At 69.4% G+C, this 109,691-nt stretch carries 113 protein-coding genes and 2 tRNA genes (2 of these 115 running past the window's edge); 29 read left to right on the forward strand and 86 right to left on the reverse strand.

Going from position 1 to position 109,691, the window contains the following annotated elements; genetic code table 11:
• Positions 1–968: the 3' portion of an alpha/beta hydrolase fold domain-containing protein gene (locus tag AVP41_RS03025; RefSeq protein ID WP_067160567.1), read on the forward strand. 166 nt of this gene lie to the left of the window's left edge; only the last 968 of its 1,134 coding nucleotides appear in the window; the start codon falls outside the window, past its left edge; the stop codon is at positions 966–968.
• Here AVP41_RS03025 and trmD read toward each other — a convergent pair.
• From trmD to rpsP, 4 genes are read right to left on the reverse strand one after another with little or no spacing between them, the layout of a single operon-like run.
• Positions 954–1,673 carry a tRNA (guanosine(37)-N1)-methyltransferase TrmD gene (gene trmD, locus AVP41_RS03030; protein ID WP_067160570.1) on the reverse strand — a complete coding sequence of 240 codons (720 nt, stop codon included), beginning with the start codon at positions 1,671–1,673 and terminating at the stop codon, positions 954–956. The two genes, AVP41_RS03025 and trmD, sit on opposite strands and share 15 nt — an antisense overlap.
• A gap of 1 nt (position 1,674) precedes the next feature.
• Positions 1,675–2,289, reverse strand: a complete 615-nt coding sequence (rimM, locus tag AVP41_RS03035) for a ribosome maturation factor RimM (protein WP_067160572.1) — start codon at positions 2,287–2,289, stop codon at positions 1,675–1,677.
• Between the two features lies 1 nt (position 2,290).
• Positions 2,291–2,521 (reverse strand): RNA-binding protein, encoded by a 231-nt coding sequence (locus AVP41_RS03040; protein ID WP_067160575.1) that lies wholly within the window; start codon positions 2,519–2,521, stop codon positions 2,291–2,293.
• Between the two features lie 4 nt (positions 2,522–2,525).
• Positions 2,526–2,945 (reverse strand): 30S ribosomal protein S16, encoded by a 420-nt coding sequence (gene rpsP, locus AVP41_RS03045; RefSeq protein ID WP_067160577.1) that lies wholly within the window; start codon positions 2,943–2,945, stop codon positions 2,526–2,528.
• 184 nt (positions 2,946–3,129) lie between these two features.
• Between rpsP and AVP41_RS03050 the strand changes: the two genes are divergently transcribed.
• On the forward strand, positions 3,130–4,293 hold the full coding sequence (locus AVP41_RS03050; RefSeq protein WP_067160579.1) for a glutamate--cysteine ligase: 1,164 nt from the start codon (positions 3,130–3,132) through the stop codon (positions 4,291–4,293).
• 18 nt (positions 4,294–4,311) lie between these two features.
• Here AVP41_RS03050 and AVP41_RS03055 read toward each other — a convergent pair whose 3' ends face one another.
• From AVP41_RS03055 to AVP41_RS03070, 4 genes are all read right to left on the reverse strand, one after another.
• Positions 4,312–5,985 (reverse strand): glycosyltransferase, encoded by a 1,674-nt coding sequence (locus tag AVP41_RS03055; protein WP_231902645.1) that lies wholly within the window; start codon positions 5,983–5,985, stop codon positions 4,312–4,314.
• Positions 5,982–7,157 (reverse strand): hypothetical protein, encoded by a 1,176-nt coding sequence (locus AVP41_RS03060; RefSeq protein WP_157532369.1) that lies wholly within the window; start codon positions 7,155–7,157, stop codon positions 5,982–5,984. The genes AVP41_RS03055 and AVP41_RS03060 overlap by 4 nt, the downstream gene beginning before the upstream one ends.
• A 123-nt stretch (positions 7,158–7,280) precedes the next feature.
• Positions 7,281–8,834 carry a signal recognition particle protein gene (gene ffh, locus AVP41_RS03065; RefSeq protein ID WP_067160586.1) on the reverse strand — a complete coding sequence of 518 codons (1,554 nt, stop codon included), beginning with the start codon at positions 8,832–8,834 and terminating at the stop codon, positions 7,281–7,283.
• 12 nt (positions 8,835–8,846) lie between these two features.
• Positions 8,847–9,836: a TetR family transcriptional regulator gene (locus AVP41_RS03070; protein WP_067160588.1), complete on the reverse strand. Its 990-nt coding sequence runs from the start codon at positions 9,834–9,836 to the stop codon at positions 8,847–8,849.
• Between the two features lie 58 nt (positions 9,837–9,894).
• Between AVP41_RS03070 and lipB the strand changes: the two genes are divergently transcribed.
• Together lipB and lipA are read left to right on the forward strand one after the other, a co-directional pair.
• On the forward strand, positions 9,895–10,536 hold the full coding sequence (gene lipB, locus AVP41_RS03075; protein ID WP_067160592.1) for a lipoyl(octanoyl) transferase LipB: 642 nt from the start codon (positions 9,895–9,897) through the stop codon (positions 10,534–10,536).
• Positions 10,533–11,549, forward strand: a complete 1,017-nt coding sequence (gene lipA / locus AVP41_RS03080) for a lipoyl synthase (protein ID WP_067160595.1) — start codon at positions 10,533–10,535, stop codon at positions 11,547–11,549. The genes lipB and lipA overlap by 4 nt, the downstream gene beginning before the upstream one ends.
• A gap of 30 nt (positions 11,550–11,579) precedes the next feature.
• Here lipA and AVP41_RS03085 read toward each other — a convergent pair whose 3' ends face one another.
• The 3 genes from AVP41_RS03085 to smc all read right to left on the reverse strand — a co-directional run bounded on the left by AVP41_RS03085 (position 11,580) and on the right by smc (position 16,608).
• Positions 11,580–12,080, reverse strand: a complete 501-nt coding sequence (locus AVP41_RS03085) for a DUF2004 domain-containing protein (RefSeq protein WP_067160597.1) — start codon at positions 12,078–12,080, stop codon at positions 11,580–11,582.
• Positions 12,081–12,152: 72 nt separating this feature from the next.
• Positions 12,153–13,025 carry a signal recognition particle-docking protein FtsY gene (ftsY, locus tag AVP41_RS03090; protein WP_067160600.1) on the reverse strand — a complete coding sequence of 291 codons (873 nt, stop codon included), beginning with the start codon at positions 13,023–13,025 and terminating at the stop codon, positions 12,153–12,155.
• An 88-nt stretch (positions 13,026–13,113) separates the two neighbouring features.
• A complete protein-coding gene (gene smc / locus AVP41_RS03095; RefSeq protein WP_067160603.1) occupies positions 13,114–16,608 on the reverse strand; it encodes a chromosome segregation protein SMC in 3,495 nt (1,164 codons plus the stop codon).
• Between the two features lie 413 nt (positions 16,609–17,021).
• On the opposite strand from smc, the gene AVP41_RS03100 reads away from it, so the two are divergent.
• Together AVP41_RS03100 and AVP41_RS03105 are read left to right on the forward strand one after the other, a co-directional pair.
• Positions 17,022–17,291, forward strand: coding sequence for a hypothetical protein (locus AVP41_RS03100; protein ID WP_067160606.1), 270 nt, complete (start codon positions 17,022–17,024; stop codon positions 17,289–17,291).
• 83 nt (positions 17,292–17,374) lie between these two features.
• The gene (locus AVP41_RS03105; protein WP_067160609.1) at positions 17,375–18,463 is read left to right on the forward strand and encodes a GNAT family N-acetyltransferase; all 1,089 of its coding nucleotides are present in this window, start codon (positions 17,375–17,377) and stop codon (positions 18,461–18,463) included.
• 43 nt (positions 18,464–18,506) lie between these two features.
• Here the strand turns inward: AVP41_RS03105 and mutM are convergent, their stop codons facing one another.
• The 6 genes from mutM to AVP41_RS03135 form a co-directional block, all read right to left on the reverse strand.
• Complete coding sequence (gene mutM / locus AVP41_RS03110; RefSeq protein ID WP_067160612.1) at positions 18,507–19,406, reverse strand: bifunctional DNA-formamidopyrimidine glycosylase/DNA-(apurinic or apyrimidinic site) lyase; 900 nt, start codon at positions 19,404–19,406, stop codon at positions 18,507–18,509.
• The gene (gene rnc / locus AVP41_RS03115) at positions 19,399–20,091 is read right to left on the reverse strand and encodes a ribonuclease III (RefSeq protein ID WP_067160615.1); all 693 of its coding nucleotides are present in this window, start codon (positions 20,089–20,091) and stop codon (positions 19,399–19,401) included. Before rnc ends, mutM begins: the two co-directional genes overlap by 8 nt.
• A gap of 14 nt (positions 20,092–20,105) precedes the next feature.
• Positions 20,106–20,315: a 50S ribosomal protein L32 gene (gene rpmF, locus AVP41_RS03120; RefSeq protein ID WP_050721097.1), complete on the reverse strand. Its 210-nt coding sequence runs from the start codon at positions 20,313–20,315 to the stop codon at positions 20,106–20,108.
• A gap of 2 nt (positions 20,316–20,317) precedes the next feature.
• Positions 20,318–20,881, reverse strand: coding sequence for a YceD family protein (locus AVP41_RS03125; RefSeq protein WP_442922771.1), 564 nt, complete (start codon positions 20,879–20,881; stop codon positions 20,318–20,320).
• 10 nt (positions 20,882–20,891) lie between these two features.
• Positions 20,892–21,389: a pantetheine-phosphate adenylyltransferase gene (coaD, locus tag AVP41_RS03130; RefSeq protein ID WP_067160617.1), complete on the reverse strand. Its 498-nt coding sequence runs from the start codon at positions 21,387–21,389 to the stop codon at positions 20,892–20,894.
• Between the two features lie 77 nt (positions 21,390–21,466).
• Positions 21,467–23,626: an ATP-dependent DNA helicase RecG gene (locus AVP41_RS03135; protein WP_067160620.1), complete on the reverse strand. Its 2,160-nt coding sequence runs from the start codon at positions 23,624–23,626 to the stop codon at positions 21,467–21,469.
• 92 nt (positions 23,627–23,718) lie between these two features.
• Here AVP41_RS03135 and AVP41_RS03140 point away from each other — a divergent pair, with 92 nt between their 5' ends.
• Both AVP41_RS03140 and AVP41_RS03145 read left to right on the forward strand, forming a co-directional pair.
• Complete coding sequence (locus tag AVP41_RS03140; protein WP_067160623.1) at positions 23,719–24,339, forward strand: 1-acyl-sn-glycerol-3-phosphate acyltransferase; 621 nt, start codon at positions 23,719–23,721, stop codon at positions 24,337–24,339.
• On the forward strand, positions 24,336–24,893 hold the full coding sequence (locus tag AVP41_RS03145; RefSeq protein WP_067160626.1) for an RsmD family RNA methyltransferase: 558 nt from the start codon (positions 24,336–24,338) through the stop codon (positions 24,891–24,893). The genes AVP41_RS03140 and AVP41_RS03145 overlap by 4 nt, the downstream gene beginning before the upstream one ends.
• A 45-nt stretch (positions 24,894–24,938) precedes the next feature.
• Here AVP41_RS03145 and thiL read toward each other — a convergent pair whose 3' ends face one another.
• Positions 24,939–25,919: a thiamine-phosphate kinase gene (thiL, locus tag AVP41_RS03150; RefSeq protein WP_067160628.1), complete on the reverse strand. Its 981-nt coding sequence runs from the start codon at positions 25,917–25,919 to the stop codon at positions 24,939–24,941.
• A 22-nt stretch (positions 25,920–25,941) separates the two neighbouring features.
• Between thiL and AVP41_RS03155 the strand changes: the two genes are divergently transcribed.
• On the forward strand, positions 25,942–26,418 hold the full coding sequence (locus AVP41_RS03155; protein WP_067160633.1) for a DUF3515 family protein: 477 nt from the start codon (positions 25,942–25,944) through the stop codon (positions 26,416–26,418).
• Positions 26,419–26,428: 10 nt separating this feature from the next.
• On the opposite strand, the gene AVP41_RS03160 is transcribed toward AVP41_RS03155, so the two are convergent.
• The 7 genes from AVP41_RS03160 to AVP41_RS03190 form a co-directional block, all read right to left on the reverse strand.
• Positions 26,429–27,514, reverse strand: coding sequence for a D-alanine--D-alanine ligase family protein (locus AVP41_RS03160; protein ID WP_082828988.1), 1,086 nt, complete (start codon positions 27,512–27,514; stop codon positions 26,429–26,431).
• The gene (locus AVP41_RS03165; RefSeq protein ID WP_067160637.1) at positions 27,414–28,574 is read right to left on the reverse strand and encodes an NAD(P)H-dependent glycerol-3-phosphate dehydrogenase; all 1,161 of its coding nucleotides are present in this window, start codon (positions 28,572–28,574) and stop codon (positions 27,414–27,416) included. Before AVP41_RS03165 ends, AVP41_RS03160 begins: the two co-directional genes overlap by 101 nt.
• Entirely contained in the window at positions 28,540–29,298 is a 759-nt protein-coding gene (locus AVP41_RS03170) for a lysophospholipid acyltransferase family protein (protein ID WP_067160639.1), read from the reverse strand. The genes AVP41_RS03165 and AVP41_RS03170 overlap by 35 nt, the downstream gene beginning before the upstream one ends.
• Positions 29,299–29,304: 6 nt before the next feature.
• The gene (gene murA / locus AVP41_RS03175) at positions 29,305–30,666 is read right to left on the reverse strand and encodes a UDP-N-acetylglucosamine 1-carboxyvinyltransferase (RefSeq protein ID WP_067160641.1); all 1,362 of its coding nucleotides are present in this window, start codon (positions 30,664–30,666) and stop codon (positions 29,305–29,307) included.
• Positions 30,667–30,734: 68 nt separating this feature from the next.
• Positions 30,735–31,331, reverse strand: coding sequence for a 3-isopropylmalate dehydratase small subunit (leuD, locus tag AVP41_RS03180; RefSeq protein WP_067160643.1), 597 nt, complete (start codon positions 31,329–31,331; stop codon positions 30,735–30,737).
• 1 nt (position 31,332) lies between these two features.
• Entirely contained in the window at positions 31,333–32,778 is a 1,446-nt protein-coding gene (leuC, locus tag AVP41_RS03185; RefSeq protein WP_067160645.1) for a 3-isopropylmalate dehydratase large subunit, read from the reverse strand.
• 158 nt (positions 32,779–32,936) lie between these two features.
• Positions 32,937–34,010 carry a TerC family protein gene (locus tag AVP41_RS03190; protein ID WP_067160647.1) on the reverse strand — a complete coding sequence of 358 codons (1,074 nt, stop codon included), beginning with the start codon at positions 34,008–34,010 and terminating at the stop codon, positions 32,937–32,939.
• A gap of 222 nt (positions 34,011–34,232) precedes the next feature.
• Between AVP41_RS03190 and AVP41_RS03195 the strand changes: the two genes are divergently transcribed.
• Both AVP41_RS03195 and AVP41_RS03200 read left to right on the forward strand, forming a co-directional pair.
• A complete protein-coding gene (locus tag AVP41_RS03195) occupies positions 34,233–34,808 on the forward strand; it encodes an RNA polymerase sigma factor (protein WP_067162730.1) in 576 nt (191 codons plus the stop codon).
• A gap of 5 nt (positions 34,809–34,813) precedes the next feature.
• Entirely contained in the window at positions 34,814–35,914 is a 1,101-nt protein-coding gene (locus tag AVP41_RS03200) for a DUF4349 domain-containing protein (RefSeq protein ID WP_067162731.1), read from the forward strand.
• 51 nt (positions 35,915–35,965) lie between these two features.
• Here the strand turns inward: AVP41_RS03200 and AVP41_RS03205 are convergent.
• A tRNA-Glu gene (locus AVP41_RS03205) sits at positions 35,966–36,041 on the reverse strand.
• Between the two features lie 95 nt (positions 36,042–36,136).
• Between AVP41_RS03205 and AVP41_RS03210 the strand changes: the two genes are divergently transcribed.
• The gene (locus tag AVP41_RS03210; protein ID WP_067160650.1) at positions 36,137–36,775 is read left to right on the forward strand and encodes an MBL fold metallo-hydrolase; all 639 of its coding nucleotides are present in this window, start codon (positions 36,137–36,139) and stop codon (positions 36,773–36,775) included.
• A gap of 66 nt (positions 36,776–36,841) precedes the next feature.
• Here the strand turns inward: AVP41_RS03210 and AVP41_RS03215 are convergent, their stop codons facing one another.
• The 5 genes from AVP41_RS03215 to AVP41_RS03235 form a co-directional block, all read right to left on the reverse strand.
• Entirely contained in the window at positions 36,842–37,111 is a 270-nt protein-coding gene (locus AVP41_RS03215; protein WP_067160653.1) for an HPr family phosphocarrier protein, read from the reverse strand.
• A 30-nt stretch (positions 37,112–37,141) separates the two neighbouring features.
• Positions 37,142–39,217: a PTS fructose transporter subunit IIABC gene (locus tag AVP41_RS03220; protein WP_067160656.1), complete on the reverse strand. Its 2,076-nt coding sequence runs from the start codon at positions 39,215–39,217 to the stop codon at positions 37,142–37,144.
• Positions 39,218–39,242: 25 nt separating this feature from the next.
• A complete protein-coding gene (locus tag AVP41_RS03225; RefSeq protein WP_067160659.1) occupies positions 39,243–40,193 on the reverse strand; it encodes a 1-phosphofructokinase family hexose kinase in 951 nt (316 codons plus the stop codon).
• The gene (locus AVP41_RS03230) at positions 40,190–40,972 is read right to left on the reverse strand and encodes a DeoR/GlpR family DNA-binding transcription regulator (protein ID WP_067160661.1); all 783 of its coding nucleotides are present in this window, start codon (positions 40,970–40,972) and stop codon (positions 40,190–40,192) included. Before AVP41_RS03230 ends, AVP41_RS03225 begins: the two co-directional genes overlap by 4 nt.
• 164 nt (positions 40,973–41,136) lie before the next feature.
• A complete protein-coding gene (locus AVP41_RS03235; RefSeq protein WP_067160664.1) occupies positions 41,137–41,910 on the reverse strand; it encodes a hypothetical protein in 774 nt (257 codons plus the stop codon).
• Between the two features lie 123 nt (positions 41,911–42,033).
• On the opposite strand from AVP41_RS03235, the gene AVP41_RS03240 reads away from it, so the two are divergent.
• Complete coding sequence (locus AVP41_RS03240) at positions 42,034–44,049, forward strand: DUF262 domain-containing protein (RefSeq protein WP_067160667.1); 2,016 nt, start codon at positions 42,034–42,036, stop codon at positions 44,047–44,049.
• Positions 44,050–44,062: 13 nt separating this feature from the next.
• Here the strand turns inward: AVP41_RS03240 and AVP41_RS03245 are convergent, their stop codons facing one another.
• Genes AVP41_RS03245 through AVP41_RS03255 form a run of 3 tightly spaced genes read right to left on the reverse strand, consistent with a single transcriptional unit; the run spans position 44,063 to position 45,620 of the window.
• The gene (locus AVP41_RS03245; protein ID WP_157532370.1) at positions 44,063–44,419 is read right to left on the reverse strand and encodes a VOC family protein; all 357 of its coding nucleotides are present in this window, start codon (positions 44,417–44,419) and stop codon (positions 44,063–44,065) included.
• On the reverse strand, positions 44,416–45,114 hold the full coding sequence (locus AVP41_RS03250) for a TetR/AcrR family transcriptional regulator (RefSeq protein ID WP_231902647.1): 699 nt from the start codon (positions 45,112–45,114) through the stop codon (positions 44,416–44,418). The genes AVP41_RS03245 and AVP41_RS03250 overlap by 4 nt, the downstream gene beginning before the upstream one ends.
• Positions 45,069–45,620, reverse strand: a complete 552-nt coding sequence (locus tag AVP41_RS03255) for a hypothetical protein (RefSeq protein ID WP_067160673.1) — start codon at positions 45,618–45,620, stop codon at positions 45,069–45,071. The genes AVP41_RS03250 and AVP41_RS03255 overlap by 46 nt, the downstream gene beginning before the upstream one ends.
• Positions 45,621–45,773: 153 nt before the next feature.
• Between AVP41_RS03255 and AVP41_RS03260 the strand changes: the two genes are divergently transcribed.
• Positions 45,774–46,622 (forward strand): PIG-L deacetylase family protein, encoded by an 849-nt coding sequence (locus tag AVP41_RS03260; RefSeq protein ID WP_067160676.1) that lies wholly within the window; start codon positions 45,774–45,776, stop codon positions 46,620–46,622.
• 18 nt (positions 46,623–46,640) lie between these two features.
• Here AVP41_RS03260 and AVP41_RS03265 read toward each other — a convergent pair whose 3' ends face one another.
• Positions 46,641–47,000 (reverse strand): MerR family transcriptional regulator, encoded by a 360-nt coding sequence (locus tag AVP41_RS03265; RefSeq protein ID WP_067160679.1) that lies wholly within the window; start codon positions 46,998–47,000, stop codon positions 46,641–46,643.
• Between the two features lie 240 nt (positions 47,001–47,240).
• Between AVP41_RS03265 and AVP41_RS03270 the strand changes: the two genes are divergently transcribed.
• Positions 47,241–48,557: an MFS transporter gene (locus tag AVP41_RS03270; protein WP_067160682.1), complete on the forward strand. Its 1,317-nt coding sequence runs from the start codon at positions 47,241–47,243 to the stop codon at positions 48,555–48,557.
• A 24-nt stretch (positions 48,558–48,581) separates the two neighbouring features.
• Here the strand turns inward: AVP41_RS03270 and AVP41_RS03275 are convergent, their stop codons facing one another.
• Positions 48,582–49,559, reverse strand: coding sequence for an AsnC family transcriptional regulator (locus AVP41_RS03275; protein WP_197464240.1), 978 nt, complete (start codon positions 49,557–49,559; stop codon positions 48,582–48,584).
• Positions 49,560–49,646: 87 nt separating this feature from the next.
• On the opposite strand from AVP41_RS03275, the gene AVP41_RS03280 reads away from it, so the two are divergent.
• The gene (locus AVP41_RS03280) at positions 49,647–51,068 is read left to right on the forward strand and encodes a M28 family peptidase (protein ID WP_157532371.1); all 1,422 of its coding nucleotides are present in this window, start codon (positions 49,647–49,649) and stop codon (positions 51,066–51,068) included.
• Entirely contained in the window at positions 51,062–52,075 is a 1,014-nt protein-coding gene (locus AVP41_RS03285; RefSeq protein ID WP_067160690.1) for a lipase family protein, read from the forward strand. Before AVP41_RS03280 ends, AVP41_RS03285 begins: the two co-directional genes overlap by 7 nt.
• Before the next feature lie 85 nt (positions 52,076–52,160).
• On the opposite strand, the gene AVP41_RS03290 is transcribed toward AVP41_RS03285, so the two are convergent.
• From AVP41_RS03290 to AVP41_RS03300, 3 genes are all read right to left on the reverse strand, one after another.
• Positions 52,161–52,232 (reverse strand) — tRNA-Gln (locus AVP41_RS03290).
• Between the two features lie 122 nt (positions 52,233–52,354).
• Complete coding sequence (gltX, locus tag AVP41_RS03295) at positions 52,355–53,869, reverse strand: glutamate--tRNA ligase (protein ID WP_067160693.1); 1,515 nt, start codon at positions 53,867–53,869, stop codon at positions 52,355–52,357.
• A 10-nt stretch (positions 53,870–53,879) separates the two neighbouring features.
• A complete protein-coding gene (locus AVP41_RS03300; RefSeq protein ID WP_067160695.1) occupies positions 53,880–54,851 on the reverse strand; it encodes a LysR family transcriptional regulator in 972 nt (323 codons plus the stop codon).
• 80 nt (positions 54,852–54,931) lie between these two features.
• Between AVP41_RS03300 and AVP41_RS03305 the strand changes: the two genes are divergently transcribed.
• Positions 54,932–56,005, forward strand: a complete 1,074-nt coding sequence (locus tag AVP41_RS03305) for an aminotransferase class V-fold PLP-dependent enzyme (protein WP_067160698.1) — start codon at positions 54,932–54,934, stop codon at positions 56,003–56,005.
• A gap of 16 nt (positions 56,006–56,021) precedes the next feature.
• Here the strand turns inward: AVP41_RS03305 and AVP41_RS03310 are convergent, their stop codons facing one another.
• From AVP41_RS03310 to AVP41_RS03330, 5 genes are read right to left on the reverse strand one after another with little or no spacing between them, the layout of a single operon-like run.
• Positions 56,022–57,305 carry an MFS transporter gene (locus tag AVP41_RS03310; RefSeq protein WP_082828991.1) on the reverse strand — a complete coding sequence of 428 codons (1,284 nt, stop codon included), beginning with the start codon at positions 57,303–57,305 and terminating at the stop codon, positions 56,022–56,024.
• Positions 57,298–58,065, reverse strand: coding sequence for a fumarylacetoacetate hydrolase family protein (locus AVP41_RS03315; RefSeq protein WP_067160701.1), 768 nt, complete (start codon positions 58,063–58,065; stop codon positions 57,298–57,300). Before AVP41_RS03315 ends, AVP41_RS03310 begins: the two co-directional genes overlap by 8 nt.
• A gap of 3 nt (positions 58,066–58,068) precedes the next feature.
• Positions 58,069–59,169: a branched-chain amino acid aminotransferase gene (locus AVP41_RS03320; RefSeq protein ID WP_067162735.1), complete on the reverse strand. Its 1,101-nt coding sequence runs from the start codon at positions 59,167–59,169 to the stop codon at positions 58,069–58,071.
• 54 nt (positions 59,170–59,223) lie between these two features.
• On the reverse strand, positions 59,224–60,288 hold the full coding sequence (locus tag AVP41_RS03325) for a 3-isopropylmalate dehydrogenase (protein ID WP_067160704.1): 1,065 nt from the start codon (positions 60,286–60,288) through the stop codon (positions 59,224–59,226).
• Between the two features lie 60 nt (positions 60,289–60,348).
• Positions 60,349–61,896, reverse strand: a complete 1,548-nt coding sequence (locus tag AVP41_RS03330) for an MFS transporter (RefSeq protein WP_067160708.1) — start codon at positions 61,894–61,896, stop codon at positions 60,349–60,351.
• A gap of 81 nt (positions 61,897–61,977) precedes the next feature.
• On the opposite strand from AVP41_RS03330, the gene AVP41_RS03335 reads away from it, so the two are divergent.
• Entirely contained in the window at positions 61,978–62,523 is a 546-nt protein-coding gene (locus AVP41_RS03335; RefSeq protein WP_067160711.1) for a TetR/AcrR family transcriptional regulator, read from the forward strand.
• A gap of 37 nt (positions 62,524–62,560) precedes the next feature.
• Here the strand turns inward: AVP41_RS03335 and serA are convergent, their stop codons facing one another.
• Entirely contained in the window at positions 62,561–64,165 is a 1,605-nt protein-coding gene (gene serA / locus AVP41_RS03340; RefSeq protein ID WP_067160714.1) for a phosphoglycerate dehydrogenase, read from the reverse strand.
• 160 nt (positions 64,166–64,325) lie between these two features.
• Positions 64,326–65,006, reverse strand: coding sequence for a FadR/GntR family transcriptional regulator (locus AVP41_RS03345; RefSeq protein ID WP_067160718.1), 681 nt, complete (start codon positions 65,004–65,006; stop codon positions 64,326–64,328).
• 72 nt (positions 65,007–65,078) lie between these two features.
• Between AVP41_RS03345 and AVP41_RS03350 the strand changes: the two genes are divergently transcribed.
• On the forward strand, positions 65,079–65,966 hold the full coding sequence (locus AVP41_RS03350) for an amidohydrolase family protein (RefSeq protein WP_067160722.1): 888 nt from the start codon (positions 65,079–65,081) through the stop codon (positions 65,964–65,966).
• Between the two features lie 47 nt (positions 65,967–66,013).
• On the opposite strand, the gene AVP41_RS03355 is transcribed toward AVP41_RS03350, so the two are convergent.
• A complete protein-coding gene (locus AVP41_RS03355) occupies positions 66,014–66,766 on the reverse strand; it encodes an SDR family NAD(P)-dependent oxidoreductase (RefSeq protein ID WP_067160725.1) in 753 nt (250 codons plus the stop codon).
• Positions 66,756–67,625, reverse strand: a complete 870-nt coding sequence (locus AVP41_RS03360) for a fumarylacetoacetate hydrolase family protein (protein WP_067160728.1) — start codon at positions 67,623–67,625, stop codon at positions 66,756–66,758. The genes AVP41_RS03355 and AVP41_RS03360 overlap by 11 nt, the downstream gene beginning before the upstream one ends.
• Positions 67,626–67,786: 161 nt before the next feature.
• On the opposite strand from AVP41_RS03360, the gene AVP41_RS03365 reads away from it, so the two are divergent.
• Genes AVP41_RS03365 through AVP41_RS03375 form a run of 3 tightly spaced genes read left to right on the forward strand, consistent with a single transcriptional unit; the run spans position 67,787 to position 70,499 of the window.
• Positions 67,787–69,082, forward strand: coding sequence for an enolase C-terminal domain-like protein (locus tag AVP41_RS03365; protein ID WP_067160732.1), 1,296 nt, complete (start codon positions 67,787–67,789; stop codon positions 69,080–69,082).
• On the forward strand, positions 69,075–70,049 hold the full coding sequence (locus AVP41_RS03370; protein ID WP_231902648.1) for an aldo/keto reductase: 975 nt from the start codon (positions 69,075–69,077) through the stop codon (positions 70,047–70,049). Before AVP41_RS03365 ends, AVP41_RS03370 begins: the two co-directional genes overlap by 8 nt.
• A gap of 36 nt (positions 70,050–70,085) precedes the next feature.
• On the forward strand, positions 70,086–70,499 hold the full coding sequence (locus AVP41_RS03375) for an RbsD/FucU family protein (RefSeq protein ID WP_067160735.1): 414 nt from the start codon (positions 70,086–70,088) through the stop codon (positions 70,497–70,499).
• Here the strand turns inward: AVP41_RS03375 and AVP41_RS03380 are convergent, their stop codons facing one another.
• The 9 genes from AVP41_RS03380 to AVP41_RS03420 are packed head-to-tail and all read right to left on the reverse strand — an operon-like array spanning position 70,500 to position 79,145.
• Positions 70,500–70,847, reverse strand: a complete 348-nt coding sequence (locus tag AVP41_RS03380) for a hypothetical protein (protein ID WP_067160738.1) — start codon at positions 70,845–70,847, stop codon at positions 70,500–70,502. It lies immediately after the preceding gene.
• Positions 70,844–71,404, reverse strand: coding sequence for a hypothetical protein (locus AVP41_RS03385; protein WP_067160740.1), 561 nt, complete (start codon positions 71,402–71,404; stop codon positions 70,844–70,846). Before AVP41_RS03385 ends, AVP41_RS03380 begins: the two co-directional genes overlap by 4 nt.
• Positions 71,405–71,426: 22 nt before the next feature.
• Positions 71,427–72,155 (reverse strand): copper homeostasis protein CutC, encoded by a 729-nt coding sequence (locus AVP41_RS03390; protein ID WP_067160743.1) that lies wholly within the window; start codon positions 72,153–72,155, stop codon positions 71,427–71,429.
• Entirely contained in the window at positions 72,152–73,504 is a 1,353-nt protein-coding gene (locus AVP41_RS03395) for an alpha-L-fucosidase (protein WP_067160746.1), read from the reverse strand. The genes AVP41_RS03390 and AVP41_RS03395 overlap by 4 nt, the downstream gene beginning before the upstream one ends.
• A complete protein-coding gene (locus AVP41_RS03400; RefSeq protein ID WP_067160750.1) occupies positions 73,501–75,093 on the reverse strand; it encodes a M81 family metallopeptidase in 1,593 nt (530 codons plus the stop codon). The genes AVP41_RS03395 and AVP41_RS03400 overlap by 4 nt, the downstream gene beginning before the upstream one ends.
• Complete coding sequence (locus AVP41_RS03405) at positions 75,080–76,027, reverse strand: ROK family protein (RefSeq protein ID WP_067160753.1); 948 nt, start codon at positions 76,025–76,027, stop codon at positions 75,080–75,082. Before AVP41_RS03405 ends, AVP41_RS03400 begins: the two co-directional genes overlap by 14 nt.
• Positions 76,024–76,950, reverse strand: a complete 927-nt coding sequence (locus AVP41_RS03410) for a carbohydrate ABC transporter permease (RefSeq protein WP_082828995.1) — start codon at positions 76,948–76,950, stop codon at positions 76,024–76,026. The genes AVP41_RS03405 and AVP41_RS03410 overlap by 4 nt, the downstream gene beginning before the upstream one ends.
• Positions 76,940–77,845, reverse strand: a complete 906-nt coding sequence (locus AVP41_RS03415; RefSeq protein WP_067160756.1) for a carbohydrate ABC transporter permease — start codon at positions 77,843–77,845, stop codon at positions 76,940–76,942. The genes AVP41_RS03410 and AVP41_RS03415 overlap by 11 nt, the downstream gene beginning before the upstream one ends.
• Positions 77,846–77,882: 37 nt before the next feature.
• Positions 77,883–79,145, reverse strand: coding sequence for an ABC transporter substrate-binding protein (locus AVP41_RS03420; protein WP_231902649.1), 1,263 nt, complete (start codon positions 79,143–79,145; stop codon positions 77,883–77,885).
• A gap of 212 nt (positions 79,146–79,357) precedes the next feature.
• Here AVP41_RS03420 and AVP41_RS03425 point away from each other — a divergent pair, with 212 nt between their 5' ends.
• Complete coding sequence (locus AVP41_RS03425; RefSeq protein WP_067160762.1) at positions 79,358–80,515, forward strand: ROK family transcriptional regulator; 1,158 nt, start codon at positions 79,358–79,360, stop codon at positions 80,513–80,515.
• 21 nt (positions 80,516–80,536) lie between these two features.
• Here AVP41_RS03425 and AVP41_RS03430 read toward each other — a convergent pair whose 3' ends face one another.
• From AVP41_RS03430 to AVP41_RS03460, 7 genes are all read right to left on the reverse strand, one after another.
• Positions 80,537–81,802: an alpha-L-fucosidase gene (locus AVP41_RS03430; RefSeq protein ID WP_067160765.1), complete on the reverse strand. Its 1,266-nt coding sequence runs from the start codon at positions 81,800–81,802 to the stop codon at positions 80,537–80,539.
• A gap of 160 nt (positions 81,803–81,962) precedes the next feature.
• Positions 81,963–82,988, reverse strand: a complete 1,026-nt coding sequence (gene ilvC / locus AVP41_RS03435; protein ID WP_067160768.1) for a ketol-acid reductoisomerase — start codon at positions 82,986–82,988, stop codon at positions 81,963–81,965.
• 97 nt (positions 82,989–83,085) lie between these two features.
• Entirely contained in the window at positions 83,086–83,595 is a 510-nt protein-coding gene (ilvN, locus tag AVP41_RS03440) for an acetolactate synthase small subunit (protein ID WP_067160771.1), read from the reverse strand.
• 1 nt (position 83,596) lies between these two features.
• Complete coding sequence (locus AVP41_RS03445; protein ID WP_067160774.1) at positions 83,597–85,396, reverse strand: acetolactate synthase large subunit; 1,800 nt, start codon at positions 85,394–85,396, stop codon at positions 83,597–83,599.
• Positions 85,397–85,435: 39 nt separating this feature from the next.
• Complete coding sequence (gene ilvD / locus AVP41_RS03450; protein ID WP_067160777.1) at positions 85,436–87,154, reverse strand: dihydroxy-acid dehydratase; 1,719 nt, start codon at positions 87,152–87,154, stop codon at positions 85,436–85,438.
• A 9-nt stretch (positions 87,155–87,163) separates the two neighbouring features.
• A complete protein-coding gene (gene otsB / locus AVP41_RS03455; RefSeq protein ID WP_067160780.1) occupies positions 87,164–87,937 on the reverse strand; it encodes a trehalose-phosphatase in 774 nt (257 codons plus the stop codon).
• Complete coding sequence (locus AVP41_RS03460) at positions 87,937–89,355, reverse strand: alpha,alpha-trehalose-phosphate synthase (UDP-forming) (RefSeq protein WP_067160783.1); 1,419 nt, start codon at positions 89,353–89,355, stop codon at positions 87,937–87,939. Before AVP41_RS03460 ends, otsB begins: the two co-directional genes overlap by 1 nt.
• 89 nt (positions 89,356–89,444) lie before the next feature.
• On the opposite strand from AVP41_RS03460, the gene AVP41_RS03465 reads away from it, so the two are divergent.
• A complete protein-coding gene (locus tag AVP41_RS03465) occupies positions 89,445–89,699 on the forward strand; it encodes a hypothetical protein (RefSeq protein WP_067160786.1) in 255 nt (84 codons plus the stop codon).
• A gap of 236 nt (positions 89,700–89,935) precedes the next feature.
• Here AVP41_RS03465 and AVP41_RS03470 read toward each other — a convergent pair whose 3' ends face one another.
• Genes AVP41_RS03470 through AVP41_RS03480 form a run of 3 tightly spaced genes read right to left on the reverse strand, consistent with a single transcriptional unit; the run spans position 89,936 to position 92,554 of the window.
• Entirely contained in the window at positions 89,936–91,132 is a 1,197-nt protein-coding gene (locus AVP41_RS03470; RefSeq protein WP_067160788.1) for an acetyl-CoA C-acyltransferase, read from the reverse strand.
• On the reverse strand, positions 91,129–91,779 hold the full coding sequence (locus tag AVP41_RS03475; protein WP_067160791.1) for a CoA transferase subunit B: 651 nt from the start codon (positions 91,777–91,779) through the stop codon (positions 91,129–91,131). Before AVP41_RS03475 ends, AVP41_RS03470 begins: the two co-directional genes overlap by 4 nt.
• A 1-nt stretch (position 91,780) precedes the next feature.
• Positions 91,781–92,554: a CoA transferase subunit A gene (locus AVP41_RS03480; protein ID WP_067160794.1), complete on the reverse strand. Its 774-nt coding sequence runs from the start codon at positions 92,552–92,554 to the stop codon at positions 91,781–91,783.
• A gap of 131 nt (positions 92,555–92,685) precedes the next feature.
• Here AVP41_RS03480 and AVP41_RS03485 point away from each other — a divergent pair, with 131 nt between their 5' ends.
• From AVP41_RS03485 to AVP41_RS03500, 4 genes are all read left to right on the forward strand, one after another.
• Entirely contained in the window at positions 92,686–93,501 is an 816-nt protein-coding gene (locus AVP41_RS03485) for an IclR family transcriptional regulator (protein WP_067162741.1), read from the forward strand.
• Positions 93,502–93,558: 57 nt separating this feature from the next.
• Positions 93,559–93,990: a MarR family winged helix-turn-helix transcriptional regulator gene (locus AVP41_RS03490; RefSeq protein WP_067160797.1), complete on the forward strand. Its 432-nt coding sequence runs from the start codon at positions 93,559–93,561 to the stop codon at positions 93,988–93,990.
• Positions 93,987–95,210 carry an MFS transporter gene (locus AVP41_RS03495; RefSeq protein WP_067160800.1) on the forward strand — a complete coding sequence of 408 codons (1,224 nt, stop codon included), beginning with the start codon at positions 93,987–93,989 and terminating at the stop codon, positions 95,208–95,210. The genes AVP41_RS03490 and AVP41_RS03495 overlap by 4 nt, the downstream gene beginning before the upstream one ends.
• A 454-nt stretch (positions 95,211–95,664) precedes the next feature.
• Entirely contained in the window at positions 95,665–96,429 is a 765-nt protein-coding gene (locus AVP41_RS03500) for a tyrosine-type recombinase/integrase (protein ID WP_082829089.1), read from the forward strand.
• A gap of 163 nt (positions 96,430–96,592) precedes the next feature.
• On the opposite strand, the gene AVP41_RS03510 is transcribed toward AVP41_RS03500, so the two are convergent.
• The 19 genes from AVP41_RS03510 to AVP41_RS03600 form a co-directional block, all read right to left on the reverse strand.
• A complete protein-coding gene (locus AVP41_RS03510; RefSeq protein ID WP_157532372.1) occupies positions 96,593–96,796 on the reverse strand; it encodes a hypothetical protein in 204 nt (67 codons plus the stop codon).
• Positions 96,793–97,104, reverse strand: coding sequence for a DUF2746 domain-containing protein (locus AVP41_RS03515; RefSeq protein WP_067160809.1), 312 nt, complete (start codon positions 97,102–97,104; stop codon positions 96,793–96,795). The genes AVP41_RS03510 and AVP41_RS03515 overlap by 4 nt, the downstream gene beginning before the upstream one ends.
• A complete protein-coding gene (locus tag AVP41_RS03520) occupies positions 97,101–97,520 on the reverse strand; it encodes a M23 family metallopeptidase (protein WP_067160812.1) in 420 nt (139 codons plus the stop codon). The genes AVP41_RS03515 and AVP41_RS03520 overlap by 4 nt, the downstream gene beginning before the upstream one ends.
• A gap of 2 nt (positions 97,521–97,522) precedes the next feature.
• A complete protein-coding gene (locus AVP41_RS03525) occupies positions 97,523–98,425 on the reverse strand; it encodes a tail fiber domain-containing protein (protein WP_067160815.1) in 903 nt (300 codons plus the stop codon).
• Between the two features lie 10 nt (positions 98,426–98,435).
• Complete coding sequence (locus tag AVP41_RS03530; RefSeq protein WP_067160818.1) at positions 98,436–98,957, reverse strand: hypothetical protein; 522 nt, start codon at positions 98,955–98,957, stop codon at positions 98,436–98,438.
• A gap of 4 nt (positions 98,958–98,961) precedes the next feature.
• Entirely contained in the window at positions 98,962–100,191 is a 1,230-nt protein-coding gene (locus AVP41_RS03535) for a hypothetical protein (RefSeq protein WP_067160822.1), read from the reverse strand.
• Positions 100,188–100,559 (reverse strand): hypothetical protein, encoded by a 372-nt coding sequence (locus tag AVP41_RS03540; protein ID WP_067160825.1) that lies wholly within the window; start codon positions 100,557–100,559, stop codon positions 100,188–100,190. The genes AVP41_RS03535 and AVP41_RS03540 overlap by 4 nt, the downstream gene beginning before the upstream one ends.
• Positions 100,556–101,848: a hypothetical protein gene (locus AVP41_RS03545; protein ID WP_067160827.1), complete on the reverse strand. Its 1,293-nt coding sequence runs from the start codon at positions 101,846–101,848 to the stop codon at positions 100,556–100,558. Before AVP41_RS03545 ends, AVP41_RS03540 begins: the two co-directional genes overlap by 4 nt.
• On the reverse strand, positions 101,848–102,354 hold the full coding sequence (locus AVP41_RS03550; protein ID WP_067160830.1) for a hypothetical protein: 507 nt from the start codon (positions 102,352–102,354) through the stop codon (positions 101,848–101,850). Before AVP41_RS03550 ends, AVP41_RS03545 begins: the two co-directional genes overlap by 1 nt.
• A gap of 5 nt (positions 102,355–102,359) precedes the next feature.
• A complete protein-coding gene (locus AVP41_RS03555) occupies positions 102,360–102,785 on the reverse strand; it encodes a hypothetical protein (RefSeq protein WP_067160833.1) in 426 nt (141 codons plus the stop codon).
• On the reverse strand, positions 102,782–103,195 hold the full coding sequence (locus tag AVP41_RS03560; protein WP_067160836.1) for a hypothetical protein: 414 nt from the start codon (positions 103,193–103,195) through the stop codon (positions 102,782–102,784). The genes AVP41_RS03555 and AVP41_RS03560 overlap by 4 nt, the downstream gene beginning before the upstream one ends.
• A gap of 2 nt (positions 103,196–103,197) precedes the next feature.
• Positions 103,198–103,557 carry a hypothetical protein gene (locus tag AVP41_RS03565; RefSeq protein ID WP_067160839.1) on the reverse strand — a complete coding sequence of 120 codons (360 nt, stop codon included), beginning with the start codon at positions 103,555–103,557 and terminating at the stop codon, positions 103,198–103,200.
• Positions 103,558–103,628: 71 nt separating this feature from the next.
• Positions 103,629–103,877 (reverse strand): hypothetical protein, encoded by a 249-nt coding sequence (locus tag AVP41_RS16785; RefSeq protein ID WP_067160842.1) that lies wholly within the window; start codon positions 103,875–103,877, stop codon positions 103,629–103,631.
• Positions 103,878–103,879: 2 nt separating this feature from the next.
• Positions 103,880–105,748: a head maturation protease, ClpP-related gene (locus tag AVP41_RS03575; protein ID WP_067160845.1), complete on the reverse strand. Its 1,869-nt coding sequence runs from the start codon at positions 105,746–105,748 to the stop codon at positions 103,880–103,882.
• Positions 105,745–106,881: a phage portal protein gene (locus tag AVP41_RS03580; RefSeq protein WP_157532374.1), complete on the reverse strand. Its 1,137-nt coding sequence runs from the start codon at positions 106,879–106,881 to the stop codon at positions 105,745–105,747. The genes AVP41_RS03575 and AVP41_RS03580 overlap by 4 nt, the downstream gene beginning before the upstream one ends.
• 89 nt (positions 106,882–106,970) lie before the next feature.
• The gene (locus tag AVP41_RS03585; RefSeq protein ID WP_067160851.1) at positions 106,971–107,441 is read right to left on the reverse strand and encodes a hypothetical protein; all 471 of its coding nucleotides are present in this window, start codon (positions 107,439–107,441) and stop codon (positions 106,971–106,973) included.
• 214 nt (positions 107,442–107,655) lie between these two features.
• Entirely contained in the window at positions 107,656–109,095 is a 1,440-nt protein-coding gene (locus AVP41_RS03590) for a phage terminase large subunit family protein (protein WP_067160854.1), read from the reverse strand.
• Positions 109,092–109,412: a hypothetical protein gene (locus AVP41_RS03595; protein ID WP_067160856.1), complete on the reverse strand. Its 321-nt coding sequence runs from the start codon at positions 109,410–109,412 to the stop codon at positions 109,092–109,094. Before AVP41_RS03595 ends, AVP41_RS03590 begins: the two co-directional genes overlap by 4 nt.
• 82 nt (positions 109,413–109,494) lie before the next feature.
• Positions 109,495–109,691, reverse strand: the 3' portion of a protein-coding gene (locus AVP41_RS03600; protein ID WP_067160859.1) for an HNH endonuclease signature motif containing protein. It continues 118 nt past the right edge of the window; the window shows 197 of its 315 coding nt (coding positions 119–315); its start codon lies off the right edge, out of view — the gene reads right to left on this strand; it ends in the stop codon at positions 109,495–109,497.

A 109,691-nucleotide genomic window follows, 5' to 3' on the forward strand; every position in this document is an offset into this window, starting at 1 on the left:
CCGCGACACCCAACACCGACCCCGCTCCGGCCGGGCCGCCGCCTCGTCGAACCGGAGGGTCCGCGCAATCGATGACCCCTCGCGAGCGTCATCGCGCTGCCGCCCTGGCCTGGGATCGCGCCGAGCTGGCGCGCGCGGGAACGCCCGGTCCTGTCCTCCCGACCGAAGAGCACACGATCGTCGTTCCCGGATATCCCGCCGTCCGCGTCCGGATCTATCGCCCCGCCGACGACGACCGTCGCCGGCCCGCGGTCCTCTCCTTCTACGGCGGCGCCTTCCGAATCGGCGGAATCGACTACCCGACCACCGACGCGGCCCTTCGACGTCGTGCCGCCGGCGCCGACGTGGTGATGGTCGCCGTCGATTACGCCTTGGCACCGGAGCACCGCTTCCCCACGCAAGTAGAGCAGGGACACGCCGCGCTCGAATGGCTCCTGGCTCACGCGACGGAGCTGCGCGTAGATCGGGATCGCGTCGGCCTCCACGGCACGTCGGCGGGGGGCGCACTCGCCGCCGCCGTGGCCCTCATGAACCGCGACCGCGCACAGCACCCTCTCCGATGCCAGGTGCTGGAGGTGCCGGTCACCGACCTCACGGGTCGGCACATCGATCTCCGCCCCACGTGGGCGATGGGTATCCCCGCCCTGTTCGTCCTCCGCGAGCTGCGCTCGATCGCGCGGACATATCTCGGACCCCGGGGCGACGCGCGCCACCCGTACGCATCTCCGCTCCGGGCGACGGACCATTCCGGTCTTCCACCCGCTCTGATCCTCACCGCGGAGTACGACAACCTCCGCGGCGACGGCGCCGCCTACGGCGCGGCGCTGCGTCGCAGCGGCGTCGACGCGACGGTCGTGCGCTATCTCGGCGTCGGGCACGACGTACCGACCTACACGGGCGCGCTCGACGCGTCCCGTCGGTGGGACGATCAGGTCATCGCGGCGCTACGGGCGCTACACGACGGATGACTCGTCGTCGCCCAGAAGATCGGGGCGGCGGCTGCGAGTACGGTCGAGTTGCTGCTCGTGCCGCCACTGCGCGACGTGTCCGTGATGGCCGCTGAGGAGGACGGGAGGAACCTCGCGCCCCCGCCACACCGCCGGCTTCGTGTAGGAGGGATACTCGAGCAGCCCCGACTCGTGCGACTCCTCCACCAGGCTCTCGGGATTGCCGACGACGCCGGGGATCAGGCGGCCGATCGCCTCGATCATCGCCATCGCGGCGACCTCGCCACCGTTGAGCACATAGTCGCCGAGGCTGAGGAGTCGAACCTCGCCGAGCGTCTCCGCGTAGTCGAAGACCCGCTCGTCGATCCCTTCGTACCGTCCACACCCGAAGACCAGGCGGCGGTGCCCGGCGAGCTCGCGGGCCGTCGCCTGGGTGAAGCGCTCGCCCGCAGGCGAGGGAAAGATGAACGTCGGCCGCGTCTCCTCGTTCGCCTCATCGTCGGCCACGAGAGCATCGAGCGCCTGACCCCAGGGCTCGGGCTTCATGACCATCCCCGCGCCGCCGCCGTACGGCGTGTCGTCGATGGTGCGGTGGCGGTCCGTCGTGAAGTCACGAAGATCGTGCACGCGCACGTCGAGGATGCCACTGGCGCGGGCCTTGCCCAGGAGCGAGACCTCGAGCACGTCGAAGAACGACGGGAAGATCGTGACGACGTCGACGCGCACGTCAGGACTCGGAAGACGACTCGCCGGGTGCACCATCGGTCTCGCCGACCGGCTCCTCGTCATCGGGGAGGTCCTCGAACAGCCCCGGAGGAGGAGTGACCACCACGCGTCCGGCGGCGACATCGACCTCGGGGACGATCGCGGCGACGAACGGGACCAGGATCTCGCGATCACTCCCATCGGCCGGTGCCACGATGAGGAGGTCTTGCGCCGGCAGGTGATCGACGCGGCGGACCTGACCGACCGTCGCCCCGTCGCGAACGACCGAGAGGCCGACCAGCTGGTGGTCGTACCAGGCATCGTCCTCGGTGAGGTCGTCGCCGTCCTGGTCGATCCAGAGGATGGCGCGCACGAGCGACTCAGCGGCCGTACGGTCGTCGATACCTTCCAGGAACACCACGGGGTGCGAGTTCATCCAGCGGAACTCCCGAACCGTGGCCGTCTTCCCGTGCCACGGCGAGGACTCGGGAACCTGCAAGGTGAACTGAGCACCCGGGACGAAACGCCCATCGGGGTCGTCCGTGTAGAGCTCGAGCTTGAAGGCGCCCTTGAGTCCGTGCGCCTTGACGAGACGGCCGACGCGCAACTGGGTGCGTGCGGCTTCTGCACCGGCCACGTCAGTCGTCCGCGACGTCGACACGCACGCGCGACCCGTCGGCCAGAGCGGCCATGAGGGTGCGCAGCGCCTTGGCCGTGCGGCCGCCGCGCCCGATCACACGACCGCGGTCGTCGGGGTGCACGCGCACCTCCAGCACGTCTCCGCGAGGTGACGTGGACGAGCGGACGGTGACGTCGTCGGGGTGATCGACGATCCCCTTGACGACGTGTTCGAGCGCGGCAGCGAGCACGGTCTTACTCGGCCTCGGTGGTCTCGGCCTCGGCAGCGTCGGCGTCGGGAGCCGCCGGCTCCTCCGCCTTCTTCTCCGCCTTGGGCTTGATGACCGACTTCTTGGACGCGTCGACGCTGAACTCCGCCTTCGGCTCGGCGGTCTTGACCGTCGAGACCGCGTTGGCGTCGCCCTTGAACTTGCCCCAGTCTCCGGTCAGCTTCAACAGCGCGGCGACCTGCTCAGTGGGCTGAGCGCCCACCGAGAGCCAGTACTGCGCGCGCTCGGAGTCGACCTCGATGAACGAGGGCTCCTCGGTGGGGTGGTACTTGCCGATCTCTTCGATCACACGGCCATCGCGCTTGGTGCGCGAGTCGGCGACGACGATGCGGTAGTAGGGGGCCCGGATCTTACCGAGCCGCTTGAGACGGATCTTGACAGCCACGATTCTCCTGAATGGTGTGGGAGTGATGATGAACGTCGCCTGGAGAGTGGGGTGCACACCCGGCGGAAGCTCTGAGGTCGGACGAGACGCTGGATAGAGGGTCGAGCGCCGGTCCAACCGTCTATTTTGCCAGATCATGACGCATGCTGCGAATCCCTCCGCCTGGGCGTGTCAGACTGTGCGCATGACGGTGCCGTTCGCGACATCCGCCCGCTCCTCCGTGGGGCTGGAGTGGGAGCTCATGCTGGCCGACAACGAGTCGGGTGACCTCGTCCCCCGCGCGCCGGAGCTCGTGCCGGACCTGGAAGAGCGCACCGCGCTGGAGCGATACACCGTCACCGGCGAGCTGCTCACCAACACCGTGGAAGTCACCAGCGGGGTCGGGGACACCGTGGCCGCAGCCGTCGATGACATCGCGGACGCGATCGCCGAGATCCGTACGCTCACCGCGCCGCGTGGCATCGAGCTCCTCTGCGCCGGCAGCCATCCGTTCGCGCAGTGGTACGACCAGAGCGTCACCGACAAGACGCGTTATCACCGCCTCATCGAGCGCACCCAATGGTGGGGGCGAAACATGATGATCTGGGGCATCCACATCCACGTGGGGGTCGACGACGTCACCAAGGTCTTCCCGATCATCAATGCCCTGGCGGTCTATCTTCCGCACCTGCAGGCGCTCTCCGCGTCCAGCCCGTTCTGGGCCGGCGACCGCACCGGCTACGCGTCCAACCGCGCCCTGGTCTTCCAGCAACTGCCGACGGCGGGACTCCCCTGGCCGCTGGAGACGTGGTCGGAATTCGAGAACTACCTCGACGACATGGTGCGCACCGGCGTCATGGCGGACGCGACCGAGGTGCGGTGGGACATCCGTCCCGCACCGCGGTGGGGCACGATCGAGGTCCGCGCGTGCGACGGCATGTCGACCCTTCCGGAACTGGCAGCGGTCGCCGCCCTCGTGCAGGTGCTCGTCGAGCACCTGTCGCGCGAGATCGACGAGGGCCGCGAGCTCCCGACCATCCCGCCGTGGTTCGTGCGGGAGAACAAGTGGCGGGCCGCGCGCTACGGCCTCGACGCCCGGGTGATCGTGGATCGCGAGGGGACGCAGCGCCCGGTGGTCGACCACGTGCGCGAGACGATCGAGCGACTCGGCTCCGTCGCCGAGGAGCTGCACTGCGCACGTGAGCTGGCGGGGATCGAGACGATCCTGTCGCAGGGCGCCAGCTACGCGCGACAGTTGCTCGTCGCAGATGCCGCCGACGGCGACCTCCGGGAAGTCGTGCAGCACCTCATCCGCGAGTTCCGCGCCGGCCCCACACTGCGGGATCACCTCTCCTCTCCCGCCGTCTGACGCCCGGACCTCCCTCCCTCATCGCGACGGCTGATCGGCGGTCGCCTCCGCGTCGAGGTGGAAGGTGGAGAGGCCGTGCTCCGTCTTCTGCCAGTAGTGCGGCTTGGTGATGAGCTGCCAGAGTGCCTTGTACGACGCCGCGGAGTGCAGGATCCAGTAGACCGGGTTCAACATCGCCCAGCCGACCAGCCAGAAGGTGCCGCGCTTGTACGGCCCCATCATGTTCAGATAGACCATCAGGCCGTTGCCCACGAGGAAGTTCAGGAGGCAGAGCCACAGGACCAGCGGGGGGAAGGCCGCCGATACGTCCAGCCATGGGACGGCGAAAGCCGCCACGAGGAGCGCCATGAAGGGGATCACTCCGAGGAACGTCAACGGAGTGCCCGCGATCAGAAGAGTGAAGGACAGGAAACGCCGCAGGCCGATCTGCGCGATCAGTCTGCCCGGGCGCCGGGCGTGCACCAGCGCCGTCTGCATGTAGCCCTTGATCCACCGGCTGCGCTGACCGACGAAGACGCCCATCCGGCTGGTCGCTTCCTCCATGGTCGTGGAGTCCACGACGCCGACCCGGTACCCGAGCGCACTCGCGCGGATGCCGAGGTCGGCATCCTCCGTCACGTTGTACGGGTCCCAGCCGCCGAGCTCCCGCAGGGCCGCGGTACGGAAGTGATTCGACGTCCCGCCGAGTGGAATCGGGAGATCCCGCACGTCGAGGCCCGCGAGCATGTAGTCGAACCAGTAGCTGTACTCCAGCGCGAACATCCGCGTCAGGATGTTCTCACGGGCATTGAAGTAGTTCAGGGCGGCCTGCACAACGACCGTCGACTCGTCCGCGCGCGAGAAGGCGACCACGGTCTTCTTCAGCTGATCGGGTTCGGGCGCATCCTCGGCGTCGTAGATCACCAGGAACTCGCCACGCGCGACCTCCAGACCCACGTTGCACGCGCGCGGCTTGGTCTGCGGTGTACCCCGCGGAACCGTCACGACGACGAAGTTGGACGGCGGCTCTGAGACGGCGATGGCGTCGCGCGTCTCGTCGTCCTCCTCCTCGACGAGAATGATCACTTCCAGCTTGTCGACGGGATAGTCGAGTCGGCCGAGGTTCTCCACCAACCGCCCGACGATCTTCGCCTCGCGGAACACGGGCACGAGCACGGTGTACACCGGGAGGTCCTCATCGCTCAACGCGGCGATCGCGGATGGCTCCACGCGCTGAACGAGGTCGTATCGGGACCCATGAAGCGCGACCGAGAACTTGAAGAGCGTGCTGCAGAGGAAGACGAGGCTCGCCACCGCGATCACGGTGACGATCGTCGGGAGCGGCCAGAGGATCGCGCAGGCGACCACGACCAGGAGAATCGCCACGAGTCCGATCTGCTGTGAGCGGGAGAGGACGCGTCGCGCCGACAGCTCCGGATCTGCCTCCGCCAGGCCGTTGGCCGCATGATCGGCGAACTCCTCGCGGAACCGGGCGAGGACGCTGTCCACGACCTCGCGGTGGGAGACCGTCCGCACCTCGATCGCAGCCGCACCGAGGTCGCGCCGGATCTCGTTCCTGACCCCGCGCCCGAGCTCCCGCGAGGCGCCGACGACGATCGTCTCCCCCTCCCAGGCCAGCGGTATCCACCCTTCTTGCACATATCGGGTGCGCCACTGAGCGTTCCAGAGCGCGGGCTTCGGCGCGGCGTTCACGCGGTCTCTCCCACCACGACGCCGAGCCAGTCGCGAAGTGTCGCCCATTGAGAGGACGTCACCCAGCCGATGAGCCACAGCACGACGGCGACGCTCGCCGTCAGGAGCCGATGAGCGATGGTCGTCGCCGCGGGGACGATGGCCACAGCGAGCAGGAGCATGAGCGTGTAGGTGGTGCCGGCGTTACCGGGGGGCGTCAGGCCCAGGAAGTAGGCGATCAGCGTGCTCACGGCGAGGAACACGGCGATCAGCGCGGTGCCCGGAAACCGCAGGGCGAACGAGGTGAGGATCATGACCACGACGGGCGCGAGAAACAACAGGCCCCCAGGCGAGGTCACCGAGCCGAGGAAGCCCTCCACCCGCTCCGGGTGCCACACGAGATCGCCGCGCACCATGGCCAGCGGTCCCGCCCCGAAGGCGATCCCGAGAAGGGCCAGGGACGCGAACAGCGCCAGAGTCGGGAAGGCGACGACGAAGGCGTTGGCGAGCCTCGCACCGCGGCGGGACTGGATGATCAGCGTGCCGGCAACGGCCGCGACGAGGGCGGAGAAGGTCACCGTGGAGTCCGAGCACGCGGCGCAAGCGAAGAGCAATCCCGCCCGGAACCCGGCCTGCGTGTTGGCCCACGTGACGAATCGCACGAGGTCGACCATGCCCAGCCCGAAGAAGAGCAACCCGACGACCGATTCGAAGTTCGTCGTGGCGATATAGGCGAAGATGGGCGTCGTCGCCAGGGCCAGGGTGAAGACGATCCTCATGCCGAACGGAAATCCCTTGCGCTGCAGGGATTGGACGATCAGCTGCAGCATGAGGCTGGCAGCCGCGCTGCCCGCGATCGCGAGCCCGTATGCACCGCCGGGAATGAGCAGAGCGAGCAGGCTCGTGAGCGGCGGGTACAGAGCCCCGACGATCCCCACCCCCTCGTCGAACGCTCCTCGCGTCAGCACGGGTACACGCTCGGCGAGGGCACCGTTCGCCGTCGCCGACCAGTCACCGCCGCTTCCGAGGTGGTAGAGGGTCGCTATCGCCGCGAAGACCGCCGCGATGAGCAGCCGCAGACCCCACCGCGCCCATGGGGAGGCCGGGTACTTCGCCAGCCGGCCCGACTCACTTTCGACGAAGAGCGGCGTGTCCCGCTCGAACACGGACGTCGCCGAGACTGTCCTTGCCACTTGCCACCCGCCAGCTTCTCCCCCGCACGGCCCCCAGCGGTCGACGCCGCCATCGGCGTCGCACATCATTGCGGGTCAGCATAGCGTCGGGTCAGCCGATGATGTCGAACTCGGCCGCGCGCCTCATCCCTTGCCGAAGAGCTTCTGGATCTCTGCCAGATCCGGCTCGCCGGGCGTCGGGCGTCCCAGACCGAATCCGCTGCCGGCGGGCGTGGCACCCGTGGACGACGCGGCGAGGCCGGCGTTCTCGGCCGCCCTCTTCGCCGGGTTTCCCGAGCGGGAGCCGCCCGACTTCTTCTGCTTGTTCCCGCGCTTGCTCGACGCGCCCGGTTTGCCGCCCATCGGCCCCATGCCGGGAATGTTGGGCACTCCGCCGCGAGCGACCGTCTTCATCATCTTCGCGGCCTGGTCGAACCGTTGCACGAGCTGGTTGACGTCGGTCACGGTCATGCCGGATCCGCGCGCGATCCGCAGTCGGCGTGACCCGTTGAGCAGCTTGGGGTTGCGGCGCTCGACGGGGGTCATCGACCGGATGATGGCCTCGGTGCGGTCGATCTCGCGTTCGTCGAAGTTCTCGAGCTGCTGCTTCATGTTGCCGGCGCCCGGCAACATCCCCAGCATCTTCTTCATCGAGCCCATCTTCTTGAACTGCTGCATCTGCTCGAGGAAGTCCTCGAGGGTGAACTGCTCGGTCGCGAGCTTCTCGGCGACCTTCCGCGCCTCTTCCTCGTCGAACGCGGCCTGCGCCTGCTCGATGAGCGTGAGGATGTCACCGAGATCGAGGATGCGGCTGGCCATCCGATCGGGATGGAACGGCTCGAGATCCTCGAGGTTCTCGCCGGTCGACGCGAAGATGATGGGGCGTCCCGTGACGGAGGCGACCGAGAGCGCCGCCCCACCGCGAGCGTCACCGTCGAGCTTGGACAGCACGACGCCGGTGAAGTCGACGCCCTCCTGGAAGGCGCGGGCCGTGTTCACGGCGTCCTGACCGATCATCGCGTCGATCACGAAGAGGACCTCGTCGGGATCGACCGCTCGGCGGATGTCGGCCGCCTGCTTCATGAGCTCGGCATCGACACCCAGACGGCCCGCGGTGTCGACGATGACGACGTCGTGCTGATGCCGACGCGCATGCTCGACGCCGTCGCGCGCGACGCGGACCGGGTCTCCCACGCCGTTGCCGGGTTCCGGGGCGAAGATAGTGGCTCCCGCGCGTTCGGCGACGACCGTCAACTGGCCGACGGCGTCGGGGCGCTGAAGATCGGCCGCGACGAGCAGTGGCGTGTGGCCGTCCTTCTCGAGCATCCGCGCCAGCTTGCCGGCGAAGGTCGTCTTGCCCGATCCCTGGAGACCGGCGAGCATGATCACGGTCGGAGGGTTCTTCGCGAACTGCAGCCGACGCTGCTGACCTCCGAGGATCCCGATCAGCTCTTCATTGACGATCTGGACCACCTGCTGCGCGGGGTTCAGCGCCCGGTTGACCTCGTCTCCCAGGGCGCGCTCGCGGACGCGCGCGGTGAAGTCCTTGACCACCGTCAGCGCGACGTCCGCGTCCAGCAGCGCCCGCCGGATCTCCCGGACCGTGCCGTCCACGTCGGCGGGCGACAGCTTGCCCTTGGTGCGGAGGTTCCGGAAGGTCTCGGTGAGCCGGTCGGAGAGTGTGCCGAAAGTCGCCATGATGCACCGATTCTACGGGAGGGGGTGAGCGTCCAGACGCCCGCCCTCGCCCGTCATCGGGCCGAGCTCCTGGAAGAAGGTGACCTGAAGCCCCGCCGGCGCCCGCACGCGCGCATTGACGGATCGCCACGGCGTCTCCCTCGGCGTCGCCTCCAGCAGCGCCCCCGCCTGCGTCGCCGACAGCGTCGCCGCTGCGGCGTCGTCCACCTCGAGGCCGATCCGCACCGACTCGCTCGGGGCGTTCCCGTCCGTCTCGACGGCGTCGATCATGTCGATCTGCGCGGCGTTGGCCAGCTCCACCGTCGCCCGGCCGGCCTCGAGGATCGCGACGCGAGCATCACCGTCGCCGTGGAAAGCCGCCCGCTGCGGCATACCGAGCACATCACGGTAGAACCGGAGGGCACCGTCGAAGTCGTCGGCGCGGGTCACCACGCGGAGCTGGCGGACAGGGGCAGGCAACGTCGGCGCGGCGGCATCCAGCGCGGCCGAGAGGACGTCGTCGAGCCGAACGTGACCGGGCCCCCGTCGCGCCCACTCGGCCAGAGCGGCCGTGACGGCCCCCGCATGCGCGCTGCCGACGACGTCGGCGACGAGCGGCGAGCACCCGTCGCGCTGCACGCGGGCGGCGATCGCGGCACTGAGCCGGGCGCGACGCCACGCCATCTCGCGCGGGAGCTCGTCGGCCAGCCCCATCGCCTCGGCATGCGTCATGGCCAGGGCCAGGCTGTCCGGACGGAGGTCGGTCATCGCGGTGGTCACGGCCTCGCGGACCACGGCGCCGGCGACGAGAGACGCCTCCGCGGCATCGATGCGCTCGTCGAGTCCCGCCCACAGCACCGCCGACTTGGAAGAGAAGTAGTTGAAGAAGCTCGACCGCGCCACCCCCGCCCGGCGTGCGATGTCGTCGACAGTCGTCTGCGCATAGCCGCGTTCGAGGAACAACTCACAGGCGGCCTCGGCGATGGTCTCGGGAGTCGTGGACCTGGGTCTGCCGGCGCGCATGCCGCCAGCCTATCGATGGCGTATTGTTGGACGGCGTCCAGTTATCTGAGGAGGGCTCATGCTGGCTGTCGAGAACGTGGGGCTCGCGCCCGACCTGGTCCCCTACTCCGAGGCATGGGCGCTCCAGCGACGACGCCACTCCGAGATCGTGGCCGGAGAGCGGGAGGACACGCTGCTGTTGCTCGAGCACGAGGCCGTCTACACCGCGGGCGCGCGCACCGCGCGCCACGAGCGGCCCCAAGACGGCACTCCTGTCATCGACGTCGATCGCGGTGGCAAGATCACCTGGCACGGCCCCGGTCAGCTCGTCGGCTATCCCCTCGTCCGCCTCCCGGAGCCCGTGGACGTCGTCGCTCACGTGCGGCGACTGGAGTCCGTCCTGATCCAGGTGCTTCGGGAGTTCGGCGTCAATGGCCATCGCGTCGAGGGACGCAGCGGGGTCTGGGTGCGCCGCCCCCTGTCCGAGGACAAGGTCGCGGCCATCGGCGTGCGCGTGCAGCGCGGGGTCACCATGCACGGCTTCGCCCTCAACTGCGACAACTCGCTCCTCCCGTTCTCGCGCATCATCCCGTGCGGGATCACCGATGCCGGCGTGACGACGCTGAGCGAAGTCGCCGGGCGGGTGATCACCCCGGCCGAGGCCCTGCCCGTCGTGGAGGCCGCCTTCCGTGTCGCGTTCGCGACGGAGGTGGCCGCATGAGCTGTGGCGTCACCGTCGACCCCGGCGGCTCCCCCGCCGCTCCCGAAGGGCGCCGACTGCTCCGGCTGGAGGTGCGCAATGCGCAGACGCCGATCGAGCGAAAGCCGGAATGGATCAAGACGCGGGCGAAGATGGGCCCGGAGTACCAGCAGCTCCATGCTCTCGTGAAGGACGAGCAACTGCACACCGTGTGCCAGGAAGCAGGTTGCCCCAACATCTACGAGTGCTGGGAAGACCGGGAAGCGACATTCCTCATCGGCGGCTCGCAGTGCACGCGACGGTGCGACTTCTGCCAGATCGACACCGGCAAGCCCGCGGCCTACGACACCGACGAGCCTCGCCGCGTCGCCGAGAGCGTCGCTCGGATGCAGTTGCGGTACGCCACCGTGACCTGCGTCGCGCGCGATGATCTGCCCGATGGGGGTGCGTGGCTGAACGCCGAGACGGTACGGCGCATCCACGCGGCGAACCCCGGCACCGGCGTCGAGCTCCTGGCGACCGACTTCAACGGCCGCCCCGACCTCCTCGACGAGGTGTTCGCCTCCCGGCCCGAAGTGTTCGCGCACAACGTCGAGACCGTGCCGCGGATCTTCAAGCGCATCCGGCCCGCCTTCCGCTACGAGAGGTCACTGGACGTCCTCACCCAAGCCCGTGAAGCCGGGCTGATCACGAAGTCCAACCTCATCCTCGGGATGGGCGAGGAGAAGGCGGAAGTGATCTCGGCGCTGCAGGACCTGCACGATGCCGGGACGGACATCGTCACGATCACGCAATATCTGCGTCCGACGCCCCGCCACCTCCCGGTCGACCGATGGGTGCGCCCCGAAGAGTTCGTGGAGTTCAAGAACGAAGCGGAGCGCATCGGCTTCCTCGGCGTGCTCGCGGGTCCGCTCGTACGGTCTTCCTACCGCGCCGGGCGCCTCTGGGCACAGTCCATGGTCAGCAAGGGACGCGAGATCCCCGCGGGGCTGGCTCACCTCGCCGACGGGGCGGAGTTCGCCCAGGCCGTGTGATCCAGGCCGCTACGCGCCGAACGCTGCGACTCAATCGGCGCTGGTGACCGACTGGACGGAGCCGTCGCCGGCGAGATTGACCAAGAGCACCTCGTCGGTCGCGTCACGGTCGAGCGCATACTCGAGCACCGCGAAGGGATCCGTCCCGCCGTGCTCATCGGCGAGGATCGTCATGCTGACCAGCTGCAGCGACCGGATCACATCGATGTGCGTGTCGCCGGAGATGTCGGCGAGGAAGGCTTCGAGGTCCTCCCCCAGCTGCTCCTGCTGCTGAAGGATGTACTCCGTGACCTCGCTCGTGCGGTCGTCGAGCTCAGAGACCATCGCGTTCCGAGCCCGCAGATCGACGTCTTCAATCGCGGAGATCATGGCGGCAGCGACGTCGAGAGCCTCGACCGAGACATCGTCCTGGTCCGGCGCGGTCAGGTCGACCGTGACCGTCTGGTCCCCGAAGTCCACCACCTCGCTCCAGAAGATCGATCCGTCGGGGCCGGACTCCAGCAGCCCGAAGTAGTCGTGCTCGATCGCCATGGCTCTATGCAATCACCCTGCGACGGTCCGCGCGACCCACTGCGGTGGTGGGAGGTCGACGGGAGCGAGCGTTCAGTCGACCAGGGCCGAGGCGAACACGTGCGGGGTGAAGCCGGTGAGGTCACCGATGCCCTCGCCCTGACCCAACAGTTTCACGGGGATGCCGGTGCGTTCCTGCACGGCGAGCACGAAGCCGCCCCGTGCGGAGCCGTCCAGCTTGGTCAGGACGAGCCCCGTCACGCCCGCATGCTGGAGGAACGCCTCCGCCTGCATCACGCCGTTCTGTCCGGTCGTGGCGTCCAGGACGAGCAGTACCTCGCTGATCGGCGCGAGCTTTTCGATCACGCGCCGGATCTTGGTGAGCTCGTCCATGAGCCCGCCCTTGGTGTGCAGACGGCCAGCCGTGTCGACGAGGACGATCTCGGTGCCCGTGCGCAGAGCATGGTCGATGGTCTGATAGGCGACCGAGGCGGGGTCCTGACCCTCCTGCTGCGGACGCACGATGGCTGCGCCGCCGCGCTGGGCCCACGTCGCGAGCTGGTCCACCGCCGCGGCCCGGAAGGTGTCGGCCGCTCCGACCACGACCGACCGTCCGAAACGCTGCAGGTAGTGCGCGAACTTGCCGATCGTCGTGGTCTTTCCCACCCCGTTCACCCCGACCACGAGGACGACGGCGGGACGCTCGGTGAGCTTGAGCGTGGTGTCGAACCGCGCGAAATGCTCCTCGAGCGTCTCGCGCAGCATCCGCTGCAGATCCCGCGGATCGGTGGTGCGGAAACGCTCCACTTTCTCCCGGAGTTCGTCCAGCAGCCGCTCGGTGATGTCCGGGCCGAAGTCCGCCGTCAGCAGGGCGGTCTCCAGGTCTTCCCACGTCGTCTCGTCGATCGTCGGCTTGACGAACATGCCGCGCAATGCACGACCCAGGGACCACGAACTCTCCGCCATATCTCCAGCCTAGGAGGTCGTCGGGGAAAGGATCGCGTCGATGCCGCATCGCGCGACCTCGCGAACGAGTGCCGTGACGCGCACCGACTCAGACCGAGGTCTTCTCGCGGACGCGCTGCCCGACGACCGCCGAGACACCGTCCTGGCGCATCGAGACGCCGTACAGGGCGTCGGCGATCTCCATGGTCCGCTTCTGGTGCGTGATGACGATCAGCTGACTCGACGCGCGCAACTGCTCGAAGACGCCCAGCAGACGTCCCAGGTTCGCGTCGTCGAGCGCCGCCTCCACCTCGTCGAGGATGTAGAAGGGACTCGGCCGGGCCTTGAAGATGGCGGTGAGGAGCGCGACGGCGGCCAATGACCGTTCCCCACCGGATAGCAGGGAGAGCCGCTCGATCTTCTTCCCGACGGGACGCACCGAGACGTCGATGCCCGTCGTGAGCGGGTTGTCCGGATCGGTCAGCGAGATGTTGCCGGATCCTCCGGGGAAGAGGATCGGGAAGACCTCTCCGAAAGCGGTCTTGGTGTCCTCGAACGCAGCGAGGAAGATCGTCTGCATCCTCTCGTCGAGTTCCTCGATGATCGTCAGCAGATCAGCGCGCGTCTGGGTGAGGTCGGCGAGTTGTTCGGTCAGGAACGCGTGGCGCTGCTCCAAAGCGGCGAACTCTTCGAGGGCCAGGGGGTTCACACGCCCCAGTTGTGCGAGCTTCCGCTCGGCGTCGCGCAACCGGCGTTCCTGCGCAGCACGGTCGAACGGCTGCGGTTCGTCGTCGCTCTCACCGGGGATCGGCTGGTCGGGGCCATATTCCGAAACGAGAATGCGTTCGTCCAAGCCGAGCTCGCTGGACACGCGCTCGAGGAGGGAGGTCACGTGGAGCTTCTTCTCGTGCATCTGGAGTTCGAGGCCGTGGACGCTCTCTGTCAGGATGCTCAGACGCTCCCGTGCAGACGCCTCCTGCCGACGCAGTTCCGCGAGCTCGGCGGTGACCGCGGTCCGCGACTGCTCGGCGAGCTCCAGCTCGACCCGCGCCCTGGTCACGGAGCGGTCTACGGATTCCAGAAGCGCGGGAAGCTGGTCGGAGACCTCCGCGGCAAGGTCGCGCTGCGCGCGCCGGACGACGGCCCGGCGCGCCGCTTCTTCCGCCGCGGCGCGTTCGCGTTCGCGCTGTCGCTCCAGTTGCACGACGCGGGACTCCGCTGCGCGCACACGCTCCTTGAGCGTCTCGACGTCCAGGCGTGCACGCATCTCGGCGTCGCGGGTCCGTTCGAGCTCAGCCAAGAGTCCCTCCCGGGCGGAGGCGTCGAGGATCGGGCGGGGTGCCGCGACCGCCTTCTCGTAGGCCTCCGTCGCACTTCGCGCGGCCGACTCGGCCTCGGCGACGGCCGATTCGGCTTGGCGCACGCCCGCCTCCAGACGCTCGCACTCCGCGACGGCGGCCTCATGACGTACCGTCGCCCGATTGACGAGCTCCGTATGGGCGGCCAACGCCGCGTCGTGTTCTCGGAGGGTCTGCAGGGAGTCCTTCGTCCGGCGCCGGGCCTCGTTCCAGCCCAGCTGGGCCTCCGCCAACGCCTCGCGGAGTGAATCTGCGACCACCGCGATCTCGTCGAGCCGCTCCTGAGCAGCGTCGCGCTCGGCGGCGAGTTCCAGTCGCGAACGGCCACCGCCCGACCCCGCTCGAAGAGTGAACTCGGTCAGCACCTCGCCGGCACGGGTCACGAGCGTCGACGACGCGGCGGCCTTCGCGCGGAGGGACCGGGCCGCCTCGAGATCATCGACCACGAAGACGTTCGCCAGCAACCCGACGACGCCCGGCGGCGCCGTGACGATGTCGCGCACGGGGACGGCACCGTCGAGCGAGACGTTCGCGCTCGCGGCGCCGGCGGCGTCTGCCAGAACGATGTCGACGACACCGAGGTCCGCGTCTCGCGCGGCCGAGGCGTTATCCACCGCGGCGGCGAGATCATCGACGAGAAGGCCGTCGGCCAGGGAGCCGAGGGCCGCAGCGACCGCTGCCTCGTACCCGGGGGTGACCTTCACCGCATCGCTCACGAGGCCCCGCACGCCCGCGCCGCCGCGCCCGATGAGTGCTGCCGCAGCGTTGCGGACATCGAGCGCGCGGCTGAGCGCGGTCGCCTGCGCGCGCAGCGACTCGACCTCGCGTTCAGCGGCGTGCAGTCTGTCGCGGAGACTGCCCACCCGCGCCTCCGCGTCGGAGGCATCGCGCTGGGCGCGCTCATACGCCGCGGCGTGCTCCGCCGATGACCCCTCGGGGACGAGCTCGGGGTCGACTCCTTCCAGGGCCTGCTCTGCCTCGACTCGCCGCTGCAAGGCGGCATCCAGCGCGCGCTGCTGCCGTTCCACGGCTCCACGAACGGCATCCAGTCGCGACGTGGCGGCATCGGCGGCGCCGCGAAGCGTCGTCAACCGCATGTCGTGCTCGGAAACCAGCGCGCTCTGCGCCGCGATGTCCACGTCCAGCGCATCGAGCTCCGCGCGGGCGCGAATCACGTCGCGCGCGGCCGCAGCTGCCGCGTCCTGGGCCTCGCCCAGCCCGGAACCGATCTCATCGATCTCCGCGCGCGCTTCGTCGATGCTTGCTTGGCTGACGGTCGCGACGTCGATCGCCAGCTGCCCGTCGTCCTCCAGCAGCGCGAGTCGCTGAGCGGTCAGAGTGGCAAGGCCCCGAAGACGTTCCTGCACCTGCTCGAGGGCGAACGTCGTGGCGCGGGCGCGGTCGACGACATCCGAGCGCTGCTCCGCTTCCCGCGCGCGGATCAGCTCCGCCAGCTGCCCCGTCTCGTCCTGCAGGACGAGACGCTCGGCGTGACGTTCGTGTTCCGCGCGGGCATGATCGGCCAACTGTGCGCGCAACCCCACGAGCTCATCGGCGTAGAGCCGGGCCTTCGCGTCCCGGACCACAGCGGCAATGGTCGCGGCCTCGCGGGCGATGTCGGCCTGCTTGCCCAGAGGTTTGAGCTGCCGGCGCAGCTCGCCCGCCAGGTCGCTCAACCTCGTGAGGTTCGCTTCCATGGCATCGAGCTTGCGGAGGGTCTTCTCCTTGCGCCGTCGGTGCTTCAGGATTCCGGCCGCCTCCTCGATGAAGCCGCGGCGATCCTCCGGCGTCGCTTGCAGCACGGTGTCCAGGCGGCCTTGCCCGATGATCACGTGCATTTCGCGCCCGAGACCCGAATCGCTGAGCAGCTCCTGGACGTCCAGCAACCGGCAGCTCTCGCCGTTGATCGCGTACTCGCTCGTTCCATTGCGGAAGAGCGTGCGGCTGATCGTCACTTCGGAGTACTCGATCGGAAGCGCACCGTCGGAGTTGTCGATCGTGAGCTGTACTTCGGCGCGCCCGAGAGGACCACGCGTCGCCGTTCCCGCGAAGATGACGTCTTCCATCTTGCCGCCACGGAGGGTCTTGGCTCCCTGCTCGCCCATCACCCAGGCGAGCGCGTCGACGACGTTCGACTTGCCGGAACCATTGGGTCCCACGATGCAGGTGACGCCGGGTTCGAGCGCGAATGTGGTCGGCTGTGCGAAGGACTTGAAGCCTTTGAGCGTCACGCTCTTCAGGTGCATTCGGGGTTCCTCCACGGACAGGGTGTGTGGCTCCACCGTAGCGGACGGTGCCACGGAATCCCGGGAGCACCGACACGCCGTATCGCGGCCCTGGCTTGACGCTGCCGACGATTTCCCACTAGTCTGCGAAGTCGCGTCCGAAGTCGAGAAAGGAGGTCCCGAAGATGATGCACATGATGAACAGCGGAGTAACCGCTTCCCGTCGCGCGTACACCGGGACCCGCTCCTTCGGATTCGCGCCGAACGCCGCCATCGTCGCGTTCCACTGACCCCGCCGGAGGACTGTGCCCGTGTGGCACGTCCTGTCCGTGTCCGGTCAACCGTCTCTCGTGCTGCGGCACGTCCCTCGCCGCCCCGGCGGCACCTCTCCGTCGCGCTCGCGACAACATCTCCGCTCGAATGGACATTCACTCATGAACACCACCCTTACCGCGCCGCAGCGCGTCCTCGACGAATCCACGTCGCAGGATGCCGTCTCCACCACGCTGCAATTGAACGCACCACGTACCGCGCTCCTCGATCGGATCGCCCTGCGCATCGCACTCAAGCTGCTCTTGTGGAGCACACGGCCACCTGATCATTCAGACGCCGTCGCTCGTGCGCTCCGTCATCAGGAGCTCCGTCGAGAACGCGAACAGCGAGAACTGCGCTGGGAACTGCAGCGCCACTTCACACACATCTGAATCACCCCGCCCGCCGCGATGGCCGGTGCCGGATCGCGTACGAACGCAACGGCACCGGCCCGCGGCCCACCCGAAGGAATCCCATGGACACGGATCTCGACGTCGAATTCCGCCCTCTCCACATCCCCGCTCGCGCAGCCGACTCGGACGCCGCCGACTTCGCCGAGATGACGCGCGTGCGCAACGAGGTGTACCGAGAGATCATCGGCAACGACGATGATGCGCGCACGGCCGCTGAGCTGCTGCCGCACTTTCACCCGAATCCCGACGAGAGACGATTCATGTGGATCGTCGTGGCGAGCGGCGAGGTCGTCGGGCGCGTGGGTGTCGATCTCCCGCAGGAGCAGGGATCGCGAAGCGCGTTCTGGCTCATCGAACTGTTGCGATCGCACCAGGGCCGGGGCATCGGAACCGCCGCCTACGCACTCGTGGAGCGCACGGCACGAGAGCACGGGAGATCGGTGCTGCAGTCCTGGGCGTTCCACGCCCACGACACCTCCGACGCCGGGGAGCGCCTGCAGCCCCCGACGGGCTTCGGCACGATCCCGGTGGACCGTGCCGCGCGCTTCTTCCTCGCGAACGGGTACACGCTCGAGCAGGTCGAGCGCCGCAGCGATCTCGATCTGGCCGCTTCAGCGGAGACCGTGGACCGGTTGCTGGTCGACGCCGAGCGCGCCTCGGCCGGGCATCGCGTGGTGCAGTGGCAGGCACCGACCGCTGCCGAGCACCGCGATGGGTACGCCTGGATGAAGTCGCGCATGTCCACCGACGCACCGGTGGCGGGGCTGGAGATCGATGAGGAGCGCTGGGACGCCGATCGCGTCCTGCGCCACGAGGCCCGCTGGCGGGATGCCGGGATGACCGTTCTCATCACCGCGGCCCAACACATCGACAGCGGGCGGCTCGTGGCCTTCAACGAACTCGTGATCGGGTCCGATCTCACGCGACCCACCCATCAGGAGGACACGCTCGTCTTGCGTGAGCACCGCGGGCACCGCCTCGGCCAGCTCGTGAAGTGCGCCGCGCTGCGCGCGTGGCGCGACATCGCGCCCTCCTCCCCGAAGGTCACCACGTACAACGCGGAGGAGAACCGCCCCATGCTCGACATCAACGAGGCGATCGGCTTCCGTCCCGTCGGCTACGAGGGAGCGTGGAAGAAGATCCTCGACTGAGCGTCTCACGCGCGTCGCTGAGCCGTGCCGTGGAAGGCGGGGCTCAGCGGCGGCGCAGGCGCTGACAGCGTGGGCAGTAGTGCGAGGACCGATTCGTGAATGCGACGCGGACGATCTTCGCTCCGCACCGGGGACACGCCTTCCCGGTCTGACCGTACGCATTGAGGCTGTGCGCGAAGTAGCCCGCCTGGCCGTTCACGTTGACGTACTGCGCATCGAAGCTCGTGCCACCTTCGGCCAGCGCCTTCTGCAGCACGAGGCGGACCTCCGCGAGTAGCCGGCGTGCCGTGCGGGACGAGAGTTCCTGCGCCGGTGTCTCGGGGTGCACGCGCGCCGCCCACAGAGACTCATCGGCGTAGATATTGCCGATACCGCTGACGATCGTCTGGTCGAGCAGCACCCGCTTGATCGCCGCCTTCCGCGGTGCCAGATGACCGAGGAACGCAGCGTCGGAGAATGCCGGGTCCAGGGGATCCCGCGCGATGTGCGCGACCTGGGTCGGCACCGTCGCCTCCTCCGTCCCCCATCCGCCCGCGCGCCCGTCCGTCGTCGGCACGAGGGCGTCGAGCGCCAACGAACCGAACGTGCGCTGATCGGCGAACACGACGGCCAGCTCACCATGTTGGGGATGATCCAGGAAGAGCCGGATCCGCTCGTGGCGTTCCCGAGGAGCGTCGGGCGCCCGCAGCAGCAGTTGGCCGCTCATCCCGAGGTGACCGACGAGAGCGTGCGCGGAGTCCGCGACGGGGATCCAGAGAAACTTGCCTCGGCGCGCCGGAGCCTTCAGCAGAGCGCCGGTGAGACGGCGCTCAAAATCGTTCACGCTCCCCGAATGGCGCGTGAGCGCGCGAGCGTCGTGGACCTCGACCGCGGCGACGAAGGCCCCGGACACCGCGGGCGCGAGCCCCGCGCGAACGACGTCGACTTCGGGGAGCTCAGGCACGGCTGGACAACTGGCGCCAGACGGCGAGGGCGCCGGCCATCTCGGCCTGCTTCTTGCTGGAGCCGATCCCCGTCGACATGACCTCCCCCACCGTCACGGTGGCGGTGAACCGGCGGTGATGGTCGGGGCCCTCCGCGGTGATGGCGTACGTGGGCGGAGACAGGCTCAAGCGTGCGGCGAGCTCCTGCAGGCTCGTCTTCGGGTCCATGGCGGCCCCATAGCGCGCCGGGTCGGCCAAGAGCGGCTCGAGCAGGCGGAGCACGAGCGTGGTGGCCGCTTCGGCCCCGGCCGAGAGGAACGTGGCGCCGAAGACCGCTTCCATCGTGTCGGCGAGGATCGAGTCCTTGTCGCGCCCGCCGGTCTGGTCTTCACCGCGACCGAGCCGAAGATGCTCGCCCAGCCCGATGGTGCGGGCCACCTCGGCGAGGGCGACAGTTGAGACGACGCTCGCGCGGCGCTTCGCCAGGGATCCTTCGTCGAGCTCGGGATGCCGGGTGAAGAGGTGGACCGTCACGGCCTGCCCGAGAATCGAGTCACCCAGGAACTCCAGGCGTTCGTTGTGCGGGATCGCGCCATTTTCGTACGCGTACGAACGGTGTGTCAGCGCCAGCGACAGAAGCTCGGGGTCGATGTCGACCCCGAGCTTGCCGATGAGCGCTGCGTGCTCGTGAGAAACGTCTGTCACGACGTCACCGTCGTTCAGACGTCGGCGACCTTGCGGCCCTTGTACTCGAGGAACAGCTCGGTGCCCTGCGAGTCGGTGACGACCTTCGCCTGGTGAGGACGGCTGTAGACGACCTTGCCGTTCTCGACTGTCTTGACCAGCGCGGGCGCCTCGGCCTTCCACTGCGCACGGCGCGAACGCGTGTTGGAGCGGGAGACCTTCCGCTTCGGGGGGTTACCTGCCATGGCTAACTCTTCTCTGTATCGGCGGCGTCAGGGCGCGTTGCCTGGACGTCGTGGTCTGGTTTGAGGGCCTTCAGCGCGGCCCAGCGCACGTCGATCGGGGTTTCCGCAACCGATCCCTCTGCCCGCCTGTCGCCCGTTGTCGGGTCGAGCCCGGGGCAATCCGGCTGACAGACCGGTTGGAATGGAAGCGACAGGACGATCGAATCCCTGACCAGAGTTTCAAGATCCACGTGGTCGTCTTGAACCTCGAAGTCATTCGCTTCCGATCCAGGATACCCGAAGAGCTCTTGAAACTCGACTTGGACGGGCTCGGCGATTTCCCGCAGGCATCGACCGCAGACCCCGTCATAGCGCGTATCGATCTCCGCGGTGACCAGGATCCCTTCGTGAACCGACTCCAGGCGGACGTCGATCATGACGGGTGTGCCCTGTTCGACAGCGACGAGCCCTTCGCCCCACTTGTCGGGGGCCTCCGTCTGGAGGGAGTGCTCGCGCATCTCCCCGGGGCGGTGGACGATGTCGCGTACGGGGAGCACGAAGGGTCCGTTCAGGTGACGACGGGACATGGCGGCCTCCTCAGTTCTCTCGCGAGCCGGTATCGAGGAATCGTGCCACCGGCGGCGGCACGAACGGCGAGACGTCGCCGCCCAGCGCGGCGACCTGCCGGACGAGGGAGCTCGAGACCATCGCGTGCGCCGGGTCGGGAAGGAGGAACACCGTCTCGACATGAGCGAGATGCCGGTTCACGATGGCCATCGGGGTCTCATACGCCACGTCGACCTGCGAACGGATGCCCTTCACGAGCACCCCGGCGCCCACGTCGGTCGCGTAGTCAACGAGCAGTCCCATGCTCCACGAGGCGACGACGATGTCTCCTTCGATGCCGGCATCAGCCACGGACTGCTCCAAGAGCGTCAGGCGCTGCGCGATCGGCAGCATGGCCTCTTTTCCCGGGTTGTGCACCACCAGCACGTGGAGCTGATCGTAGAGCGAGGCAGCCCGGCGGATGACATCGAGGTGACCGAGGGTCGGAGGGTCGAACGATCCGGGGACGACCGCGATGCGGTTGTTCATGCCTCCAGCCTACCGGTGGGCTCCGCGCTCGAGCCGGTCCTGCATACGGAGGTCTCGCCGCCGGAGCGGTTCCGGCCTCAGTTCTTGTTCAGCGCCGCCCGCTCCTCGCGGCCCACGCGTCGCTCGATCGCCGCGGCGAGTTCGGGGTGACGGGAGAGAGGCGGATCGTCCTGGAGCACGTCCTCCGCCACCGCACGCGCGCGAAGGATCACGTCCGCGTCGGTCACGACGCGCAGGAGGCGCAGCGACGACCGGGCGCCCGACTGCGCGTCACCGAGAACATCGCCCTCGCCCCGGAGCTCCAGATCGACCTCGGCCAGGGCGAATCCGTCGGTCGTGGCCGCGACCGCCTCGACGCGGCTGCGTGCCGTGGTGCCCTGTGCGGCTTCGGTGACGAGCAGACACAGCCCGGCGACGCTCCCCCGTCCGACGCGGCCCCGCAGCTGGTGAAGCTGCGACACACCGAAACGGTCCGCTTCGAGGATCACCATGGTCGACGCGTTGGGCACGTCGACGCCCACTTCCACCACGGTCGTCGCGACGAGGACGTCGATGTCGGCACGGGCGAACGCCTGCATCACGGCGTCCTTCTCGTCGGCGGCCATCTTGCCGTGGAGCTGTGCGATCCGGATGGAAGCGAACGAGGGGTCGCGCTCCAGCATCTCCGCCACCTGAACGACGCCCCACCGCGTCCGCTCGCTCTCGCCGTCGACGGGTGCGGCGTCGGGCGCGTCGGCATCGGCGTCCTTTGCCGCAGCATCGATGGCGGCGCACACGACGAACACCTGGTGGCCTTTCGCGACCTCCTCGGTGACGCGCTCCCAGACGCGGCCGAACCATCCCGGCTTCTCGGCCACCGGGGCCACGAAAGTCGAGATGCCGGCTCGGCCGGCCGGCAGGGAGCGGATCGTAGACACGTCGAGGTCACCGAACACCGTCATGGCGACCGTCCGCGGGATCGGGGTGGCCGTGAGCACGAGGACGTGCGGCGCGGCGCCCTTCGCCCGCAACGACTCGCGCTGGTCGACGCCGAAGCGGTGCTGCTCGTCGACCACCACGAGCCCCAGGTCGGCGAAGGTCGTGGAGGCGCTGAGGAGCGCATGCGTCCCCACGACGATGCGCGCCTGACCTGACGCGGCGCGGAGGGCGGCCTTGCGTCGCTCGGCGGCCGGCAGCTGCCCCGTCAGCAAGGTGGGCATGAGCTCGGGCGCCAGCTGCGGTCCGAGCATGCGAGCGATCGAGCGGACGTGCTGGGCGGCAAGAACCTCCGTCGGCGCGATGAGCGCCGCCTGCCCGCCGGTCTGTGCCACCTGGAGCATCGCGCGGAGAGCCACGAGCGTCTTTCCGGATCCCACCTCGCCCTGGACGAGGCGATTCATCGGCCACGAGCCCTGCAGATCCGCCGCGATCCGGTCGCCGACGGCGATCTGGTCCGGCGTGCGATCGAACGGCAGCGCGGCGTCAAAACGCTCCAGGAGGTCGCCGGGCGGACGCGCAGTGGCGGTGAGCTCCCGCACCGCCTGACGCTGCTGCAACAGCGCGGCCTGGAGAACGAAGGCTTCGTGCATGCGCAGCGTGTCACGCGCGCGGGGGACGTCTTCCGGCCTGTCCGGCGCGTGGATGAGGCGGAGGGCCGTCCGCGCATCGAGGAGGCCCTCCGCCGTCCTCAACGGCTCGGGGAGCGGATCGGGCACCTCGCCCAGCCCCGCCAACACATGCAGGACCGCCTTGTGGAGCTGCCAACTCGTGACGGTGCTCGTGGCCGGGTAGATCGGGATGGGCTGGTGCTGTCGAGCCTCGGCGCTCGATCGCGCCTCCTCCTCGTCGTCGAACAGCTCGTAGTCGGGATGGGCGAACTGCTTCTGTCCCTTGAACTCCCCGACCTTGCCCGAGAAGATGCCTTGCCTGCCCACCCGCAACTCGTTCTGACGCCAGGCCTGGTTGAAGAAGGTCAGGTTGAGCGTGCCCGCGCCGTCGCTGATCACGACTTCGAGGAGCACACCGTGCCGTCCGCGCATCGGGCGTGTGGAGACCGACCGCACCTCGGCGACGATCGTCACCTGCTCGCCCACCGGGAGCGTCGAGATGGGCGTCAGCTCACCGCGGCGCGCGTACCGCCTCGGGTAGTGCCCGAGCAGGTCGCCCACCGTGCGCATGCCGAAGGCGCGGGCGAGGGTCTTCGTGGTCTTCACGCCGATGACCGACTCCAGATCGGTGGTCAGCGAGAACGACGTCATACGTCGAGTCTAGGGAGCGCGGCCGACGCCACGGAGGCAGGAGCCGGTCCCCCGGCACGGGCTCCGCACCGACGGACAACTAGGGTGGACGGGTGATCCGTTCGTCGCTCGCCCGCCTGTTCTGGCTCGTCAGCCGGTGGACGTTGCGCACGGAGCCCGCTCCGACTCGCCCCACGGTGCTCGTGGGCGCTCCGCACACCTCGAACTGGGACTTCGTCCTCATGCTGGCGATCGCCTGGAGGCTCCGCATCCGCATTCGGTGGCTGGGAAAGAGCACCCTGTTCGCCGGGTGGCGAGGCCCGATCATGCGGCGCCTCGGGGGGATCCCGGTCGACCGCCAGGATGCCGGGCGGGTGGTCGATGAAGTGGTCGCGCGTGTGCGCGCCGGCGAGAGGTTCGGGCTCGTCGTGACTCCCGACGGCACGCGTGGCGCGCATGACCACTGGAAGAGCGGCTTCTACCGGATCGCGGTGGCCGCGGAGATGCCCCTCACGCTCGGTTACGTCGACCGCACCACCATGACCGCGGGACTCGGACCCACTTTCTCTCCGACCGGCGACACGAAGCAGGACATGGACCGCATCCGCGCGTTCTACGCCGACAAGTCCGGTCTCCGACCCGAGCGGCGCGTGGAACCTCGGCTCCGCGACGAGGCCACTCCCGCCTCCGACGCTGGATCGGCCGATGCCCACCGCGGTGGGACGACCGCATGACGCGGATCATCGGCGGAGTCGCGGGGTCCCTGGGCCTCGCGGTGCCTCGGTCAGGAACCCGTCCGACCAGCGACCGGGTGAGGGAGTCGCTCTTCGGCGCGTTGGAGGGCCGCGACGTGCTCCACGACGCGCGCGTCGTCGACCTCTACGCCGGCTCCGGGGCCCTCGGACTGGAGTGCATCAGCCGGGGCGCCGCGTCCGCCGACCTCGTCGAGAGCGCCCCGCGCTCCGCGGCCGTGACGGCGCAGAATGCACGTGCGGTGCAGCACGCGGTCGACGGACCCACCATCCGCGTGCACCGGACGACGGCCGACGGGTTCCTTCGCACCTCGACGGGGAGTTTCGATCTCGCCTTTCTCGATCCGCCGTATGACCTCGACGATGCCGGGCTGACGGGCACGCTCCACCTCCTGACCCCGCGTCTCGCACACGGAGCGATCGTGATCGTCGAGCGCAGCTCACGCTCCCCCGAGCCCCGGGTGCCCGGGGAGCTTTCTCCCGACCGGACCAAGCGCTACGGCGACACGACCCTGTGGTGGTACACGCGGGAGTAGTCCGGGGAGTGGCTCGGGGGGCGCCGTCGATCGCGCCGCAACCGCTCAGCCTCGCGCGGAGTCCCAGTCCCGCTGAGGGTCCCAGCCGCCGGGACCGGAGGCCGGTTCACCACCGATCGTGACCGGTGCGGCCCCGCGCGGCCGCACCGTACCGATCGGCCGGAAGCCCGCCGGAAGGGCCTGTGCGGGAGCGAACGTCGCCAGCAGGGCGTGGTCCTCGCCGCCGCGAAGCGCCGCCTCGTCATCGACGACGTCGAGCTCGACCGTCACGCCCGAGGCATCCGCCAGCCGCGTGGCGTCCAGAAGCAAGCCGTCGGAGACATCCATCATCGCTGTCGCTCCGGCCTCCGCAGCACCGACGCCCGCACCGATGGGCGGCCGAGGCCGCAACTGGGCCTGGATCTCCTCGCGCTCACGCGCGGTCAGGAGCGCCGGATCCACCGGCACGGGACGACCGGATCCGTCCCGGAACCTGTCGAACAGGAGGGCCAGACCACGAGCGGCCGGGCCGAGATCGCCGGCGACTGCCACGACGTCGCCGGGCCGGGCACCGGAGCGGAGCACAGGTCGACCCGCGAGTACTCCCACCGCGGTGACCGCGATCGTCAGGGTGTCCGAAACGGTGAGGTCGCCGCCTTCGACAGCGCACTCGGGAGCGAGCTCCTCACAGGCGGCACGGAGGCCCGCGGCGACCTCCTCGACGAAGGCGATCGTCGTCGTCTCGGGGAGCGCCAGCGCGACGAACAACGCGGTCGGTCGCGCCCCCATGGCCGCCACGTCGGAGAGGTTCACGGCCGCCGCCTTGAAGCCGAGATCGTACGGCGACGACCACGCGAGACGGAAGTCCGGTCCATGCACCAGCGTGTCGGTCGTCACGACCACCCGTCCGCCGGGAGCGGCCAGCACCGCAGCGTCGTCCCCCGGCCCGACGACGGCGCGGGACGACCCCGCCAGCACGCGCAGGATCGCCGCCAGCAGCTCCTGTTCCGACACGTCGGCGACCGTCGGCGAGGGCGAGGGAGTCATCCCTCCACGGTAGCCTGGAGGAGTGTTCTCCTCGCGCCGCGCTCGTCGTCCGATCCTCGGCATCGCGGCCGTTCTGGTGGGAGTGACCGGCCTCAGCGGATGCGCGAGCACCGTGTCGATGAAGCCGGCGCCCGAGGCGAACTCCCCCGATTGCGCCGCCGTGATGGTGCGGCTTCCCGACTCCGTCGGCGGGCAGGCGCGCCACTGGACCGATGCACAGGCCACCGGTGCCTGGGACTCCGTCCTCCTCACCTGCGGCATTCCTGCCCCCGGGCCCACAGAGCTCCCGTGCGAGACCGTCGACGGCGTGGACTGGATCATCGACAACAGCGAGGCCCCCCGGTACCGGTTCACGACCTACGGGCGCTCCCCCGCGGTCGAGGTCTACCTCGACTACGACGTCGTGAGCGCGCGCGCCGTGCTGTCCTCGCTGTCACCGGCGGTGGGAATGCTTCCGCAGACCGGCGACGAGTGCATCGAGCGTCCGGCCGACTCCTGACGCGGGGCGGTCAGCGGACGCGGGCGAGGTCGATCAGCTCGGTGATCAGGTCGGCGTAGCTCATCCCGGAGGCGATCCAGCACTTCGGGAACATCGAGATCGGGGTGAATCCCGGCATCGTGTTCACCTCGTTGACGAAGAACTCCGTGCCGGTGAAGAAGAAGTCGACGCGAGCCAGCCCCTCCCCACCGACCGCGTCGAACGCGCGAGCGGCGATCCGCTGCATCTCGGCGAGCTCGCCCTCGCGGAGATCTGCGGGGCACGCCAGCTCGATGCCGGGGGCATCCAGGTACTTCGCCTCGAAGTCGTAGAAGTCACGCCCCGTGATGACGATCTCGCCGGCCACGCTCACCCGCGGCGGCGCACCATCCCGACCCTCGAGCACGCCGCACTCCACCTCGCGGCCGACGACGGCCTGCTCGACGAGCACCGTGACGTCCTCGGCGAACGCCGCCTCCAGGGCAGCATCGAGCTCAGTCCACTCCGAGACCTTCGAGACGCCGACGCTGGATCCCGCGCGAGCCGGCTTGACGAACGCGGGGAGCCCGAGCGCGCGCACGCGCCGCTCCCACAGGTCACGATCGCGGTCCAGCTCAGCGCGGGTGAACGCGACCCACGGGACGACCGGCACACCGGCGGCCTTGAGGACGCTCTTGGTCGTGTGCTTGTCCATCCCGATGGCCGACATGAGCAGGCCGGCGCCGACGTACGGCAGCCCGAGGAGCTCGAGGAACCCCTGCACCGTGCCGTCCTCGCCGAAGCGGCCGTGAAGGATCGGGAAGACGACATCCACATCGCCCAACGACTCGCGTCGCCCGTCGGCATGGTCCACGACGATCTCCCGCGACAAGGTCGAGTCGGGCCACCGCACCCGGGTGCCGTTGTCGACGACCTCCGGCAGCGCGCCTGGCGCGAGAGCGAACTTGTCGGGGTCGTCGTCCTCGAGGACGAACGCGCCGTCGCGAGTGATGCCGACAGGGATCACCCGGAAGCGGTCACGATCGATCGCTCGGAGAACGCCTCCCGCCGTTGCGGAACTGATCGAGTGCTCGCTCGAACGACCTCCGAAGAGCACCGCCACTGCCGCTTTTGCCATCCTGCGTCCTCTCGCCCTTCGGGGTGTCGTCGTCCGTCGTGAGGTGCGGGGCGATGTCCCGGGGGTTCATCGTTCCGTCCAAGACCATCTTCACCTGTTCGACGATCGGCATGTGGACGCCGGCCTCACGCGCCAGTTGCAGGACCGGGGCGACAGAGGCGAGCCCCTCCGCGGTCTGGTTCATCTGCTTGACGACGTCCTGGAAGCTGTAGCCCTGGCCGAGCAGGCGCCCCGCCGTGTTGTTGCGGCTCAGGGGCGACTGGCACGTCGCGATGAGGTCGCCGAGTCCGGCGAGGCCCTGGAGCGTCTCCGGCTGGGCCCCCTGCGCGACGGCGAAATCGGTCATCTCGACCAGGCCCCGCGTGATGATGGAGGCCTTCGTGTTCTCGCCGTAGCCGACCCCGTCGACGATCCCGATCGCCACCGCGATGAGGTTCTTCAGCACCCCACCGAATTCGGTCCCGATGACGTCGGTGTTGACGAAGGTGCGGAAGTAGTCGTTTCGTGCACGCCGGGCGACCGCCTCGGCGGTCTCCTGATCGGAGGAGGAGATGACCGCGGCGGTGGGCTGTTCGCGGGCGATCTCCAGTGCGAGGTTCGGCCCCGAAGCAACGGCGATGCGGGCCGGATCACAATGCAGCTCCTGCTCGATCACCTGACTCATCCGCAAGCCCGATCGCTTTTCCACGCCCTTCATGAGCGAGACGATCGGAACGTCGGAATCGGCGATGAGCGGGCGTACCGCCTTGAGGTTCTGCCGCAGGGCCTGACTCGAGATGGCGAGGTACACCTGGCTCGCCCCGTCCAACGCCTCCGACAGATGCGTCGTCGCCGACATCGATCGCGGAAGATTCACCCCCGGGAGGTACTCGCTGTTGCGATGCCCCTCCTGGATCTCCTGGGCGAGCTCGGCGCGCCGCGCCCACATCACCACGTGCGCGCCGCCGTCCGCCAGGACCTTCCCGAACGTCGTTCCCCAGCTGCCGGAACCGACCACCGCCACCCGCGGCCGTACCGTCTCCTGTCTACGACTCAAGGCGCCCGGTCTCCTTCTGGCCATGCGCGGAGGGATCCCAGCGCTGCGCGGGTGCCGGCTCCCCACGGAGCGTCGACAACAACGCGGAGATGTCGGCCATGACGGCGTCGGTCGCGGCAGCGAGGTGCGCCGTTCCGACGGCGGAGCGGAAGGCGTCGAGATCCACCGGTGGACCGAGCAGGACCTTCACGCGCCGGCGCGGGGGGAACACGCGCAGCTTCCCGTACCGCGGCAGGATCTGCTGAACGCCCCACGTCGCGACGGGGATGACGGGAAGGCCGCCTGCGAGGGCAAGACGGACGGCGCCGCTCTTTCCCCGCATCGGCCACATCTCCGGGTCCCGGGTGAGCGAGCCCTCCGGGTAGACGATGACCCCGCGTCCATCGTGCGCGAGCTGCTGCGCCTGTTCGATGGTCTGCTTCGCCGCCGACGCGGTCGACGCCCGGGCGACGGGGATCATCCCGGTCGCCCGAAGCAGGGATCCGAGCACCGGCACCCGGAAGAGGCTCTCCTTCGCCATGAAGCGGGGAGCGCGACCCAGCCTCCAGGTCGCGACGGCGATGATGAGGGGATCGAATTCGCTGTAGTGGTTGGGCGCGAGGACGTACGCGCCCTCCTGCGGGAGGTGTTCGCCGCCGGAGATCTCGATCCGGGCGAACCATCCGACAGCCGGGACCACGAGGGCCGCAGCCGGCCAGAAGGCGCTCGGGCGGGTCTTCTCAGCCGATGCGCGACGACGAGGCGACACGGCCGGTCAGCTCGCCACCGTGAAGTCGGCACCGAGCGCCGACAGCTTGTCGAAGAGCTTCTCGTAGCCGCGACGGATGATGTCGACGTTGCGGATGGTCGAGACCCCCTCGGCCGCGAGGGCCGCGATCACGTAGCTGTAGCCGCCGCGGAGATCGGGAACGACGACATCGGCACCATGGAGAGGCGTGGGCCCGGTGATGACCGCGGCCTGCTCCAGAGCCCGACGGGGAACGCGACGATCGTCGCTGGCGATCCCCTCCGGGTGGACGACGATGTCGGCCCCCATCTGGTTGAGCGCCTGCGTGAAGCCGAGGCGGTTCTCATACACCGTCTCATGCACCGTCGAGACGCCCTCCGCCTGCGTGAGCGCGACGATGAGGGGCTGCTGCCAGTCGGTCATGAACCCGGGGTGCACATCGGTCTCGACCATCACCGGCTTGAGCGCGCCGCCCCGGCGGAATCGGATGCCATCCTCGGCGATGTCGAAGTCGCCCCCGGCTTTGCGGAAGACGTTGAGGAACGTCAGCATCTCCTGCTGCTTGGCGCCGGCGACGAGGATGTCCCCATCGGTGGCGAGAGCCGCGCACGCCCACGACGCCGCCTCGTTGCGATCGAAGATGCAGCGGTGGTCGTAGCCGCGGAGGCTCTCGACCCCCTCGATGAAGATGACGCGGTTGGGCTCGTAGGAGATGATCGCGCCCATCTTCTGCAGCACGGCGATCAGGTCCATGATCTCGGGCTCGATCGCCGCGTTGCGAAGCTCCGTCGTGCCCTTCGCGCGCACGGCCGTCAGGAGCACCTGCTCCGTCGCGCCGACGCTCGGATAGGGCAGCTCGATGTTCGCCCCGTGAAGCCCCTCGGGGGCCGACAGGCGGATGCCGCTCGGGAGCTTGTCCACCGTGGCACCGAACGCACGCAGTGCGTCGAGGTGGAAGTCGATCGGACGGTCGCCGATGCGGCATCCGCCGAGATCGGGGATGAACGCCTGCCCGAGGAGGTGCAGCAGCGGGCCGCAAAAGAGAATCGGGATGCGCGACGCTCCCGCGTGCGCGTCGATCTCCTCCATGTGCGCCGAAACGGCGCCGCTCGGATCCAGGCGCAGCACGCCCTCCCCGTCGTCGTCCACGCGGACGCCGTGGACCTCGAGGAGCGAGCGGACCACCTTCACGTCGCTGATGTCGGGAACGTCGCGCAAGACGCTCTCCGATTCACCAAGAAGGGCGGCGACCATCGCTTTGGTCGCCAGGTTCTTCGCGCCCTTCACGTCTACGCGACCGCGCAACGGGTGACCGCCGCGGATCGTCAGGGTCTCGCCCTGCTGACCGCTCGGCTTCGACGACGCCGACTCGCTCACGAGTGTGTTCATCCGATCGACCTCACTTGTATCTCGAGGAATCTCCTACGACACCCCGTCGTGAGGGGCGTGTTCTCGGGCTACGGAACGGGGAGCGTCCGTGGTCGCCACGCCTCTCGGCGCGCCTCGAACTGCGAGATCTTGTCTTCGTTTCGCAGGGTGAGCCCGATGTCATCGAGCCCTTCGAGGAGCCGCCATCTAGTGTAATCGTCGATCTCGAAAGTGAGCCGGAGGTCACCGACGACGGCGGTGCGCTCCTGCAGGTCGACCGTCATCCCCGCACCGGGCTGGGCGTCCAGCAGCTGCCAGACCCGCTCGATGTCAGCCTCGGCGACCACGCCTGTCACGAGGCCCTGCTTGCCGGCGTTGCCGCGGAAGATATCGGCGAACTTGGGGCTGAGCACCACGCGGAAGCCATAGTCGCGCAGCGCCCACACCGCGTGCTCGCGGCTGGAGCCCGTGCCGAAGTCGGGGCCGGCCACGAGGATGCTCGCGCCGCGGTACGCGTCCTGGTTCAAGACGAATTCTGGGTCGTTTCGCCAGTTCGCGAACAGCGCGTCCTCGAAGCCGGTCTTGGTGACTCGCTTGAGGTACACCGCGGGGATGATCTGGTCGGTGTCGACGGCGGAGCGCTGCAGCGGGGCGGCGACACCGGTGTGGGTCGTGAACTTCTCCATGTCAGGCCTCCACGGTCTCTCGCGCGACCAGGTCGCTGGGACTGGCGAGTCTTCCCAGCACGGCCGTGGCCGCAGCCACCAGGGGCGAGACAAGGTGCGTCCGCCCACCCTTGCCCTGGCGGCCCTCGAAGTTCCGGTTGCTGGTGGACGCGCAGCGCTCCCCCGGGGCCAGCTGATCGGGGTTCATGCCCAAGCACATCGAACATCCTGCGAAGCGCCATTCGGCGCCGAAGTCGGTGAAGATCTTGTCGAGACCTTCCGCCTCCGCTTCCAGTCGCACGCGTGCTGATCCCGGAACGACCATCACCCGGACACCGTCCGCCTTCGTCCGGCCTTTCACGATCGATGCGAACTGTCGCAGGTCCTCGATCCGGCTGTTCGTGCAGGAGCCCATGAAGACCGCGTCGACGGGAACCTCCTTCAGCGGCGTGCCCGCGCGCAGATCCATGTATTCCAACGCCCGCTCGGCGGCGGCGCGTTCGTTCGGGTCGGCGATGGTCGACGGATCGGGGACGACGTCGTTGAGCGACACGCCCTGGCCGGGGTTCGTCCCCCAGGTGACGAACGGCTCCAGCTCGCCGGCATCGAGGAACACCTCGGCGTCGTAGACCGCGCCCTCATCGGACGGAAGCGTGCGCCAGTACGCGACGGCGTCGTCCCAGTCCTGGCCGGTGGGCGCGTGAGGCCGGCCCTTGACGTAGGCGAACGTCGTCTCGTCGGGTGCGACCATGCCGGCGCGCGCTCCCGCCTCGATCGACATGTTGCAGATGGTCATCCGGCCCTCCATCGACAGCGCCCGGATGGCGCTGCCGCGGAACTCCAGCACGTAGCCCTGACCGCCGTTCGCGCCGATCTTGGCGATGATGGCCAGGATGATGTCCTTCGCGCTGACGCCCGGCTTCACCTCTCCCTCGACCGTGATGGCCATCGTCTTGAAGGGTGTGAGCGGCAGGGTCTGCGTCGCCAGGACGTGCTCGACCTCGCTCGTGCCGATACCGAACGCCATGGCGCCGAACGCTCCGTGGGTGCTCGTGTGCGAGTCGCCGCACACGACCGTGATACCCGGCATCGTGAGGCCCAGCTGGGGACCGACCACGTGGACGATGCCCTGTTCCTTGTCCCCCAGGGAATGGAGCCGCACGCCGAACTCGTCGGCGTTGCGACGCAGCGTCTCGATCTGGGTGCGGCTGGTGAGGTCGGCGATCGGCTTGTCGATGTCGAGCGTGGGCGTGTTGTGGTCCTCGGTCGCGATCGTGAGGTCGAGCCGGCGCACGGGCCGACCCTCCGCACGGAGACCGTCGAACGCCTGGGGGCTCGTGACCTCGTGCAGCAGGTGCAGGTCGATGTAGATCAGGTCAGGCTGTCCGTCTTCGCCCTTGACGACGAGGTGGTCCTCCCAGACCTTCTCGGCGAGCGTGCGGGGACGGTCGGGAATCGGGGTGCTCATGTGTCTCGTTCTCCTGGAAGGGGCAGTGCCCACGGATTCAGGCCCGCGTCGGACTCCGCGACGAGAGAGGGCTCAGAACGAGTTCTCGTCGCGGCCGATAAGGAGAAGGCGAGCGATCCGCACCGGCTCAGATTACCACCGCGACGACGCTACCCGGTTCATCGAGGACCAGCGCTCCTCGTGCCGTCGACCGTCGGCGGCGTGCCCTTCTCCTCGGCGACCGCTGCCGCTGCCGCCTCCGCCCCGCCCGCCCGACGCTCGCGGGCGGAGGCGGCGAGGCTGGCGACCGTGGCGACCGTCATGGCCACCACGATCACGCCGAGCGACATCCACGTGCTGATCTCCGGAGCCCACTCGATGTGCTCGCCCCCGTTGATGAAGGCCACCTCGTTGACGTGCATGGCGTGGAAGACGAGCTTGACGCCGATGAAGGCCAGGATGAACGCGATCCCGAAATGCAGGTAACGGAGCCGGTCGAGCAGATCCCCCAGCAAGAAGTAGAGCTGGCGCAGCCCCATGAGGGCGAACAGATTCGCGGTGAAGACGATGAACGGGCTCTGAGTGATGCCGAAGATCGCCGGGATCGAGTCGATCGCGAACAGCAGGTCGGTGACGCCGATCGCCGCGAAGACGATGATCATCGGCGTCCACATCTTCTTCCCCGCTACGACCGTGCGAACCTTCGCACCGTCGTACTCGTCGGAGATGTCGATCGCGCGACGCAGGACTCGCACGATGAAGCTCTCGCGCTGCACGTCGTCGTCGTGATCGCCGCCCGGGAAAGCCTGCCGCCAGGCGGTCCACACGAGGAACGCACCGAAGATGTAGAACACCCAGCTGAACTGCTCGATGATCGCGGCGCCCGCGAGGATGAAGAGCCCCCGCAGCACGAGGGCGACGATGATCCCGACCATCAGCACTTCCTGCTGATACCGCCTCGGCACCGAGAACTGACCCATGATCAAGACGAACACGAAGAGGTTGTCGATCGACAGGCTGTACTCGGTCAGCCATCCCGCGACGAATTGGCCCGCGTACTCCCCGCCCGCGAACATCCACATCAACCCGGCGAAGATGAGCGCCAGGGTGACGTAGAAGACGACCCAGAGCGTCGACTCGCGCGTGGAGGGGATGTGTGGTCGGCGCAGGATGATGAGGAGGTCTGCCGCGAGGATGAGCGTGAGGACGACGAGCGCGCCGATCTCGAACCAGACGGGAAGGTCGAGGTCCATTCGGGCCTTTCAGAGGGGTGACGAAACGTCGAAAGTCTCTCCCCCGCTGTCGCGGCGCGCGCCCGGGGCCCCGACGACGGAGCCCGTGATGACGGACGCGCGAGTCCGGGATACTCCCTCTCGCACAGGCAAGGATAGCGCGCGCGGGCGACGACCAGACGCGGACTGTGAGACGGTCTGGGGAGAACGGACACCTCCCTCGTGAGAGACGATATGGAGACCATGACGGATCCGACCGCCCGGGGCGATACCGGACAGAGCGACGCAGAACTGGTCGCGGCGGCGGCGAGTGGCAACGCCCTTGCCTTCCGCGCCCTCTATCGCGCCTACGCGCGGCCGGTCTATTGGGTCGCGCACGGTCTGGTCGGCAACGCGGCGGATGCGGAGGAAGTCATGCAGGAGACGTTCCTCACGGCCTGGCGAAAGCTCCCCGGGATGACGTTGGAGGGCGAGTCCGCCCTCCCGTGGCTCGTGACGATCTGCCGGTTCCAGAGCGCGAACCGGATCCGGCGGCAGCAACGCGACCGTGCGAACACCGCCGCCGCCGTCGACGAGACGATTCCGGCGACGGTCGACGTGGAGCACCAGGTCATCACGGCGCAGCTGACGGAGCGCATCTTGCGCGAAGTCGCGACCCTCAGCGCGCTGGACCAGGAGATCTTCCGTCTGTGCGCCGCCGAAGGGTACGCGTATGAGGCAGCGGCCGAGCAACTCGGCGTCAGCCACGGCGCCGTCCGCAATCGACTCTCCCGCATCCGCACGCGTCTGCGGAGCGCCATCGAACCGGAGGGAAGGTGAACGCCATGAACGCCGACGACACGGAGCTTCCTCCGCTGAGCGACGCGCGAGTCCGCGAGATCGAGGAGAGCCTGCTCGCCACGATCCACGAGGAGGGACGGCGCGATTCCCGGCCGAAGGCGCACCCGGTTCGGCGGCGACGTAGGTGGGTGGCGGGCGCCACCGCTGCGGCCGCCGTCGTCGTGGCTGCCGCCGTCATCGCGCCGTCGCTGCCCGGCCTCCTGGGGCGGAACGCGACCGCCGGCTCCGCGCCCGCCGGCGGCGTGGTGGGCCTGCAGCAGGCAGAGGGGGGACGCGACTTGTCGGGACAGACCGCCCCGCACCCGGTGGCTCCGGTGACCGGTGACCAGGGCGTGAACACCCACGATCGGGAGATCATCGCGACGGCCACCGCATCGGTCGTCGTGGACGACGCCCGCGCGGCCGCGGACGCGATCGGGAAGGACGCCGTCGCACGAGGCGGGTATGTCGAGGCGATGAGCCTCGGATCCGGGGGCACGCTTCCGATGCGAGACGGTGAGGGGTTCGTCCCCGAAGGCGGTGCGATGGCTGTTTCCGACGCGTGGATCACCGTCCGGGTGCCCGCCGCGCAACTGACCGAGGCCACGACGGCGCTCGGCACACTCGGGGAGGTCACCTCGTCGCAGGTCGATCGCCGCGACGTCACCTCCGAGGCCGTCGACCTCCGGGCGCGCGTGTCCGCCCTCGAAGCCTCGGTGGATCGCCTCACGACGCTGATCTCCCAGGCGGACTCGACGGCGGACCTGCTCGCCGCGGAAGAGGCCCTGTCCTCCCGTCAGGCCGATCTGGAGTCTCTGCAGCAGCAGCTGACCCAGTTGGAGGACCAGGTGGGCATGTCGAGTCTCACGGTGTCGCTGACCACTCCCGCGCCGGCCGTCACCCCCGATCCCGCCGGATTCGGCGACGGCGTCGCCGCGGGATGGAACGGACTGCTCGTCGCCCTCAACGCCCTCGTCGTCGCCGTCGGCTTCCTGCTCCCCTGGCTGGGGCTGATCGCGCTCGCGATCCTCGTCGTCTGGCTCATCCGGCGTCGTCGCGGCGGCCGTGCCCGTGCCCGCGTCGCCGAGGTTTCGACGGAGGACTGACCCAGGAGAACGACAGAACGCCCGGTCAGAAGACCGGGCGTTCTGTCGTGTTGGTGACCCCAGCGGGATTCGAACCCGCGTTACCGCCGTGAGAGGGCGGCGTACTAGGCCGCTATACGATGGGGCCGATCAGGCAACCGTTCGATTATGCCATGCCGCGCACGCCCTCGCCAAATCGAGGAGCGGCTTGCTCGCACCGCGCGTACGGCGTTGACTGGTCGCATGCGCGTCACGAAACACGAACATGCCTGCCTTCGTCTGGAGTCGGAGGGAAGGACCCTGATCATCGACCCGGGCGCCTTCACGTTGCCGCTCCACGATCTGGACAAAGTGGTCGCCATCGTGCTCACTCACGAGCACCCGGACCACTGGACCCCCGAGCACCTCGACCGGCTCCTCACCGCGTTCCCCGACGCCGTCGTCTACGGTCCCGAAGGCGTCGCCACAGCGGTGGCTGAGCACCCGGTCACCGTAGTCTCGCCCGGCGACACGGTCACCGCGGGGCCGTTCACCCTGTCTTTCTACGGGGGCACCCACAACGTGATCCACGAGTCGATCCCGACGATCGACAACCTCGGGGTTCTCGTCAACGGGGAGTTCTACTATCCCGGCGACTCCTACGCCGTGCCCGAGGGCGTCGAGGTGGGGCTGCTCGCTGCGCCCATCGGCGCCCCGTGGCTGAAGATAGGCGAGGCGATCGACTTCGTCCTGGCCGTCGGTCCCCGGCGCGCCTTCGGCACGCACGAGATGACCCTGTCGCGGGTCGGGCTCGACATGCACCGCGCGCGGCTCACCTGGGCGACGGAGCAGGGCGGCGGAGAGTTCCTCTCCCTCGAACCCGGCGAGTCGACCGACCTCTGACGATCTCCGCCAGACGCACGAAAGCCGCGGGAAAACTCCCGCGGCTTTCGTGTCTCCGGTGACGGATTACTCGGCGTCGTGGTCGGTCTCGAGAAACGCCACCAGGCTGTCGAGCGCCTCTTCGGCACCGTCGCCCTCGGCCTTGAGTGTCACGACCGTGCCCTGCGTGGCGCCGAGACCCATGAGGGTCAGGATGCTGCCGGCGTTGAGGTCGGGGCCGCCGTCGACCGCGATGGTCACGGGCACTCCGGTCGCCTGGACCGCCTGCACAAAGAGCTTCGCGGGACGGGCGTGCAGCCCGGAGCTGCTCGCGACGGTGGCGGTGCGTTCTGCCATGGTGTTCCTCCTAGGTTCAGTCCTTCGAGACTATGCGGCGACGGCGCCCTGCGGTACTTCGACGCGACCGTCGATAACCGCCGGTGCGGGGCGGCGACGTGCGAACCGCTTCAGGAGCACGACCGACACCGCGCTGACGACCGTGCCGACGGCGATGGCGAGGAGCCACAGCCAGAAGCTGTCGATGGCGAAGAACACGAAGACACCGCCGTGGGGCGCCTTCGACGTCACGGCGAAGGCCATGGACAGGGCGCCGGTGACGGCGCCGCCGATCATCGAGGCGGGGATGACGCGCAGCACGTCGGCCGCGGCGAACGGGATCGCGCCTTCGGAGATGAAGGCAGCGCCGAGGAGCCACGCCGCCTTGCCGTTCTCGCGCTCCGGCTCGGTGAACAGGCCGCGGCCGAGCACGGTCGAGGCGAGGGCCATGGCGAGGGGCGGAACCATGCCTGCCGCCATGACGGCCGCCATGATCTGCAGGTAGCGCTCGTCGCCCGCGATGCCCAGGGCCAGGTTCGCCGTCGCGAAGCCGTAGGCGACCTTGTTGACGGGTCCTCCGAGGTCGAAACACATCATGAGACCGAGGATCGCGCCCAGGATGATGACACCGGCACCGGTGAGGCTGCCCAGCCAGTCGTTGAGCACCGACATGAGCCACGCGATCGGACCGCCCAGCACCATGAGCATCAGCCCGGACGCGAAGATCGAGGCCAGCAGCGGGATGATCACGACCGGCATCAGACCGCGGAGCCAGCGCGGCACGTCGAAGCTGTTGAGCCACCACGCCGCAACACCGGCGAGGAGACCGCCGACGATACCTCCGAGGAAGCCCGCGCCCATGAACGCGGCGACGGCGCCGGCGACGAATCCGGGCGCGATGCCCGGGCGGTCGGCGATGCCGAAGGCGATGTAGCCCGCGAGCGCGGGGACGAGGAAGCCGAACGACAGTCCACCGATCTGGAAGGCGACCGCGCCGAGATACTGCCCCAGCGGCCCGAGCGGCGAGACGATGTCGGTCGTCGGCAGGTTCCAGAGCGTCGAGTTCTGCAGGGTGAAGACCGCGTTGCTGACACCGCTCGCGTGCGCGGAGGCGATCTGATAGCCGCCGAGGAGGAAGCCGAGCGCGATCAGCAGGCCACCGCCGGCGACGAACGGGATCATGTAGCTCACGCCGGTGAGGAGTGCCCGCTTGACGCTTCCCCCGAGGGATGTCGGGGCCGCCGAGGCGGTCGCGGCAGAGGTGGCACTTCCGGAGACCCGAGCCGCGGAAGGGTTGCGCGCAGCGGCCACGGCCTCGGCGATCAGCTGCGCGGGTTGCTCGATCCCCCGCTTGACGCCGGCGCGGACGACCGGCTTCCCGGCGAAGCGCTGCTGCTCGCGGACATCCACGTCGACGGCGAAGATCACCGCATCGGCCTGGTCGATGAGCTTCTGGTCGATCGCCTTGTAGCCGCTGGATCCTTGGGGCTCGACGACGAGGTCGATGCCCTCCTTCTGGCCCGCGGCGGTGAGGGCGTCCGCGGCCATGAAGGTGTGCGCGATCCCGGTCGCGCACGCGGTGACGGCGACGATCCGAGCCGGACGTCCATCGACGAGGAGCTTCTCGTCGGGCGCGGCCGGCGCCGCCGCCGTGGGGGCGGCAGCGGGCGCCGGCGCGTCGGAGACGGCCTCGGAGACGAGGGCGACGATCTCGTCCGCCGTGGAGGCCGAGCGCAGTCCCGCGGTGAAGTCGTCCTTCATGAAGCTGCGCGCGAGGCGCGACAGCATCGCGAGGTGCTCTTCGGCCGCCGTGTCCGGAGCCGCGATGAGAAAGACGAGGTCGGCGGGTCCGTCGGGCGCGCCGAAGTCGACACCCGGCGTCAGCCGGGCGAACGCCAGCGTCGCGCGGGTGACGGCGGGACTCTTCGCGTGGGGAATGGCGATCCCGCCGGGAAGACCGGTCTCGTCCTTCTCCTCACGCGCCCATGCGTCGGCGGCGAGGGCTGCCGCATCGGTCGCCCTCCCCTGTGCGGCGACGCGGGCCGCGAGAGCCTCGATGACCGCGCGCTTGTCTGCGCCGAGGGGTTCGTCGAGGCTGACGAGCTCCGCGTTGATGATCTCTGACACGGTGACCTCCAGTGGTCGATGATTCTCAGGGTGTGAGCTGCCGCACCGGCACGTCGCCGGACGGAAGATCAGTAGGGGTGGGTGCCTGGGTGCCGGGCAGAGCGGCTGCCGCCGATCCGTAGCGGATACCGAGCCGGACCCGGTCTGCCGGGGGCGCGCCGCTGACGGTGGCCAGGAGGAAGCCGGCCAGCGAACTGTCGCCGGCACCGACCGTGCTTCGCACGCGGGTGGGGGGCGGCGTTCCCTGCCAGGCGCCTCCTGCCTCGACCAGCACTGCGCCGTCGCCACCGAGGGTGACGAACGCGGCGCCCACGCGCGCGGGCACCAGCGACCGGGCGATGTCGGCCACGGTCTCGGCCAGCGGACGCGACGGGTCGAGGGAGACACCGGCGAGCTCGGCGAGCTCGTCCTCGTTGGGCTTGATGAGGTCGGCACGCCCGTCGGCGACGACGGCGCGAAGTGCCTCCCCCGACGTGTCGACCGCGATCGAGGGGGCACTGTCGCCCCATCGCGAGCGCACGGCCCGGATCAGCCGCACGTAGTAGTCGGTCGGGAGGCCAGGAGCGAGCGAGCCGGCGAGCACGAGCCAGTTCGCGCCACCGGCCGTCTCGACGACGGCCTCTTCGAGCGCGACCGCTTCGGCCGCCGCGAGCGGGGCGCCGGGAAGGTTCAGCTTGGTGGTCTCCCCCGCCGGGTCGGCGATGGTGAGATTGGCCCGCACCGATCCCCGGACAGGCACCGTGCGCACGGGAAGTCGCGCGCCACGAAGGGCCGCGGCGAAAGGGTCGCCATCGTTGAGGGGCAGGACGGCGACGGTCGGGTGGCCCGCCGCGGCGATCACACGAGCGACGTTGATGCCCTTCCCCCCCGCGTCTTCGCGAGCCGTCGAGGCCGCCTGTACCTCGCCGACCCGGAGCGGTGCGGGGAGGGCGATCGTGCGGTCCAGAGAAGGATGGGTCGTGACAGTGACGATCATGCGACGTGCACCTCCACGCCCGCCTCGTCGAGAGCGTCGGCGAGAGCGCCGGACGGGGCGGCGTCGGTGAGCAGGACGTCGACCGCGCTGAGCGGGGCGAAGGAGACCAGCAGCTCGGAATCGAACTTCTCCGCGTCGGCGAGAACCACCACGCGCCGTGCCGAGGCGACGATCGCACGCTTGACGGCCGCCTCGTCGGGGTCGGGGGTGCTCAAGCCGAACGCCGGGGACACTCCGTTGGTACCGACGAAGGCCACATCGGGACGCAGGCGCGCGATGGCCTCCACCGTCTGGGCGCCGACAGCCGCCGCGGTGAGCCCGCGCACCCGGCCTCCGATCGCGGTGAGCCCGACAGCACTGCCCGCCAGCAGGTGAGCGGTCGTCATCGAGTGGGTGACGACCTCCACCGACGAGGGCTCCCCCGCCGCCACCGCCGCGAGCTCTTGCGCCACGGCCGCCACCGTCGTTCCGGCGTCGAGGTACACCGATCCGGTGAACGAGCCACCCAGGAGCGAGATCGCCGCCCGTGCGATCGCCTGCTTGGCAGGGTTCCTCACCCCGGCACGCTCCGCGAAGGACGGCTCTGCGGTGCTCACCCGGGTGCGTGAGACCGCTCCTCCATGCACACGACGGACGACGCCGGTGGACTCGAGCGCGGCGAGGTCGCGACGGACGGTCTCCGTGGTCACGGCGAACCGATCGGCGAGATCGACGACCGATACGCGGCCATCGACCGCGATCAGCTGCTCGATCTGATGCTGGCGCTCCGTCGCGTACATTCGTCCTCCTTGAACAAGCCACACGTTACAACACTTAACAACATGTTCACAAGAGGTAAAGCCACACGTTCCCACACTCGATCGGATGCCGGCTCGCCGCGGCGGTGCAGCAAAAGGAGAAGGCCCCGACGGCGCGTCGGGGCCTTCTCAGAAGGATGTGAGGCTCAGGCCTCGCTCATCACCGTGACTTCGCGCTGACCGCGAGCGGCCAGTGCCGCCGCACGGGCGGCGAGGCGCCGGGCCTGCTCCGCCTGCCCTGCGTCGAGGATCTCCTGGTCGACGTGCACGCTCTCGACCTTGTTCACCCCGTTGTACTTCTCGATGTATGCGTCGAGCTCCGGACCGCTCGTCCACGACGTGATGAGGCAGTAACGCGGGGAGTCGCCGTAGTGGGTCGCCGCGTGCCACAGCCGCTGTGTGTCGATCACCAGCTGCGCGCCCGCCGGCAGCGCGATCCGCGTCTCCTGGCTCGGGTCGGTGCGGTTCTCACGCAGGACGAAGAAGCTGTCCTTGTCGTCGGTGAGGTTGAAGAAGCTGCGCACGACCCAGCCGGTGCCATCGGGGTTGAGACGGTTGTTGTCGTCCTGGTGGAGGTTGTAGAGGCAGTCCGCGTACGTGTTCGGCTGCAGCTCGATGATGCGGCAGCGCCCGACGTTCGCGCCCGGCTCCAGCGCGCGCTCGGTGAGCGTCGGCGCGATCGCGGTCTGCGAGTCGATCCAGACGCCGTCCTTGTCGGTGCGCGGCGGCTTGTGGTTCCAGAAGCCGTTGCACTCGATCTCGCCCTTGGCCGAAGCCAGCGGCGCGAAGCGGGTGTCACCCGAGGACTTCCAGTCGACGTACTCGACGTCGAGCCACTCCTTGGGATCGATCGGCTTGTTGTACATGTCGAGGACGACGTAACCGGTCTCCTCCAGAGCAGCGCTCTTGATGTATGCCATGACGGATCATGCCCTTTCTGTCGGACCAGCGAAGTTTTTACAGGCCCGACTTAGGCAAGCCTACAGAGGGCCGCTGCGAGGCCGACTAGACTCGTCCGGGGTTTCGAGGAGCGATACGAGAGCATGACCACAGCCACGAATGTCGATGCGACCGCCGTCAACACGATCGAGTGGCTCTCCGCCCCCGATACCACGATCGTCGTCCCGGTGTACCAGCGTCAGTACCGGTGGGACATCGGCGGGTGCGAGCAGCTCCTCCGCGATGTGCGGGCGGTGGCAGACGCCGCCGACGACGACACGCACTTCCTTGGTTCGATCCTCTCCACCGCGGCCGATGCCGCCAGCGCCGACGGTGCTCACCTCGTCTTGATCGACGGCCAGCAGCGCATCACCACGCTCATGCTCCTCGTCGCCGCACTTCATCACACCCTTGCCGTGGACGACCCCGCCACGGCGGCCGAGCTGGAGCGCGTGCTCATCCGCGCCGACGATCCGCACGCGACCAAGCTCCGCCCCCATCGGGCGTGGGCGGACGTGTTCGAGAGCGTCGTACTCGACCGTCGCGCGCCGGAGGACGCGGACCGGGTGTCGCGATTCGACGACAACTACGCCTTCTTCCGGAGCCAGATCCGGCCCGAGGAAGCCGCGCACATCTGGCGCGGGCTGCGACGGCTCGAGCACGTCTCGATCACCCTGGGCGCGGGCGCCAACGCGCAGCAGATCTTCGAGAGCCTCAACTCCACCGGAGAGCCGCTGCGCGACCACGAGCTCATCCACAACTACGTGCTCATGGGACTCACCCACGGCGAGCAGACCGAGATCGAGCGCGAGTACTGGCTTCCGATCGAGCAGAACACCGGGGACGAGATCGGCGCGTTCTGGCGCCACTACCTCGTCATGCTCACGGGGCGGGAAGTCACCGTGACCGGCGGGCGCGGCGTCTACGACACCTTCCGCGCACGCTTCCCGCGACTGGACATCGACTCGCTCCGCCGTCACGCCGCACAGTGGCGGGAGTTCTCGGAGATCTACCGCACGCTGATCGATCCCGCGGCGATCGACGATCCCGCATTGCGCGATCAGTTCGCGTGGCTGAACACCTTCGGGCGAGGCATGTACCCGCTCGTCATGGGCCTGTACCGGGACTACCTCCACGGTTCGCTTCCGGCCCACGAGCTCGTGAGGATCGTGGAGTACTTGCAGTCGCTCCTCCTGCGCCGCGAGATCCTGGGCCTGTCCAACGACCGGCTCGTCGCCCGGCTGTGCCGAGCATCCACCCTCGGGATCGACGCGCTCTCGCACGCCATCGGGCGCATCACACCGTCCGACCAGCGGACGCGGGTCGGCCTCAAGTACAGCGCCCTTCCCCACGCCGTCTACGTGCTCGGCCGCCTGTCGGACGTCTCGCCCGACACCGCCGTCGACCTCGACCACCTGGTTCCGTTGGCGCCGGGCGACGAGTGGAGCGGCGACGGCACGCGCCGCTGGGCAGACCTCAGCGACGACGAGCAGAACGCGCACCGTGCCCTCGCGCCCACCCTCGGCAACCTCGCGCTCCTCGAGCCCGAGCTGGCCGAGCGCGCCTTCGACGCCGACTTCCCCACCAAACGCGGTGTCTACGCCCACAGCGGCATCGCGCTCAGCCGCGAGGTCGCCGAAGCCACCACCTGGGGAACGGCCGCGATCGCCGCACGCACCGAGCACCTCACCGCCGAGTTCATGCGCGTGTGGTCGCGCCCCGATGTCGTCGGCATCGACGACGACAACCTCACCCCCGTGCTCGATGCCAAGATGCGTCGCGGGTGGCCTCCGGGCTGGCAGCGCGAGTTCGACTACGTCGAGTTCCGCGGCGAGCACTGGGAGGTCAAGGACGTCAAGTACCTCTTCCACCGCATCTTCCAGCGCCTGTGGGCCGAGTCGCGCCAGAGCGTCATCGACTTCAGCGCCCGACGCGGAGGACCGGTGTACCCCGCGATGGCGTGGAACGGCCAGTGGGACGAGATCGCCCCGGGGCAGTTCCTCTACCTCGGGTGGGATTCCCGATACATGCTCTCCGCCGTCCAGGGTGTGCTCGACGAGGCGGGATGGGCCTCCGAGGTCTTCCTCAAGTACTCCTACATCGGCGACGCGATGCCCTGACGACGCCCGTCGCTCACGCCTCCGCCAACACGAGGGTGTTCTCGCCACTGTCGCGCAAGGTCACCGACCGGCCGCTCGGCTCACTCGACACCTCGGATAGTGCGGCGCCCATGGAGCGCAAGCGGACGACGTCTGCGTCGAAGTCGTCGGTGTAGATCACGACGACGGGCTCGTCACAGCCCCGCGCCTCGGCGTCAGGAAACAGCCAGATCCCGGCGTCGCCTCTGCCGCCGGGGCCCACGTGAACGGCGCGGAATCCCGGGAAGATCTCCTGATCGAACAGCGCCGTGAAGCCGAAAGCAGCGCTGTAGAACGACAACGCCGCGTCGAGGTCAGAAACGCGCACAACGGCTCGTCCCACTCGGTTCATGTTGTTTCTCCTTGTCGGATGGTGGTCTCGGGCTCGGACGCCCCCACGCGTCGCTCTACGGAGGTTCGTGGGAGGCGGTTGTCCTGGAGGTAGGCACGCAAGCGGTCGCGCACGGCCGCGGTGTCGGTCTCGTCGGGCGCCGTGAGCGCGTGCAGCGCGAGCCCGTCGAGGAACGCGTGAAGCCGCGCGGCCGCGCCGTTCAGGGCGTCGGGATCGGCGGTGTCGCCCGCCGACCATGCCAGCACCGCCCGGCAGACGCCGCGGACGTCATCGTGGAGTGCACGTGCATCCGCTCGCAGGCTCTCGTCGGTGACCGAGAGCATGCCGAGCTGAATCTGGGCGACGAGTTCCAGGCGCCGCTCCGCGTCCAGCGGCAGCAACTCCTCGAGCACGCCGACGGCCCGCGCCACTCCCTCACCCTCCACCGCTCGGATCCGGGCTCCGGCACGACTGCGGATCTCGGCCAGACAGAATCGGCGCAGCGCCTCCTGCGTCGGGAACGCTCGCCGGAGAGAGGCGACCGCGAGCCCCGACTCCGCCGCCACGGCGCGAACGCTTACGCCGGCGATGCCGTCGCGCTCCAGCACACGCAGTGCGGCGGCCGCGATCTCCCGCTCGCGCTGCTGCGGGTCGATTCGGACGACCACGATCAGCCCCGATCCCCGACCGCGGCCGCCGGTGCTCGTCGCGGCCACACGGTGTAGCTCACCGCCCAGATGAGATCGACGGCGACGATGATCCCGAGGATCCGCAGATACCCTTCGAGCGCCGCCGTGCGCTCCGGCGCGCCCACGAAGACAACGAGCGCGCCAATGATGCCGGCGGCGATCGCTGCAGCCAGAAGGGTGAGCCCGAGATCTCGCCAGCACGCGCGGGTGTACGCCGCGCCGTAGAGCTTCGGCCGCGGCGGCGCACCGTCGAACCTCCGCGCGAACAGAGCGTCTGCCCACGCGATCATGCGGTGCCCGTAGGCGATGGACACCCCGATATAGAGGGCGGCCAGCCCGTGATGCCACGATGCGGTGCCCCCACCGAGGAGGTCGACCGCGACGAGGATCAGCAGCACCGCGTCGATCACGGGCGCGAGGGCCAGGAGGACCAGTCCCAGTCGGCGCCTGCGCAACAGGTAGCGCGCGGAGAGCCCGGCGAGGATCGCCACCCAGAACGCCACTTCACACGCGATGATCGCGATCAGGATCATGCCGTCCTCCAATTAGTACAAGTGTGCTCAATGGAGCGTACAGGATGCGACCATCAGCCGCGCGCGGCGCTGACGACGCCCCCGCGGGGTGCGGTGCGCCGTCGATAGACTGCGTCCACCGTCAGCGTCGACCCACCCGAATCAGGAGTTCCCATGCGCAAGCGCTGGATCGCGCTCATCGTCGTCGGCGCCGTCCTCCTCCTCGCCGTCGCCGGCGGGTACTGGGCAGGACGCCACCTCTTCCACATGCCCTCGGCGCGCGGCGTCGACTCGGTCGTCGGCGAGCTCAAGGGCACCCGCGTGTTGGGGGTGTTCGCGCATCCGGATGACGAACAGACCGTCAACGGGCTGTTCTGGCGCGCGAAAGACCGGGACGGCGCCTACACGGCGATGATCACGATGACCGCCGGAGAGGCAGGTCACCAGACCCCCGAGGTCGCGCGCCAGAGCGACTTGGGGATCGTACGCACGGCGGAGGCGCTGAAGAACAGCTTCCACCTGGGGGTCGACGAACACGACGTGTGGGACTACCCCGACGGCGGCGTTCCCGACGTGCCGGAGGAGGAGCTCGTCTCGCGAGTCGTCGAGACGCTGCAACGCGTGCAGCCGGACGTCGTCGTCGGCTTCTGGCCGGCGAGCGGCGCGACCGGCCACAAGGACCACATGCAGGTGGGGCGGATCACGGAGCTCGCGATCGCGCGCGTGGCGGCCGAAGGCGGCTCCTACCGCGGTCCGGCGCACCTGGTCTACACGATCAGCCCGACCACGGCCTTGGAGCTGTTCGGCGGCGAGCAGGGGAAGCTCGTCGTGGACAACCAGCCCGACCCCGAGTACGCGATGTCGGCGGAAGTGGGAAGGAAGCACGACGGGTGGCGCATCCACGCGTCACAGGCGGACTATCTGCAGTCGTCCTACGGCCTGCCCGCGTGGCTCGTCTACGCCTTGTGGGATCAGGAGTTCTACCACGTGCGAGACCTGGCGACGGATCCCCTCACGCCGTGACGACGCCGGTGCGCGACGTCAGTCGGCGGCCCCGTAGTGGGCGATCTTCTCATCGAGCACTCCAATGGCCCGCTCCAGCTGGGACATCCGCCGTTGCAGCTCGTTGCGATGGGCGGCGAGGAATGCCACACGGTCGCCCGAGGAGGCCGTCCCGCGCAGGAGCGAGGTGAACTCGCGCAGGTCCGCGATCCCTAGGCCCGCGGTGCGCAGGCAGCTCAGGAGGCCGACCCAGAAGACGTCGTCCTCCGAATAGCGCCGGTGGCCCCCGGCCGCACGTGCGACGGGGCCGAGGAGCTGTTCTTTCTCGTAGTACCTCAATGTGTCGAGCGAGAGCCCCGTCCGCTCCACGACCTCGCCCGGTGTCAGGGTTGCCGTCATCAGGCTCGTCTCCTCCCGTCGGCGCGGCGGCCGATCTGGTGATCCACTCTCTGTCTCTAGCCTGACACCTGGAGCGCGCTCCACGTCACGTTCCGACCGCCGCCTTCATCGTCTCCGGCGCTCGCGTCGGCCGAGCCGCTGTCCGGCCGGGCGACGGAAAGTCCCGTATCGCGCTCACCAGGTGACGGTACGGGCGTAAACCGGACGGGGACCTGACCGACCACCCCTACGATCGCGCACATGACAGGCCTTCCCCGCCGCACCCGAGCCGGCTACGCCCTGGGCGGTGTCGCCTCCGGCACGTATGGAACCGTGCCCGGGCTCATCCTCATGCCCTTCCTCACGGACCTGCTCGGAGTCGAAGCGGTGATCGCCGGCCTCGTCGTGTTCGCCCCCAAAGCGTGGGACTTCTTCCTCAACCCGATCGCCGGCACGCTCAGCGACCGTTCCCGACACCCGTTCGACCGCCGGCGGCCGTTCATCCTCCGGGCCGGGCTCCTGCTGGCGCTGGCCTTCGTCGCGATGTTCTTCGGTCCCACCGCTCCCCCGGTCGCCGGAGCGCTGTGGGTGCTCGTCTTCTCCCTCGCGGCGGCGACGGCCTACGCGTTCTTCCAGGTGCCCTACCTCGCGATGTCCGCCGAGATCACCGATGACTACACCGAGCGCACCCGGCTCGTCACGTGGCGCGTGGTCGTCTTCACTCTGGCGATCCTCGTCTCGGGGGCGACGGCGCCGCTTCTCGTCGAGACGATCGGCGGCGTGGAGGGATACCGCACCATGGCCGGCGTCATGGCGGCACTCATCGTCATCGGCGCCATCGGGGTGTGGTGGTTCACGCGCGGTGTCCCGCTGACACGACATGAGAGCGCGGGCGGACGCCTGCGGGAGCAGTTGCGCGTGGTGCTCTCCGATCACGACGCGCGCTCGCTCGTCACCGCCTTCGTCCTGCAAGCCGTGGCGATCGGCATGGTGCTCTCGGGAGTCGTGTACGCCGCCCGACATGTCGTGCACGAACCGGGGATCGCCACCGTGGCGTTCGTCTGCTTCGTGGGTCCGGCGGTCGTGCTCACTCCGGCGTGGGCGCGTCTCAGTCGCGCGGTGGGGAAGAAGCGTGGGTTCGTCGTGGCGTCGCTCGTGATGCTCGCGGGGTTCGTCGCCCTGCTCTCCGCGGGGAGCGGATCTTCGGTCCCTCTCCTGATCGCCGCGGCGATCATCGGGATCGGCTACGCGGGGGCGCAGCTGTTCCCCCTCGCGATGCTCCCCGACATCGCCGCGGAAGACGCCCGGGTCAGCGGCACCAACCGCATCGGCATGATCTCCGGCGTCTGGTCGGGGTTCGAGCTGCTGGGATACGCGTTCGGCCCCGCCCTCCTGGGGCTCGTCCTGAGCATCGGCGGGTACGTCGCCACCGACGGTGCCGACATCACCCAATCCTCGACGGCGCAGGGCGCCATCATCGTCGGGATATCGGTGATCCCGGCCGCCCTCTGCGCGCTCAGCCTGCTGCCGCTGTCGCGGTACCGCCTCGACGCGATCCTGCGGGCACGATCGGAGTGAGGCTGCCGGTCGCGGGCGGCCGGGTCACCAGCTCGGCGGAACGCGCCCGACAGAACGGCCTTCCTCGTCGAGCAGGTGCCCGTTGCGCTTGCGGGCCCGGAGCACGGTCCATCGGTCGGTCACCTCGACTCCCTCTCCCCACGCCGCCTCGATCGCCGCGAGGGCGGTGAGGCTGCGCGCCCGCACACCCACGTAGAGGGGCGCCGCACCCACGAGGATCCCCACGCGATGGGTCTCGGCCAGGCGCGCCGCGCGTCCTGCGGCCTGTTCGGGGTCGGTCGCACGCGCCCACAGCACGGCGCCGCGCCGGAACCCCGCGGCCGGCATCGCAAGATCACAGCCCACGCGGATCTGTCCCGCCGCGATCGCCCGATCCACCGTGCGGCGGGCGGTCGCCTCAGAGACGCCCAGTTGCGCGGCGATCGCGGCCGCCGGAAGCCGCGGGTCCGCTTCGAGCACCGTGGCCAGTTCGGCGACGACCTCGGGGCGCGGAGGCCGGGGGCGCTCGCCCGGCCGGGTATCGCGCATGAGGCGCTCCTGCGAGCGGGCGAGCGCACGCAGCCGCCATCCCGAGTCCTCCGCGACGATCGCCGCGGCGACGTCCATCCGCCGCACCGCGGCACCGCAGCCTTCGACCTCGCGCATGCGCGCGCTGAGCATCGGCAGTCCGCCGGATGCCGCCACGAGGAGGAGCGCGCCGGCCGAGGTCTCGTCGACGCTCAGCACCCACGGGAGACCAGCCAGCTCGTCGAGGATCGATTCGGCGGTTCCCGGCTCCAAGAGGACCACGGCGACGTCGGTGGACGCCGACCAGCGTTCCGGCGTGGGCCAGGCGGTCAGCCACGCGAGCGACTGCTCCGCCATCGCGTGCCAGTGCCGGGCCACCGTCGTGGCGTCGGCGCCGACCGCCGCGGCGATACGCGTCCACGGGGCACGGCCGTCGATCTGCAGGGCGTGGAGGATCGCGAGATCGAGCTCGCTGAAGCCGTCGGGAGTGCTCACCTGACGAATCATAGGAACAGTCGGTCGGCACATGACGAATATGACCCTCCTTCCACCCTCTCCAATGCCCATCCCTAGTTTCGGAGGATGGAATTGACGGAAGACGCCATCTTCAGCACCATCGAAGATCTCGTGGCGATGGCGCCGCGCGCGACCGGTTCTCCGGGCGGGGAGGCGGCGGCCGCGTATGTGCAGCGGCGCTTCGACGCGGCGGGGCTCACGACCGAGATCCTCGAGGTCCCGTCCTTCGCGTGGCGAGCCGAGGCGAGCGCGCTCCGCGTGGGGGCGGAAGACGTGGCGTGCGCTCCCATCCTCCATTCCGCCCTCCCGGCAGACGACTGGACCGGGAGCGCGGAGCACCGCATCGAGGCGCGCGTCGTCGACATCGGCACCGACCGGGTGTGCCGTCACGATGTCCGCGGCGCGATCGTCCTGTTCGACCTCACGTTCGACATGACCGTGGCCCATTCCCTCCCGCTGACGATGTACCTGCACGACCCGGGGCGGAAGGTCCTGCGTCGCGATGTGCTGCGGGGCCGGAACCCCTATGTCACCTCGCTCGCCCGCACCATGACCGATGCGGCCGCGGGAGGTGCTCGCGCGGTCATCGGTGTGCTCCGCGACTATCCCGACTCGCGGAACTATCACAACGAGTACTACCGCCGCACGCTGTTCACACTGCCCGGAGCGTGGGTGACCCGCGCGGAGGGCGAGCGGCTGCGAGCACTGCTCGCCGCCTCGCCGTCGGCGATGTTGGAGCTCTCCGTGAAGCGGGAGCGCGTCGTGTCGCAGACCGTGATCGGCGTTCTTCCCGGCCGGACGAACGAGACCATCATGGTGCAGTCACACCATGATTCGGTCGGCCCGGGGGCGGTCGAAGATGCATCGGGGACCGCGGAGGTCATCGCACTCGCGGAGCAGGCCGGCGCCGAGGCGGCCCAGGGTCGCGTGCGAGACAAGACGCTCCTGTTCGTGACCTTCGACACCCACTTCACGGGTTATCAGGCGCATCAGGAGTTCGCGCTCCGCTACGTCCTCTCCCCCGACTCCCCCTGGAACATCGTGCTGAACGCGACGATCGAACACATCGGGCTGCGCGCCGTGGAGGGAGCCGACGGCGGGTTCGAGGACACCGGCGAGACGGAGCCCCGCGGGATCTTCCTCAACGTCAATCCGGCTCTCACGGTGCGCATCGCCCGGAAGGTGCGAAGGCACGGACTCCACGGCACCAGCCTCATGGCAGCCGGCGCGCTCGAGTTCTTCGCGGGGGGAATCCCGACCGATGCGTCCTTCATCCTTGTCTCGGGCGTTCCGACGGTGAGCCTCATCTCCGGGCCCCTCTATCTCTACGACGACGCCGACACGATCGACCGCATCGACCGGGCGCAGCTCGTGCCGGTGGCGCGGTTCTTCGCCGACCTCCTGGACGACGTCGACCGGCGACGCGGCGCTACGCTCGGGACGATGCCCGCTCCCCTTCGACGACTCCTCCCCCGTGGCCGATGGTGAGAGTCCGGTTTCCTGCCCGGCGCATCGACGGCACCGTCGGCGAGCAGACCGGGCTCGTGGAGCTGCCGAGCTCGCCGCCTCCGCGCGACGGATACCCGTTCGTCGTCTACGGGCACATGACCACCGGCGGCTCGGCACGATCGGCACCGAGCCTGGGCGATCCCACGCACCCGGAGTGGCGACGCATGTCGCAAGGCGACCTGCTGTGCGGCCTGCTGCGCCGCCGCGGGTTCGCGGTCCTGCGCCCCGACTATGAGGGCCTCGGGAGCAGCGGCCCGCACCCCTATCTGATCGGCTCGTCGCTGGCGGAGTCCGTGCTGGCGATGGTCCGCGCGCGGGCCAACTTCGGCGTGCCGCTGTCGCGTCGATGGCTCGCCGCGGGCCATTCCGAGGGCGCGGTCGCCGCCCTCCACGCGGCGCAACGACACGGCCACGATCCCGGCGACACGGAGCTGGTCGGCGTCGCCGCATTCGCGCCGGTGACCCGGATGGATCTGACGATCGGCGCAATGCGGCGTGTCCGGGCGCGCTTTCCGGGTTCCGGGATCGTGTCGGCGCTGATGGCCCTCATGCTGCAGGGAGCCGCGACGGACGACGCGCGCCTCGCGGAGCTCCTGCGCAGCGAGGGGCTCAGCCCGGCGGCGCGGCGGCTGTGGCCGGCGTTGCAGGAACTCTCGTTGACCGAGCTCGCTGAGCCGTCGTCGTGGGGGTCCCTGGCGCCCGGGAGCATCGGCGGGGCGTCGGGCGAGGAGGTATTCGCCCGGCTGGCGCAGAGCTTCCGCAGGAACGAGGTCGCGAGGCTGGCGGATCTGGCAGTGCCGGTGCGGATCGATGCCGGACTCCTCGACGAGGTCGCGCCCGCGCCGTTGACGCGACGCCTCATCCGCGGGTATCGAGCGGCGGGAATGGACGTGATAGCGCGGTGGTGGCCGACGCACCATTCCGGGGTCATGCGGGAAGAGTTTGCGCCGGAAGAGGCGGCGGCGTGGATCGCGGCGCGGTTCTGAGCGGGCGATCGACGTCACCGGCTAATCGCCGGTAAGGGCTAAGCGGTCGGACGAACGTTGCCGCGAAATCTCGCCAGACCTACTGCTGGGGTACCTGGACTCGAACCAAGAACAACTGAACCAGAATCAGCCGTGTTGCCAATTACACCATACCCCAAGGGTGTGCCACCGAAGTGGCACCGAGGGACGAGTCTACCCGACCGGAGCGGGGCGTCCAAACCCACCGGGCCCCGGGCGTTTCGCCCCGCCGTGGTCGCTCATCGCGCCAGAGCCCAGCCGTCAGCCGAGGTGCTGGACGAGCGCGTCGAGGCGGCGGAGCGACTCGGTCTTGCCCAAGAGCTCCATCGACTCGAACAACGGAGGCGACACGCGACGGCCGCTCACCGCAACGCGCAGCGGCCCGTAGGCGACGCGCGGCTTCAGGCCGAGACCCTCGATGAGCGCCTCCGACAGCGCCTCCTGCACCGCGGCGGCGGTGAAGCCCTGCTCGGGGACGAGCTCCAACGCACCCACCGAGGCCACGAGCACTTCCCCCGCGTTGGCGGGGAGGCCCTTCAGGGCGTCCTCCTCATACACCACGTCGTCGCGGAACAGGAAGCCGAGCAGGCCCGGGGCCTCACCGAGGAGCTGCATGCGCTCCTGGACGAGGGGCGCCGCTGCCGCGAGGATCCGCTCCTGCTCCGGGGTCAGGGTCTCCCCCACGAGCCCTGCGCTGCGCAGATACGGCAGGAGGCGCGCGGCGAAGTCGGCCGGCTGCAGCATGCGGATGTGGTCGCCGTTGATCGACTCCGCCTTCTTCTGGTCGAAGCGGGCCGGGTTCGGGTTGACGTCGACGATGTCGAAGGCCGCGATGAACTCCTCGAGGGAGAACACGTCGCGGTCGGGGGCGATCGACCAGCCGAGGAGCGCCAGGTAGTTGAGCAGCCCCTCGTGGATGAAGCCGCGCTCCCGGTGGAGGAAGAGGTCGGCCTGCGGATCGCGCTTAGAGAGCTTCTTGTTGCCCGTCTCCCCCAGCACGAGCGGCATGTGCCCGAAGCGCGGCACGAAGTCGGTGACGCCGGCGTCGATCAGGGCGCCGTAGAGCGCGAGCTGGCGCGCGGTGGAGGGCATGAGGTCCTCGCCACGGATGACATGGGTGATGCCCATGAGCGCGTCGTCGACGGGGTTGGTGAAGGTGTAGAGCGCCTGTCCGCCCGCGCGCACGACGACGAAGTCGGGGAAGGAACCGGCGGGGAAGGTGACCTCACCCCGGATCAGGTCGACGTAGGTGAGGTCGTGGTCGGGCACGCGCAGGCGCCACGCGGGCTCGCGCCCCTCGGCACGGAACGCCGCCTTCTGCTCGTCGGTGAGATCGCGGTCGTAGTTGTCGTAGCCGAGCTGCTTGGCGCGGCCGGCGGCGTCATTGCGGGCGTCGATCTCCTCGGCCGTCGAGTACGACTCGTACACCGCCCCCGACGCGATCAGCTTCTCGAGCACGCCGGCGTAGATGTCGCGGCGCTGCGACTGGCGGTACGGCGCGTGCGGGCCGCCCTTCTCGACTCCTTCGTCCCAGTCGATCTCGAGCCACGTGAGCGCGTCGACGAGCTGACGGTAGCTCTCCTCGCTGTCGCGCGCGGCGTCGGTGTCCTCCACGCGGAAGATGAGCTTGCCGCCGGTGTGACGCGCGTACGCCCAGTTGTACAGGGCGGTACGGACCATCCCCACGTGCGGAAGGCCCGTCGGCGAGGGGCAGAACCGCACGCGGACGTCGGTTCCGGAGGCGGTGGTGGTGCGGGGATCGATCGCTGCAGACATCCCCGCCAGTCTAGTTGCCGCCGCTGGGCACCTCCGCGGCCGCCAACGCCGCGTTCGTGGCCGCGGCGACCGCCCGCTCCACCCCCCGGAGGACGGTCGCGACAGCCGGAACCCGGTCGGCCCCGTGTGCCGTGACCACGTGGATGAGCCGTTCGTCGCCCGCGAGGAGGGGGCGTGTGACGATACCCGGCAGCGCCGGGAACGACGCGACCCCGAGTGCCGGCAACGTCGCGACGCCGATCCCCTGAGCGACGAGCCCCTCGACGGCGACGACGTTGTCGGTCTCGAATCCGATGCGCGGCGTGAACCCCGCGCGGCCGCACAGCTCCAGGAGGTGGCCGCGGCACCGCGGACAGCCGGCGATCCAGTTCTCCTCCGCCAGGAGTGCGACATCGATGACGTCGCGCCCAGCCACGGGATGATCCTCCGGCACGACGACGAGCAGATCGTCGCGCCCGACCGTCCGCACCGAGAGGCCGCGCGCGCTCGCGCCGTGGGGATCGGCCCGGTCACCGGGGTACGCAAAAGTCACCGCGATGTCGGCACGGTCCTCGCGTACGGCAGCCACGGCCTCCGGCGGCTCCGCCTCGACGTACGTGAGCGAGACTCCCGGATGACGGCGCGCCAGATCTCGCAGCAGCAGCGGCAGGATCGTCGGGGTCGCGGAGGGGAATCCGACGATCCGCACGGTTCCGGCCTCCAACCCGCGCAGCTCTGCAAGCTCGCCGACGGCGGCGTCCAGGGCCGTCGTCACCGAGGGAGCGTGCCGGGCGAGCACGCGTCCCGCCTCGGTCAGGCGGACGCGTCGCCCCACGCGTTCCAGGAGCGGAAGGCCGAGCTTCGCCTCGAGGCGCCTCATCTGCTGGCTGAGCGCGGGCTGGCTGTATCCGAGCAGGTCGGCCGCTCCGGTGAGCGACCCCGTGTCGGCGATCGCCTTGATCACGCGGAGATCGTGGACGTCGAGGGGCGAATCATCGGCCATCCGTACACATAAGCAGGCGTGATGCTTTCTATGCAACACCTGCCGTGGACGAATGATCAGGCGCCCGCCATGCTGGGGCCATGTCGCCCCTCACCGCTCCGCTCGCCTCGGCCACCGCGCCCCGCAGCCTCGCCGAGGTGCGCGCCGAGTTCGTCGACGCGCACGGATACCTCGCGGCGTGCACGGCGGGGCTTCCCACCCTCGGCACGCGGTCCGCGATCATGGGCGACCTGCTCGGCCGCCCCGATCCGCTGCACTACGCCGCGGTCGTCGAGGCCTCCCGCGGCCACTTCGCGCGGCTGGTGGGGGTGTCCGTCGACCGCGTCGCGATCGGGGCCCAGACCTCCGTGTTCGCCGCGCTCCTGGCCGCATCGCTCCCCGATGGGGCGGAGGTCTTGTGTCCCGACGACGAGTTCTCCTCACTGGCCCTCCCCTTCGTCCACGCGGGTCGCGGGATCACCGTCCGCACCGCCCCACTGGCCGACCTCGCCGCAGCGGTGCGCCCGGGCACCGCGTTGGTGGCGTTCTCGCTCGTCCAGTCCGCGTGCGGGTCGGTGGCCGATGCCGAGGCCATCGTGTCGGCCGCACGCGCCGTGGGAGCCCGGACGTTCTGCGACGTGACGCAGGCCGCGGGGTGGATGCCCGTTGTGGCCGACCACTTCGACGCCGTCGTCTGTCACGCCTACAAGTGGCTGTGCGCACCGCGCGGGGTCGCGTTCCTCGCCCTCGGCGCGGAGCTCGCCGCGACCCTTCGGCCCATCCATGCCGGCTGGTACGCGGGCGAAGACCCCTGGGCCTCCTGCTACGGCGTCGATGCGACGCTCGCGAGCGACGCGCGCCGCTTCGACGTCTCCCCCGCCTGGCAGGCCTTCGTCGGCGCGGAGCCGGCACTGCGCCTCTTCGCCGACGCCGACCCCGCCGCCCTCCACGCCTACACGACGGGGCTCGCCCACAGCTTCCGCGAGCGGATCGGACAGGAGGGGCCGCAGGAGAGCGCGATCGTGAGCTGGCCCGACCTGGCCGGACGAGACCTCGCCCGCTTGACCGCCGCCGGGATCGTCGCGTCCGGCCGTAACGGACGTGCGCGCGTGGCCTTCCACGTCTTCAACGATGCGTCGGACGTCGATCGCGCCGCACGCGCGCTGGGCTGCTGACTTCGCCGGATCCCGCTCAGCGGCGGGCGTAGGGCGCAAGCACGACGGTCGCGGCGACGAGGACGAGCGCGACCATCGCGAGCCCGCCGTAGTCGATCGCGCTCAGCAGCACCCCCGCGATCACCGCGCCCACCGCAGCGCTCGAGGTCATGAGCGTATCGCTGAGCCCCTGCCGGCGCGGTCGGCGTAGCGTCTCGGTGCTCTCGGTGAGGAGAGCCGCCCCGGCCACCGTCGCCGCGCTCCAGCCGAGGCCGAGGAGGAAGAGCGCCACGAGCACCGCCATCGGCTCGTTCGGGGCGACGGCCGCCGTCACGAGGGAGGCCGCCAAGATCGCCTGACCGAGGAGCACCGTCGCGATCCGCCCCCATCGGTCGGCGAGCATGCCGAAGACCGGCGAGAGGCCGTACATCCCGAAGACGTGGAGCGCGATGGTCACCCCGACGATGAGCGTCACGTGCTCGGGCGCCAGGTGCGACAAGTGCACCGGCGTCATCGCCATGACCGACGCCATGACCACGTGCGAGGCGGACACCGCGAACATCGCGTAGCGCGCGGCGACGGGCCGATCGACCTCCACGACATGTTCCCGACGCGCTTCGCCCGTGCGCGCCAGCTGCTGCGCCGTCAAGAGCGGGTCGGGCCGAAGCGCGACGAGGTAGAGCACGAGCGCCAGGATCTGCGCGACGATCGAGAACGCGTAGGCACCGGTCAGCGGCGGCATGCCGATGGCGGCACCGAGCGCTTCCCCCGGCGTGAGCATGAGCGGACCGGCGACGCCGCCGACCGTCGTGGCCCACACCACGGTGCCGAGGTCGCGCCCCCGCCGCGAGGTCGTGGCCAGGTCGGTCGCCGCGAACCTCGACTGCAGGTTCCCGGCGTTTCCCGCGCCGATCAGGATCACGCCGAGCAGCAGCAGCGGGAAGACGCGCGCCGCCGCCGCGCTGATCACCACCGCGATCCCGATGAGCGCGAACAGGTTGCCGAGCGTGAGCGCCCGCCGCCGGCCGAAGCGAGCAGCCAGCCGCGACAGCGGAATCGCGCACAGCGCCGCGCCCAGGGTCACGGACGCCGTCGCCCAGCCCGAGAGCGCTTCGTTGCCGGAGATGTCCGACGCCAGGAGCGCGCCGAGCGAGATCGTCGCCCCGAAGGCGATCCCGCCGAGCACCTGACCAACGGCGAGGACACCGACGGTGCGGCGCTGGAGACGGGCGATCGCCTCGGAGTGCTGTTCTGCCGGGGCGGGCGTGGTCACACGTCCGTCCGGCGTGTCGTCGCGATCCGCCGCGGCGGCCTCACGCATTGCGTGCGGTGTTGCGCAGCACGCCGATCCCGCCGATCTCCACCTCGACGGTGTCTCCCGCCTCGAACGGTCCGACGCCGGCGGGGGTGCCGGTGAGGATCACGTCGCCGGGAAGCAGCGTGAACGCGGCCGACGCGTACGCGATGATCTCGGCCACCGAGTGGACCATGTCGGAGAGCGGGCCGTCCTGCCGCACCTCGCCGTTGACGCGCGACACGATGCGAGCCCCGCCGGTGAGGTCGAACTCCGTCTCGATGACCGGTCCGAGCGGGCAGAAGGTGTCGAAGCCCTTCGCGCGCGCCCACTGCCCGTCGGAGCGCTGCAGGTCGCGGGCGGTCACGTCGTTGGCGACGGTGTAGCCGAAGACGCGCCCGAGGGCGTCGTCGACCGACACGTCCTTCGTCACGCGCCCCATGACGACGGCGAGCTCGCCCTCGAAGTCCGTCCGCTCCGACTGACGGGGCCGGACGATCACGTCGCCCGGGCCGATCACCGACGTGTTGGGCTTGAGGAAGAGGAGCGGCTCGGCCGGGGCCTCGCCTCCCATCTCGGCGGCGTGGTCGCGGTAGTTCTTGCCGACGCACACCACCTTCGAACGCGGGATCACCGGGGCCAGCAGCGTGACCTCGGAGACCGGGATCCGCTCCCCCGTCGTGTCGAACCCACTGAACAGCGGATCCCCGGCGAGCACGACGACCTCGCCTTCGTCGATGACCCCGAAACGGATCTTCTCGTCGTGGCTGAAACGCGCGATCTGCATGACTCAGGCGTCCAGACGCAGCAGCCAGCCGTGCGTGTCTTCGGCGCGACCGTACTGGATGTCGGTGAGGTGCTGGCGGAGCTCCAGCGCGAGCGTGCCGGTGGGCTGAGCGTCTTCGAAGCCCTTGCCCTTGAGGGTGCCGATCGGGGCGACGACGGCGGCGGTGCCGCACGCGAACACCTCGACGATGTCTCCGGAGGCCACTCCCTCGCGCCACTCCGACAGCGGCACCCGGCGCTCCTCCACGGCGTGACCGCGGTCGCGGGCCAGCTGCAGGAGGGAGTCGCGCGTGATGCCCTCCAGGATCGAGTCGGACTGCGGGGTGACGAGGGTGCCGTCCTTGTAGACGAAGACGATGTTCATCCCGCCGAGCTCTTCGACGTCGCCGTCCTGATCCAGGAAGACCACCTGGTCGCAGCCCTGCTCGTAGGCCTCGGCCTGGGGCAGGAGGCTCGCCGCGTAGTTGCCGCCGGTCTTGGCTGCGCCCGTTCCGCCCTTGCCGGCCCGCGCGTAGTCCTCGCTGAGCCAGATCGAGACCGGCTTCGCGCCCCCCTTGAAGTAGGCGGCGACGGGGCTGGCGATGAGGTAGTAAGCCACCTTGTTCGCCGGGCGGACGCCGAGGAAGGCCTCCTTGGCGAACATGAAGGGGCGCAGGTACAGGCTCTGGTCGGCCCCTGAGGGAACCCAGTCACCGTCGACGGCGATCAGCTCCCGCAGGGACTGGATGAAGTACTCGACGGGCAGCTCCGGGAGGGCCAGCCGGCGGGCGCTGCGCTGCAGGCGCCGCCCGTTCTGGTCGGGACGGAACGTGTGGATCGAGCCGTCGGCATGCCGGTAAGCCTTGATGCCCTCGAAGATCTCCTGACCGTAGTGGAGCACCGCGGCCGCGGGGTCGAGCGAGATGGGGCCGTAGGGCTGCACGCGGGGACGGTGCCATCCGCCGCGCGCCGACCAGCAGATGTCGACCATGTGATCGGTGAAGGTGGTGCCGAAGACCGGATCGCGCAGCAGCTCTTCCCGGGCGGCGGGCGAGACCGCGGCCAGGTTCTTGGTGACGGCGAACTCGAGCGGAGCGAGCGCGTTCTCGGAGTCGATGAGAGTCATGTGGATGTCCTGTTCCATGCGCGAGGTCGACGGGCGTCGGCAGGTGAGTCCAGGTTACGCCTGGAGCCGCGCGACGATCGCGTCGCCGATCTGGGCGGTCGTTCGAGCGTCCGACCCCCGCGTCGCGATGTCGTCCTCCACCGCGCGGGTGACGCGGAGGGCCAGGTCTGCCAGCCCGAGGTGGTCGAGCAGGAGCGAGACGGAGAGGATCGCGGCCGTGGGGTCGGCCTTCTGCTGTCCTGCGATGTCGGGCGCCGAGCCGTGCACGGGTTCGAACATCGAGGGGAAGGCGCCGTCGGGGTTGATGTTCCCCGAAGCGGCGAGACCGATGCCTCCGGTGACTGCACCGGCCAAATCCGTGAGGATGTCGCCGAAGAGGTTGTCGGTGACGATCACATCGAAACGGCTCGGGTTCGTGACCAGGAAGATGGTTGCCGCGTCGACGTGCAGATAGTCTACGGCCACGTCGGGGTACTCAGACGCCAGCGCGTCGACGATCCGCTTCCACATCCCGCCGGCGTGCACGAGCACATTGGTCTTGTGGACGAGCGTCAACCGGCCCCGTCGGCGCTGCGCCTGCGCGAAGGCGAACCGGACGACGCGCTCGATCCCGAACGCCGTGTTGACGCTCGTCTCGTTCGCCACCTCGTGCGGCGTGCCGACCCGGATCGCGCCGCCGTTGCCGACGTACGGTCCTTCCGTGCCTTCGCGCACGACGACGAAGTCCACCTCACCCGGGTCACGCAGCGGTCCGGGGACTCCGGGGTACAGCGTGGACGGCCGCAGGTTGACGTAGTGGTCGAGCTCGAACCGCAGCTTCAGGAGCAACCCGCGCTCGATGTTGGCGTGGGCGAGGCGGGGATCGCCGGGAACCCCGCCGACGGCTCCGAGGAGGATCGCGTCGTGACCCTTGATCGCCTGCAGGTCGTCCTCGGTGAGGGTGTCACCGGTCTCCAGATAGCGTCCCGCCCCGAGCGAGAACCGCGTGCTGGCGATGTCGACGCCGGTGCCGGAGGTGACTGCCGCCAACACCTTCTCCGCCTCGGTGACGACCTCGGGGCCGATCCCGTCGCCGGGAATGACGGCCAGTCGGATGGTGCGTGCGGCAGCGCTCGACATTGCTCTCCTCGTGAGGGGTGAAGGGGCCCCGCGGACACCCCAGGAGCGACGCCGCCGGCGTCAGTGCTCCGCGCGGGTGCTGCGGGTGCCTCCCAGCGTAGTGGCCGCGATGACGGCGGCGATCGCGACGAGCACGGCGCCGATGACGGCGGTGGTCCCGACGCCCGCGTCGAAGGCATGGGCCGCCGCGGTGCGCAGCTCGGCGGCGACCTCGGCCGGCAGCTGGCTCGAGACCGCAACAGCGCCCGCGAGGGTCTCCCGGGCTGCGTCCGCGGCGTGCGCCGGGAGCCCGTCGGGCAGCACGAGGCCGCTGCGATACGCCGCAGCGAGGATGCCACCGAGCACGGCGGTGCCGAGCACGGCGCCCACCTCGTACGCGGTCTCCGAGACGGCGCTGGCGGCCCCCGCCTTCGCGGGTGGCGCACTGGCGAGAACGAGGTCGTTCGACACGGTCTCGGCCGCACCGATCCCGACGCCCAGCAGGATGAAGGCCCCGACGAGCATCGCCAGCGCTCCTCCGCCCACCGCCGCGGGCACCAGGAGGTACGCCGTCACGGAGAACAGCAGCGCGACGGGCACCACGATGCGCGGGGCGACGCGCCGTGAGATCGGCACGACGAGCAGCCCCGCCACGATCATCGCCACCATGCCGGGAACGAGCGCGAGGCCCGCCTGCATCGGCGGCAGGCCGACGATCAGCTGCAGGTGCTGCGCGACGAAGTAGAGGAATCCGACGAGCGCGATGACGCTCAGGAGGTTCACCAGGAGCGCGCCGCTGAAGGTCCCCTGGCGGAAGAGGCGCATGTCGAGCATCGGCGCCGCCGAGCTCAGCTGGCGCCGGACGAAGACGACGCCGAACGCGAGCCCGACTACCACCAGCACGACGGGGAGCACCCCGAGGCCGTGCACGGCGAACTCCTTGATCGCGTAGACGATCGGCACCATCGTCAGCATCGACAGCAGGATGCTGACCGGATCGATGCGGCCCGGCTTCGGGTCCCGGCTCTCCGGCACGAGGATCGGGGCGAACACCAGGAGCGGCAGGAGCACGGGAACCGAGAGGAGGAACACCGAGCCCCACGCGAAGTGCTCCAGCAGGAGGCCGCCGACGATCGGACCGAGCGCGGCCCCCGCCGAGAACATCGAGGCCCAGACCGCGATCGCCAGCCGCCGTTGGTCGCGGTCGGTGAAGATGCTGCGCAGGAGCGAGAGGGTCGACGGCATGAGCATCGCCCCGAACACACCCATCCCCGCCCGCGCGGCGATGAGCCAGCCCGCCGTCGGCGCGAACGCGGCGAGCACGGAGACGGCCGCGAACCCCACCCCGCCGATGAGGAGGAGTCGCCGGCGACCGTACCGGTCACCGAGCGTTCCCATGGTCACGAGCAACCCCGCGAGCACGAGCGGATACGCGTCGATGATCCAGAGTTGCTCGGCGCTGCTGGGCTGCAGCTGGAGAGCGATGTCGGGCAGCGCGAAGCTCAGCACGGTGTTGTCGACCGAGACGAGCAGCACCGGGAGCATGAGGGCGACCAGGGCCGCCCAGCCGCGCCAGCCGACGCGCTTTCCTTGCGCGTCGGCGATGGCGATTTCTTCTGTAAGAGTCATAGTTCCTATACCGTCCAGCCGGTATAGTATCAGAAGCAGAACGTCGGACGCTTCCCTTCGGGGTGGCTACGATCGGAAGACATGAGCAGACCTCCCCTCGCCCGCGAACGCGTCCTCGACGCGTACGAAGCCCTGCTCATCGCCGAGGGTGAACGGGGCGCGACGATGGACGCGATCGCCCGCCACGCCGGGGTCTCCAAGGGCGGTCTGCTCTACCACTTCGCGTCGAAGGAAGCCCTGGAAGCAGCCCTCCTCGCCCGCACCGAGGCCCTCGCCGAAGAGGACGTCGCGCTGATCCGGACCGATGCCGCCGGCCCGGTGGCCGCGTTCATGCGCTCCTCCGTGCTGAACGACTCGCCGGTCGATCGTGCGCTCATCGCCGCCACCAAGCTCGCCCAGAGCGGGAACGCCGACGCCGCCCTGGCCCTCCGCCGCGTGCGACAGCAGTGGGAGGACGTCCTGCGCCCGCACACCCGAGACGAGACCGCCCTCCAGCTCGTGATGCTCGTGAGCGACGGCCTCTACTTCAACAACGCGATCGACGACGCCGTCGTCCAGGGACCGGTCCCCCAGGGGGCGGAGATGGACGCCCTGATCGCGCTCGTCGAGTCGGCGACCCGCGGCTGACCCGCCGCTGAGCCGGAAGCCCTCCCGGCCGCGAGGTTCAGGACTCGGTGATCTCGATCTGGCGGAAGAGGTCGGCCTGGATCGCCGAGCGGACCTCGTCGAGCAGTTCGTCCGCGACGGGCGAGTCGACCGTCAGCACCGACAGCGCCTGCCCGCCCGCCTGGCGACGAGCGATCTGCATGCCGGCGATGTTGATCCCCGCTTCGCCGAACTTCTGGCCGTAGACGGCCACGATTCCCGGACGATCCGTGTAGAGCATCACGATGTGGTGCTTCTCGATGGGAAGCTCCAGCGGGTGGTCGTTGATGCCCACGAGCTTCTCGGTCTGCTTCGTGCCGGTGAGGGTGCCCGAGACCGACAGCTGCGATCCGTCGGAGAGCGCGCCCCGCAGCGTGATGACGTTGCGGTACTCCTCGGACTGGTCGTCGACGAGAAGCCGCGACTCGATCCCGCGCTGCTCGGCGAGGAGCGGCGCGTTGACGTACGAGACGGTCTCGCTCACGATGTTCGTGAACACGCCCTTGAGGGCCGCCAGCTTGAGGACCTTGACGTCGTACTGGTTGAGGTCGCCGTGGACCTCCACGTCGAGGCTCGTCAACGGGGAGTGCGCGAGCGCCGAGAAGATCTGTCCGAGCTTCTCCACGAGCGGGATGCCGGGCCGGACGTAGGGGTCGATGACGCCGCCCGCGACGTTCACCGCGTCGGGGACGAGCTCGCCGCCGAGGGCGAGGCGCACCGACTTGGCGACCGAGACGCCGGCCTTCTCCTGTGCCTCGTCGGTCGACGCGCCCAGGTGCGGCGTGACGAGGACGTTCGGGAGGTCGAGGAGCGCATGAGCGGTCCCGCCCGCCGCGGGCGGCTCGCTCGTGAAGACGTCGAGTCCCGCGCCGGCGATCTCCCCGTCGATGAGGGCCACCCGGAGGGCCTCCTCGTCGATGAGCCCGCCGCGGGCGACGTTGACGATGTAGGCGGTCGGCTTCATGAGGGTGAACTGCGCCGTGGAGATCATCCCCGTGGTCTCCGGCGTCTTCGGCATGTGGATCGTCACGAAGTCGCTCTGCTGCAGGAGCTCATCGAGCGACACCAGCTGTACGCCGAGCTGCTGCGCCCGCGCGCTCGTGACATAGGGGTCGTAGGCGACGACGTTCATCCCGAAGGCCTGCAGTCGGGCGGCGATGAGGGCACCGATGCGGCCGAGGCCGATGATCCCGAGCGTCTTCTCGAACAGCTCGACGCCGGTGTAGGCGCTCCGCTTCCACTGTCCCGCGGCCAACGAGGCGTGCGCGGCGGGGATGCGACGTGCGAGACCCAGGATGTGGGCCACCGTCAGCTCGGCGGCGGAGACGATGTTCGAGGTCGGCGCGTTGACGACCATGACACCCGCGGTCGTCGCCGCCTTGATGTCGACGTTGTCGAGGCCGACCCCGGCGCGCGCGATGACCTTCAGCCGCGGGGCTGCGGCGATCGCCTCGGCATCCATCTTCGTCGCCGACCGGATGAGCACGGCATCGGCGTCCGAGAGGGCCGGAAGCAGGACGGAGCGGTCGGCGCCGTCGACGTGGCGAATCTCGAAGTCGGGCCCGAGGGCGTCGATCGTGGCGGGAGAGAGTTCTTCGGCGATGAGCACGACGGGCTTGGACACGCTGGGCAACCTTCAGGGGCGTCGCGAGAGCGAGGAGCGGTGATGGAATGCCGCGCCGCACACCGTCGGGGCGTGGCAGGGCCAGCCTACCGGGCCGCGGCGCGCGCCGATGACCGTGTGACGCCGTGGCAAAGCGGGGGCACCCGCCGGGGCTGAGCGCTCAGGTGTCGGCGGCGGCGCGTCGCAGCCACTGTTCCACCCCGGCCACGTGCGCGGTCGCGAGCGAGGTCGCCAGCTCCACGTCTCCCGCGGCGATGGCGTCCACGATCGCCCGATGCTCGTGGAGAGTGCGCTCCACCGCGCCGTCCTGCGTCAGCCCGCGCCACACCCGCGCCCGCACGGTATGACTCGTGAGGCTCTCGACGAGGCTTGCGAGGTAGCGGTTGCCGCCGAGCGCGACGATCGCCCCGTGGAAGCGCACATCGTGTTCGACGAGAGTCTCGATGTCGGTGTCGCGCGCGACCGCCTGCAACTCCGCCTCGAGCGCGGCGACATCCTCGGGCTCTGCCCGCTGGGCGGCGGCACCCGTCGCCTGGGCCTCGAGGATCCGGCGCACCTGAAAGATCTCCAGCAGCGATGCATCGTCATGCATGTCGACGACGAACGAGATCGCCTCCAGCAGTAGTCGCGGTTCGAGGCTCGTGACGTAGGTGCCATCGCCGCGCCGCACGTCCAGCACGCGGATGACCTCGAGTGCCTTGACCGCCTCGCGCATCGAGTTGCGCGACAGCCCCAACCGCTCGGACAGCTCCTTCTCGGGGGGCAGCCGGTCTCCCGGAGCGAGCTCGCCCGACACGATCATCGCCTTGATCTTCTCGATCGCCTCATCGGTCACCGCCATGGCGTTCATCGTAGGGACAGGCCAGACATCCCACCTCCCGGCTCGCCGAGGCTCATCGGGAAGAATGGACGGGTGCGTATTCTCGACAGCCACCTGCATCTCTGGGATCCGGCGGCGCTCCCCTACACGTGGCTGGAGGGAAGACTCCTCCGACGTTTCGGACCCGAAGACTACCGACGCGCCCTCGACGAAACGGCGGCGACGGACGGCGTCGCGAGGCCCGTCGCCCGCTCCGCCGTGTTCGTGCAGGCGGAGAGCGCCCCGCACCGCAGCCTCGACGAGGTGGACTTCGCCACGGCAGCCGCTGTCGAGGCGGGCATCGTCGGAATCGTCGCGCGCGCCGCCATCGAGCGCGGCGACGCGGTGGGAGACGAACTCGACGCGCTCGCCAGCCGCCCCCTCGTCGTGGGAGTGCGACGGCTCATCCAGGACGAGCCCCCGGGATTCGCGCACTCCGATGCGTTCGTCGCGGGAGCGCGTCACGTCGCCCGCCGCGGGCTGACCTTCGACGCGTGCGTCCGGTGGCACCAGCTCGACGAGGTGAGCGAGCTCGCCGTCCGGGTTCCCGACCTGCCGATCGTCGTCGATCACCTGGGCAAGCCGCCGCTCGGCTCCGCCCCGCAGGACGTCGAGGCGCGCCTCGCGTGGGAGCGTGCGCTCCGACGGGTCGCCGCCCACCCGCAGGTGCGGTGCAAGCTCTCCGGCCTCCCCGCGGAGTCCGGCGCCGACACCGCCCCGGGCGCGTGGGAGCACGCCCTCGATGTGGCGCTGGACGCCTTCGGCCCCGACAGGCTCCTCTTCGGCGGGGACTGGCCCGTCTCGTGGCCCCACGCCGCGTGGGAGCGCGCTGTGCGGACGTGGGCGGAGGGCCGGGTTCCGGACGCTCTTCCGGCGATCCTGGCGGCGAACGCGGAGCGCTTCTACGACGTGTCGATCAGCGACTCCCCCGCCGGGTCCTGAGGGCGGAACCCGTCACAGCGCGCCGCTGACCTCGGAGGCGGGGAAGGCTACTGCGGGCGCAGCCGCAGGCGCGCCATCCCGCCGTCGACCTCGATGAAGGTGCCGGTCGTGGATCCCGCGTGGGGACCGACGAGATAGCGCACCGCAGCGGCGACCTCCTCGGCCGTCACCAAGCGCCCGTGCGGCTGGCGCTGCTCCAGCGCGGCGCGTTCGGCATGCGGGTCGGACGCCGAGGCGAGGAGCCTTCCGACCCAGGGAGTGTCGGCCGTCCCGGGATTGACCGCATTGACGCGGATGCCCTCGCGGAGGTGGTCGGCAGCCATCGCCCGCGTGAGAGAGAGCACCGCGCCCTTCGACGCGCTGTAGAGCGCCCGATCGGGAAGACCGACCGTCGCGGCGATCGACGCGATGTTGCACACCGCGGCGTGCGAAGACCGTCGCAGCCACGGAAGCGCCGCAGAGGTGACGCGCGCCATGCCGGTGACGTTCACCGAGAGCACGCGGGCCCACTCGTCGTCATCGACGGTCTCGATGCTGCCCTGGGCGCCGATCCCGGCGTTGTTCACGAGGATGTCGATGCCGCCGGACTCCGCCGCCACGGCCGCGATGGCGACCTCGATGCTCGCCCGGTCTGTGACATCCGCGGCGTAGGCATCGCATTCTGGCGCGGCGCCCTCGACCGATCGGTCCAGCACCGCCACCCGCGCCCCGGCGTCGACCAGCTCGGCGGCGATCGCCGCGCCGATGCCGGAGGCTCCGCCGGTCACCACCGCGATCCTGCCCTGCAGTTCATCGGACATCTGCCTGCTCCTTCCATGAGCGGAACGTCTGACGGCCCCAGCCGAGGCCTTCCACCTCGACCTCGACCACATCGCCGTCGGCCAGATAGGGGAAGCGTCCCGAGAGGGCGACCCCCTCCGGCGTCCCGGTGAGCACGAGGTCCCCGGGGTCGAGGGTCAGATACTGCGAGAGGTGCCAGACGATGTACTCCGGGGAGAAGATCATGTCCGCCGTCGTGGAGTCCTGGCGCATGTCGCCGTTGACAAAGCTGCGGAGTCGGAGGCCCCCCGGCTCCACCTCGTCTCCGGTCACGAGCCACGGCCCGGTGGGGGTGAAGCCCGGGGCGCACTTGCCCTTCGACCACTGGCCGCCCGAGACCGTCAACTGGAAGTCACGCTCGGAGACGTCGTTCGCCGTCACGTAGCCGGCGATGTGAGCAGCCGCGTTCGCCGGCGCATCGAGATAGGAGGCCGTGCGACCGATCACGATGCCGAGCTCCACCTCCCAGTCCGTCTTTGACGAGCCGCGCGGGATGACCACCTCGTCGAAGGGTCCGACGACGGTGTTGGGTGCCTTGAGGAACATCACCGGAAGCTCCGGCGGCGCCGATCCCGACTCCGCGGCATGAGCCGCATAGTTCATGCCGATGCAGATCACCGCGCCGGGGCGGGCGATCGGCGCCCCCACGCGAAGCTCCCCTGCCTCCGGCAGCGGCGGCAGCACGCCGCGGTCGAGCGCATCTGCGGTCCGGCCGACCGGATCATCCGCAAGGAACGCTCCCGTAACATCGGAGGTCAGCGGCCGGAGGTCATAGTGCGTTCCGTCGACGACAACGGTCGGGACCTCCTGTCCGAGCGGTCCTAGTCGGGCAAATCGCATGCTTCTCCTCACGTCCGGGCCGGCAACTCCACCGGGTGCGGCGCCCGAGACGACGCCAGTTGACAGTATAAACATCGGATGTTTACTGTGGGAAGCCACAACCCGCCGGACGACCCGAGACTCTCCTCGATCGCCGGAAGCCCACCGACCAGGAGTGAACCGTGACCCGCATCGTCGCGCTCGATACCGCCGACATCCGCTTCCCCACGTCGGCCACGCTCGACGGTTCCGACGCGATGAACCCCGACCCCGACTACTCCGCCGCGTACGTGCGGCTCTTGACCGACGCCGACGACGGACTCGAAGGGCACGCGTTCGTCTTCACGATCGGGCGCGGCAACGATGTGCAGGTCGCCGCCATCCGCGCTCTCGAGAGCCACCTCGTCGGGCGTGAGGTCGAGCCGCTGCTCGCCGACATGGGGACGACCAACCGTGCGCTCGCGGGCGACTCGCAACTGCGGTGGCTCGGGCCGGAGAAGGGCGTGATGCACATGGCGATCGGTGCCGTCGTCAACGCCCTCTGGGATCTCAAGGCCAAGCGGGCGGGCCTGCCGCTCTGGCAGTTGCTCAGCCGCATGTCGCCGGAGGAACTGGTCGCCCTGGTCGACTTCCGACACCTCGGCAACGCTCTCTCACCCGCCGATGCACTCGCGCTCCTGGAAGCCGCAGTGCCGGGACGTGGGGCACGCGAAGCCGAGCTCCTGGCCACGGGCTATCCCGCCTACACCACCACTCCCGGATGGCTCGGCTACTCGGACGAAAAGCTCGCACGACTGTGCCGCGAGGCCATCGCCGACGGGTTCGGGCAGATCAAGCTCAAGGTGGGCGCGGACCTCGACGACGACATCCGCCGTTTCCGCGTGGCGCGAGAAGTCTGCGGGCCCGACTTCCCCATCGCGATCGACGCGAACCAGCGCTGGGAGGTGGCGGAGGCCATCGCGTGGGTCAACGCCCTCGCCCCCTTCTCCCCCGCGTGGATCGAGGAGCCGACGAGTCCCGATGACGTGCTCGGCCACGCGGAGATCGCCCGCGGCGTCGCCCCCATCCGCGTGGCGACGGGCGAGCACGCGCACAACCGGATCATGTTCAAGCAGTTCCTCCAGGCAGATGCCCTCGCGGTGATGCAGATCGACGCCGTGCGCGTCGCCGGCGTCAACGAGAACATCGCCAACCTGCTGCTCGCGGCGAAGTTCGGGGTGCCGGTGTGCCCGCACGCGGGAGGCGTCGGCCTCTGTGAAGCCGTGCAGCACCTCTCGATGTTCGACTTCGTCGCCCTCAGCGGCACGCGCGAAGGCCGGATGATCGAGTACGTGGATCACCTGCACGAGCACTTCGTCACCCCCACCGATGTGCGCGGCGGTGTCTACCACGCCCCGCTCACGCCCGGGACGGGCATGGAGATGCACGCGGAGAGCCGGGCGACCTACGCGTGGACGGGGGCGCACGCCCGTGTCTGAGCTGCGACGCACGCCGCACGGCGCGCTCCCCCGCCTCGGCTATGGGGCCGCGAATGTCGGCAACCTCTTCCGGCCGCTCACCGACGACGAGTCGTGGGACATCCTCACCGCCGCGTGGGACGCCGGGATCCGCTACTTCGACACCGCGCCTCACTACGGCCTCGGGCTGTCGGAGCGGCGCCTGGGCGCGTTCCTGCGCACCAAACCGCGCGACGAGTACGTGCTCTCCACCAAGGTCGGACGCTTGCTGCGTCCCAATCCCGACGACGACGGCGGCCTCGATCTCGCCCACGACTTCCACGTGCCCACCACTCTCCGCCGGGAGTGGGACTTCAGCGCTGCGGGCATCCGTACGAGTCTCGACGAGTCCCGCGAGCGGCTCGGAATCGAGCGCATCGACATCGCCTATCTGCACGATCCCGAGCGTCACGACCTCGACCTCGCCCTCGCCGAGGCCCTCCCCGCCCTCGTCGAGCTGCGCGCGGACGGAGCCGTCGGTGCGGTAGGCGTCGGATCGATGGTCTCGGAGGCCCTCGCCGCCGCCGTCCAGGCCGCACCGCTCGACATCGTCATGATCGCCGGACGCTTCACGCTCCTGGAGCAGCCTGCGGCCCGCGAGGTCCTGCCGTCGTGCCGGGCCCGCGGAACCGGTGTCGTGGCGGCGTCGGTCTTCAACTCCGGCCTGCTCGCGAGCGCCCACCCCACCCGCGACGGCCGGTACGAGTACGGCAGCCTGCCCGACGACCTCTGGGATCGTCTGCAGCAGATCGTCGCCGTGTGCGACGCCCACGGCGTTCCCCTCCCGGCCGCGGCCGTGCAATTTCCCTTGCGCGAGGAGACGGTGCGCTCGGTCGTCGTCGGCGGCAGCCGGCCCGCACACGTCCGCCAGAGCGCGGAGTGGATGGATCTCCCCGTGCCCGAGACGCTGTGGGACGATCTGTCCGAGCGCGGCCTCATCGACGCCTGACCGCTCGACGCGGCTCCCCCACCCGAAAGGACCCTCATGCTCGATGGCATCCATCCGCTCCTCACGGGCGAGCTCCTCTGGCACCTCGACGCGATGGGGCACTCCGACGCCGTCGTCATCGCCGATGCGCACTTCCCCGCCGCCGCCGTCGCGCGCCGGCTCGTCACCCTTCCGGGAACGTCGACGCCGGATGTGCTCGCGGCCGTCCGTACCGTGATTCCCCTCGACGACGCGCCGTCGCTCGATCTCATGACCTCCGCCACGGGCGAGATCCTGGACATCCAGCACGAGCTGATGGAGGCGGCGGGCACGTCCGCCGAGACCACGCGCTTCGTCGATCGGTTCGACTACTACGACCTGGCGCGCGGCGCGTTCGTCGTGATCCGCACCGGCGAGACCCGCATCTACGCCAACGCGCTGCTGCGGAAAGGCCTGGTCGGTTCGGTCTGATCAGCCGGCGCCGAGCAGAGTGGCTCCACGGACGGCCGCGTAGGCGAGGACGTTGAGCCAGAACACCGCGACCACGCCGAGTCCGATGAGCAGCAGTCCGCCGAGGAGGGTCGCCGAGCGCCGAACTCCGCCCGCGAAGGCCGCGGCGAACACGAGGATCGGGAAGAACACGGCCGACAGCAGGAGGGCCCATCCGCCGCCATTGAGGCCGAAGGTGCCCTGGGCCTGCGCGATGAGGAACGCGACGGCGTTCCAGACGGCGTAGGCGTAGAAGAGCCCGAAGAAGCCCGAGATCGTGGCGGTGAGCCAGAGCGGCGTACGGGGCCCCGGCGTGGTCGTCGTCGTCATGTCCCCACCGTCCCCACCAGCACGAACGGCCACGGGATCAGGACAGCCGCCCCCGCGATGAGCCAGACGAAGCGCTGCCAGAGCGACCGGCCGCGGGTGAACCACACGCTCCCGGCGAACCAGAGCGTGGGAGCGAGCACCGCCAGCCAGAGCGCCGGAAGCGCCCCCAGCGGCGGTGACAGTACGACTGCGACGTTCTGCAGGCGCATGCCGCCGACGATCCATCCCACCGTGTACAGGGCGTAGACCCCCGCGAGCACTCCGAGCGCCACGAGGGCGACGTCGGCGCCGCGCCGAGCCCCCTCGGACTCGGAGACGACCTGCGATGTCGCGTCGACCGGAGCACTGCCCTCTCCCGTCGAATTGGGCCCTTCCGTCGAACGGCGCTCGCCCGTCGATCTGCGCACCCGCTCGCTGCCCTTGCCGACGGCCGTGAAGCCTGCCGGGAGGTCGGGGGACGCGGGCGCGGAGCGGCCGCCGTGGACCAGGGTCGGGTCGTCGTCGCCGTCCCACGAGAACGCGTCGGCCGAGCCGTCGTCGTCGCGGGGATCTGTCACGAGGCCAGCGTAGCCGCTCCGCCTAGGCCCCGCGTGCGGCGGCGACCGCCTCCTCGACGACGGCACCGTCCGTGACGTCGTAGCCCTCGTCGGCGCCGCCACCGGGTCCGGAGGGCGCGCCGTCGGACACCCGTCCCCGCGCCGAGAGATGCACCGCGGGGACGCCGACCGCCACCAAAGCCGAGATGTCGGCCGGACGGACGCCACCCCCCGCCATGACCTCGAGGTCGGTGCCGGCGCGGGCGACGTACTCGCCGAGCCGCGCGATACCGTCGACGCTCCGGGAGGCGCCACCGGAGGTGAGGACGCGGGCGACACCCTCGTCGAGCAACGCGTCGAAGACGCCGTCGGGGACCGGGGAGGCGTCGATCGCCCGGTGGAAGACCACCGCCGTCTCCCCCGCGGCGTCCCGCCATCGACGGAGGGTATCGCGGTCGAGATCCCCCGCGCGGGTGAGGGCGCCGACGACGACGCCCCCGACTCCGCGCTCGACGGCGGCGCGGATGTCGCGGCACACGACGTCGACCTCGTCGTCGTCGTAGACGAATCCTCCGGCGCGCGGGCGCACGAGGACGTTGACGCGCTCGGCACCGATCTCTACGCACACGCGGTCGAGCACACCCACCGAGGGGGTGAGGCCGCCCACGCCGAGCGCACTGCACAGTTCCACCCGGTCGGCGCCGGTGGCCACGGCCGTTCGCGCTCCGGCGCCATCCTGGACGGCGATCTCGACGACGACACGAGGGTTCACGAGTTCACCGTATCGATACGCACCGCCACGGCGGGCTCTGCCCGCAGGCGCTCGGGGAGCTCGACCTCCCTCGTGCCGTCGGGCCGGGAGCGGACGACGGCGCTGGTCCCGTCGCTCCATGGCCGCAGCTCGCCGGAGAGGTCGGCCGGAAGCTCCACGACCCCGGGAGCAGGATCCAGCACGATCGCGTTCACCGTCGTCGCCGTCCGCGTGTAGGCACGCGGCACACCGATCGGTTCCCCCGCCCGCACCCACGGACGCGTGCCGTAGATCGCGTCTCCGTCGCGCTGGAGCCAGGCGCCGAGCTCCCGCATCGCGGCACGCTGCAGGTCCGGCAGCGACCCGTCGGCGCGCGGACCGACATTGAGGAGGAGGTTGCCGTTCTTGCTCACCACGTCGACGAGGAGCCGCACGAGCGCAGTGCCCGAGAGCGAGTGCTCGTTCCCCTCGGCCTGGTTGAAGCCGAACGAGTACCCGAGGCCGCGCGTGGACTCCCACGGGTGACCCAGGATGTCGGGCACGTGCGTGTACTCGCGCGTGAGGAACCCATGCCGCGGCACGCCCCACCGGTCGTTGACGGCGCCGTCCGGCACCGCCTCGAGGTAACGCCGGAAGAGCGCCGCGACGGCGAACTCGTCGCCGCCCTTGCCCCCGTCCGGCCACTCGATGTCGTTCCAGAGGAGGTCCGGCCGGAATCGGTCGATCAGCTCCTCGAGCTGCGCCGCCGCGTAGCGGGAGAACCACTCATCGGCTCGGCGGAAACGGAAGAGATCGGTGTCCGACTCGATCGGCGGGAAATCGCTGGCATGCCAGTCCAGCGCGCCGGAGAAGTAGACACCGAAGCGGGTGTCGCGCCGCCGCGTCGCGTCGTGTAGCTCGGCGATGAGGTCGCGGCCGGGTCCGCGGCGCGGCGCCGTGAACGTCGTGGTCGCGGAGTCCCACAGGCAGAACCCGTCGTGGTGCTTCGTGGTGGGGACCACGTACCGGGCACCGGCGCTCACGAGGTCCCCGACGAAGGCGTCCGCGTCGAAGCCCGTCACGTCCCACTCGTCGGCGAGGTCCTCGTACGTCCGGCCCGGACCGTAGAGCTCCTGATGGCGACGCCAGGTGGGGCTCCCCTCGATCCGCACCGTGTTCGCATACCACTCGGCGTACTGATGGTGGGCGTAGGCGTCTTCCACCGGCACTCCTCCGGGCGGGTGAGGCGGGGCCCATGCGGGCAGCGAGTACAGCCCCCAGTGCACGAAGAAGCCGAGCTTGGCATCGCGGTACCACTCCGGCACCGCCATCGGCGGATAGTCCGGGGCATCGGCGCCCAGATCGGGACCGATACGGGTCTCGAAGTTCACGCTGCCTCCCCCTCGCCCCGGCGCTCCACCCGAGCGGTGAGGTCGGGCCCGATCCCGGTGTCGTCGAACGGGTAGACGCCCGGGAGGAGCCGGGAGTGCCCGAGCCGCAGGAGGTCCTGGTCCACGCCACCGGGGGTGAGGGCGATGACCCAGCCCGCGGCGAGCTCATAGAGCTCCGGCTCGAGGTACCCGATCTTCACGATCACGACGTCGGCACGGGCCGGGTCCAGACCGAGCACGCGGAAGTCGTCCAGGTGGTGGAAGGGCTTGCGGCGTTCGGTGACGATCGCGTACACCGAGCCGGCGCGCACCACCACTTGGGTGCCGGCGACGGCGTCTCCGGGGGTTACGGAGAACACCTCGCCGTCGATCTCCACCGGACCGCGCGGCCGGCCGTCGACCCGCCCTCCGACCGACAAGCGGACGCGAGCTCCGGTCCCCGCGCGGGCGGCCTGCGCCACCGCGTCCGGATCGAACACCGACGCCACGATCACGGTGCGATCGCCCCGGCTGAGGTCCGCGCGTTCGAGCAGCCGGCCGAGCGTCCAGGAGACGTCTCCCGCCCCGCCGGCGGTCGGGTTGTCACCGGAGTCGGAGATCAGGAAGGGACGCGGTGCATCCTCCGCGAGCGCCTCGTCGAGTGCGCCGTCGAGGGAATCCACCGGGCCGACGAAGGCGAAGTCGGCGCGGGCGTCCCAGAAGGCACGGCCGAGGCGCTCCGCCTGATCGCGGATGGTGGCGGTGTCGTCGCCGAGCACGACGACGGTGGCGTGGCAGCGCGGCTCGTCGGCCCACGCGTAACCGACCCAGATGGAGGCGTCGAGGACGCCCGGGAGCTCTTCGACCTCGGCAAGCGCCGCATATAGGGAGCGCGCCGGCTCGATCCGCGTGCTCGTCTTCTCGCCCGGCAGCAGCACCGGCACCCGCACCCAGGCCTTGTGCGGGCGGCGCGCCACGGGGTCCGCGCCGTCGGCGCCGCGGAGGCGGACGAGGAGGTTGTGGACCGCGCGCTCCTTCGTGTTCAGCCAGTCCTCGTGCGGGGCCATCCGATAGCACGTGAGCAGATCCGCGGCCTCGAACAGCGCCTCCGACACGTTGCCGTGCAGATCCATGGAGGTGGAGACGAGGGTGTCGGGGCCCAGTTCAGCCCGGAGTGCCGCCGCGAGGTCCCCTTCGGCATCGTCACGCCCGACGACGCTCATCGCGCCGTGGATGTCGAAGAAGAACCCGTCGAAGGGGCCCTCCTCGCGCACGCCCGTGATGATGTCCTGTTTGATGCGGTCGTACGTGGCAGGGTCGACCGCGCCACCGGGGAGGGAACGTCCGTGGGTGAGGGGCACCCATTCCGCGGCCTCCCGCAGCGGGGAGCCTTCGGCCAGGAAGGGGTAGTAGCCGAGAAGCTCGTCGCCGGTGCGGATGGTGAACGACTCGTCGCCGGACACGTGAGGCGAGAAGGTGCTCGACTCGATCGAGATCCCGGCGATGCCGATGCGCGGGCGGGCGAGGCCGGCGGGATGCCGCTCGGGAAGAGGGCCTTTCCATACGAGATGGGCATCGGCGCGGACGGGCGACGGGTCAGCGGGGTTCACGGACGAGCTCGCTCTCTGTCGGGAGGGTCGGAAGGTCGGCGACGAGTGCGGCGGCGCCCAGCACGACGGCGTCGGAACGCAGCGCGCCGGGGACGATCCGCAGCGGGATGCCGGAGACGGGCGGCTGGTCGCGGAGGACTTCGTCGAGACCGGGCTCGAGGAGGTCCCATGCGGAGCTCACCCCGCCGCCGACGACGGCCAAGGGGAGATCGAGGAGAGTGGCCGCGGACACGCACGCGAGCGCGACGGCGCGGCCGGCGTCGAGGAACACGCGGCGCGCCACATCGTCGCCCGCCCGCGCCCGGGTCGCGACGACGCGGGCCGACAGCGGCGCGGAGTCGGTCGCCCGGCAGTACCGGCGCGCGATCGAGGTGCCCGACGCGAGCGTCTCCAGGTGCCCGGTGCGTCCGCACGTGCACGCGAGGTCGCCGTAGCCGGGCGTATGACCGATCTCTCCTGCCGCGCCGTGCGGGCCGTGCCAGAGGGACCCTCCGAGCAGGAGCGCCCCGCCCACACCGGTGCCGAGCATCATGCCGAGAGCGTCGCCGCTGTCGGCACTCCCCCACGCGCGCTCGCCGAGAAGGAAGGCATTGACGTCGTTCTCCACCCGCACGGGCATCCCCAGCCGGTCGGTGAGTCTCTCGCCAAGCGGATATCCCGCCCATCCGACGAAGGTCTCCGACGCGGCGCGGATCTCTCCGGTGAGCTGATCCACGACTCCGGCGGCACCCACACCGACGGCAGCGGGAGGGCCACCCATCGCAGCGAGGTCGGCCACGACCGCCGCAGCGGTCTCGGCCATCGCGTCGCCGCCGAGACGGGCCGGGGTCTCCCGCTCGGCCCGCGCCAGGACGGTCCCCTCGCGGGAGACGAGCGCGCCGGCGGTCTTGGTCCCCCCGATGTCGATCCCGGCGATGACCCCACCCGCGGTCATCGGCCACCCAATCCGGCCATCGCGATGCCCTTGACGAGGTGCTTCTGCAGAGCGACGACGAGAAGGGTCGTGGGGATCATCGAGATGATGGCCGCCGCCATCTGGAGGTCCCATCTCGTGCCGGTGATGCCGGAGAAGCTCGCGAGGCCGACGGGGAGCGTGCCGAGCTCGGAGTAGTCCACCGTCACGATGAGCGGCCACAGGTAGCTGTTCCAGAACGAGAGGAACGTGAACACCGACAGCACCGCGACGGCCGACTTCGACAGCGGCAGGATGATCTGGAGGAAGCTTCGCAGCGGCCCCGCGCCATCCACGCGCGCCGCCTCCTCCAGCTCGAACGGGATGCCCCGGAAGAACTGGCGCATCAGGAAGGTGCCGAAGGCGGTGAAGGCGAACGGCAGGATGAGTGCCTGGTAGCTGTTGACCCAGCCGAACCACTGCATGACCTGGAACATCGGGATCACGAGCACCTCGGCGGGCACCATGAGGGTCGCGAGGAAGAGGACGAACACGGCATCCCTCCCCTTCCAGCGGAGTCGTCCGAACGCGTAGCCGGCGGTCGTGGAGACCACGAGCACGACGAGGGTCCCGGCGACCCCGACGAACAGGGAGTTGCCGATGTACGTCCAGAACGGGCCGTACTCGAACACGGCCGCGAAGTTGCCCCACTTCAGCTGCGAGCCGATCAGCGTCGGCGGCATCGAGAAGATCTCCTCGTTCGGCTTGAGGGCCGAGAAGAACGCGTACACGAGGGGCGAGACGAAGATCAGTGCCGCGAGGTAGATGCTGATGTGCGCGATGACGAGGCGCACCCGCTCTCCTCGGGTGCGGACCGCGGCGGCACGGCGTCCGCCCTCGCCGCGCGCGACGTCGTCCTCGCCGGTGACGAGGGTCCGGGTGTCGGTGACGGACTCAATGCTCATAGTGCACCCACTTGCGCTGAGCGGCGAACTGCACGCCGGTGATGACGATGATGATCGCGAAGAGGATCCAGGCGGCGGCCGCCGCGAGGCCGAGATCGCCGAAGGTGAACCCCTGCTCCCAGATGAACATCACGAGCGGCTTCGTGGCATTGCCGGGGCCTCCGCCGGTGAGCAGCTGCGGCTGGGCGAACACCTGCAACGACGTGATCATCGTCATGATCGTCGCGAAGAAGATCGCCGGAGAGATCATCGGGAGCATGACGCTCCAGACGAGGCGGAAGCCGCGGGCCCCGTCGATGCTCGCCGCCTCCAGGACACTCTCCGGGAGCTGCTCCAGGGCGGCCGAGAAGATCAGCATGTTGTAGCCGAGCCCCTGCCACACGCTCATGGCGACCACCATGGCCATGGCCCAGAACGGGTCGGCGAGGAAGTTGGGAAGCGAGATCCCGAACCACCCCTGGGCCATGCCGTTCAGGAGCCCCTGCGGCTGGAGGATCATCTTCCACACCAGCACGTTGGCCACCATCGGCACGACCACCGGGATGAAGAACAACACCCGCAGCGCCCCGCGCCCGCGGATCCGGGGGCCGAGCCCGACGGCGAGCACGAGAGACAACGCGACGCTCAACGGCACGTACAGGATCGTGTACACCGCCGAGTTGCGCAGCGCCGGCCAGAAGTCGGGACTCGCGGTGAACAGCTTCACGTAGTTGTCGACGCCGTTGAAGGAACGGTCGCCGAACGTGGGCCAGTCGAAGACGCTCATCACGATCGAGAGCCCCACCGGCACGATCGTGAACAGGGCGAGCCCCACCAGGGCGGGGCTTGCAAACCCCAGCGCCTGGCGGGACTCGACCCGCGCGAGCGATCCGCGACGTTTCGTCGTGGTCGTCATTGCCATCTCTTCTGCTCGAATGCCGTCCGCGGACGACTCAGTTGCCGAACTGCGCTTGCGCGTTCTTCAGCAGTTCCGCCATCGTCATCTGGCCGTTGTAGACGCTGACGAGGTTGGGCTGGACGTAGCTGTCGATCTTCTCCCAGTTCTTCGTCATGTACAGCGGCACGGTCGTGGCGAACGCCGACTCGAACACGGTCTTGACCTGCTCGCGGTACTCCTCGTCGATCGAGTCGAAGTACAGCGGCTGCGACTCCGTGCGCGCCGGGTAGGAGCGACCCGACGAGGCGATGTAGTCCTGCGCGTCCTTGCCGAGAAGCGAGCCCATGACCTTCAGCGCCTCTTCGGGGTGGTCGCACGTGGCGGAGATCCCGTAGCCGGACCCGAGGATGGGCCCGGGGTTACCCTGAGCGCCGGCGGGAAGCGGGGCCATTCCGGCCGCGAACCCGGACTCGTTCTTGAGGTAGCTCACCGCGTTCCACGTGCCGTCGACGGCCATGGCGGCGTTGCCGCTCGTGTACTGGTTCTCGCCCCAGCCGGTGTCCGAGGCCGACGCAACGGGCGCGGCCACACCGAGCTTGGTCACGAGGTCGGCGTACCAGGTGGCCGCTTCGACGAACGCCGGGTCGTCGATGTGAAGCGTCCCGTCCTCCGCAGCGGGCTGCGTGCTGGAGTAGGCGATCGGCATGGACATCCACTGGTATCCGCCCATGCCCATCCCGAACCCGTACTTGCCATCCGTGGTGGCATCCTTCGCGATCGACGCGAAGTCATCGAAGGTCCAGCCGATCTCGGGCGTCTTCGCGCCCGCAGCGGTCAGGAGGTCCTGGTTGTAGTAGACGAGCATGGTGGCCACGTCGAAGGGGACGCCGTAGAGGTCGCCTTCGAAGCTGAGGATGCCGTCGGCGCCCGGGTTGAAGTCGGCGAAGTCGAGTCCCGCGGTGGCGAGGTCCTCATCGGTGAGCTTGCGGAAGCCGGACGTGAACCCTCCGAGCTGCGCACCACTCATCCCCGTCACGCACGCCATGTTGCCGCTGGCCATGTTGGTGGTGAGCTTCGTGAAGAAGTCGTTCCACGGCGCGGTCTGCAGCTTGATGACGACATCGGGATTGGCCTTCTGAGCGATCTCCACCTGCGCCTCGAGCGCGGCAGTGTCCGACTCGCTCCCCGACCACATGTCGACGACGATCGTGGGCTTGTCGCCTCCGCTCGTTCCCGGGTCGGTGGTTCCCGCGCACCCGGTCAGGACGACCGCGACGCCGGTCGCCGCGGCGACCGCCCCCACACGCATTCTGTTCATGTTGCCTCCTCAGGCAGTGCAGTGACTCTTTGGTTATTTCGGCCATCGAACTAACCTTGTACTCTTGTGACGCAAGTCACCCTGACAGATTTCGAAACCCGTTGCAATACGAACATCGGATGTTTATCGTTCGGTGATGTAGCGTCACACGATCGAAACGAAGCACCGCGGGACCCCGCCGGTGGACCTGCACGAGAACCCAGGAGTCCCTGATGTCGACCGACGGCGCACCGACCACCCCCTCCGACGACCTCCTCAATCGGCGCATCATCGACCTCATATCGCGGGGCGACGCGCGATCACGCTCCGACCTCGCCTCCCTCCTGGGCCTTGCCCCCTCGACGGTCGGCCTCCGCGTGCAGTCCCTCATCGATGCGCACCTCCTCCGCGAACGCGGCGAGGGCACGTCCCGCGGCGGGCGCCGTCCGCGGCTCCTGGAGCTCGACGGCGACGCGGGCGTCGTCCTCACCGCCGACATCGGGGGCGGTCACGCCCGGATCGGGGTACACGGCCTCTCCGGCGCCGTCCGCGACGTGCGCACCATCCCGGTCGTGCTCGCCGACGGACCCGTCGCCACCCTCGACGCCGTCTGCGCCGTCTTCGATGAGCTCTCGCGCGGCACGATCGTCCGCGCCATCGGGGTCAGCCTCCCCGGCCCCGTCGAGACCCGGTCCGGCACGGTGCACCAGCCCTCACGGATGCCGGGATGGCCCGGCTTCAGCGTGATCGCGCACCTGTCCGAGCGCTACGGCGCCACCGTCGCCGTTGACAACGACGCCAACCTGGCGGCACTGGGCGAACACCGTGAGCAGTTCGGCCTCGGCGGGCACAGCATCACCGTCAAGGCGGGGACGGCGATCGGCAGCGGCATCATCGTCGACGGCGCGATCCACCGCGGAGCCACAGCCGCCGCCGGCGACATCACCCACACCCGGATCGACGCCTCCGCCGGGCGGCCGTGCTCGTGCGGCAACACCGGATGCCTGGAGACGGTCGCCAGTGGCGCCAGCCTCGTCCGCCAGATGCAGGAGCTGGCTCACCAGGACGTGGTTCGCACGGGAGACGTGCTCCAACTCGCCGCCGACGGCAATCCCGAGGCGACGACTCTCGTCCGCACCGCCGGCACGCACCTCGGACAGGCGCTCTCCGGCGTCGTGAACTTCTTCAACCCGCACGCGGTCTTCCTCACCGGCAGCATGAGTGCGTCGGAGCCCTTCCTCGCTGCCGTCCGCAGTCGCGTGTACGAGGCCTGCCATCCACTGGTCACCCAGCAGCTGCGCATCGAGCGCGCCCGAACGGGCGCCGATGCGATCCTGTGCGGCGCGGCCCTCTGGGCCCTCGACAACCTCGAGCTCCCCGTGGTGCGCTGACTCCCCCGCGTCCGGGCAGGCTCACTCCCCGCGCAGCGTGAGCTCGATCACGGGCACGACGACCTCGGGCCGCCGGATCGGCAGATGCACCGAGAGGGTTCCCGCCGGCTGGCCTGCCGGCGTCATCAGGTCGGCCTCCCGGTCGGGATCACTCACCGAGGTCCGCAGCCAGGAACCGTCATGGAGGAGCCGCGCGAAGGAGACCTTCCCGGCCAGCCCCGGCAGGTGCACGACCCCCATCGGCCACGAGAACAGGTGGAGGAACACCCGGTTCCCCTGCCGCGTGTAGACGCCCTCCCGCGGCGCGACGAGTCCCGCGTGCCCCGCCCCGACGATCGCGTCGCGATGGAGGGCCATCCACTCGCCGATCTGCGCCAGCGTGCGCTCGTCGCGCGGAGCGATGGCGCCCCGTCCGTCCGGCCCGACGTTGAGGAGCATGTTGCCATCCATCGACACCGAGTCGGCGAGCATCTGCACCAGGAGTGCGGCGGACTTCTGGTCGTGGTTGTCGCGGTGGTATCCCCATGAGCCGTCCATCGTCTGGCAGGCCTCCCAGGTCTGGGCGACACCGTCCCGCACGAGCGGCTCGGTGGGCTGATACTGCTCGGGGGTGACGAAGTCGGCCGGGATCCCGAGGCGGTCGTTGACGAGCATGTCGGGCTGCAGCTCACGGCACATCGCGAGGAGCCCTGCGGCGTCCCAGTCCTCCGGTCCCTTGCCGGCGAGGCCGTCCCGGGTCTCCGGGTAGGTGAAGTCGAAGAACAGGTAGTCGATCGCTTCATAGTCAGTCAGCAGCTCCCGCACCTGAGCGTGGAGGAACTCGCGATATCGCGACATGTCACGCGTCGCGTTCCGCTCGGCGATGCCGGCCTCCCCGCGACGGGGGTGATTCCAGTCGATCGTGAAATCGGGATGGTGCCAGTCGATGAGCGAGTGGTAGAAGCCGACGCGGAGGCCCTCCTCCCGGAGCGCCTCGACGTACTCGCGGACGAGGTCGCGACCACAGGCCTTCGGGGCGGTGAAGTCGCTCACCGCGCTGTCCCACAGGGCGAACCCGTCGTGGTGCTTGGTCGTGAGCACGACGTAGCCCATCCCCGTGTCCGCGGCCCGGCGAGCGAGAGCGCGCGCATCGAAGCGGTCGGGGGCGAAGTGATCGAAGTACACGCGGTACTCCTCGTCGGTCAGCCGCTCGTAGTTCTGCACCCACTCGTGCCGCGCCGCGGCGCTGTAGAGACCGAAGTGCACGAACATCCCGAAGCGTGCGTGATCGAACCAGGCCTGTCTCATCGCGATCCTCTCTTTGGCCCCATCTTGCCACAGACATCGGATGTTTGATGCCACTGCGCGCGCGGCGGACGACGAGAGCCCGGACCCTTGTAAGGGTCCGGGCTCTGCTGGCTTACGTGAAGCCGGGCTCGGCGGGTGCGCCGAGGTCGTGTCGCCGCGATCAGCGCGCGGCGGAACCTTCCACGTAGTCGGCGTCCTGCTGCTTCCACGCGAAGAGGGCGCGCAGCTCCTTGCCGACGGCCTCGATCGGGTGAGCGGCCGCCTTCTCGCGAAGCTCGTGGAACTCGGGTGCACCGGCGTCCTGGTCGCCGATGAAGCGCTCGGCGAAGGCACCCGACTGGATGTCGGCGAGGACGCCCTGCATGTTCTCCTTGACGTGCGGGTCGATCACGCGGGGACCGGAGACGTAGTCGCCGTACTCGGCCGTGTCGGAGACCGACCAGCGCTGCTTGGCGATGCCGCCCTCCCACATGAGGTCGACGATGAGCTTCAGCTCGTGCAGCACCTCGAAGTACGCGATCTGCGGCTGGTAGCCCGCCTCGGTCAGGGTCTCGAACCCGTACTGCACGAGCTGGGAGACGCCACCGCAGAGCACCGCCTGCTCTCCGAAGAGGTCGGTCTCGGTCTCCTCCGTGAACGTCGTCTTGATGACTCCGGCACGCGTTCCGCCGATCGCCTTGGCGTACGAGAGGGCGGTCTGCCACGCGGAGCCGGACGCATCCTTCTCCACCGCGATGATGTCGGGGATCCCGCGACCGGCGACGAACTCGCGACGCACGGTGTGGCCGGGCGCCTTGGGAGCGACGAGGATCACGTCGACGCCCTCGGGCGCATCGATGTAGCCGAAGCGGATGTTGAAGCCGTGGGCGAAGGCGAGCGTCTTGCCATCGGTCAGGTTCGGCTTGATGTGGTCGTTGTAGATCCCGCGCTGGTGCTGGTCCGGCGCGAGGATCATGATGAGGTCGGCCCACGCCGTGGCGTCGGCGACGGACTTCACCTCGAAGCCCTCCTCCTGTGCCTTGACGGTCGACTTGGAGCCGTCCTTGAGCGCGATGACGACCTCGACGCCCGAGTCGCGGAGGTTCTGCGCGTGCGCGTGTCCCTGCGAGCCGTAGCCGACGATGGCGACCTTCTTGCCCTGGATGATCGACAGGTCGGCGTCGGAGTCGTAGAAGATCTCAGCCATGGTGTGTTCTTTCTCCTTGTTGTGAACGTGAGTGTCCAAGACACGCGGATCATGTGGGGCGAGCGTCCGCGTGTCTTGGACACTCGCCGGGTCTTCGTCAGCCGCGGAGCACGCGCTCGGTGATGGACTTCCCGCCGCGGCCGATCGCGAGCAGACCCGACTGTGCCAGCTCCTTGATACCGAACGGCTCGAGCGCCCGGAGGATCGCCTCGATCTTTCCCCGGTCACCGGTCACCTCGACCACGAGCGCGTCAGTGGCATAGTCCACGATCGACGCCCGGAAGAGGTTCACGACCTCGATCACGTTCGATCGGGTCTGGTTGTCGGCTCGCACCTTGATGAGCATGTGCTCGCGCTGCACCGAGGCGGCCGGGTCGAGCTCGACGATCTTGATGACGTTGATGAGCTTGTTCAGCTGCTTGGTCACCTGCTCGAGCGGCAGCTCCTCCACATCCACCACGACGGTGATGCGAGAGAGGCCGGGGACCTCCGTGACGCCCACGGCGAGCGACTCGATGTTGAAGCCGCGGCGCGCGAACAGCCCCGCGACGCGGGTCAACAGGCCGGGCTTGTTCTCCACGAGGAGACTCAGGACATGACGACTCATCTCAGGCCTCCTCGTCGAACGTCGGGGCGTGGTCGCGCGCGTACTGGATGTAGCTGTTGCTGACGCCCTGCGGCACCATGGGCCACACCATCGCGTCGGCGCTCACGACGAAGTCGAGCACCACGGGACGGTCGTTGGTCTCCAGGGCGGTGCGGATGGCCGCGTCGACGTCCTCCTCCTTCTCCACGCGCAGCGCGAGGCAGCCGTAGGCCTCGGCGAGCTTGACGAAGTCGGGAATGCGGATCGTGTCGTGGCCCGTGTTCAGGTCGGTGTTCGAGTAGCGGCCGTCATAGAAGAGCGTCTGCCACTGCCGCACCATGCCGAGCGACGAGTTGTTGATGATCGCGACCTTGATGGGGATGTTGTTGATCGCGCAGGTGGCCAGCTCCTGATTGGTCATCTGGAAGCACCCGTCGCCATCGATCGCCCACACCACACGGTCGGGCTCGGCGACCTTGGCCCCCATCGCCGCCGGGACGGAGTAGCCCATCGTGCCCGCTCCACCGGAGTTCAGCCACGCGTTCGGGCGCTCGTACTTGATGAACTGGGCCGCCCACATCTGGTGCTGGCCGACCCCCGCGGCATAGATGCCTTCGGGACCGGTAAGCTCGCCGATGCGGGAGATGACGTACTGCGGCGAGAGGAGACCGTCGGTCGGCTCGGCGTAACCGAGAGGGAACTCGTCCTTCAGTCCGTCCAGGAACGCCCACCACTCCGTGGTGTCGGGCTTCTGTCCGCCGGTGACCGCGCGGAAGGCCGCGTCGAGGTCGACCAGAACGTCGCGGAGGTCGCCCACGATCGGGACGTCGGCGGTGCGGATCTTGGAGATCTCGGCGGGATCGATGTCGACGTGCACGACCTTGGCGTGCGGCGCGAACAGCGCGGCCTTGCCGGTGACGCGATCATCGAAGCGGGCCCCGAGCGAGATCAGCAGATCCGCCTCCTGGAGCGAGAGCACAGCGGGCACCGTGCCGTGCATGCCCGGCATGCCGAGGTGCTGCGGGTGCGAGTCGGGGAAGGCGCCGCGCGCCATCAGCGTCGTCACGACAGGGGCCCCCGTGGCCTCGGCGAGGGCGAGCAGTTCAGAGGACGCCTGCGAGCGGATGACACCGCCACCCACGTACAGCACGGGCTTGCGAGCTTCCGCGAGCAGCTGCGCGGCGGCCTGGATCTGCTTGCCGTGAGCCTTGGTCACCGGCCGATAGCCCGGCAGATCGATCTTGGGCGGCCAGACGAACGGTACCTCGGCCTGCTGAGCATCCTTCGTGATGTCCACCAGAACGGGACCGGGACGTCCCGTCCCTGCGATCTCGTACGCGGCGGCGATCGCACCGGGGATCTCGGAGGCGTCCTTCACCAGGAAGGAGTGCTTCGTGATCGGCATCGTGATGCCCACGATGTCGGCCTCCTGGAAGGCATCGGTCCCCATCAGCGTCGAGAACACCTGGCCGGTGATGCACACCAGTGGCACGGAGTCCATGTACGCGTCGGCGATCGCGGTGACGAGGTTGGTCGCACCGGGGCCGCTCGTCGCGATGGCGACGCCGACCTTGTTCGATGCCGCGGCGTAGCCCTCGGCCGCGTGACCGGCACCCTGTTCGTGCCGCACGAGGATGTGGCGCAGGGCGGACGAGTCCATGAGGGGGTCGTAGACGGGAAGGATCGCCCCGCCCGGGAGACCGAAGACGTCGGTGACGCCCAGCAGTTCGAGCGAGCGGACGACCGCTTCAGCGCCCGTGAGGACGGGCGCCGCGTTTCCGCGCGCGGGTGGTCGGGGCACAGCAGCAGTGTCGGATGACATGAAAGAACCTCGAATGATCGATGACGCTGTCAGGACGGCCTATCCCGTCGTCGCGCCCTCCGCAGCGGAGCGCACGAGCTTCGAGTATTTGGCCAGGACGCCACGGGTATAGCGCGGAGGAAGGGGCTCCCAGCCTTCGCGGCGGGAGCTCAGCTCAGCCTCGTCGACGAGTAGGTCGAGAGTGCGAGCCGCGATATCGACCCGTATCAGATCACCATCGCGCACGAAGGCGATGGGACCAGCGTCCACCGCTTCGGGTGCTATGTGGCCGATGCACAGGCCGGTTGTGCCGCCTGAGAATCGTCCGTCCGTCAAGAGTAGTACATCTTTTCCGAGCCCCGCGCCCTTGATGGCCGCGGTGATCGCGAGCATCTCGCGCATGCCCGGGCCGCCCTTGGGGCCCTCGTAGCGGATGACGACGACGCTGCCCGCCTCGATCTCGCCCGCCGCGAGTGCGTCGATCGCGCCGCGCTCCCGCTCGAAGACGCGGGCCGGGCCCTCGAAGACGGCGGCGTCGAAGCCGGCGGTCTTCACGACCGCCCCTTCCGGCGCCAGCGAGCCGTGCAGGATCGTGAGGCCGCCGGTGGCATGGATCGGGTTGTCGAAGGTGTGGATGACGGTGCCGTCGATGGGGTCGGGATCGAGATCGGCCAGGTTCTCGGCGAGGGTCTTGCCGGTCACGGTGAGCGCGTCGCCGTGGAGCAGTCCCTCGTCGAGCATCGCCTTCATGATCACGGGGATGCCGCCGTGACGGTCGACGTCGTTCATGACGTACTTGCCGAACGGCTTCATGTCCGCGACGTGGGGAACCTTGTCGCCGATGCGGTTGAAGTCGTGGAGGCTGAGGTCGACGTCGGCCTCCCGGGCGATGGCGAGCAGGTGCAGCACGACGTTCGTCGAACCACCGAGGGCCATCGCGAGGGCGATCGCGTTCTCGAAGGCCTCCTTGGTGAGGATGTCGCGGGTGGTGATGCCCTGACGGAGGAGGTTCACGACGGCCTCGCCCGAGCGGTGGGCGAAGTAGTCGCGTCGGCGGTCGGCGGAGGGCGGCGCAGCCGACCCCGGAAGGCTGAGGCCGAGGGCCTCGGCGACGGACGCCATGGTGTTCGCGGTGTACATGCCGCCACACGCGCCCTCGCCCGGTGCGATCGCGCATTCGATGCGCTTCAGGTCGGCCTCGCTCATCTTCCCGGCCAGGCACGCCCCGACCGCCTCGAAGGAGTCGATGATGGTGACGTCCTTCTCGGTTCCGTCGGAGAGCTTGACCCATCCGGGCGCGATCGATCCGGCGTAGAGGAAGACGCTCGACAGATCCAGGCGTGCAGAGGCCATCAGCATGCCGGGAATCGACTTGTCGCACCCGGCGAGCAGCACGGTGCCGTCGAGGCGTTCGGCCATGACCACCGTCTCGACCGAGTCGGCGATGACCTCCCGACTGACGAGGGAGAAGTGCATGCCCTCGTGCCCCATCGAGATGCCGTCGGACACCGAGATCGTGCCGAACTGGAGCGGATAGCCGCCGCCGGCGTGGACGCCTTCCTTGGCGCCTTGAGCCAGTCGGTCCAGGCTCAGGTTGCAGGGGGTGATCTCGTTCCAGCTCGAGGCGATTCCGATCTGGGGCTTGTCCCAGTCCTCGTCGCCCATGCCGACGGCCCGGAGCATGCCCCGGGAGGTCGTCGCCTCGATGCCGTCGGTGACGACGCGGCTGCGGGGCTTGATGTCGATGGAGTTCTCGGGTGATGATGCGGGCGAAGGCATTCTCGAAGTCTATTCCCGCGCGGCGCTGCGCCGGTGCGCCACCTCACGCAGGAGCACGGCGAGTTCGTCGATCGAGGCGACGCGCAGGCGGGCGGCGGTCTCCCCGGGCCCCACCCTGATCCCGAGGTCGTCGGGGCCGAGCGAACGGATCGCGTCCTCGTCGGTGACGTCGTCGCCCGCGAACAGCACGGCCGTGGCCCCCGTCGCCTCTCGGAGACGGGCGACCGCGTCGTCCTTCCCCTCGTCGCGGAAGGCGAACTCCGTGATGGAGTGCCCCACCCGCCGGCGCCAGTGCGGAGCGCGCTCCGCCATGAGCGCGTCGATGCGCTCGTGCACCTCGGCGGCCCGCTCGGGGGCGACAAGGCGGGAGTGGACACCGAATCCGACGGCCTTCGGCTCGATCCACGCCCCATCGATGTCGGCGGCGATCTCCTCCGCCGCCGCACGCAGCTCGTCACGGAGCCCCGACTCGTCGGCGCCCGTGCGGGACGCTGCGGCCGGCGCCGACCGCAGACGCTCCGGCCACCAGAACTCGGCGCCGTGCGATCCCGCCAGCGCGATCGACGAGGCATCGTCGTGCTCGGCGATCACCCGGAGATCGGCGAGGCTCCGCCCCGACACGAAAGCCACCGTCGTCTGCGGCGTCGCCGCGAGCGCGTCGATGGCGGCCGCCGTCGTTGGCGCCATGCGCGCCTCGATCGGGACGTCCACGAGCGGGGCGAGGGTGCCGTCGAAGTCGAGCGCGACGAGGAGCTCGCGGGTGTGGATGAGTCCGTCGAGCATCACGAGCGCGCCTCGTGGACCCGGCGCAGGTCGTCGAGGAACCGACGCGACCACGCCGCCACGTCGTTGTCACGCACGCGCCGGCGGAGCGCTCGCATCCGCCGGCGCTGCTCGTCGATCGGCATCTCCACAGCGGCCATGATCGCTTCCTTGAGCCCTTCGATATCGTGCGGGTTCACCCGCACCGCCTGGGTCAGCTCGTCCGCGGCACCGGCGAACTCGCTCAGCACGAGAACGCCGCGGCCGTCCACGCGACTGGCCACGTACTCCTTGGCGACGAGGTTCATGCCGTCGCGCAAGGCCGTGACGAGCATCGCGTCAGCCGCCAGGTACAGCGCGACCATCTCCTCCCGCGGATAGGAGTGATGGAGGTAGAGCACGGGCGTGAACCCGACGGTGCCGTGGTCTCCGTTGATGCGCCCCACCGACAGCTCGATCTCGTCACGCAACTGCATGTACGCCGCCACACGTTCCCGGCTGGGACTGGCGACCTGCACGAGAGTGGCATCGCCGACGGCGAAGCGGCCGTCTTCGAACAGCTCCCCCACCGCCTTGAGCCGGTGCCGGATGCCCTTGGTGTAGTCGAGTCGGTCCACGCCGAGGAGGACGTAGCGCGGGTCGCCGAGCTCCGCCCGGATCTCCGCGGCACGCGCCTGGATGTCGGGGCGGCGAGCGAGTTCCTCATACGTCTCGGTGTCGATCGAGATCGGATAGGCCCTCGCGACAGCTTGACGGGTGCCCCCACCCTCGACCGGCACCTGGATGGAGCCCGCTTTCGTGTCGTAACCGAAGCGACGGCGCACGGCACGCGCGAAGTTACCGGCGTCGGCCACCCGCTGGAACCCGACGACGTCCGCGCCGAGGAGCCCTTCGAGCACCTGGGCACGCCAGGGAAGCTGCGAGAAGATCCCGTATGCCGGGAAGGGAATGTGGTGGAAGTATCCGATGACGAGGTCGGGCCGGGATTCCCGGAGCATCCGCGGCACGAGCTGGAGCTGGTAGTCGTGGACCCATACGGTGGCGCCGGGCGCCGCGACCGCTGCAGCCGCCTCGGCGAACCGCCGGTTCACGCGCACGTACGCATCCCACCACGCCCGGTGGTAGGTGGGCTCTGCGATCACGTCGTGGTACAACGGCCAGATCGTGTCGTTGGAGAAGCCCTCGTAGTACTGCGCGACCTCCGCCGCGGACAACGCCACCGGGACCAGATGCACGCCATCGAAGGTGAAGGGATCCACCTCCAGGTCGGCCTGTCCGGGCCACCCGACCCACGCGCCGCCGCTGCGGCGGACGACCGGCTCGAGGGCGGTGACGAGTCCTCCCGGGGAGCGTCGCCACGGTTCCTCGTCGTCACCCGACCTGTCCACGGGGAGTCGGTTGGCGACGACGACGAACTCGGCGGCGGGGGCGCTGGTCACGAAAAGCCTCTCTCCAGGTGTGTCTAGCCAGGCTAACAACGCGATGGCAACCCCCTGCCGCTCCTTGCCGCGGACGGTAGCGTGGTGGTATGCGCAAGTACGTGTTCGGCACCGGAATCATCTCTGCGATCACCAGCGGACTGACCCTGTTGCGCGCCGCCCGCGACGACACGCCGTTCAGCTGGCGCACCGCCCTCGCATGGCTCAACTGGGCGATCACGCTCGCCCTGGCGATCGGAGCGATCGTCGACACGCGTCGTGCGTCACGGGGTGGGCTCGTGGCCCCGGACTCCCCCGTCGCGGGGCGCGAGCAGAAGCTGCTCTCGCGGCGACTGCGCGACTGACCCTGGAAGTCCCGACTATCCGGGGGCGGAGAAGACCTCGACCCTCGAGGGTCTCGTCAGGACCTGGCGCACGTGCAGCGATCGGCGGTCGCGACACCGGCCAGTGCCTGATCGACGTGCTCGCCGCAACCGGCCCAGGTCGTCTTGCCGCAGCTCTGGCAGCTCACGGGGTAACACACGGATGGCACTCCTCTGTCTCGTCGGAGAAAGCCTAAGCCCGGCTGAGCGCGCCCGGGTCACGCGCGGAGGATCAGCGCCTCTCCCTGCCCGCCACCGCCGCAGAGCCCCACGGCGGCGACACCTCCACCCCGGCGCTGCAGCGCGTGCACGACGTGGACGACGAGTCGGCATCCGGACGCCCCGATCGGGTGGCCGATCGCGATACCGCCTCCATCGGGATTCACGACCGCCTCGGAGATGCCGAGAACCTCGCGCGACCGGACGACGACCGACCCGAACGCCTCATTGATCTCAATGAGATCCAGTTCCTCCGCGCGGAGGCCCTCCTTGGTGAGAGCCCGCTGGATCGCCCGCGCCGGCTGTTCATGGAGGGAGTTGTCGGGTCCGGCCACCTGACCAGAAGCGCCCACCGTGGCCAGCACCGGCCAGCCGCGGTCATCCGCATGGGCACGCGTGGTGAGGACGACCGCCGCCGCGCCATCGGAGATCTGCGAGGCGTTGCCCGCGGTGATCGATCCGTCGGACGCGAAGGCGGGCCGGAGGGCCGCGAGGCTCTCGACCGTCGTCTCGGGGCGCACTCCTTCGTCGCGATCGACGGTGACCGGTTCCCCACGTCGCCGCGGAACCGTCACCGGCACGATCTCCCCGTAGAAAAGGCCGCCCGCCTGGGCAGCGGCGGCACGCTGATGCGAGAGCGCCGCCACTCGGTCCTGCTCCTCTCGCGTCACCCCGAAACGTGCGTTGGCCCGCTCGGTGGAGGCGCCCATGCTCTCGTGGTCGTACGCGTCGGTGAGGCCGTCGTATGCGAGATGGTCCAGCATCTCGACCGACCCATAGGCCCACCCGTCGCGAGAGCCCATGAGGAGGTGGGGCGCTCGCGTCATCGACTCCATTCCTCCCGCCACCACGACCGTCGCATCGCCGACGGCGATCATCCGCGCCGCATCGATCACCGCCGTCAAGCCTGACAGACAGACCTTGTTCACCGAGGACGACGGCACCTCCCAGCCGATCCCCGCCAGGCGCGCCGCCTGCCGCGCCGCGTTCTGGCCCGTACCGGCGGGCAGGACGTGGCCCATCACGACGGCATCGACGGCGTCGACGGGTACGCCTCCCTGCGCGAGCGCTCCGGCGATGGCGGCACCACCCAGCTCGGGTGCCGTCAACCCCGCGAGCTGCCCCTTCATCCTTCCCTGCGGCGTGCGGGCGGCTGCGACGATCACGATGTCGCTGGTGACGATGTCTCCGGTCATCGGGCGGGCTCCTCTCGAGCGTCGATCAGGGGTGGCTCCGTGGCGGCGCGTACCTCGTCGATGGTCACACCCGGCGCCGTCTCGATCAGTACGAGGCCGTCGAGACGGACGTCGATCACCGCCAGGTCGGTGATGATCCGATCGACCACCCGACGACCCGTGAGCGGCAAGGAACACGTGTCGACGATCTTCGCACTGCCGTCTCGAGCAACGTGCTCCATCACGACGATGACCCGCTCGGCGCCATGGACGAGATCCATCGCCCCGCCGGGTCCCTTCACCATCTTTCCGGGGATCATCCAGTTGGCCAGGTCCCCCTCCCGCGACACCTGCATCGCACCGAGGATCGCCGCGTCGATCTTGCCCCCGCGGATCATCCCGAAGCTCGTCGCCGAGTCGAAGAAGGACGCGCCCGGCCGCACCGTGACAGTCTCCTTCCCCGCGTTGATGAGATCCGGGTCCACGTCGGCCTCCACGGGGTAGGGCCCGACGCCGAGAATGCCGTTCTCGGACTGGAGGACGACCGTCACGCCGGGCGGCACGTAGGCGGGCACGAGGGTGGGGAGTCCGATGCCGAGGTTCACGTAGGACCCGTCCGCCAGCTCTCGCGCGGCACGGGCAGCCATCTGCTCTCGGGACAGCGGCATGTCAGTGGCCCCTCTCCTCGCGGACGGTGCGCCGTTCGATGCGCTTGTCGACATCGGCACCTACCTCGACCACGCGGTGGACGTACACGCCGGGGAGATGGACCTCGTCCGGATCGATCTCCCCCGCGGGAACGAGCCGCTCGACCTGGGCGATGCAGATCCGCCCGGCCATCGCCGCGAGGGGGTTGAAGTTGCGGGCCGCGCGATGGAACACGAGATTGCCGTGGGTGTCTCCGATCGCCGCGTGCACGAGGGCGAAGTCGGTGACGATCGCCTCCTCCAAGACATACTCCGCGTGCTTCCCCCCGACGGTGAAGGATCGGACATCTTTCGGCGTGGAGGCCAGCGCCACACCCCCCGCACCGTCGTACCGTTGCGGAAGTCCGCCCTCGGCGACCTGCGTGCCGATACCGGTCTGGGTGTAGAACGCCGCGATCCCCGCCCCTCCGGCGCGGAGCTTCTCGGCCAGCGTCCCCTGGGGCGTCAGCTCGAGCTCCAGCTCGCCGGAGAGGAACTGGCGCTCGAACTCCCGGTTCTCGCCCACGTACGACGAGGTCATCTTCCGGATCCGTCCCGCCGACAGGAGGATGCCGAGACCCCAGTCGTCCACACCGCAGTTGTTGCTCACCACGTGGAGCGAGTGGGTACCCCGGGCATACACGGCACGGATCAACTCCATCGGGTTTCCCGAGAGGCCGAAACCTCCGACCGCGAGCGACGCACCGTCACCGATGTCGGCCACCGCCTCCGCGGCCGAAACCACTGTCTTGTCCACCGTGCACACCCTCGTGTCCTGCAACCGCGTCGACCCCTCTGCCCCCGCGCTACCTCCACCTTCACCCCGCCGATGGCTCGGGGCAAGGAGGTGCTTGCGATGTGGACGGACTCGCTCGTAGTGTCCACATGATGGAACACCCCACCGACTCTCCCGCCTCCCGGCGGGGCACAGCGGTGCCCGGCGCCCAAGCGATCGCTCGCGCCGCGCGCCTGCTCCGACTGGTGTCGGCCGCCGGCCCCGGGGGCCGCGCCGTCAGCGACCTCGCGCGCGAGGCAGACCTCTCCCGCTCTACGGCCCACCGCCTCCTGACGGCGCTACGCGCGGAGGGGCTCGTCGACCAAGACGAGCGGACCGCGCACTGGCTGCCCGGGCCAGAGTTGTTCCTGATGGGATCCGCCGCCGCGCCGCGCTACGACATCTCCGGCATCGCGGGCGACATCGTCCGCTCGCTGGCCGTGACGACCGAAGAGAGCGCGTTCCTGTCGGTGCGGCGCGGCGACGAGACGGTGTGCGTCCTCCGCGAGGAAGGCGCGTTCCCCATCCGCTCGTTCGTGCTCAGCGAAGGCGTGCGCTTTCCGCTCGGCGTCGCGTCGGCCGGGTTGGCGATCCTCTCGTTCGTCCCTCCGGACGAGGCAGAGGGCTACCTCGCACGGCATCCGGAACTGGGACAGACGTGGGGAGCGTCCCACGATGCGGAGCGTTTGCGCGCACGGTTGGCCGAGACCCGAGACCGCGGCTACGCCGTGAACCCCGGCCTCGTCGTCGAGGGATCATGGGGAATCGCGGCGGCGGTGTTCGATCCGCTGGGCCGGCCGGAGTGGGCACTGAGCCTCACGGGCGTCGAGTTCCGGTTCGGACCCGACCGGCTACCCGCGCTGGGACGATCCCTCCTCGCTCACGCCCACCAGCTCACGACGCGGCTGCAGTCGATGCGGAGACCGTGAACCCGGAGGTCGTGAGGACACGATCCGATGTACATACCGTAGTTATATACTGGCGGTATGAATCCAGCCGACGATCTTCTGCGCATCGTGATAGGGGCCAACGCCCTGACGAGAATCGCATCGACGGAGACCCGCAACGAGGCTCCTGCCGCGCAGTGGCGCACACTCTCGCTCCTGAGGACGCACGGGCCCCAGCGCGTGGGCGACCTCGCCTCGCTCAGCCGCGTCACGCAGCCCGGCATGACGCGGCTGGTTGGGCAGCTCGCCGAGGAGGGTCTGGTCGCACGATCCAGCGATCCGGCGGACTCCCGGGCCATCGTGGTTTCGATCACCGACACCGGCGCGCGGGCGCTCGAGGGATGGCTCGACCTCCTGCGCTCGTCGTGGGAGCCGCGCCTGGCGCAGCTCGACGATGCGGATCGCGCGGCGCTCGCACGAACGGCCGCCCTTCTTGAGCGCGTCGCCGCTCCCCAGGGGGTGGCTCGATGAGCCGCGCGGGCAGCAAGGTGTGGTCGCAGCCCCTCCCGGTGTGGGCGGTCGCGTTCGCCAGCGTCGTCGCCTTCATGGGTATCGGACTGGTCGATCCGATCCTCCCCGCGATCGCGGAATCTCTGGAGGCGACGCCTGTGGAGACCGAGTTGCTCTTCACGAGCTACCTCCTCGTCACCGGCCTCGCGATGCTCGTCACGAGCTGGATCTCCAGCCGCATCGGCGCGAAGGCGACGATGCTCGCCGGACTCGCACTCATCGGCGGCTTCGCGCTCCTGTGTGCGCTCGCGGGATCCGTCGAGGCGGTCATCGGCTTCCGCGCGGGCTGGGGGCTCGGGAACGCGCTGTTCATCTCCACGGCACTCGCCACGATCGTGGGGGCCGCCGCCGGCGGCAGCGCGGCAGCCATCGTCCTCTACGAGGCGGCTCTCGGACTCGGTATCGCGATCGGTCCACTCCTGGGCGGACTCCTCGGTGAACTCAGCTGGCGCGGCCCGTTCTTCGGTGTCGTCACCCTCATGGTCATCGCGCTGCTCGCCGTGTCGATCCTGCTGCGCTCCCCGTCCGAGCGGCCGCAGCCTCTCCCGCTTCTCGCGCCGCTGCGCGCCCTCCGGGTTCCGGCGCTCGCGATCCTCGCCCTGGCGGCCCTGTTCTACAACATCGGGTTCTTCATCCTGCTCGCCTTCTCGCCGTTCCCGCTGGGGTTCGGCGCTCTGGGAATCGGCTTCACGTTCTTCGGATGGGGCGTCGCCCTCGCGGTGACGAGCGTGTGGGGCGCGCCGCTCTTGCTGCGCCACGTGACGAGGACCACCGCGCTCCTGCTCCTCCTTCCGCTTCTCGCGGTGGACCTCGCAGCGGCCGCACTGTTCTCGGCGACGCCCGCGGGACTGGTCACCTGCATCGTCGTGGGCGGCCTGTTGCTCGGGTTCGTCAACACGATCCTCACGGAATCGGTCATGGAGGCCACCGATCTCCCGCGGTCCGTGGCGAGTTCCGCCTATTCGGCCGTGCGATTCCTCGGGGGTGCCGCCGCGCCGCCGCTGGCTGCTGCCCTCTGGCACGCGTTCGGCGCCGCCGTACCGTTCCTCGTCGGAGCCGTCTCGGTGCTGATCGCTGCCTCGGTGATCCTGCTCGGCCGCGGGCGACTCCGCCACATCGATCGGCGCGAGGCCGACGCGGCGGACGAGGCCGCAGCCATCGTCGCAGGCGACGCCGCCTGAGGGGCCGTCACGACGAGGCCACAACGTGACACAACGGCGGATCCCGGCACGAACACGCCGTCGTCGCCGCGCGGACGGGCGGCGTGTCCGTCGCCGCGTCCGCCATTGTGCCCGCACAGCGGGCTGTCCCCGGCAGAGTCACCGGGCTGTGTCGTCGCCGCCTCCAAAACGAAGAGCTCCCGGCACGTGATCTGCCGAGAGCTCTTCTGTGGTGCACCCCCTGGGACTCGAACCCAGAACCCACTGATTCAGAGTCTGACGAGGCCGCGTTCGAGGTAGAGCACCAGTTGCTGCTGATCTCCGAGGCGATGACCGACGCCGGGGTCGACCGACCGCGCTCATAGGCTGGTTGGTCGTCCGCCGGACGGCATCCCCCCCATCAGGAGTGTCATTGAAACGCGAAGTTCTCGCGCCGGCGGACTGGATCGAACCGCTCGGCGCCTACAGGGCCTGGATGACCGCGGCCCGCAAATCACCCGGCACGATCTATCAGCACGGCTACCACCTCCGCCGGTACGCAGCAGACACGAGAGTGGGACCGTGGGCCTCTACGCTCGAGCAGCTGGTCGCGTACCTCGGCGCCCTCGAGGTCGGCGACTCCGCGCTGCGACTCAAGCGGCAGGCGCTCCGAGGCTTCTACAGCTGGGCGCGCATCGTCGGGCGAATGGACGACAATCCGGCCGCGAGTATTCCGTCCATTCGAGCCGTCCCCGGCATCCCTCGGCCTGCACCGGAGCACGCGGTGCGCGTGGGTCGGCGCAACGCCGACGCGCGCGTCCGTCTGATGATCGAGCTCGCGGTGAACGCCGGGCTGCGCTGCTGCGAGGTCTGCAAGGTCCACACAGACGACGTGCTGCCCGATCTCGTCGGATGGTCGCTCCTTGTGCGAGGGAAGGGCAAGCGGCAGCGCACGGTGCCGCTCAGCGATGAACTCGCCCACGCGCTGCGCGACCGTGACGCCGGCTACGTGTTCCCCGGAAGGGTCGACGGGCACCTGTCCGCCGCGCGCGTCAGCGAGCTCGTGAGCGAGGCGCTGCCCCCCGGGGTAACCGCGCACCCACTGCGTCACCGATATGGCACGCGCGCCTACGAGTTGGGTGGCCGTGACATCCGGGCCGTGCAGGAACTGCTCGGGCACGCGTACGTGTCGACGACGCAGGTGTACACCTTCGTCAGCGACGAATCGAAGCGCCGCGCATCGCTCGCGGCGGCCTCGTGACATGATCGGCACATGGCACCCGATCAAGTCATCCTGCTCTCGATTGTCGCCTCTCTCGCGGGGTTCGGCGCGTTGTATGGCGTCATCCGGCTCGCCGTGACGCACGCGATCAGGTCATCGCTCTACTGGCAGCACGACGGCCGCTTTGATCGCGAGCTCGCGATCAGGCGTCGCTTTGCGGGTCGGGCTGACTGAGGTTGCTCGCTGCGGTTCCGAGGGCGGTCGCGGTGAGGACGGCGGCGGCGGCGGAAACCGCGACCCCGTACTCAGGTGCTGCGACCGCAATGATCGGTGCCGCTGCGGCGCCGGCGGCGCCGGCCAGGTACAGCGCGAGTCGGATGCGCGGGTGCTTCTTGAGCATGGTCATTCCTTTCGTCTTGTGTTCACGGTGTCTTCGAGCTCGTCGAGCTCACGTTGGTGACGGGTGAGAGTGTCCTCGAGGCGGCCCATGCGCTCGTCGCCGGCGACGAGTCGCCTGTTGATGAGGTCGAACCATCCCCTCGTCTCCGCGTGACGGCGGTCGAGCTCTTCGCGGAGGTTGGTGGAGTGGTCGTTCTCGACCTGGTGCTGGACGCGCTTTATCCGCCCGTTGATTCGGACGCCCTGGACGGTCACCACGGCGACGAGCACTGTCGCCGTCGCCGTGATGATCGTCTGTAGTAGCGCTTCGCTCACTTGATCCCGAGGAAACGCTTGGAGGCGGCGGCGAGGCGGTGGCCGCGCATGCGCTGCCACTCCAGGAACGACATGCGCCGGCCGGTCTTCCGGTCGAGGATCCAGGCGTGGACGTGCGGGCCGGTTGACTTGCCGGTGTTGCCGGAGATGGCAATGCGGGTGCGCCAGAGGCGGAGCGCGTTGCGCTTGTAGAGGTCGTTGCGGGAGAGGTGCTGGACGTTGAGCGTGAAGCGCGACCCGACGAGGCGGATACCCTTCCCTCCGTCCTCGTTCGCGAACGGCTCGATGCGGCCCGTGAACGGGGCGTACAGCGCCGTCCCACTCGGCACCGCGTAGTCGGTCGCGGGGCCGCCGCCGCGGCGCTTGTGGGCGGCGGTGTCGCCGCTGATCGGGTACTCCCAGAACTGTCTGGCCATGGTCAGGCTCCCTTGGTTTCGAGGTTGGTGAGGCGGGTCTCGTGGTCTTGGATGACGGAGAGGAGGGCGAGGCTGATGCGGTCGTAGCGGACGCCTTCGGGCTGGCCGTCGGTGCCGTAGTCGACGAGCCATTCGAGGCCGAGCTCGTCGAGCTGCTCGGCGATGAGGCCGTGCTCGATCGCTCCCGTGCGGTCGGTGTCGACGGCGACCTTGTACTGGAACTCGACGAGCTGCATCGCGAGGACGGCTTGCCGGTCGGGGGTCCAGTCGCGGATGTTCTTCTTATAGCGCCGCGACGAGGAGACCCATCCAAGGGTGCCGTCGCTCTTGACGTAGACGTTGCGGTAGCTGCCGCTGATCGTGCGGCTGTAGACGGCGGACGACAGGTAGCCGTCTTGCGCGGCCCCGGCGATGGCAAGGATCGAGTCGTCGTTGTTGTCGACGTAGGCCTTGGTGGCGACGTGGGAGCCGGACGTGGGCGAGTCGCAGGAGAGCTTGATCCCGACGAAGTTGCCGTAGCGGAGGCGCTGCTCCAGGTCGCTGTTGAGGTCGGCGTAGACGATCGCGTTGGCTGTCGAGATGCGGCTCCACGGCAGGGTGGGGATGCGCGCGAGGTTGAACACTCCGCTCGTGATGGAGGCGGCGTCCTGATCGTGGTGGTTGATGAGGGCATCGACGTACCACTTGTTGGCCGCGTCGTAGTCGTCGGACGGCGGCCCGAACCGTGCTCGGCCGAACGCGTCGCGCTTGACGTGCCGGTTCGCGAGGCGGTCGCTGGTGGCCTGGTAGGGGCCGGCGAGGTAGTCGCGGGTCTGATTGATGAGCGTGTCGATGGTGTTGGCCTGGGTGGTAGCGCCGTCGACCACGGCCATGCCGGCCGCTGCTGCTGCGTCTCCGATTGCCATGCTGGTCTCCTTAGGCGAGGGGGTATACGGCGTTGAAGCCGACCTGCGCCCCGGTGGGAAAGGTTGAGGTGCCGGGGGCGACGGTGCCGAGCCAGAGTTCGTTGCTCGCGTTGATGTAGCCGGACATGATTGCCCCGGTGAACCCGTCGTGGACGAGCGAGACGTTGATGCCCGACGCGCGCTGCCAGCCCGCCCCGAGGCCGCCCATGAGTTGGTTGACAATGTTGCCGTCGCCGCTCGGGACGGTGATCGCCGCCCCGGTGCGGGTGGCGAGGAAGCCGATGAAGGCGAGACCGCCGCGCTTCCGGCCCTGGATGTTGCTGAGGTTCCATCCGGGGGCGGACGCGATGAATCCGGTGGCGCCGGCACCGAGGGTGGTGAGGGTTTCGAGGGTCGTGAGGCGTGCTCGGTCGGCGCCGATCGCGTCGCTGACGGAGTCCTGCCCGATGTTCAGGAGGTCGCTGAACGTGTCGCGCTGGTCGTCCTCGCCGAACATCCAGACGCCGTTGGTGTCGAGGAATCCTGCTGCCATGGGGTCACACTCCGATCGTGAGGGCGTCAATCACGCCGGTCAGGTTGTCGATGTAGAGGCCGTCGGGCCACAAGTCGATCGCGTTGGCGACGGCGTCGGCGCTGCCACGGGTGCGGATCGTGGCCTCGTCCTCGGGGAGACGCCACGTGACCGACTCGATGTAGCCGACCTGGGGCGTGGAGAACGGCAGGGCGGTGGTGACGCCCATGCCGGGACGGAGGGAGTAGTCCGACACCCGGGAGAGTTCGAGCACGCGGCCACGGGCGCGGAGACGGTTGAGCCAGTAGCGGGCCGCGCCCTTGCCGGGGTAGGGCACGCTGCGCTCGATCGTGACGACCTTGATCGGGTCGCCCGTGTCCGACGCCGTCTCGTAGCGGACGCGCTGCTCCCCGGTCAGGACGGTCCACTGATAGCGGACCACGACCGCATCCGCCCACAGGTCACTGTCGAGCGCGACGACGTCACGAGCCGACGTGAGGTTGTCCATCACGACGGTCTCAGGGCGGACTGCGGATCGCTCGGTGAGGGTCCAGCGGCGGCGGTGATCACACCGGACCACGAGCCCGCTTGCCTCGGCCACGTTCGCCATGTAGTCCCACGCGCTCGTCCCCGGCTCCCACACGATCGCGTCGCCCTCCGCGATCGTCGCGTCAATGCCGGGCTGGAGCGCGGCGCCGATCTTGCCGAGGGCGTAGTTGACCGTGTCGCGGACGCTCAGGGAGCCGGACGTCTCGGTGCCGGTGGACACCAGCGAGTAGCCCTGCGCGAGGACCTCGTCCGTCGCGGCGGCGAATGTGATCGTCTGCGCTTCGTGATCGATCTCCCGGTCGGTGACGGCGAGGTTGGCGCGGATGACGCTGCCGGGCCGTGCGTCGACGCCGTTCCACGGGACAAAGTACGTGGCGGTGAGCTTCGCTGGGGTGAGAGCGGGACCGAAGGCAGCGGTGATCGCGGAGACGTCGCCGCCGTAGTCGGTGGTCACCTCGGAGGCGATGACGGGGTCACCGGTCGATTCCCGAAGCTCGATGAGGAGGCGGAGGCCGCGGTTCACGCGCGGGTCGGTGAGCGCGAGCTTGGTCTCGTCCTCGATCATCGCGGCCTCCACGACGGCGTCGCCATACGGCGCCTGCGACTCGTCAAGGTTCAGTTCCGTCCTGATGTCGCCGAGGTCGACGATGCGGCCCGTAGCGGTGACGACACGGGCCAGCGTCGTGTGCGCAGAGTGCCGGGTCACGACGACACCTCCCGAAACGGCACGGTGATGCGCCACACGTTTGTAGCAGCTGGCTCCTGCGTGGCCGTGAGCTCGCGGTCGCGAGGCACGACGTACCGCATGGACAGATCGAGCGGCTCGCTGGCGACGACGATCTCCAGCCACGTAGCGGCCCTGTGAAGGTCGAGGATGGAGGCGACTGCCTCTTGCCCCGTGACCATGAGCTCGAGGTCGCCAGATCGGCTTCCGGTCGGGCTGTGAGTCACGTCAGGGTCACCGCGACCGATGAGCTCGTGAATCCTCGCCCCGCCGGCGTAGCCGATGGTGACCGGCATGACTGTGGCCGCGGTCGCGGTCGCGCCGGTGTTCGAGGTAATGAGGATGCTCATACGACCGCCCGCTTCCGGTCGCGGGTGTTGACGCTGATGGTCGCGACCCGACTGTTGATCCGACGGACGATCCGGTCGACCTCGGCTTTCGTCTTGTCCTCGACGCCGACGTTGACACGCACGTCCTTGTCCCTGATCCCGTAGATCTTCTTCTCGATCGCGTCAGTGTTCTGCGTGGCCTGCCCGGTCTCGGCGTCGATGTAGATCGTCGTTCCGTCCGGGAGGCTGACGACGCGATCGCCGAACTCGTCGACCTTGCTCGTGGCGCCCTCGGTCTTATCGGCGATGTTGCGCAGCGCCTGGGAGAGGATGCCGGCGCGGGTCGAGCCTTGATCCATCTCGTCGGTGAGCTCTCGATAGCGCGAGCTCGCGTCTGCCAGCTGATCGAGCGCTTTGGACTGCTCGTCGTACGTGAGCTCACCGGCCTCTCGAGCTCGCGTGAACGCCTCACGCTGCTCGTCGAGAGAGTCATTCACTGCCTTGATGCTCTCGGGCTGGCCAGCCTGCGCGAGCACCGCTGTCTCGATACTCACCCCCCACAGTTCGGCTGCCTCGGTGGCCTTCTTGTACTTCTCGGTGTCGGTGATGATGTCGTTGGCGCCGGCGATGATCTGGCCAGCCGTGAGCACCCGCCCGCCGGCTTCGATGAACCGGTCGGCCCACTCAGTGATCCGCTCTTGGGATGCCGCGTTGGCGGCGTCGATCTGTTCGAAAGCGCCGATGATGAGGCCGAGGCCCGCTGCGCCCGCAGCGGTCGCCGCGAGGCCGGCGATGCCGCCGAGGGCGCCCGATCCCGCGAGGCCGCCGAGGGTGTCCTGGGCGATCTGTGGGAGGTCTTGCAGGTCACCACGGAATGAACTGAAGGTCTCGCCGAGGTTGCCGCGGAGCTCGTCGGATACCTCGGCCCCTTTCTCGCCGAGTCGACCGAAGCCGTTTGAGCCGGCATCGCCGACTTTGTCGACGGCGTCCGTCGTGTCCTTCGCCGCACGTTCAGCGCCGCGCGCCTGGTCCACGAGCTCGCGGAAGGATCGGTCAAGGCGTCCGAGAGAGTCTTCCCCCTGCCGGGCGCCGGCGTCGACACCGTCTCCGAGGTCACGGGCCGCGCGCTCGGTCTTGCCCGCCTCGTCTGCGACCTCGCTTAGCTCGCGCTGGAGGTCGCGCCCGCTGGCGCCTCCGTCGCGAGCGACGTCGTCGAGTGCGTCGGCGACATCGTCGAGCGCGTTGCCGATGTCGCGCGTGCCGCGCAGCAGGTCGCGGGTGTTGGAGACGAAGTCGATCTTGATCGGCATCAGGCCACGACCTCGACGGTGTCGATCGCCTTGAACTCGTCAACGACGCCTTTCACCCACAGGGCGACGATCCGGGTCCCGACCTCGCTCGCCGCGTCGAACGCGATCATTCCGTGCGGCCGGCGGGACCGGAACTGCCTGTTGATCGTGAGGGGCCGCGTGTAGGTGCGGCCACGTCGCGATCGCTGGCGCACGCGGACGACCTGGGTACGTGCGCCGAACTCGACGCCGGCCCACTCGTCGGCCGGCACGAGCCCTCCTGCGAGGGGTCGGCGCGAGGTTGCTGCCATGACGGATACTCCACGGTCGGATGCGGTGGCCCTGGCGCCGGCGGCGATCACTCGCTGTTCCATGCGCGTGCGCGCGCGGCGAGCGAGCTCCTGCTGCCAGATCGGGCGGAGGCGGGTGCGGGAAGATCGGTTGATCGAGAGACGGATGCCGCGGTCGGCTTGCCTGAGTGCGAGCACGGTTGCTTGGAGCTCCCGCGATTGGCGCACGTCGAGCACGGCCCTTATCCCTCCGGTTCGTCAGCGAGGTAGGTGACGGCCTCGCTGCACGGCAGCGTGAGCGTCACCTCGGGGATGCCGCCCGAGCGGTTGGTGACGAGTTGGGGCTTGAGCGTCTTGAGATCGACCGAGAGCGCGAACGTGCCGTCGTAGTGCGGGTACCAGATCAGCGTGAGCGGGGTGCCTGCGGGGCTGTCGTGGAACAGGCGCCAGAGCGAGTCGGCGTTCTCGGTGTCCTGCGCCATGGTGAGCGCGATGGTCGGGTCGCCTGGGGTCACCTCGCTGAGCGTGTTGTTGTCACCGCCCTTCCAACTGCTGCCGGTGTAGTTCGGGTTGTAGTCGATCGCGGACGTGTGCCCCTGGAACTCGTTCTCACCGATCTGCGCCTTCCAGCGCTTGGTGCTGCGGGCCGTGTTGGCGGGCGTGGTCATGCTGACTCCTCGAGGGTGAGTGCGCCGGAGGCGCGGATCGTGAACTGATAGGCGGGCTTCTGGTTGTCGTAGGCGTCGCGGGTCGCCGCGCCGTCCCAGACGTGAGTGGGCAGGGGCTCGAGGATGCGGATCATCGTCGCTGCGGCATCTTCGAGGAGGTCTTCGACGTCGGGGGTGTCGTCACCGCGGGAGCCGTCGACCACGACCCAGAGCATGAGCTCGACGGCGATCGGCATCCCGTTCCCGTCAGGCGACGTGTTGCCGGCGGTCATGGATCGCTGCTCGATCACGACTGCGACGGTCGTCTGCGGGTCGTCGAATGGCAGCAGGTTTACCGGGTGGGCGTGAATCTCCCACGTGTCGGGGGCATCCGGAGCGATGAGCTCCGCGAGGTCAGAACGTGCGCTCATGGTCAGCCGATCAGGGAGCCGACGCGACCGCGGTCTCCGACGACTGTCCCATCGACGGTGACCGGCGACGGCACGATGAGCAGCGCCATGATCTTGCCGTCGAGGGGGCGCAGCGCGACGCTCTGTGCCTCGCTGCCGTACTCGTCGTTGACGACGCCGGCTTGCGTGGCCTGCTTGTTCGCGAGAGCTTGGAAGACGACGCCCTGCGCGAATGACGCGGACGGTGGAGCATCGAGGGTCAGCGATAGACCCTTGACGCGAAGGCACTGCTCCCGTGCCGACGCCAGGCCGGCGGCGGTGACGGTCACGTTGAACGATGACTTGGCCGATTCCGGCGTGTGCCATGCGGGCTCGTCAGCCATGGTTGCTCTCCCTTCGTGGTAGGGGTCGTGGGCGGGCGGGGCGCGTCTCCGCCCGCCCCACGACGTGTGTGTCAGTCCTCGGAGTCGCCGGCGTCGTCGGCCAAGCCCTCGAGCTCGAGGTAGGACTTCCGGCGGGCGGTGAGCTCCTTGATCTGCGCGCGCAGACCCTTGATCTGCGCGTTGATGTGCTGCGCCTTCAGCTGCGCGTACGTCGCCGGCGCGGCCGGCTTCGGGGCGGGTGCCGGCGCCGGGGCCGCTTCCGGCGTGGCGGGCGCCGGCGCCGCCGTGGCCGGCGTGGCCGGCGTGCTGTTGTCGCTCATGCTCACGCCTCCGTGATCGTGGTCTTGACGATCGCGCGGGCGTCGTTGATGAGGGTGCCGCCGTAGGCGAACCAGCCGAGGTCGATGCCACCGTTGCCGATGACCTGCGCCTCGAGCTTGACCTTCGGCGACTCGAACACGGTCGCCGCGCGCGGGTCGTACGCGGCGAATCCGCCGGCGGCGAGCTCGAAGTTCACGTCGACGTCGAACACGTCGGCGAGCGACGTCGAGCCGTCGAGCTTGACGTAGCCGGTCGAGTTGGCGATCCACGCGGGCAGGTCGGCGACCTTGAGCTCGGCGAAGTCCACGAACACGTCTTCGGCCATCCAGAACTTGGTCGGGCGGGCGCCGATCTTGCGCAGCTGAAGGTAGGCCTTCGAGAGCGCGTTGAGCAGCGACGTCGCGCCGCCGGTCAGAGCGCTCGCGCCGGCGATGAGGTCGGCGAACACTGCCTTGTCGGACACACCCTCGTAGTTGCGGTCGAGGATCGCGAACATCGACGCGATGAGGTCGGCGCTGCCGAGGTCGGCGTAGATGCGGTCGATCCGGTTGCCCTTCGCCCAGCGCGACGGGGTCTCGCTGACGGGCACCGTCACCCACTCGTCGGAGGGGATCGGCGCGAGGCCGCCGGCGTAGGGCTCGGGCGCCGGCGTCGGCTCCTGCCACTTCCAGCCCTCGATCTTGTTGGACGTGAGCGGACGGACGCCACCCAGCGACTCGATGACGGGGCGCCCCTCAGGGGTCGCCTGCCAGACCTGCCCGATGCGGTCGGGCTGCAGGAACGCTTCGCCGCCGTCGTTCGCGACGAGGGTCGGGTCGTCGGTGATCGCGTTGTTGACGGCCAGGACGAACGCGGCGATGTCGTGGTTCTCGATCGCCGGCAGGAGCTCATCGCGGATCAGCTGCTGCCGCGAGCGGGGCCGCTCTTCGGTCTGGACGGGGGCCGGCGTGGGGGCGTTCTGCGGGCCGGTGGCGTACTCGGCGGCGACGGGCTGCCCGGGCGCTGCGACGGCGGCGACGACGGGCGCGGCCTGCGATGCAGCCGGGGCGCCCTCGATCGCGTCGAGCGATGCGATCGACGCGTCGTACTGCGCCTGGGTGATGGTGCCGGCGTTCAGGGCCGCCAGCAGCTGGGCTCGGTTCATGAGGGTTTCCTTTTCTCGGTGGGTTGCCAGGGCGGCGGGTGCCGGTGCCGCTGCGCGGCCGGCGTGGGCGAACATGGACAGGTCGAATGCGGCGGGCTGCTCGGCGGGCGCAGTGCCCTCGGCGCGATCGGCGAGGCCGGCGGCGACAGCCTCGTCGGCGGAGTACCACGCTTCGGCCTTCATGACGGCGCGCCAGGCGGTCGCCTCGCCGCCGGCCTTCGTCGCGTACATGGCGGCGATGTTGTCGCTGACGCGGTCGAGGTCGTCGCCGACCTGGCGCATGTCGTCGGCGTTGCCGATCGCGATCGTCCACGCGTCGTGGATCATCAGCTGCGCGTTCTCGCCCATCACGACCTCGTCGCCGGCGACGGCGATGAACGAGGCTGCCGACGCGGCGAGGCCGTCGACGTGGGTGACGACGTGCGCGGGGTGCTGGCGGATCGCGTTGCGAATCGCGATGCCCTCGAAGACGTCGCCGCCGGGGCTGTTGATGTAGACCTCGAGCGTGGCGACGTCGAGCGCGCGGATCGCCGGCACGATATCCGCTGCGGCCACGTCGCCCCACATGCCGCCGATCACGCCGTAGACGTGCAGCGATGCGACGCCGCCGGCGCTCTCGAGGTTCCACGTCGGCTTGTTCTTCGCTGCCTGCGCGGCGTACTGGCCGACGCGGCGCGCGAGCTCTTCGGGGGTGACGGCGTTCAGGATGATGCGGCGCGGGGTCATGCGGTGAGCTCCTTGGTCGGCTGCCCTTCCTGGGCGTCGATGAATGACTGGTCGATGAATCCGCCGCGCATGCCGATTTCGTACGTCTCGAATCGCGTCTTCATGTCCGGGCGGGTGAGCGAGTCGATATCGAGGTCGGTCGTCCAGCCGATCGGTGTCGTGTCGGCCATAGACAGCCGCGACGTGATGGGGGTCATGTACGTCGAGAGGAACAGGTCGATGAGCTCCCACGCCCGCGACTGCCGGTTCTGGTAGTTCAGCGTCGATCCCTCGAGCGCGACGTCGGCCGCCCAGGCGGGGATGCCGAGCGCGCGGGCGAGCTTGAGGTCCATGCGCTTCTGCGCGTCGATGAGCAGCTGCGAGTCCTGGATGCCGAGCGCCTTGACCTCGATCGTCTTGTCGGAGAATCCAGCGCCGTGCTTCGCTCGAGCTCGCCGCCACGATGCGAGCAGGTCGCCGATCTGCGCCTCGTCGAGCTGCTGATTCCCGGTGTAGTGCAGGTCGACCGAGGGCACGGGGTTCTCTTCGGCGAGCGAGGCGGCACGGTCGAGGACGATCGCGCGGCGCAGCGTGCGCTGGCCATCGTGCAGCAGACCGCCGTCCGGTGAGTCGAACTGGATCACGTCACGCGGCTCGACGGGCTTGCCCCACGCGCGAACGAGCTTGCCGTCGTTGTCGAACTCGGCGTCTTTGCGGTCGAGCAGCTTCACGCCGCCGCGCGCCGGCCAACCGTACGCGTCGCGGCGCTGGACGATCCACCACGTGCGCGGGTAGAACAGCAGCGCGTCGACAGTCCAGGTGAGCGTGGCCTCGACGGGTCGGTCGGCCTCGGGCTGCTGGAGGTAGCCCATCGCGACGGGGGCCGGCCTGCCGGCTTTGCGTGTGACCAGCTGCATGCGGCCGATGTTCGTCGCGAGGACTCGGCGCCCCTTTGCGACGACGTCGAGGCTCATCGCGGTCTTGCGGGTGATCTGGATGTTGCTCGAGTCGGCCAGGCCGTAGAGCTCGCCGACGATGTTGAGCGGGTCGCTCTCCCAGGGGGTCGCGATCGACGCGCGGGCACCCGTTCCGCCGAGGCCGGGGGTGCCGGGGTTCGCGAGCTCACGCGCGATCGCTGCTCGCAGTCGGGTCATCAGTCCGGGCTTGTCCACGCCTGAGAACGTCGAGCCGACTCCTGACACCCGAAAGGGTCAACGCGGCGTGTCGCGATTGTTCGCCCGACTCAGGGACTCCATCCCAGGAGGTCGAGCAGGTCGACCTCGACGGGCGGTGCCGCGCTGACGATCCGGAATGTGATCGGCCGCAGCGGGTCACCGACGAAGGGAAAGCACCTGTCGTCGCGCCGATGAGGGTTCACCAGGCAGTACGACCATCCCCATAACGGCGCGAGGTCATCGCCGCGCATCCCCCGGGCGAACGCGTGATGATCGTGCTCGCTGATCGCCTCCACTCGATAGACCTCGCTCTCGAGGATGTGCCCACGCCACGGCGCCGAGTAGGTGACCAGATCACCGACCACGGGCTCGACCGGATGGGCGGATCGACGGTGCCCCTGGATCGCGATCGCGTTATGGCCACGCCGGCGCTCGTCGTCGTCGCGCCAGTCGAGTGAGTACTCGACGCCGGCAACGTCGACGGTCTCGCCGCAGTCGATGCACACGGGGGCGAGCGGCGTGTATCCGGCCCAACTCACCTGTGATCCCGTCCGGTGGCTGCGGCACGTGCTCGGCTCATGCGTTGATCGCGTGCATTGCGGGCTTGGTCGTCCTCGGGGTGCGCTCGCTGCTCGTGTCGCGCGCCGACCTGCCACCCCTCGTGGGGGCTGTCCGCGAACCCACGCCACCAGGGGCAGCGGGAGCACAGAACGACGGTGCTGATCTGGGTTGAGTCGAGTCGAATGGTCATGTTCAGAACCTCGTGGCGGGCGTCCATTCGGGCGCGGATCGGTGGTCGATGAGGTACAGGCCGACCGCCGAGGCGATCGGGCCGGCTACGGGGCCGGTGGAGTCGGCGCGGCTGATGCGAACGGTGTCGTTGGTGCGCTTGAGCACCATGTGCGAGGCGCCGAGAGACAGGGTCTTCGAGCCGTCGTGGATGAGGGTCTTCTCGTCGCGGGCGGCGGTGATCCAGGAGTCGTCGGCGATGCCGCGCTCGACGCCGTTGAGCACGGTCACGGCGTCGTCGCCGAGGCGCAGCTGTAGCTCGGAAGTGATGCGGCGGGTCGGCCCGCCGTTGTCGGCGCCGAACGCTGCCGGCCCGTAGCCGTGGAGCTCGACGAGCAGGTCGACCATCCACTGGGTGCCGGGAGCGGCGTGGATGACGCGCGTGCACGGGTTGCCCTTGTCGTCGCGCCAAGTGCCGATGACGGCGCCCATCGCGTTGTCGAGGGCAACCTCCCACGTGATCGCGACGTCGCTCCACCGTGCGCTGATCGTCGGGTCGGCGAGGTCATCCCAGTCGGGGATGAGCGGATCGCGTGCCTCAGTCCAGCGGTTGCAGTACGCGCGAATCCACGTCGCGTGGTCGATGCGCTCTTCCTCGGGCGCGCGCCCGTCGACCTTCGCCATGAGGTCGTCGACGTCTTGCGTGTGTCCGATCGCCGGGTGGAACGCGGCGATCGCCGCCGGGTCGTAGGGGTCGGCGTCGTCAGGCAGCGACGCCTCGAAGTAGGCGAACCGAGGATGCGACCCGGGCTCGTCGACCGACCGCCGGCCGATCTTCATCAGCGCCTTCATGTAGGTCGACTCGGCGGTGCCGGCGGTCGACATGAACCAGATTTGCCGGCGTCCTCGGAGGGTGATCTGCGCGGGCTCGACGCCGTCAGCGATGAGCTCTTTGCCGGCCAGCTGTGAGAGCGTCCAGATTTCGTCGACGCCGACGAGGTTCGGCGTCTTGCCGTGAATCTTCGCCGGCAGCGGAGGGAACGCCCAGACCTCGGATTTGTTCGGGAACACCATGCCGGTCTGCGCGGCGCTGCGCTTGCCGGCGACGTGCGGCGCGAGCCGGCTGCTGCCTTCGACGCGACCAATGAGCGTCTTCATGATCGTGCGGGCGTCGTCGCCGGTCTGGGCCGTGAAGTACACCCGGGCGTTGGCGAGCTCGATCGCGCGGTGGATCTGGACGGGGCCGAACAGCGTCGTTTTCCCGGACTGGCGCGGCACGGTGATGAGCACCTTCTCGTATACGTAGTTGCCGTGGTCATCGACCTCGGTCGCGACGTCCCAGACCTCCTGCTGCCAGGGCATGGGTTCCCAGCCGAGCGACCGGGCGATAGCCGCGATCGCCGCGCCGCGCGTGGCCCTCGAGGGGTCGCGCTTCGTCGCGTAGGTGAACCCTGCCCAGGTCACTGCTGGCTCGCTACCCAGGACTCGAGCTCCTGCCAATCGCGGTTGCCCTTGGCAGCTGCGACTTGCAGCAGCGTGAGCATTTCCTCGTGTGCACCCTTGAGCGCGTCATTCACGGTGTAGCCCTTGCTGCGCGGATCGTCGGCGATCGCTGCGCGGCGCAGGATGCTGGCGCAGATGCCGGCGTGCGTGTCGTCGATGACGGCGAGGCGTTGGAGCTCGGCGATCGCTTTCTCGTACGACGGGAACACGGGCACGCGCGTCACTTCCGGCTCGAGGCCGGGGAGGAATTCCGATAGGTCGCTGCTGTTGTCGGTCATGTCGTGGGCTTTCGTCTAGATCGCTTTTTTCTGGGCGGGATCGGGAGAAAAGGAACGGGGCTTCGCGTGGGTGTCCTCGAAGTCAGCGGCTAAAAAACGCGAGGCCGCTCTCGATCGGGATGCCGACGGGACGGAGCGGCTTGCGACCTCTGGCGTAGTTGCAGCGGCGGTGCGACGGGCCGAGGTTGTCGAGGTCGTAGACCGCGCCGCCGTCAGCGCGCGGGATGATGTGGTCAGCGCTATCGCTGCCGGGTCGACCACAGTTGATGCACACGTCGC

The organism is Microbacterium sp. TNHR37B (genome assembly GCF_001620065.1).
GTDB lineage: Bacteria > Actinomycetota > Actinomycetes > Actinomycetales > Microbacteriaceae > Microbacterium.

What these genes read in the sequence shown, in the direction of transcription:
- AVP41_RS03415 (WP_067160756.1), bottom strand. Translation starts at nt 77,845, where the DNA reads ATGACGACCACGACGAAACGTCGCGGATCGCTCGCGCGGGTCGAGTCC.
- AVP41_RS03540 (WP_067160825.1), bottom strand. Translation starts at nt 100,559, where the DNA reads ATGAGCATCCTCATTACCTCGAACACCGGCGCGACCGCGACCGCGGCC.
- AVP41_RS03580 (WP_157532374.1), bottom strand. Translation starts at nt 106,881, where the DNA reads ATGACCCGACTGCGAGCAGCGATCGCGCGTGAGCTCGCGAACCCCGGC.
- AVP41_RS03245 (WP_157532370.1), bottom strand. Translation starts at nt 44,419, where the DNA reads ATGAACCGAGTGGGACGAGCCGTTGTGCGCGTTTCTGACCTCGACGCG.
- AVP41_RS03310 (WP_082828991.1), bottom strand. Translation starts at nt 57,305, where the DNA reads ATGCGTGAGGCCGCCGCGGCGGATCGCGACGACACGCCGGACGGACGT.
- ilvN (WP_067160771.1), bottom strand. Translation starts at nt 83,595, where the DNA reads ATGAGTCGTCATGTCCTGAGTCTCCTCGTGGAGAACAAGCCCGGCCTG.
- AVP41_RS03470 (WP_067160788.1), bottom strand. Translation starts at nt 91,132, where the DNA reads ATGACCGGAGACATCGTCACCAGCGACATCGTGATCGTCGCAGCCGCC.
- AVP41_RS03195 (WP_067162730.1), top strand. Translation starts at nt 34,233, where the DNA reads ATGACGGATCCGACCGCCCGGGGCGATACCGGACAGAGCGACGCAGAA.
- AVP41_RS03100 (WP_067160606.1), top strand. Translation starts at nt 17,022, where the DNA reads ATGAACACCACCCTTACCGCGCCGCAGCGCGTCCTCGACGAATCCACG.
- AVP41_RS03215 (WP_067160653.1), bottom strand. Translation starts at nt 37,111, where the DNA reads ATGGCAGAACGCACCGCCACCGTCGCGAGCAGCTCCGGGCTGCACGCC.
- AVP41_RS03105 (WP_067160609.1), top strand. Translation starts at nt 17,375, where the DNA reads ATGGACACGGATCTCGACGTCGAATTCCGCCCTCTCCACATCCCCGCT.
- AVP41_RS03510 (WP_157532372.1), bottom strand. Translation starts at nt 96,796, where the DNA reads ATGACCATGCTCAAGAAGCACCCGCGCATCCGACTCGCGCTGTACCTG.
- AVP41_RS03260 (WP_067160676.1), top strand. Translation starts at nt 45,774, where the DNA reads ATGCGCAAGCGCTGGATCGCGCTCATCGTCGTCGGCGCCGTCCTCCTC.
- ilvD (WP_067160777.1), bottom strand. Translation starts at nt 87,154, where the DNA reads ATGCCTTCGCCCGCATCATCACCCGAGAACTCCATCGACATCAAGCCC.
- AVP41_RS03485 (WP_067162741.1), top strand. Translation starts at nt 92,686, where the DNA reads ATGGAACACCCCACCGACTCTCCCGCCTCCCGGCGGGGCACAGCGGTG.
- AVP41_RS03165 (WP_067160637.1), bottom strand. Translation starts at nt 28,574, where the DNA reads ATGGCCAGAAGGAGACCGGGCGCCTTGAGTCGTAGACAGGAGACGGTA.
- AVP41_RS03200 (WP_067162731.1), top strand. Translation starts at nt 34,814, where the DNA reads ATGAACGCCGACGACACGGAGCTTCCTCCGCTGAGCGACGCGCGAGTC.
- AVP41_RS03560 (WP_067160836.1), bottom strand. Translation starts at nt 103,195, where the DNA reads ATGAGCGCACGTTCTGACCTCGCGGAGCTCATCGCTCCGGATGCCCCC.
- AVP41_RS03070 (WP_067160588.1), bottom strand. Translation starts at nt 9,836, where the DNA reads ATGCGCGCCGGCAGACCCAGGTCCACGACTCCCGAGACCATCGCCGAG.
- AVP41_RS03190 (WP_067160647.1), bottom strand. Translation starts at nt 34,010, where the DNA reads ATGGACCTCGACCTTCCCGTCTGGTTCGAGATCGGCGCGCTCGTCGTC.
- AVP41_RS03425 (WP_067160762.1), top strand. Translation starts at nt 79,358, where the DNA reads ATGTCGACCGACGGCGCACCGACCACCCCCTCCGACGACCTCCTCAAT.
- AVP41_RS03280 (WP_157532371.1), top strand. Translation starts at nt 49,647, where the DNA reads ATGGAATTGACGGAAGACGCCATCTTCAGCACCATCGAAGATCTCGTG.
- AVP41_RS03315 (WP_067160701.1), bottom strand. Translation starts at nt 58,065, where the DNA reads ATGCAGATCGCGCGTTTCAGCCACGACGAGAAGATCCGTTTCGGGGTC.
- thiL (WP_067160628.1), bottom strand. Translation starts at nt 25,919, where the DNA reads ATGACTCCCTCGCCCTCGCCGACGGTCGCCGACGTGTCGGAACAGGAG.
- leuC (WP_067160645.1), bottom strand. Translation starts at nt 32,778, where the DNA reads ATGAGCACCCCGATTCCCGACCGTCCCCGCACGCTCGCCGAGAAGGTC.
- AVP41_RS03325 (WP_067160704.1), bottom strand. Translation starts at nt 60,288, where the DNA reads ATGTCGAGCGCTGCCGCACGCACCATCCGACTGGCCGTCATTCCCGGC.
- AVP41_RS03235 (WP_067160664.1), bottom strand. Translation starts at nt 41,910, where the DNA reads ATGGCATACATCAAGAGCGCTGCTCTGGAGGAGACCGGTTACGTCGTC.
- AVP41_RS03380 (WP_067160738.1), bottom strand. Translation starts at nt 70,847, where the DNA reads ATGACGACGACGACCACGCCGGGGCCCCGTACGCCGCTCTGGCTCACC.
- AVP41_RS16785 (WP_067160842.1), bottom strand. Translation starts at nt 103,877, where the DNA reads ATGAGCGACAACAGCACGCCGGCCACGCCGGCCACGGCGGCGCCGGCG.
- AVP41_RS03555 (WP_067160833.1), bottom strand. Translation starts at nt 102,785, where the DNA reads ATGACCACGCCCGCCAACACGGCCCGCAGCACCAAGCGCTGGAAGGCG.
- AVP41_RS03240 (WP_067160667.1), top strand. Translation starts at nt 42,034, where the DNA reads ATGACCACAGCCACGAATGTCGATGCGACCGCCGTCAACACGATCGAG.
- AVP41_RS03520 (WP_067160812.1), bottom strand. Translation starts at nt 97,520, where the DNA reads ATGGCCAGACAGTTCTGGGAGTACCCGATCAGCGGCGACACCGCCGCC.
- rpmF (WP_050721097.1), bottom strand. Translation starts at nt 20,315, where the DNA reads ATGGCAGGTAACCCCCCGAAGCGGAAGGTCTCCCGCTCCAACACGCGT.
- AVP41_RS03565 (WP_067160839.1), bottom strand. Translation starts at nt 103,557, where the DNA reads ATGGCTGACGAGCCCGCATGGCACACGCCGGAATCGGCCAAGTCATCG.
- AVP41_RS03270 (WP_067160682.1), top strand. Translation starts at nt 47,241, where the DNA reads ATGACAGGCCTTCCCCGCCGCACCCGAGCCGGCTACGCCCTGGGCGGT.
- AVP41_RS03410 (WP_082828995.1), bottom strand. Translation starts at nt 76,950, where the DNA reads ATGAGCATTGAGTCCGTCACCGACACCCGGACCCTCGTCACCGGCGAG.
- AVP41_RS03575 (WP_067160845.1), bottom strand. Translation starts at nt 105,748, where the DNA reads ATGACCCCGCGCCGCATCATCCTGAACGCCGTCACCCCCGAAGAGCTC.
- murA (WP_067160641.1), bottom strand. Translation starts at nt 30,666, where the DNA reads ATGAACACACTCGTGAGCGAGTCGGCGTCGTCGAAGCCGAGCGGTCAG.
- AVP41_RS03050 (WP_067160579.1), top strand. Translation starts at nt 3,130, where the DNA reads ATGACGGTGCCGTTCGCGACATCCGCCCGCTCCTCCGTGGGGCTGGAG.
- lipA (WP_067160595.1), top strand. Translation starts at nt 10,533, where the DNA reads ATGAGCTGTGGCGTCACCGTCGACCCCGGCGGCTCCCCCGCCGCTCCC.
- AVP41_RS03430 (WP_067160765.1), bottom strand. Translation starts at nt 81,802, where the DNA reads ATGAGACAGGCCTGGTTCGATCACGCACGCTTCGGGATGTTCGTGCAC.
- AVP41_RS03375 (WP_067160735.1), top strand. Translation starts at nt 70,086, where the DNA reads ATGCTCGATGGCATCCATCCGCTCCTCACGGGCGAGCTCCTCTGGCAC.
- AVP41_RS03525 (WP_067160815.1), bottom strand. Translation starts at nt 98,425, where the DNA reads ATGGCAATCGGAGACGCAGCAGCAGCGGCCGGCATGGCCGTGGTCGAC.
- AVP41_RS03330 (WP_067160708.1), bottom strand. Translation starts at nt 61,896, where the DNA reads ATGACTCTTACAGAAGAAATCGCCATCGCCGACGCGCAAGGAAAGCGC.
- AVP41_RS03475 (WP_067160791.1), bottom strand. Translation starts at nt 91,779, where the DNA reads ATGCCGCTGTCCCGAGAGCAGATGGCTGCCCGTGCCGCGCGAGAGCTG.
- leuD (WP_067160643.1), bottom strand. Translation starts at nt 31,331, where the DNA reads ATGGAGAAGTTCACGACCCACACCGGTGTCGCCGCCCCGCTGCAGCGC.
- AVP41_RS03300 (WP_067160695.1), bottom strand. Translation starts at nt 54,851, where the DNA reads ATGGCCGATGATTCGCCCCTCGACGTCCACGATCTCCGCGTGATCAAG.
- AVP41_RS03335 (WP_067160711.1), top strand. Translation starts at nt 61,978, where the DNA reads ATGAGCAGACCTCCCCTCGCCCGCGAACGCGTCCTCGACGCGTACGAA.
- ffh (WP_067160586.1), bottom strand. Translation starts at nt 8,834, where the DNA reads ATGGCGACTTTCGGCACACTCTCCGACCGGCTCACCGAGACCTTCCGG.
- AVP41_RS03145 (WP_067160626.1), top strand. Translation starts at nt 24,336, where the DNA reads ATGACGCGGATCATCGGCGGAGTCGCGGGGTCCCTGGGCCTCGCGGTG.
- AVP41_RS03405 (WP_067160753.1), bottom strand. Translation starts at nt 76,027, where the DNA reads ATGACCGCGGGTGGGGTCATCGCCGGGATCGACATCGGGGGGACCAAG.
- ftsY (WP_067160600.1), bottom strand. Translation starts at nt 13,025, where the DNA reads ATGGCGGAGAGTTCGTGGTCCCTGGGTCGTGCATTGCGCGGCATGTTC.
- ilvC (WP_067160768.1), bottom strand. Translation starts at nt 82,988, where the DNA reads ATGGCTGAGATCTTCTACGACTCCGACGCCGACCTGTCGATCATCCAG.
- AVP41_RS03160 (WP_082828988.1), bottom strand. Translation starts at nt 27,514, where the DNA reads ATGGCAAAAGCGGCAGTGGCGGTGCTCTTCGGAGGTCGTTCGAGCGAG.
- AVP41_RS03420 (WP_231902649.1), bottom strand. Translation starts at nt 79,145, where the DNA reads ATGAACAGAATGCGTGTGGGGGCGGTCGCCGCGGCGACCGGCGTCGCG.
- AVP41_RS03085 (WP_067160597.1), bottom strand. Translation starts at nt 12,080, where the DNA reads ATGGCGATCGAGCACGACTACTTCGGGCTGCTGGAGTCCGGCCCCGAC.
- AVP41_RS03265 (WP_067160679.1), bottom strand. Translation starts at nt 47,000, where the DNA reads ATGACGGCAACCCTGACACCGGGCGAGGTCGTGGAGCGGACGGGGCTC.
- AVP41_RS03230 (WP_067160661.1), bottom strand. Translation starts at nt 40,972, where the DNA reads ATGTACGCGACGGAGCGCCAGCATCAGATCGAGCAGCTGATCGCGGTC.
- lipB (WP_067160592.1), top strand. Translation starts at nt 9,895, where the DNA reads ATGCTGGCTGTCGAGAACGTGGGGCTCGCGCCCGACCTGGTCCCCTAC.
- AVP41_RS03445 (WP_067160774.1), bottom strand. Translation starts at nt 85,396, where the DNA reads ATGTCATCCGACACTGCTGCTGTGCCCCGACCACCCGCGCGCGGAAAC.
- AVP41_RS03595 (WP_067160856.1), bottom strand. Translation starts at nt 109,412, where the DNA reads ATGACCGACAACAGCAGCGACCTATCGGAATTCCTCCCCGGCCTCGAG.
- AVP41_RS03530 (WP_067160818.1), bottom strand. Translation starts at nt 98,957, where the DNA reads ATGGCAGCAGGATTCCTCGACACCAACGGCGTCTGGATGTTCGGCGAG.
- AVP41_RS03210 (WP_067160650.1), top strand. Translation starts at nt 36,137, where the DNA reads ATGCGCGTCACGAAACACGAACATGCCTGCCTTCGTCTGGAGTCGGAG.
- AVP41_RS03500 (WP_082829089.1), top strand. Translation starts at nt 95,665, where the DNA reads ATGACCGCGGCCCGCAAATCACCCGGCACGATCTATCAGCACGGCTAC.
- AVP41_RS03320 (WP_067162735.1), bottom strand. Translation starts at nt 59,169, where the DNA reads ATGACTCTCATCGACTCCGAGAACGCGCTCGCTCCGCTCGAGTTCGCC.
- AVP41_RS03285 (WP_067160690.1), top strand. Translation starts at nt 51,062, where the DNA reads ATGGTGAGAGTCCGGTTTCCTGCCCGGCGCATCGACGGCACCGTCGGC.
- AVP41_RS03545 (WP_067160827.1), bottom strand. Translation starts at nt 101,848, where the DNA reads ATGCCGATCAAGATCGACTTCGTCTCCAACACCCGCGACCTGCTGCGC.
- AVP41_RS03355 (WP_067160725.1), bottom strand. Translation starts at nt 66,766, where the DNA reads ATGTCCGATGAACTGCAGGGCAGGATCGCGGTGGTGACCGGCGGAGCC.
- AVP41_RS03135 (WP_067160620.1), bottom strand. Translation starts at nt 23,626, where the DNA reads ATGACGTCGTTCTCGCTGACCACCGATCTGGAGTCGGTCATCGGCGTG.
- AVP41_RS03345 (WP_067160718.1), bottom strand. Translation starts at nt 65,006, where the DNA reads ATGGCGGTGACCGATGAGGCGATCGAGAAGATCAAGGCGATGATCGTG.
- gltX (WP_067160693.1), bottom strand. Translation starts at nt 53,869, where the DNA reads ATGTCTGCAGCGATCGATCCCCGCACCACCACCGCCTCCGGAACCGAC.
- AVP41_RS03225 (WP_067160659.1), bottom strand. Translation starts at nt 40,193, where the DNA reads ATGATCGTCACTGTCACGACCCATCCTTCTCTGGACCGCACGATCGCC.
- AVP41_RS03360 (WP_067160728.1), bottom strand. Translation starts at nt 67,625, where the DNA reads ATGCGATTTGCCCGACTAGGACCGCTCGGACAGGAGGTCCCGACCGTT.
- AVP41_RS03490 (WP_067160797.1), top strand. Translation starts at nt 93,559, where the DNA reads ATGAATCCAGCCGACGATCTTCTGCGCATCGTGATAGGGGCCAACGCC.
- AVP41_RS03465 (WP_067160786.1), top strand. Translation starts at nt 89,445, where the DNA reads ATGCGCAAGTACGTGTTCGGCACCGGAATCATCTCTGCGATCACCAGC.
- AVP41_RS03495 (WP_067160800.1), top strand. Translation starts at nt 93,987, where the DNA reads ATGAGCCGCGCGGGCAGCAAGGTGTGGTCGCAGCCCCTCCCGGTGTGG.
- coaD (WP_067160617.1), bottom strand. Translation starts at nt 21,389, where the DNA reads ATGAACAACCGCATCGCGGTCGTCCCCGGATCGTTCGACCCTCCGACC.
- AVP41_RS03255 (WP_067160673.1), bottom strand. Translation starts at nt 45,620, where the DNA reads ATGATCCTGATCGCGATCATCGCGTGTGAAGTGGCGTTCTGGGTGGCG.
- AVP41_RS03125 (WP_442922771.1), bottom strand. Translation starts at nt 20,881, where the DNA reads ATGTCCCGTCGTCACCTGAACGGACCCTTCGTGCTCCCCGTACGCGAC.
- smc (WP_067160603.1), bottom strand. Translation starts at nt 16,608, where the DNA reads ATGCACCTGAAGAGCGTGACGCTCAAAGGCTTCAAGTCCTTCGCACAG.
- otsB (WP_067160780.1), bottom strand. Translation starts at nt 87,937, where the DNA reads ATGCTCGACGGACTCATCCACACCCGCGAGCTCCTCGTCGCGCTCGAC.
- AVP41_RS03305 (WP_067160698.1), top strand. Translation starts at nt 54,932, where the DNA reads ATGTCGCCCCTCACCGCTCCGCTCGCCTCGGCCACCGCGCCCCGCAGC.